The following is a 112,546-nucleotide window of genomic DNA, read 5'->3' as shown; positions in this document are numbered from 1 at the left end:
GCCTCCTAGGAGACGGGCCGGATGGACCATGGTCGGGAGCAGAGTCCCGCCCTCCGGCTGCCAGGGGCCCCGGTGGTTGCCTCGAATTCGCCAACGTCACGAGACGAGACAAGTGTCCGCGACGTCAGCGGACAACCACCTCGCTAGCCCGACTATGAGAAACCATTATTCGGACCACCTCCTTTCCGCGTACTCACGAAGCTATGCGGTCTCCCGCGCAGGGGGCAAGTGAATATCGCCGGGTCGTACGGTGGGCCGCGTTCAGCGGGCCACCGGAGGCTGCGGGCTGCGCCTAGACTCGGGGCATGACCGAGACGCAGTGGCACGAGGAACTCCGCGCGAAGGGCTACCGGGTCACACCGCAGCGCCAGCTCGTCCTCGAGGCGGTCAAGGAGCTGGAGCACGCCACTCCCGAGGAGATCTGCGTCAAGGTCCGTGAGACGGCGCGCGGTGTCAACATCTCGACCGTCTACCGCACGCTGGAGCTGCTGGAGGAGCTCGGTCTCGTCACCCACACGCACCTGGGGCACGGCGCGCCGACCTACCATCTGGCGGCCGAGGCCGACCACGTGCATCTGGTGTGCCGGGGCTGCGACGAGGTGTTCGAGGTGCGGCCGGAGCTGGCCGAAGGGCTGGTCAAGGGGCTGGACGACGAGATGGGGTTCGTGGCCGACGTCCACCACCTGACCGTGTTCGGGCGCTGCCGAAACTGCCGCTGACAAGGTTGTCCGAGACGCTCGGTAGCCTGGATGACATGCGTAGCCCTCTGCTCGATCTTCCCGGCGCCGTCGCGGCCGACGCGCCGGACTCCGATGTAGCCGCGCACTACGGCGATCTGTTCGCCGAGCAGCGTGCGCTGGCCAAGGGGGAGGCGGTCGTCGACCGCAGCAACCGCGAGGTGATCCGGATCTCGGGCGCCGACCGGCTGAAATGGCTCAACGACCTCACCTCTCAAAAGCTCGACACGCTGAAACCGGGCGAGTGGACGCAGACGCTGGATCTCGATCTCCAGGGCCGCGTGCAGCATCACCTGACGCTGGTCGACGACGGCGAGAGCGTGCTGGCCCACGTCGAGCCGGGCACGGCGCAGAGCCTGATCGACTATCTCGACCGCATGCGGTTCATGTTGCGGGTCGAGGTGTCGCGGGCCGATGACCTGGCCGTGCTGTCCACGGCCACGGAGGACTTCCTGGTGCCGCGGGCCGAGCTCGCCGAGCATCTGGGCAGGCCCGTGGCGGGGCTGTGGGCGTACGAGGCGTTCAGGATCGAGGCGTACCGGCCGCGGCTGGGGTTCGAGACCGACCACAAGACGATCCCGCACGAGGTGGGCTGGATCGGCGCGGCCGTGCATCTCGGCAAGGGCTGCTACCGGGGGCAGGAGACGGTGGCGCGGGTGCACAATCTCGGGCATCCGCCGCGTCGGCTGGTGTTCCTGCACCTCGACGGCAGTGTGGACACGTTGCCCGCGCACGGCGCTCCGGTGATCTTCGAGAGCCAGGAGGTCGGCGTGGTCGGCTCGGCCGCCCGGCACCACGAGCTGGGGCCGATCGCCCTGGCGGTGATCAAGCGTACGGTGCCGGTGGACGCGCCGCTGCTGGCCGGGGGCGTCGCGGCGGCCCAGGAGGTCGTGGTGCCTCCGGACGCGGGCCGCAACGTCAGCATCGACCCCGCCCTGCGCCGCCGCATCCGTTAGACGTCCAGCACGAGGGTGATCGGGCCGTCGTTGACGAGGGACACCTTCATGTCCGCGCCGAAGACGCCCGTCTCCACGTGTGCTCCCAGCGCGCGCAGCTCCTCCACCACGGCGTCCACCAGCGGCTCGGCGACCGATCCCGGGGCTGCCGCCTGCCAGGTGGGCCGGCGGCCCTTGCGGGCGTCGCCGTACAACGTGAACTGGCTGATCACCAGGAGCGGCGCGGACACGTCCGAGCAGGACTTCTCGCCGTGCAGGATACGCAGGCCCCAGAGCTTGGCGGCGAGCCTGGCGGCCTGCGCGCGCGTATCCGTGTGCGTGACCCCCACCAGGACCAGCAGGCCGGGCTCGGCGACCGCGCCGACGGTCCGGCCCTCGACCTCGACGGAGGCTGAACTCACTCGCTGCACCACTGCTCGCATGGGATCCCATTCTGGACCAGGAAAAACCATTCGTAGACTCGTGCCGGAAGGGGTGGGGAAATGTCGCTGATTGTGGAAGTCGTCCGGTCCGGGTTCGTGGAGTCCACGCATCAGGCTCGCATGCTGACCGTGGACGCTGGAGGACGCCCGGTCGAGGCGAAGGGTGCGGTGGATGTGCCCGCGTCGCCACGGTCGTCGATGAAGCCGCTCCAGGCGCTCGGCATGCTTCGCGGCGGGCTCGTGCTGGAGGGTGAGCTGCTCGCGCTGGCCTGCGCCTCGCACTCGGGTGAGCCGTTCCACGTGGACGGGGTCAGGAAGATTCTGGCGGGGGCGGGGCTCGACGAGTCGGCGCTGCTCTGCCCCGAGGACTACCCGTTCGACCGTGCGGCGACCGAGCGCGGCCGGGTCTTCATGAACTGCTCCGGCAAACACGCGGCCATGCTGGCCACGTGTGTGCTCAACGACTGGCCGCTGGAGACGTACCTGCAGCCCATGCATCCGCTGCAGCGCGCGATCAGGGAGACGGTCGAGGAGCTGACCGGGGAGCGGGTGGCGGCCTCCGGCGTGGACGGGTGCGGGGCGCCGCTGTTCTTCGTGTCGATGGTGGGCGTGACGAAGGCGTTCCGGGCGTTTCCGATGTCGTCGCCCGACTCGTACGAACGCAAGATCTTCGATGCCATGCGCACCTACCCCGAGTGGACGTCGGGCACCGACCGCCCCGAGGCCAAGCTCATGCGGGCGCTGCCCGGGCTCATGCTGAAGGTGGGGGCGGAGGCGTTCGACGCGTTCGCGTTCGAGGACGGGCGCGCGGGCACCGTGAAGATCGAGGACGGCTCGCAGCGCGCCCGCGTGCCGGTCACGGTGGCGGCGCTGCGCTCGCTCGGGCTGGACGCCCCTGAGCTGGCCGAGCTGGCCGCCCCGCCGATCCACGGCGGCGGCCGCCCGGTCGGCGAGGTGCGGATCCGCTCCTAGAGAGTCCGGAACTGGCGGGTCGCGGAGATGGCGCCCGAGGTCGTCGTGGTGAACGTGCGCATCGAGCCGGCGAACTTGGACAGGTCCCACTCCGCGGGCCCGTGGTACCAGTAGAGGTTGTCGGTCTGGTTGCCGTTGCCGGTCACCGAGGCGACCACGCGTGACCAGTGCTCCACCCCGTCGAAGATCACGGCGTAGGGGAGGTAGCGGGAGAACAGCTCCACTCGGTGCTGCTCGGGGATGTTGCCCAGCTCGCCGGAGAACAGGTATTGGCGGAAGCCCAGCGTGTGCGCCAGCGCCGCCGAGCCCTTGGCGGTCTTGGCCGGCATGTACTGCCCGCCGACGGCCAGCGCGCCGCCCGCGATGATCACCGCCAGGCCGAGCAGCCCGTACGTCGTGAACCACGCCAGCGCCACCGTGGCCAGCAGGCCCACGCCGATCAGCACCACGCCGATCGTGGTCCACCTGGTGCGTTCGGTGTCCGGGCGGCGGGCGAACCAGCCCTGCTTGACCACGTCGGTGTACAGAGCGTCGCGGACCTTGCCCAGGTGGGCCGCGAACGAGCCGGACAGCTGCGACAGCAGCACCGCGTCCCGGCCGTCGAAGATGGCGTCGTAGAGCGCGCGCTCGTACGCCAGGAGCGTGTTGACGGGCGCGTTCGGCAGCCTGACCAGCATCCAGTCGGGCGCGTCGTACGTCTGGCGGGGCTGCTCGTCGATGCGCAGGTAGCCGCGCACCGCGAGGTCCACGATCGTGGCGGTCACGTCGACCACGTCGGCCTGCTCGTCCACGAGCGTGCCGATCTGTCCGGGACGCACCCCGTCGGGCGGGGTGAAGTGACCGTTCTGGACGGGATCGACGGCGCCCTTCTCGTGGTCCGCGATCCTGGCGTCCCGGCCGCGTGTCCAGTAGAGCAGGCCGACGCCGCCGAGCAGCAGCACCAGCAGGCCCGCCAGCGCGCCGCCGGTGACGGTGTCGAGGGTGAACGCGGCCGCCAGCGAGAAGCGCTTCTCCAGGATGGGGGCGCCGCCGCTGGAGCCCTTCGGGTATCCGACCACGACGGTCAGGGCCTGGCCGGGCGCGATGTTCTCCTGCTCGAAGTCGGCCTGGGTGGCGGAGTGGTCCATGGAGGCCGCCGTGCAGCCGATGGCCGAGGTCAGCTCTCCGGCGAAGCAGGACAGGTTCTGCACCTGGCCGGGGCCGTCCACCTTGACGGTGGCCTTGGCGACCTGCTGGTTCCAGCCGTTGACCGCGAACCAGCGCAGCTCTTCGACGCCGCCCGAGGTCGTCACCGTGCCCTTGACGTCGTACTCGACGGTCTGGCCCGTCACGGTGAGCACGTCGCCGTCGAGAGTGCCGCCCTTGACGTTCGAGATCTGGTAGACGCGGTCGTAGCTGTCGTCGTACCGCGTCCGGGTCATGAACGTCCGCTTGAGACCGCCCGACGCCCCGCTGATCTTCTCGACCACGTGCAGGGTGCCGTCCTTGCGGAGGGTCAGCGTCACGTCGTCCGTGATCCCCGCCCCTGCTGCCACGGCGGGGGTGGCGATCAACGCCAGAGCGGTGGCCGCCATGGCGGCCATCGTGCGTCTGATACCCATGGCGGGAAATCGTATCGGTTCGTCCCCCTAGAGGGTGATGCTGTTCGCGGCCGCTTGCACGCTCTCCGGTGCGGCGCCCTGACCGGGGTTCTCGAGCGCGAGCGCCTGGTTCTTGGCCACGAACGGGCGCATGCGCTCCTCGTACCGGTCGAACGCCGTGGCGGGGTCCGCGCCGAGCTCCTCCGCCAGCACATAAGCCCCCACCATGGCCAGGCTCGTCCCCTGCCCGGACAGCGGCGAGGCGCAGTAGCCCGCGTCGCCGACCAGCGTCACCCGGCCGGTCGACCAGCGCTCCATCGTCACCTGGGCCATGGTGTCGAAGTAGAAGTCGTCGGCCTTCCACATGGCCTCCAGCAACCTGGGGCCCTCCCAGCGCATGCCCGCGCAGTGCTCCTGGATGAGGCCCTTCTGCTGCTCGACGTCACGGTGGTCGTAAGCGATGGGACCGGCGGAGAAGCCCAGGTTGACCCGCATCACGGCCGGGTCCCTGTCGCCGAAGACGGCGCCGCCCACGCCGTCCTCGTAGTGCCAGGTCTGCCAGTGGTCCAGACCGAGGAAGTTGTCGGCGGTGAAGATGGACACGTACATGCCGAGATGCCGCAGGAAGCGCTCCTCCGGGCCGAAGGCCAGGCTCCGCACGTTGGAGTGCAGGCCGTCGGCGCCGATCACGTAGTCGTAGCGGTCCTGCCCGCCGCTCTCGAACGACACGTCCACACCGTCGGCATCCTGGGCGAGCGTGGCGATCGAGTCCCCGTAGCGGTAGTCGGCGTCGGTCGCGCCGATGAGGATCGCGTTCAGGTCGTCGCGCATGATCTCGACGTCCGGGCTGTCGAAGCGGCCGCCGCTGAGCGTCTCCTCGGTGCTGCGCATGATCTCATTGCCGTCGCCGTCCACCATGGACATGCCCCGCATGGTCGTCCGCAGGGCCCTGACCCGCTCCAGGACGCCCATCCGGTCGGCCACTGTCAGCGCGGCGCCCCTGATGTCGATGGCCTGGCCGCCCTTGCGGGGAGCCGGGGCCCGCTCGACGACCGTCACCTCGTACCCGTGCCGTCCCAGCCAGTAGGCCAGGACCGGACCACCGACGCTGGCGCCGGAGACGAGAACCTTCATGAGTTGCTCCTTCGTTGACGTTGTACGCAGAACTGAATGTACGCCGTACATACAGCAGGTAGCAACGGTATGCTGAGTCAATCTGTACTAGTACAGGAGGTCCATGTGAGCACCCCGCCCTACGCGCGCATCGCGGGCGACATCAAACGGCGCATCGCCGACGGCAGGCTGCGGCCCGGCGACCGGGTGCCGTCCACCAGACAGCTCGCCAGGGACTGGGACGTCGCCCTGGCCACCGCGGCCAAGGCGCTCACGGTCCTGGCGCAGGAGGGGGTCGTGGTCGCGGAGCCCCGGGTCGGGACGGTGGTGGCGGAGCCACGCGGAAAGGCGGCGCGACGTCCGGAAATATCCGGATATGCCGTGACGAGGGAGCGCATCGTGCGGGCGGCCATCGAGATCGCCGACGCCGAAGGGCTCTCCGAGGTGACCATGCGCGGCCTCGCCGAGCGGCTCGGGATGGCCACCATGTCCCTCTACCGCCATATCGGCAGCAAGGACGACCTCATCCTGCTGATGGTCGACACGGCGATCGAGGACTTCCCGCTCCCCGCGGACCCGCCGCCAGGGTGGCGGGCCGCGCTGGAGACGACCGCGCGCCTGCAGTGGGCCGCCTACCGCAGGCACCCGTGGCTGGCCGGGGTCACCTCGCTGATGAGGCCGCTGCCCTCGGCCGGCCTGATCAAGCACACGGAGTGGGCCATGGCGGCGCTCGCGGGCACCCGCCTCGACGCCACGACCAAGATGCACCTGCAGATCCTGGTCTACAGCTACGTCCAGGGCATCGCCGCCAACCTCGAGTTGGAGCGGCGGGCCCGCGCGGCCACGGGGCTCACCGACGAGGAGTGGATGAGCGCGCAGGAGGACCGCATGCGGGCGATCAGCCAGTCGGGACGCTACCCCGCCTTCGCCGAGTTCCTGGAGGACTTGGGCGAGTTCGATCTCGACCTCGACCGGCTCTTCGAGTTCGGGCTGCGCCCGCTGCTCGACGGGCTCGCCGGGCTGATCGACTAGGTGGGATACGTCTTGAGCGTGATGGCGTCGGCCGCCTCCCGGATCGGCTGCGTCAGCTCTGGAGGACGGCCGGCAGGCGTCGCACTAGTCGGAGATCTGGATCCGCAGGCGGCGGAAGCCGCGGCCCTTGCTCTCGATCTTGGCCACCTTGATGTGGCCGATCTGCTTGGTGGAGGCCACGTGGGTGCCGCCGTCCGCCTGCGTGTCCAGGCCGACGATGTCGACGATGCGCACGTCCTGGACGGTCTCCGGCACCAGGTTGGTGGCGGTGCGGATGATGTCGGGGATGGCGAAGGCCTCGGAGCGGGGCAGCACCTTCACGTCGATGCGCCGGTCGGCGACGATCTCGGCGTTGCAGGCCTCCTCGACCGCCTCCTTGAACCCCGGGGGCACCTCGGGCAGGTTGAAGTCCATCCGCGCGCTGAGCTCGTCCATGTTGCCGCCGGTGACCAGGCAGCCGTAGTCCCTGAACACCACTCCGCACAGCACGTGGAGGCCGGAGTGCGTACGCATGAGGGCCGAGCGACGCGCGTCGGCGACCGCGCCCTCGACCACGGTGCCCACCGGCGGGATCGGGTCGCCTTCCGCCGGGATGAGGGAGAGGTCGTCGCCCTTGCGCACCCCGACGATGCGGGTCTCCACGCCCTGCCAGATCAGCACTCCGTGGTCCGCCGGCTGGCCGCCGCCCCCGGGGTAGAAGGCGGACTTGCTGAGCACGATCCCTTCGGGCGTCGCGTCCAGCACGACGGCCTCGAAGTCGCGGAGGCCCTGGTCCGACAGTTCCAGCCGTTGGGTGCGTCCGTGGAGGTCGTAGGTCATGTCCGCAGCCTAGATGCTCCGGCGATCACCAGGGGCCGTACGGGCCGCTGTTGCCCCGGCCCATGCCCTTGACGGCGGGCTTGACGTCGACGATGTAGACGGTGGCGGCGATGACGGCCAGGATCGAGAACAGGCCGAGGCCGATGCCGATGAACTGGGGGTTGCCCATGGCCAGGGCGATCAGGAAGGCATCGAAGTACATCCACGCGCCCGCACCGGAGAACAGCGTCGCCAGGCCCGTGATGAGCAGCCAGAGATTCTTCTTCAGCTTGCCCGCCGAGATGAAGGCGTTGCCCGGCACGCGCACCGCGTGCACGAAAGCGTAGATCGACATGCCGAAGATGACGGCGGCGAGCACCATGAAGAGAAGGTTGAAGACGCCGTTGATCATGCTCATGTTGTCAGCTCCGCCCAACGCGCAATGAATCGGTCCCCAGCCTAATAGGAGCGACCGGCAACCGGGCAACCCGAAGCGAAAAGGCCCGCCTCCACAGGAGACGGGCCTTCCCGTTCGACCTCAGGCCTTGGCCTTGGGGGTGCGGGTCGTGCGCGTGGTCTTCTTGACGGGCTCGGCGACGGGCGGCTCGGCGGCCTCCGACACTTCCTCAAGCTCCAGCGCGGCCTCGCCGGTGGCCTGGCTGACGACCTTGCGGCCGCGCGAGGCGAAGTCCTCGTAGACCTCGGTGGCCTTGTGGGTCAGCTGGTCGGCGTACTCGCGGGCCTTCTCGGGGAACTCCCTGGCGAAGCCCTCGGCCTTGTCGGCGGCGGCGCGGGTGCGCTCGGGCAGCTCCCTGGTGAGCTCGAAGCGGCGGGACTGGAGCTTGCGCAGCTGCTCGGGCAGCTCGCGCAGCTTCTCGACGGCGTAGTCGCCGGCGCCTGCGACCGCGTAGAACGGCTTGGACTCGGTGAGCTTCTTGACCTCGGTGGCGAGCGTCATGGGTTAACCTTCCTTGGTTTCCTGGGTGACGTTGCCGTTGCTTGGGGTCGCCGCGAAGGGCTCAAGAGCGGCGAGAAACTCCTCGGGCAGCGGCTGTTCGTCGTCCGGTTCGGAGTCGTGCTGAGGGCGGGCGTTCTGGGAGGTCTGCTCGTCCTCGGCGCGCTTCTCCTTGCGGAACGACTCATAAATGTCGATCAACACCTGGCGTTGCCGCTCGGTGAGATCCGTGTCGGCCCTGATCGCACTGATCACGTCGCTGGGCGGTTCGCGGTCATCGATGAGACCCGCCTGCACGTAGAGCGCCTGCGAGGAGATGCGCAGACCCTTGGCGATCTGGTTGAGGATCTCCGCGCTCGGCTTGCGCAGCCCGCGTTCGATCTGGCTGAGGTAGGGGTTGGAGACCCCGGCAGCCGCGGCGAGCTGGCGCAGCGAGATCTTCGCCTGCTGCCGCTGCTCACGGATGTACTCGCCGATCGAACCGACTTTGGGTAGTGCCATACCCATAGTCTGCCTCCCGCTGCTTGCAATTGCAAACGCGGTGGTTAACTGCAGCAAGCATTAGACCTGGATAATCCAGAGGAACGTCGCAGCGGTGACCAACATCACAGAGAGCGCGATATATCCGTAACGCACGGACGCGGCCAGCTCAGGACCCGGCTTGACCAGGCGATCCACCCGGGCCATGACGTTGTGGGCGTGCACGCCCAGCATGCCGTGGGGAGTCGGCATGGCCCCGGCCGTGCCGAACCTGAGCAGCGCCGTGGCCAGCCGCCGCGGCGAGCAGTAGCGGCGGGCGCGGTCGTCGGCCGCCATCTCGATCAGCAGCTCCACCTGCGCCTGTGCGTCGGCCACGACCTTCGACCAGGGAAGTGCCCGGCGCAGCGCCGCGAACGGCAGCAGGACCAGATCATGCCGCTCGCGTACGTGCGCGACCTCGTGCGCCAGCACCGCCGCCAGCTCGTCCTGCGACAGCAACTTCCGCGCGCCCTCGCTGACGACGACCTGCGAGCGCAGACCCGGCACGCAGTACGCGGCCGCGCTCGGGTGGTCGAGCACCCGCACCCCCGGCATGGCGGGGTCGTCGTGGGCGATCAGCGCGAGCAGCATGCGGTGCCGCCGCCGAGCCCGCAGCGCCTGCACGCCGGCGGTGAGCAGCACCACGATCAGCACGGCGAGCGCGGTGATGCCCGCGATCATGGCCAGCACGTGCAGGGCGTCCCAGCGGGCGAGCGGCGTCTCACCGCGCGCGAACGCGATCAGCCCCATCAGCACGCCCATGTCGTACGGCTGGACCGCGTACGCCAGCATCGCGCCCGTCGTCGCCAGCCCCCAGGCCACGCCCAGGGACTGCCAGAGAATGATGGCCAGCCGGGGCGCGCGCGAGGTCCACCGGGCCGTCGTGAAACGCCAGGAGCCAACCGCGCACGCCGTGGCGAGCGCTGCCAGCGCCACTGCCGTGATCACTCTTCCTCCAGCTCCGTGAGGGCTCTGCGCAGAATCTCCGCCTCCGGGCCCGACACGGCCTGGGCGAAGCGGGTGAGGGCGGCCGACCGGTCGCCCGTCAGATCCAAGGCTTCAAGCATAAGCTCGGCGATGTACGCGTCGCGGCTTTCCGCCGGCTCATATCTCCACGCGCGGCCGTCGCGGGTCCGCTGCAGGAATCCCTTGCGGGTGAGGCGATCGAGGACGGTCATCACCGTGGTCGGGGCGAGGTCGCGGTCGGCGATGAGCCTTCCGACCTCGCGGGCGGTCAGCGCACCGCTCTCCGCCCAGAGAATGTCCATGATGCTGCGCTCAAGCTCGCCAAGACCCTTCACGTCCTTCAGGGTAGCTCTACAAAGCGTCGAGCTGATATCCGGGTGCTCGATATCACAGGCTCGCCGCCGGGGTCACGTCATTGACGCTAACAGGAGGAAGGGATACATTCCGGAAGATTTCACGGTTGTCCAAGGGAAATCCGGTGAGATGCCGGTGCGGACGCGCCACTGTATCCGGGACGTTGATCCCGGGAGCCAGGTCGCTTGGCCGGCCGTGACCTCGTTGCCGGGACGCGTCATCCCAGAGGAGGCTGTATGAGTGGCCTGTCCACTCCGACCACGATTCCCCTTTTCCGCCTGCGGTTGTGGCTGCTCGCCGTGCCGGTGCTGCTGCTGATCGCCTACTTGGTGCTGATGGACAACGGAGCCATCTCGCAGACAGGCGCCTACCTGCATGAGCTCATGCACGACGGGCGCCACCTGCTCGGCGTGCCCTGCCACTAGGCGCGCTTTGTGATACGCACCCTGCTGGTCAGGGGCCTGCTCCTGGGCCTTCTGGCCGGCCTGATCGCGGGCGCCTTCGCCTTCGCCTTCGGGGAACCGCGGGTGGAGAGCGCGATCGCGCTGGAAAACGCCGGCGCGGATCACGCCCTCGGCGGGGAGGCTCACGAGCACGGCGAAGAGGCGCTCGTCTCCCGGCCGGTGCAGCGGGCCGGGCTCTTCCTCGCCACCGGCCTGTACGGGCTCGCCGTGGGCGGGGTCTTCGCCCTGGTGTACGCGGCCCTGCGCGGGCGGGTCGGCCCCCGGTCGGAGGGTGGGCTGGCGCTCGCCGCAGCGGGGACGGCCTTCGCAGCGGTCATCCTCATACCGTTCCTGAAATATCCAGCCAACCCGCCCGCCGTCGGCGACCCCGACACCATCAACGACCGGACCCTCCTGTACGTCGTGATGATCGCCGTCGGCCTGGCCGCGACGGCGATCGCCGTGGCCACCGCCCGGCACGTCACGGCAGGGCCCTGGGCCAGGTGGAGCGCGGCCGTCGCAGCCTTCCTCGTGCCGGTGGCGGCGGCGTGGTGGCTGCTCCCGGCGGTCGACGAGGTGCCCGACGGGTTTCCCGCCACGCTCCTGTGGGAGTTCAGGCTCGCCTCGCTCGGCACGCAGCTGGTCTTCTGGACGGCGCTCGGCGTGTTGTTCGGATGGGCGAGCGAACGGGCGGCGCGCCGTTCCGCCCCGATGAGTTGAGCGGGGTGCTGTTCGTCCGGCATGCGACCACGGCGGCGATGCGTGCTGCCTGCTTTCCCGCCGGTGACGAGGACGCCGACGCGGCGAGCCTGGCCAGAGCCGCCGCTGTCCTCGCGCCGCCGACCGGTTCCTGGGCGGCCGGCGCCGGGGTGGCCGATGTCGCGGTGGCCGGTGACAGCGTGGCCGGTGACAGCGTGGCCGGTGACAGCGTGGCCGGTGCCGGCGCGGTGGCGTGGGTCGCGCCTGCGGCCGCCGCGCGGCAGACCGCCGCGGCCGCAGGCCTGGTGGCGGGCGTGGTTCCGGCCCTCGCGGAGGCGGACTGCGGACGGTGGCGCGGGCTGCCGTACGAGCAGGTCGCCCGGGAGGAGCCGGACGCGCTGGCTCGGTGGCTGGCCGACCCGCACGCGGCGCCACACGGCGGCGAGAGCCTGGCCGACCTGGCGGCGAGGGTGGCGAGCTGGCTCGACTCGGTGTGCGCCCAGGACGAGGCGGTGGGTGTCGCGCCCCAGCGTGCTCCGGGACGCGGCGGCCCCAAGGCGGTCGTGGTCTGCGATGTTGGCGTCATCCGGGCGGCGCTCGGCCATGCCCTGGGCCTGGAACCGTCCCGTACCGCCCGTTTCGATCTCGCGCCGCTGTCCGTGACCGAGCTGACCGCCACGCGCGACGGCTGGCGGGTCGCCCACGTCAACCGGAAGGTCCTGTTTTGATCGTCACGTATCCGTTCAGCGCGGTCGTCGGGCTCGGCGACCTCAAGCTGGCCCTGGTGCTCAACGCGGTCTCGCCGCGGGTGGGCGGCGTACTCGTACGCGGTGAGAAGGGCACCGCCAAGTCCACCATCGTGCGTGCGCTGGCCGCCCAGCTCCCCGCCGTGACGGTCGTGCCCGGGTGCCGGTTCGCCTGCGACCCCGGCGCGCCGGACGGCGGATGCCCGGACGGCCCGCACGAACCCGGAGTACAGGGGCTCGGCCGTCCGGCCGCGCTGGTGGAGCTGCCGGTCGGGGCGTCCGAGGACCGCCTGGTCGGCTCGCTCGACGTGGAACGGGCGCTGACGGAGGGGGTGAAGGCGTTCGAGCCCGGCCTGCTGGCCGCCGCCCATCGCGGCGTGTTGTACGTGGACGAGGTCAACCTGCTCCACGACCACCTCGTGGACCTGCTGCTCGACGCGGCCGCCATGGGGATCTGCTACGTGGAACGGGAGTCCGTGTCGGTACGGCACGCCGCCAGGTTCCTGCTGGTCGGGACCATGAACCCGGAGGAGGGCGAGCTGCGGCCGCAGCTGCTGGACAGGTTCGGGCTGACCGTCGAGGTGAAGGCGTCCAGGGATCCCGGGGAGCGCGCGGAGGTCGTGCGGCGGCGGCTGGCCTTCGACGCCGGCCCTGAGGCGTTCGCGGCCCGGTGGACGGCCGAGGAGTCGGCGCTGGCGACCAGGATCGCCCAGGCCAGGGCCCGGGTGCCCGGCGTACGGCTGCCGGACGCGCGCCTGCGGCAGATCGCCACGGTGTGCGCCGCGTTCGAGGTGGACGGGTTGCGGGCCGACCTCGTCACGGCCAACGCCGCCATCGCTCACGCGGCCTGGTCGGGCCGGGACGTGGTGACCACCGATGACGTACGCGCGGCGGCCCGCCTGTCGCTGCCGCACCGGCGCCGCCGCGACCCGTTCGACGCGCCGGGGCTGGACGAGGCGCTGCTGGACGAACTGCTGGCGAGCACGTCGGGAGACGACGACCCGGACGACCCCGGCGGCGGGGACGGCTCCCCGGATGCCGCGCCACCCGGCTGGGACGGCGATATGCCTGGGGAGGGGCAGCCGTTCGATCCATCGGCGTCCGGCACCGGGGCGGCCGCTCCTCAGGAAGGCACCGGGGCGGCCGGTCCTCAGGAAGGCGGTGGGCAGGAGTCGGGCGGGGCCGATGAGGGTGCCGGGCCGCGATCGGCCGCCGGCGGCGGCTCGGCGGGTGAAGGGCCTGGGCGGGTGGCCGCGGCCGGGACGCCGTACCGCGTTCCTCTGATCCAGGTGCCCGGGCTGGGCGAAGGGGCGGCGGGGCGGCGGTCCAGAGCGCGTACGGCGCGCGGCCGGGCCACCGGCGCGCGGCGGCCCGCCGGGCGGGTGCGGGACCTGCACCTGGCGGCGACGTTGCGGGCGGCGGCGCCCTATCAGGCGGTGCGCGGGCGTACCGGGACCGGGCTGGTGCTGCGCGGGGACGATCTGCGTGAGGTGGTGCGCGAGGGCAGGGAGGGCAATCTCGTCCTCTTCGTCGTGGACGCGAGCGGATCGATGGCGGCGCGCAAGCGGATGACCGCGGTCAAGACGGCGGTGCTGAGTCTGCTGCTCGACGCCTACCAGCGGCGCGACAAGATCGGGCTGGTCACCTTCAGGGGCGCGACCGCCGAGGTGGCGCTGCCGCCGACCTCGTCCGTGGAGGCGGGCGCGGCCCGGCTGCGCTCGCTGCCGACCGGAGGCCGTACGCCTCTGGCGGCCGGCCTGGTGCGGGCGGCCGAGGTCCTCCGCCTGGAGCGGCTGCGCGATCCTGCCAGGCGGCCGCTGCTGGTGCTGGTGACCGATGGGCGTGTGACGGCGGGCGGCGACGTGGACCGGGCCGCCGCCCTGCTGGAGGGTACGGCGAGCGTGGTCGTGGACTGCGAGAGCGGCCCTGTCCGGCTCGGCCTGGCGGTCCGGCTGGCCGCCCGGCTGCGGGCCCGCCTCGTCTCGCTCGACGCCCTCTCCGATCTGGGCTCGGTCGTACGCGACCACAGGAAGGCGGTCTGATCATGCCGCAGGGGAAGCCGGCCGTGGTGCCCGACGACGGCCTCACGACCCGGCAGCGCCGTACGAGGCCGCTGCTGATCGTGCACACCGGGCCGGGGAAGGGCAAGTCGACGGCCGCGTTCGGGATGGCGCTGCGGGCCTGGAACCAGGGGTGGCCGGTCGGCGTGTTCCAGTTCGTGAAGTCCGCCAAGTGGCGCATCGGGGAGGAGCGGGCGCTCAAGATCCTCGGCGGTACGGGCGAGGGCGGCTCGGTGACCTGGCACAAGATGGGCGAGGGCTGGTCGTGGATCCGGCGTCCGGGCGCCGAGGAGGACCACGCGGCCGACGCCCGCGAGGGGTGGGCGCAGATCAAGCGCGATCTGGCGGCCGAGACGTACCGGTTCTACGTGCTGGACGAGTTCACGTATCCGCTGAAGTGGGGCTGGGTGGACCTGGACGACGTGCTGGAGACGCTCACCGGGCGCCCCGGCAACCAGCACGTGGTGATCACCGGCAGGGACGCTCCCGAGCGGCTGGTCGAGGTCGCTGATCTCGTGACGGAGATGGGCAAGGTACGCCATCCCATGGACACCGGGCAGAAGGGTCAGAAGGGCATCGAGTGGTAGTGCCGCGGCTGGTCATCGCGGCGCCGTCGTCGGGCAGCGGCAAGACGACCGTGGCCACCGGGCTGATGGCGGCGCTGCGGGCGCGTGGGCTGAAGGTGTCGCCGCACAAGGTGGGGCCGGACTACATCGATCCCGGCTACCACGCGCTGGCCACCGGGCGGCCCGGCCGCAACCTGGACCCGTGGCTCGCGGGCGAGGAACGCGTCTTGCCGCTCTTCCTGCGCGGTGCGGCGGGGTGCGACGTGGCGGTGGTCGAGGGCGTGATGGGGCTGTTCGACGGCAAGGGGGACGCGGACTTCGCTTCCACCGCGCACGTCGCCCGGCTGCTGGACGCGCCCGTGGTGCTGGTGGTGGACGCGGCCCGGCAGAGCCGGTCGGTGGCGGCCGTGGCGCACGGGTTCGCCACGTTCGACCCGCGCGTACGGGTGGGCGGGGTGGTGCTCAACCGGGTGGCCTCGGACCGGCACGAGGAGCTGTGCCGGGGAGCGCTGGACGCGGCGGGCGTGCCGGTGCTCGGCGCGATCCGGCGCGACGACGCCGTCTCCACGCCCTCCCGCCATCTGGGGCTGATCCCGGCCGCGGAACGGGAGGCCGATGCGGTGGAGGCCGTGGAGCGGCTCGGTGCCCTGGTGGCGCGCTGCTGCGACCTGGACGGGCTGATGCGGCTGGCGGCGTCGGCGCCCCCGCTCATGGGCAGGGCCTGGGACCCGGCGAGGGAAACCCGGCGGATCGGGGAGGGCGTCGTCGTGGCGGTGGCGGGCGGGGCGGCGTTCACGTTCGGGTACGCCGAGCACGTCGAGCTGCTGCGGGCCGCGGGCGCGGACGTCGCGACCTTCGACCCGCTGCGCGACGAGAGGCTGCCGGACGGGACCGCCGCGCTGGTGATCGGGGGCGGCTTTCCCGAGGTGTACGCCGCCGAGCTGGCCGCCAACGAGCCGCTGCGCGACCAGGTGGCGTCCTTCGGCGGGCCGATCGCCGCCGAGTGCGCCGGGCTGCTCTACCTGTGCGAGGAGTTGGACGGACGGCGCATGTGCGGGCGGGTGCCGGGCCGGGCGCGGATGACCGGCAGGCTCACGCTCGGCTACCGGGAGGCCGTCGCCCTCGGGGACTCGCCGCTGACCAGGGCGGGCGAGCGTTTCCACGGGCACGAATTCCACCGCACCGCCGTCGCGTACGGGGGTGAGCCGCTGTTCCGCTGGCAGGACGGCGGCACGGACGGGTACGGCGACCCCCTCGTCACCGCGTCCTACCTGCACCTCCACTGGGCCGGGGCGCCGGCCCTCGCTCACCGGCTGGTCTCGTCCTCCAGGTCGCCCTCGGTCTTGAGATAGGCCTCCTGAAGGCCGCGCAGGATCTCCGGGTCCGGGTGCTCCCACATGCCGCGCTCGGCGGCCTCCAGGAGGCGTTCGGCGATGCCGTGCAGCGCCCACGGGTTCGACCGGGCCATGAACTCCTGGTTCTCGGGGTCGAGCACGTACGTCTCGGCGAGCTTGTCGTACATCCAGTCCGCCACCACACCCGTCGTGGCGTCGTAGCCGAAGAGGTAGTCCACGGTCGCGGCCAGCTCGAAGGCGCCTTTGTACCCGTGCCGCCGCATCGCCGCCAGCCATCGCGGGTTGACCACTCTGGCGCGGAAGATGCGTGACGTCTCCTCCGAAAGGGTGCGGGTGCGGACCGCGTCGGGGCGGGTGCTGTCGCCGACGTACGCGGCCGGGCTCCTGCCGGTGAGCGCGCGGACGGTGGCGATCATGCCGCCGTGGTACTGGAAATAGTCGTCCGAGTCGGCGATGTCGTGCTCGCGGGTGTCGATGTTCTTGGCCGCCACGGCGATCCTGCGGTAGGCGTCCTCCATCTGCGGGCGCGCGGCCACGCCCTCGAGGTCGCGGCCGTAGGCGAAGCCGCCCCACACGGCGTACACCTCGGCCAGGTCGGCGTCGTCGCGCCAGTTGCGGCTGTCGATCAGCGGCAGCAGGCCGGCCCCGTACGCGCCCGGGGCCGATCCGAAGATCCGCATCGTCGCCCGGCGCTCGTCGCCGCCGGTCGCGGCCACGTGGGCGCGTACGTAGTTGTCCTCGTGCGGCTCGTCCAGCCCGGCGGCCAGCCGTACGGCGTCGTCCAGCATGGCCACCACGTGCGGGAACGCGTCGCGGAAAAAACCGCTGATGCGGACCGTCACGTCGATCCGCGGGCGGCCCAGCTCCGCGAGCGGGATCGGCTCCAGGTTCGTGACCCGGCGTGACGCCTCGTCCCATACGGGGCGGATGCCCAGCAGGGCCAGCACCTCGGCCACGTCGTCGCCCGCCGTGCGCATCGCGCTCGTGCCCCAGACGGACAAACCAGCCGAACGCGGCCAGTCGCCGGTGTCGGCGCGGTAGCGCTCCAGCAGCGAATCCGCCATCGCCTGGCCCGTCTCCCAGGCCAGGCGGCTGGGCACCGCCCGGGGGTCGACCGAGTAGAAGTTGCGGCCGGTCGGCAGGACGTTGATCAGGCCGCGCAGCGGCGATCCGCTCGGCCCGGCCGGCACGTACCCGCCGTTCAGGGCATGGAGGACGTTATCCAGTTCGTCGGTGGTACGGGCCAGGCGCGGGACGACTTCGGCGGCGGCGAAGGCGAGAATCCGCGTCACGAGCTCCACCCGCTCGGCGGCGCCGCCTTCCGCAAGCCCGGCCGCGCCGTCCGGAGCCTCATCCGCGTCGGGGTGCGCCCCGACGGTGCGGGCGACCTCCGCCGCCGCCTCCACCGCCCATCCCCGCGCCTCCATCCCCTCCACCAGAGCGCGGGCGGTCGCCTCGGCCCGGTCCACGACCGCGACCCCGGCCGTCCCGTCCTCGGCCAGCCCGAGGGCCTCGCGCAGGCCGGGGAGGGATTCGCGGCCTGCCCACATCTGCCTGGCCCGCAGCATCGCCAGCACCAGATCCACCCGGACCGAACCGGCAGGCGCCTGCCCGAGCACGTGCAGGCCGTCGCGGATCTGCGCGTCCTTGACCTCGCACAGCCACCCGTCCACGTGCAGCAGGAAATCGTCGAACTCGGTGTCGTGCGGCCGATCCGCCAGCCCCAGATCGTGATCGAGCCGCGCCGCCTGGATCAGCGTCCAGATCTGCGCCCGGATCGCGGGCAGCTTGGCCGGGTCCATGGCGGCGATCGAGGCGTGCTCGTCCAGGAGCTGCTCCAGCCGGGCGATGTCCCCGTACGTCTCCGCCCGCGCCATCGGCGGCACCATGTGGTCCACCAGCACCGCGTGCGCCCGCCGCTTGGCCTGCGTGCCCTCGCCCGGGTCGTTCACCAGGAACGGGTAGATCAGCGGCAGGTCGCCGATGGCCGCGTCGGTGCCGCACGAGGCGGACATGCCCGCCGACTTGCCCGGCAGCCACTCCAGGTTGCCGTGCTTGCCCACATGCACCATCGCGTGCGCGCCGGAGCCCGCGAATTCGGCCGACAGCCAGCGGTAGGCGGCCAGGTAGTGGTGGCTGGGCGGCAGGTCGGGGTCGTGGTAGATCGCGATCGGGTTGTCGCCGAAGCCGCGCGGCGGCTGCACCATCACCACCACATTCCCGGCCCGCAGCGCGGCCAGGACGATGTCGCCGTCGTGGACGAACAGCTCGCCCGGGGGCGGTCCCCAGTGCCGCTCGATCTCGGCTCGGAGGTCGTCGGGGAGGGTTCGGTACCAGCGTTCGTACGAGGTGGCGGAGATGCGTACCGGATTGCCCGCCAGATGCTCCTCGGTCAGCCAGTCCTGGTCCTGGCCGCCCGCGGCGATCAGCGCGTGGATGAGCGCGTCACCGTCCTGCTCGGCCACGCCGGGAAAGCCTTCGCCCAGGTCGTAGCCCGACTCGGCGAGCCGGGCCAGCAGGCGTACGGTGCTGGCCGGGGTGTCCAGGCCGACCGCGTTGCCCACCCGGGAGTGCTTGGTCGGGTACGCCGACAACATCACGACCAGCCGCCGCTCGGCAGGCGGAGTGTGCCTGAGCAGGCCGTGCCGCACCGCGATGCCCGCCACCCGGGCAGCCCGCTCGGCGTCGGCGACGTAGACGGTCAGCCCGTCCCGATCGATCTCCTTGAACGAGAACGGGACGGTGATGATGCGCCCGTCGAACTCGGGGATGGCCACCTGCGAGGCGGCGTCCAGGGGTGAGAGGCCGTCGTCGTTCTCGTTCCACGCCTGCCGGCTGGTGGTCAGGCAGAGCCCCTGCAGGATCGGCACGTCGAGCGCGGCCAGCGCGCCCACGTCCCACGCCTCGTCGTCGCCGCCCGCGCCCGCGGTGGCCGGACGCGAGCCGCCCGCCGCGAGCACGGTCACCACCAGCGCGTCGGCGGCCCGCAGCGTGTCGAGCAGCTCGGGGTCGGCGGTCCGTAAGGAGGAGCAGAAGACCGGCAGCGCCTGACCGCCCGCCTCCTCGACGGCGGCGCAGAGCGTCTCGACGAACGCGGTGTTGCCCGCCATGTGATGCGCCCGGTAGTACAGCACGCCGATCACGGGTCCCCGCCGCGACCTCGCCTCGCGCTCCAGCAGCCCCCAGGAGGGCGTGGGCGCGGGCGGCGCGAATCCACGCCCGGTCAGCAGGACGGTGTCCGACAGGAAGGCGTGCAGCTCGGCCAGGTTGGCGGGCCCGCCGTGCGCGAGGTACGCGTGCGCGTCGGCGCAGACGCCGCCGCTCACCGTGGACAGCTCCATCAGCTCGGCGTCCGGCGCCTGCTCGCCGCCCAGCACCACGACGGGACGAGGCCCGGCCAGCAGCGCGTCGAGCCCTTCCGCCCAGGCGCGGCGGCCGCCGAGCAGGCGCACCACCACCAGGTCGGCGCCCTCCAGCAGGCCGGGCAGGTCATCGGGGTCCAGCCTGGCCGGGTTGCCGAGGTGGTAGGCCGCACGGCTGGCGCGGGCGCTCAGCAGGTCGGTGTCGGAGGTCGAGAGCAGCAGGACGGTACGGGTGTCCCCAGACACGGCGCAATCCTCCCTCGGGGTCCTCGCCCCGGTCGCGGGTGTTGCGACGGCAGGAGTCTCCTGGCTCCCGGATCGCCGCTCACCCCGGCCTTCCCGCCCGTCGCCGGGCAGTGGCCTGCGGTGGGGTTCGCTCCCCGGTCACAGTGGCGGGACCGCGCCGGATTCGCACCGGCTTCCTCCCTTTGCCATCGTCTACCGAGGAGCCTACGACAGAAGAGACCCCCGCCAGAACTGGCGTTAGCATCCTCTTCGTGTCCATAGCCGACATAGAAGCCGACATATCCGGAACCGCCGGGCGTGCGCGCCCCGACGCCTGCCCCGGCGCGCTCCAGGTGCACGAGGCCGCCGACGGGCCTCTCGCCCGCGTCCGCCTGCCCGGCGGCGCGATCTCCGCCGGGCAGCTCCGCGAGCTGGCGTCCTGCGCTGTGGACCTGGGCTCAGGCGTGATCGAGCTGACGTCTCGGGCGAACGTCCAGGTGCGGGGACTGCGATCGCCGGCCGCCTTCGCCGAGCGGATCGCGGCCGCGGGACTGCTGCCGTCGGCGGCGCACGAGCGCGTACGCAACATCGTCGCCTCGCCACTCGGCGGCCGCATCGGGCTCCTGGGCACGCAGCCCCTGGTGGAGGCCCTGGACCTGGCTTTGTGCGCGCGGCCCCGGCTGGCTGAGCTGCCGGGGCGGTTCCTGTTCGCGGTGGACGACGGGACGGGGGACACGCGGGCTCTCGGGGCCGACGTCACGTTCATGCCTGGGGCCACGGGCGGCCGGCTGCTGCTCGCGGGCTGCGACGCCGGCCTGACGGTGCCGGTGGGATCAGCGGTCCAGCACCTGATCGCCGCCGCCGAGGTCTTCCTCGACGAGCGGGAACGCGGGCTCTCCGACCGCGACCGGGCGGCGTGGCGGATCGCGGACCTGGAGGACGGCGGGGCCCGGATCGCCGAACGCCTCCGCGCCACCGGCACCGTGTCCCGCCCGCAGGCGGATGCGGACCCGAACCCCCGGCCCGCCGCATCGGCACGACCGCCTCAGGACGGCGGGCCGGGGGCGTTCGAGCGGCACGCGGGACGCATCGCGCAACAGGACGGCCGCGTGGCGCTGGAGGCCGTGGTGCCGCTCGGGCGCCTTTCCCCCGCCCAGGCGCACGCCATCGCCGACGCGGCGACGTCCGCCGACCAGGCGGCCGCGCCCACGTCCGGCGTCGAGGCGGGCGACTCGACCGGCGCGGCCTCCACGGGCGACGGCGTGCCCATCCGGTTCACCCCGTGGCGGACCGTCGTGCTGCTGGACCTGGCACCCACGGCAGCGGACCGGGCGGCACAGGCGCTGGAGACGGCCGGGCTGGCGACCGACCCCGGATCGCCCTGGGCCGGGGTGAGCGCGTGCACCGGCCGTCCCGGATGCGCGAAATCGCTGGCCGACGTGCAGGAGGACGCAAGGCGCTGGGTGGCGGCTCTGGACGGCCCGCCCCCGGCACCCGTGCACTGGGCCGGTTGCGAGCGGCGGTGCGGGCTCCCGCGTGGCCGGGTCGTCCAGATGGTGGCCACCGCCACCGGATACGAGGAAAGGCATCAGTGACCGACTACATCCGCGACGGCGCCGAGATCTACCGGCGCTCGTTCGCGACCATCCGCGCTGAGACCGATCTCACCGGGATGCCCCCGGACGTGGCCCAGGTCGCGGTACGGATGATCCACGCCTGCGGCATGACCGACCTCGTCACCGACCTCGCCTGGTCGCCCCAGGTCGTGTCCGCGGCCCGCGCGGCGATGCGTGGCGGCGCGCCCATCCTGTGCGACGCCATGATGGTCGCATCCGGCGTGACCAGACGGAGGCTGCCGGCAGCCAATGACGTCGTGTGCACGTTACAAGATCCACGAGTGCCTGAGCTGGCCGAACGCCTCGGGACCACGCGCAGCGCCGCCGCCCTGGAGTTGTGGCGCGACCGCCTGGACGGCGCGGTGGTGGCCATGGGCAACGCGCCGACCGCGCTGTTCCGGCTGCTGGAACTGGTCGCCGAGGGCGCGGGCCGGCCGGCGGCGGTGCTCGGCGTGCCGGTCGGCTTCATCGGCGCGTCCGAGTCCAAGCGAGCCCTGGCGGACAGCGACCTGGAATACCTGGTGGTGCACGGGCGCCGCGGCGGCAGTGCGATGACGGCGGCGGCGGTCAACGCCATCGCGAACGAAACGGAGTGACGGCGATGACGGGACGGCTGTACGGGGTCGGACTGGGCCCGGGCGATCCGGAGCTGGTCACGGTCAAGACGGCCCGGCTGATCGGCGAGGCGGACGTGATCGCGTACCACGCCGCCAGGCACGGCCGCAGCATCGCCCGCTCGATCGCCCTGCCGTACATGCGGGAAGGCCAGATCGAGGAGCTCCTGCTCTACCCGCTGACCACGGAGACCACCGACCACCCCGGCGGGTACCAGGGCGCGCTCGACGACTTCTACGCCGACTGCGCGGAACGCCTGGCCGCGCACCTGGACGCGGGCCGGACCGTGGTCGTGCTGAGCGAGGGCGACCCGCTGTTCTACGGCTCCTACATGCACATGCACAAGCGGCTCGCCCACCGCTACCCGACCGAGGTGGTGCCCGGCGTGACCTCGGTCAGCGCCGCCTCCGCCGTGCTGGGACGGCCGCTGGTGGAGCGGGACGAGGTGCTGACCGTGCTGCCGGGCACTCTGCCCGCCGAGGCGCTGGCCGAGCGGCTGCGCGGTACCGACTCGGCAGCGGTGCTGAAGCTGGGCAGGACGTTCGAGAAGGTCCGCGACGCCCTGGCGGAGGCCGGGCGGCTGGACGACGCCTGGTACGTCGAGCGCGCCACCATGGGCGCCGAGCGTGTCGCGCCGCTCAAGGACGTGGACCCCGACGGCGTCCCGTACTTCTCGCTGGCCCTGCTCGCCAGCCCGGCCGAGCGGACCTTCGTCGCCGAGCCGCCGGCGACGGAGGGGCGGGGCGAGGTGGCCGTGGTGGGGCTGGGCCCGGCGGGTCGGCCGTGGCTCACGCCGGAGGCGCAGGAGGCGCTGGCGGCGGCGACCGACCTGGTCGGGTACGGCCCGTACGTGGACCGGGTGGCGCCGAACCCGCGACAGCGCCGCCACCGCACCGACAACCGGGTCGAGGCCGAGCGCGCCAGGCACGCGCTTGAGCTGGCCAGGGGCGGCGCGCGGGTGGCCGTGGTGTCGTCGGGCGATCCGGGCGTGTTCGCGATGGCCAGCGCGGTGCTGGAGGAGGCGGCGGCCGGGTTCCCCGACGTGCCGGTGCGGATCGTGCCCGGGCTGACCGCGGCCCAGGCGGTGGCGAGCAGGGCGGGTGCGCCGCTCGGCCACGACTACTGCGTGCTGTCGCTGTCCGACCTGCTCAAGCCGTGGGAGGTGGTGGCCGATCGGCTGGCCGCCGCGGCGCGGGCGGATCTGGTGCTGGCGCTGTACAACCCGGCCTCGCGCAGCCGTACGTGGCAGCTCGGCGCGGCCCGGGACGTGCTGCTCGAACACCGCGACCCCGGCACACCCGTGGTGATCGGACGCGACGTGGGCGGGGCCGAGGAGAGCGTCACCGTCACGACGCTCGGCGAGCTGGACACCTCGCAGGTGGACATGCGCTGCCTGCTGATCGTCGGGTCGTCGACGACGAAGGTGACGGATCGCGGCGTCGTCTACACGCCGCGCCGCTATTCCTGAGCCCAGGCGGCCGCGGCCGCCACGGTGTCCACCAGCCGGACGCCGGGCGGCAGCGGCGGCCGGTTCACCATGATCACCGGTAGGCCGAGCTCGCGGGCGGCGACGAGCTTGGCGGCGGTCAGCCGGCCGCCGCTGTCCTTGGTGACCAGCACGTCCAGACGGTGCTCGCGGATGAGGGCCAGCTCGCCGTCGACGGTGTAGGGACCGCGGTCGAGCAGCACGTGGACGTCGTCCGGGACCGGCGGCTCCGGCGGATCGACCGACCTGGCCAGCAGCCACACGCCGGGCAGCCCCGTGAAGACCGGCAGGCTCCGCCGCCCGGTGGTGAGGAACACCCGCATCGGGGCGCGCAACCGGGCCGCGGCCTCGTGCAGGGACGCGACCCGCTGCCAGGAGTCTCCCGGCCCCTCCTGCCAGCCCGGCCGGCGCAGGACCAGCAGCGGCACGCCCGACCTCGCCGCCGCCTCGGCCGCCGACGCGGTCATCCGCGCCGCGAAGGGGTGGGTGGCGTCCACCATGGCGTCGATCTTCTCGCCGGCCAGGAAAGCCTCCAGCCCGGCCGCCCCTCCGAACCCACCCTGCCGCACCTCGCCCACCGGCAGGCGCGGCTTGCTCACCCGCCCGGCCAGCGACGACACGACGTGGACGCCGGGATCGGCGATCAGCTCGGCGGCCAGCGCCCGCGCCTCGGCCGTGCCACCCAGGATCAGGACCCGCTTCACGCCATGATCCCGCGCGTTCCCGGGCTCAGGACCCGCCTCATGCCCGTGCCCTCTCCGAGCTGTAGAGATGGCTGTCGGGGAACTGCGACGCCGACAACACCCGCCCGACGACGATCACGGCCGTCCGCCGGATCCCCGCCTCTCGGACCTTCCCGGCGATGTCCGCCAGCGTGCCGCGCAGGACGACCTCGTCGGCCCGGCTCGCCCGCGCCACCACCGCGACCGGGCAGTCGGACCCGTACGCGGGCAGCAGCTCCGCCACCACCGCGTCGATCCGCTGCACGGCCAGGTGCAGCACCATCGTGGCCCGGCTCGCGCCCAGCGTGGCCAGGTCCTCGCCCTCGGGCATCGGCGTGGCCCGTGCCGACGTGCGGGTCAGGATGACCGTCTGGCCGACGCCGGGCACGGTCAGCTCCCTGCTCAGCGCGGCCGCCGCCGCCGCGAACGCCGGCACCCCCGGCACCACCTCGTACGGCACCCCGAGCGCGTCCAGCCTGCGCATCTGCTCGGCCACCGCGCTGAACACCGACGGGTCCCCGGAATGCAGGCGCGCCACGTCCAGCCCGGCGCGGTGCGCGGTGAGCAGCTCCGCCACGATCTCGTCCAGCGTCAGGTTCGCCGTGTCCACCAGCCTGGCCCCCGCCGGGCAGGACTCCAGCAGCTCACGGGGCACCAGCGAGCCCGCGTACAGGCACACCGGCGACGACTCCAGCCGCCGCAGCCCGCGCAGCGTGATCAGGTCCGCGGCGCCGGGGCCCGCCCCGATGAAGTACACGGTCACGGCACGTCCTCCCTGGTGATCGACCACACGGTCACGGGCATCGCGGCCCGCCAGCCGGTGAACCCGCCGACGGGCGAGGCCCGCTGCACGGCCAGGCGCACCAGATCGCCGCCGAGCTTGGCGTACCAAGCGGCGAGCACGGCCTCCGACTCCACGGTGACGGCGTTCACCACGAGTCTGCCGCCCGGCCGCAGCGCCGCCCAGCAGGTCTCCAGCATCCCGGGCACGGTGGCGCCGCCGCCGACGAACACCGCGTCCGGCGCGGCCAGCCCCGCCAGCGCCTCGGGCGCCCTGCCCTCCACGACCCGCAACGACGGCACCCCGAGCCGGTCGGCGTTGCGGCGGACGGCGGCGGCCCGGTCCGCCCGGCTCTCGACCGCCACGGCGGCGTTCGAGGGGTGGCTGCGCATCCACTCGATGGCGATGCTGCCCGCGCCCGCGCCGACGTCCCACAGCAGCTCCCCGGGCAGCGGCGCCAGCCGCGACAGGCTGACGGCCCTGACCTCCCGCTTGGTGAGCTGCCCGTCGTGCTCGAACGCCGCGTCCGGCAGCCCGGGAACGCGGGCGAGCGGCTCGGCGCCGTGACCGGCGACGCACTCGAGGGCGATCACGTTCAGAGCGGACGGCACGGTGCCCGCCTCGGACGACGAGATCCCGGCCCACGCCTCGGCCGTTCCTCCCCGGATCGACTCCGATGCCGCGCCGAGATCCGACAGGACCGTCATCGGGCTCGGTCCGTACCCGAGCCCGATCACCAGTCCCGCGACAAGAGACGGGCCGGCCCCCAGCACGAGGACGCGCCGCCCGGGCAGGATCGCGGCGTTCAGCGCGGCCGGCGGACGCCCCACCAGGCTGACCACGTCCACCTGCTCCACCGGCCACCCCAGCCGCGCGCACGCCAGCGACAACGACGACAGATGCGGGATCACCTGGACCCGCGCCGCACCCAGCAGCCGCACCAGCGTGGAGCCGATGCCGTAGAACATCGGATCGCCGCTGGCCAGCACGCACACCTCGCGCCCGGTGTACCGCTCCACGAGCCCGGGCAGCGCCGGGAGCAGCGGCGACGGCCACGCCACCCGTTCGGCGGCGGAGGGCACGAGGTCGAGCTGCCGCGCGGACCCCATGAGCACCTCGGCGGCCTCCAGCGCCCGCCGCGCCCCGGCGGACAGCCCGTCCCAGCCGTCCGCCCCGATGCCGACGACGGTGATCACACGTTGCCCAGCACGCGCGTCACCTGGATCTCCACCACCACCCGCGCCGGGTTGGGCCGGGGCGGCTTGTAGCGGGCGGCGTAGCGGCGCTCGGCGTCCGCCACCTGCTCCGGCTCGGTACGCAGCACGGCCCGCCCCTCCAGCGTCGACCACCACCGGCCGTCCACCTGGCAGAGCGCGACCAGCGCGCCGGACGCGCCGATGAGCCTGGCCTTGTACGAGTTCCCCGACGTGATCACCCGGGCGACGCCGGTCTCCAGATCCAGGGTCGCGCCCACCGGCACGACGTGCGGCGGCCCGCTTGGACGCGCCGTGGACAGCGTGCACAGGTGCCGCTCCTGCCAGAACGCGGCGAACACGGCGCCCTGCTCGACCAGGTTCACGAGCCTCCTTGGGTGATTTGCGAGGCATATCGTATAACCGCAGGTCTGGCAGACTCATGCGGGTGAAGCGGCTACTCGTCATCGGCATCGGCGCCGGTGATCCCGACCATCTCACCCTCCAGGCGGCCAAGGCCATCGCCGCCGCCGACGTGTTCTTCATCGTCGACAAGGGCGAGGTCAAGCAGGACCTGATACGCCTCCGGCTGGACCTGATCGAGCGGCACGGCCGCCCGCCGTACCGGATCGCCGAGGCGCGCGACCCCGAGCGCGATCGCACCACCCCCGGCCCGGCCTATGCCGCCGCGGTCGAGGACTGGCGCTCCCGCCGCGCGCTGGCCTGCGAGTCGCTCATCCGCGACGAACTGGCCGAGGACCAGACCGGGGCGTTCCTGGTGTGGGGCGACCCCGGCGTGTACGACAGCACGCTGGCCATCGTCGAAGACATCCTGAGCCGCGGAAACGTCACCTTCGACTACGAGGTGATCCCCGGCATCAGCAGCGTGGCCGCGCTGACCGCCCGCCACCGCACCAGCCTCACCCAGGTCGGCAGGCCCGTGCACCTGACCACCGGCCGCCGCCTGGCCGAGGACGGCCCCACGGCCGACGACGTGGTGGTCATGCTGGACGCCCACTGCTCCTTCGCGGGCCTCGACGACTTCCACATCCACTGGGGCGCCTACCTGGGCACCCCCGACGAGATCCTGGTGTCCGGCCCGGTGGCCGAGGTCGGCGACCGCATCCGGGAGCTCCGCGCCGATGCCAGGGCCCGCAAGGGCTGGATCATGGACACGTACCTGCTGCGCCGCGTCCCTGACTCCGGCTAGGGTCGAAGTGATGGACATCACTCTGATCCAAGGCGACATCACCGAGCAGCAGGTGGACGCCATCGTGAACGCGGCCAACTCCTCGCTCATGGGTGGCGGGGGCGTGGACGGCGCGATCCACCGCCGCGGCGGGCCGGAGATCCTGGAGGATTGCAGGAAGTTGCGGGCCTCCCGCTACGGCAAGGGCCTGCCGACGGGCCAGGCGGTGGCGACGACGGCGGGCCGGCTTCCCGCCCGCTGGGTGATCCACACGGTGGGACCGGTCTACTCGAAGTCAGAGGACCGCTCGGCGCTGCTGGCCTCCTGCTACACGGAATCGCTACGCGTGGCCGACGAGCTGGAGGCCAGGTCGGTGGCCTTCCCCGCGATCTCGACCGGTGTCTACGGCTGGCCCATGGACGACGGGGCCCGCATCGCACTCGAGACGGTGCGGCAGGCGGACACGTCCGTCGAGGACGTCAGGTTCGTGCTCTTCGACAGCGCGGCCTACGCGGTGTTCGAGGCGCGGCTGAACGGCTAGCGGGACGACCACCGGCCAGTACGGCTCAACGCCTAGCGAGGATCGACCGCCGACCAGGGCAGTGTCAGCTCGCCGAGCCGCCACCTGGCCGGCCCGCCCAGCGGCGGCCGCGTCGGCACGGGCCAGGAGCCCGCCAGCGCCTGTACGGCCGCCAGCCACCGCTGCCGGGCCCCGTGCGCGCCGTAGGGCGCGCTGACCGCCCAGGCGCGGTCGAAGTCCCGCAGAAACGCATGGATCCGCTCGCCCGGGACATTCCGGTGGATGAGCGTCTTGGGCAGCCGGTCGGCCAGGTCGGAGGGCTGCTCGAAGGCGTCGAACCGGGCGGAGAACGTGATCGTCTCGGGCCCGCCGGACGACAGCCCCACCCAGACCGCCCGCCGCCCGTTCTCCGACGACGTCCCCTCGACCAGCACGCCATAAGGCGCCAGCCGGCCGCGCAGCACCTCCCAGTAGTGCCAGGCCTCCGACTCGGTGTACTGGCGCAGCACGTTGAACGCCCGGACCAGCACCGGCGGCCGGGACACGGGCAGCTCGAAGCCGCCGAGCCGGAAGCTCAGCCCCTCCCGCTCGTACGGCTTCGCCAGCGCCACCCTGGCCGGGTCGATCTCGATCCCCACCACCTCGACGCCGTGCGAGACCCGGCGCAGCCGGGTGAACAGCTCCAGCGTCGTGGCGTGCGAGGCTCCGTAGCCCAGGTCCACCACCAGCGGCCGGTCGACCGCCCGCAGCCGCCGCCCATGCACGGCCGCGATCCAGCGGTCGCAGCGCCGCAGCCGGTTGTGGGCGGTCGTTCCCCGCGTGACCGACCCGATGGGCCTGGTCACGTGACGCGGTGCACCTTGTGCTGTGCGGCCTGGGCGCGGGGGCGGATGATCATGCGGTCGACGTTCACGTGCGCGGGCCGCGTCACGCACCACGCGATGGCGTCGGCCACGTCGTCCGAGGTCAGCGGATCGGGCACGCCCTCGTACAAGCGGGCCGCGGCCGCCTCGTCCCCGCGGAACCTGTTGACCGCGAACCCTTCGCTCTTCACCATGCCCGGCGCGATCTCGACGACCCGCACCGGCTGCCCGACCAGCTCCAGCCGGAGCGTCTCGGTCATGGACGTCTGGGCGTGCTTGGCCGCGCAGTAGCCGCCCCCGCCCTCGTACGACACCAGTCCCGCCGTGGAGGTCAGCATCACCAGCACGCCGTCGCCCGATTCGACGAGCTTGGGCAGCAGCGCCTGGGTCATGCGCAGCGAACCGAGCACGTTCACCGTGTACATCTGCTGCCAGTCCGCCAGCCGCCCGTCGGCGACCGTTTCCAGGCCGAGCGCGCCGCCGGCGTTGTTGACCAGCACGTCGCAGCGCTCCAGCGAGGCCGCCAGCGCGTCCACCGACTCCTGCGAGGTCACGTCCAGCGTCATCGCCCTGATCAGCGGCTCGTCCGCGGCCAGCTTGTCCAGCCGCTCGCGCCGCCGCGCGGCCGCCACCACCTCATAGCCCTCGGCGGCGAGCCGGCGCGCCGTCGCCTCGCCGATCCCGCTGCTCGCCCCGGTCACCACAGCCGTCTTCCGCATGCACCTCATCCTGCCAGTCCCGCCCCAATCTGGGTTCCCCGCCCAGCCCCACATGGTCCGGCCCAGGTTGTCACCGCCTGTCGGGAATGTCGGAAAAATTTCCATGGTTGTAACGCTCTTGGAGGTGGTGTCGAGTGAGGCGACGACGGGTCGGCCGGGTCGCGACCATCAGCATGCACACATCGCCGCTGGACCAGCCCGGAACGGGCGACGCCGGAGGCATGAACGTGTACATCGTCGAGTCCGCCAAGCGGCTCGCCCAGCTCGGCGTGGAGGTGGAGATCTTCACCCGCGCCACCGCCCGCGACCTGCCTCCCGTGGCCGAGCTCGCCCCAGGCGTCCTGGTGAGGCACCTGACCGCGGGCCCGTACGAGGAGATGGACCGCGCCGACCTGCCCGCGCAGCTGTGCGCGTTCCTGTCGGAGGTGCTGCGCACCGAGGCCATGTACGACCCGGGCCGCTACGACGTCATCCACTCCCACTACTGGCTGTCCGGCCAGGTCGGCTGGCTGGCCAAGGAACGCTGGGGCGTGCCGCTGGTGCACACCATGCACACCATGGCCAAGGTCAAGAACCTCCTGCTCGCCGAGGGCGACGAGCCGGAGCCGCACGCCCGCGTGGTCGGCGAGGAGCAGGTCGTGCAGATCGCCGACCGCCTCGTCGCCAACACCGCCGACGAGGCCCATGAGCTCATGGACCTGTACGCCGCCCCCGAGGACCGCGTCGCCGTCGTCAATCCCGGCGTCAACCTCACCGTCTTCCAGCCCGGCTCCCAGGCCGCCGCCCGGCACCGCCTCGGCCTGCCGCTGGGTGCGCACGTGCTGCTGTTCGTGGGACGCATCCAGCCGCTCAAGGCCCCCGACGTGCTGCTGCGCGCCACCTCCAGGATGCTCATCGAGGACCCGTCGCTGCGCGAGCGCCTGGTCGTGGCCTGCGTCGGCGGCCCGTCGGGCAACGGCCTGGCCCGGCCGTCCATCCTCGCGGAACTGGCGGTGGAGCTGGGCATCTCCGACGTCGTACGTCTCATTCCCCCGGCTCCGCAAAATGAGCTCGCCGACTGGTACCGGGCGGCGTCGGTGACCGTCGTGCCCTCCTACAGCGAGTCGTTCGGCCTCGTCGCCCTGGAATCGCAGGCCTGCGGCACGCCCGTGGCCGCGGCCGCCGTCGGCGGGCTGCGCACCGCCGTACGGGACGGCGTCTCGGGCGTGCTCGTGGACGGCCACGACCCCGCCGAATGGGCGCGGACGCTGGACCGCCTCATCATCTCGCCGCACTGGCGGGACCACCTCTCGCAGGGCGCCCGCACCCACGCCGCCGCCTTCGGCTGGCAGGCCACCTCCGCGCGCCTCATGGAGGTGTACGCGGCCGCGATCGCCAACCTGCACAAGACGCCCGTGGCGGTCAATCTGTAACGTGCACTTCTATGCGCGATGTCGTCGAAGCCGCGCTCGAGGCCGCGGACGTCTCCTATGACGAGCCGCGGCCCGGGGCGTTCCTGGTGAAACTCCCGGGGCAGCACAAGCTCGCCACGATGACCTGGCTGATCGTGGGCGAACGCGTGCTCCACGTCGAGGCGTTCTTCTGCCGCCAGCCCGACGAGAACCACACCGAGTTCTACCGGTGGCTGCTGGAGAAGAACGGCTCCATGTACGGGGTGCACTTCTCCCTCGACGCCGTCGGCGACGTCTACCTCGTGGGCCGGCTCCCGCTCGCCGCCGTCACCGACGAGGAGGTGGACCGGCTGCTGGGCTGCGTGCTGACGTACGCCGACGACTGGTTCGACCGGGCGCTCGAGCTGGGCTTCGCCTCGTCGATCAGGCGCGAGTGGGAGTGGCGGGCCAAGCGCGGTGAGTCGCTGGCCAATCTGCAGGCGTTCGCCCGCTTCGCCGACCCGGACCGCTGAATCCGTACCATTAGGCACATGGCGACTTTGGTGCTGCTACGGCACGGCGAGAGTGACTGGAACGCGAAGGGGCTGTTCACCGGCTGGGTGGACGTGAGCCTCTCGGCCAAGGGCGAGGACGAGGCCCGCCGCGGGGGCAAGCTGCTCCTGGACGCCGGGGCGCGCCCGGACATCGTCCACACCAGCCTCTTGACCAGGGCCATCCAGACGGCCCAGCTGGCTCTGGCGGAGGCGGACCTGCTCTGGCTGCCGGTGAAGCGCAGCTGGCGGCTCAACGAGCGCCACTACGGGGCGCTGCAGGGCAAGAACAAGGCGCAGACCCGCGAGGAGTTCGGCGACGAGCAGTTCATGCTGTGGCGCCGCTCGTACGACGTGCCGCCGCCCCCGATCGCCGACGACGACGAATACTCCCAGGCCGGCGACCCCCGCTACGCCCTGCTCCCGCCGGAGCTGATGCCGCGGACGGAGTGCCTGAAGGACGTGGTCGACCGCATGCTGCCGTACTGGTACGACGAGATCGTGCCGGACCTTGCGGTCGGTCGCACAGTCCTGGTGGCCGCGCACGGCAACTCGCTGCGGGCCCTGGTGAAGCACCTGGACGGCGTCAGCGACGAGGACATCGCCGGACTCAACATCCCGACGGGGATCCCGCTGCGCTACGAGCTGGACGCCGAGTTCCGCCCGCTGAAGCGCGGCGGCGAATACCTCGACCCCGAGGCCGCCAAGGCCGCCATCGAGGCTGTGGCCAACCAGGGCCGCTGAGCTCGTCGTGAAGGTCGCGGCCCTGCAGGCGGACCTGACATGCGCCGCCGCCGGCGCCCTCCCGCAGGCACTGCGACGGTGCGCGCGGGAGGGCGTCGAGCTGCTCGTCCTCCCCGAGTGCTACTTCGGCGGCCTGCACAGCTCGGCGGCGGTCGTCCGCGACGGCCGGGTCCTCGGCGTCAGGTCTCGCTCGACGTTCATCGCCCGGGCGGTGGAGCACGACTGCTGGGTGATCACAGCCGACGTGGCGGGAACGTCAGGCGAGCGGGTGGCTGAGCAGCGTCACAGGCCGAGCCACGGGCTGAGGCCGCTCAGCCCGCGAGCGCCTTCCTCAGCACGTCGGCGCACTCCGCGGGCCGCGCGAGGAATCCGCCGTGATCGCCGGGGAACTCCACCGGCGGCGTGCCGAGCCGCTCGGCCAGCACGGCCGACGTCCGGTACGTGATCAGGTTGCCCGACTCCACCCCGACGCCGACCAGCACCCGGGCCGGTCCGGCGGTCAGCTTGGCGACGTCGGGCACGTAGCGGGTGGTGCCGCGCAGCTCGTGCGCGAAGAAGCGGGCGCTGTTGGCCAGGTCCTGGGCCGACGGCTCCCCGGGCGGCCCGGCGGGTGCGCCCTCGGCCTCCATGTCGAAGCCCGCGCTGATCATGAACTTCATCCACGCCGCCCCGACGCCCTCCCGCTCGTGGGTCTCGATGATGTCCTCGACCACGGCCCGCCGCTCGGCGGCGTCGGGCAGCAGTTCCAGGACGGGAGGCTCGTGCGCGACCAGCGTACGCACCCGGCGCGGATGCCGCTCCACCAGCGCGAGCCCGGTCACCGCGCCGCCGCTGCTGCCGAACACGTCGGCCGACTCCGCGCCCAGGGCGTCCATGATGGCGGCGACGTCGTCGGCCCGCAGCTCGGGCGTGGAGTCCTGCCCGGGGTCGTCAAGGGTGCTGTTCGAGATGCCGCGCGGGTCGAGCGTGACCACGGTGTGGTCGCCCGCGAGCGCGTCGGCGAACGGCGCGAAGGCCTCGGCGTCCATCGGTGATCCGATGACGAACAGCAGCGGGCCCGCGCCGCGGACCTCGTAGTGCAGGCGCGCGCCGGGTACGTGAAGGGTGTGAGTGGTGGGCATGCCGGTCGTCCTTCCTGGAATGAGTCGTGCGCAGGTAGGACTCCCGGTGCCGGCCGGAATCGTCGCGGCCGGCGGAAATCATGCCGGCCGGGTGCCGGTCACCAGGTAGACGACGTCCTGAGCGACCCGTACCGCGTGGTCGGCGTACCGCTCGTAGTAGCGCCCGATGAGCGTGATGTCGATGGCCGCCTCCACCCCGTGCGGCCAGTCCTTGTCCAGGATGTTCCGGAACAACTTGCGGTGGAGCCGGTCCATCGCGTCGTCGTCCTGCTCCAGCTCCAGCGCCGACTCCACGTCCTTGGACGCCACGCAGCCGCCGGCCTTGGTGACGAGGGTCTCCGCGATCTGGCCCATCTCCAGGATCGTGGAGCGCATCTGTGCCGGGATCGCCGAGTCGGGGTGGCGCAGGCGGGCGACCTTGGCGACGTGGACGGCCAGGTCGCCCATGCGCTCCAGGTCGGTCCCCATGCGCAGTGCGGTGATGATGGTCCGCAGGTCCACCGCGACCGGTTGCTGCCTGGCCATCAGGTCGAAGATCGTCGACTCGACCTCGGCGAACGTCGCGTTCACCTCGTCGTCGCGGGAGATGACGCTTTCCGCGAGCGGGAGGTCCGAGTCGAGGAGGGCCGTGGTGGCACGGGAGATGGCCGACCGGACAAGCCTGGTCATCTCGACCAGCTTGTCGTTGAGCCCGTCGAGTTCTTCATGGTATGCGTCGCGCATGTCGTCACCGTACGGCCCGGTCGATGAACGAACTCCAACAGGTAAATGAACTTTCCAGGAAAGGGACGTTCATCCCCTGATGAGGGGGTCTGTCCCTGGGGAAGTGCCGCCTACCATCGGAGACATGAGTGAGTTGGCCATGAGCGTCGCGGCCTTGGCCGGGTTCGCCGTGGGGGCCCTGGCGGTCTTGTTCTACCGAAACCAGATCGAGGCTCCGAGCCGCATCGTCGAGACCGACGGCGTGGAGACCGGGGCGGCGCTGCCGCAGGGTGTCGCCTCCGTCCTCGCGGTGTTGCCCTCGTCGGCCGTGGTGCTCGACGCGCACGACCGCGTGCTGCGCGCCAGCTCGGCGGCGCGGGCGTTCGGGCTGGTCAAGGGCGAGCGGCTGATGGCCGCCGAACTGCTCGCGCTGGCCCGGCAGGTACGCCGCGACGGCGAGATCCGCGAGAGCGAGATCGACGTCGCCGGGCACAAGTTCGGCCAGGAAACCACCAACTTCGCCGTCCGCGTGGCGCCACTCGGCACTTACGGCCAGGTGCTGGTGCTCGCCGAGGACCAGACCGAGCGGCGCCGGGTCGAGGCCGTGCGCCGCGACTTCGTCGCCAATGTCAGCCACGAGCTGAAGACCCCGGTCGGCGCGCTGAGCCTGCTGGCCGAGACCATCCAGGACGCCGCCGACGACCCCGAGGCGGTGACCCGCTTCGCGGGCCGCATGCAGCACGAGGCGGCCCGGCTCAACTACCTGGTCCAGGACCTGATCACACTCAGCAGGATCCAGGGCGCCGAGCCCATCCCGACCCCGGGCCAGGTCTCGATCGACGAGGCCATCCACGACGCGATCGACCACTGCAACACCAAGGCCGCCGCCAAGGACATCGCGCTCGTCTCCGGCGGCGTCGAGGGCCTGCGCATCTGGGGCGACGACGAGCTGCTCGTCACCGCGCTGCGCAACCTGATCGACAACGCCGTCGCCTACAGCCCCGAGCACACGAGGGTGGTGGTCAGCGTCCGCCCCGCGAACGACTCCGTGGAGATCAGCGTCAGCGACCAGGGCATCGGCATCCCCGAGGAGGCGCTGGAACGCATCTTCGAGCGCTTCTTCCGCGTCGACGCGGCCAGATCCCGGGCGACCGGCGGCACCGGGCTCGGGCTCGCTATCGTCAAGCACGTCGCCGCGGCGCACGCCGGCGAGGTGTCCGTCTGGAGCAAGGAAGGTTCCGGCTCCACCTTCACGCTCCGCCTGCCCGCCTTCGGCGGCACGGCGGTGGCAGTACCACCCTCGATTCCCCTGGAGGCAGCCCGTGACTGAGCGGAGCGAAGGAACAATGAGACACATCACCCTTCGAGGCACGAGGCCGGCGAAGGAGGACTCATGACTCGAGTCCTTGTTGTCGAAGACGAGGAGTCCTTTTCCGACGCTCTCTCCTACATGCTGCGCAAGGAGGGCTTCGAGGTGTCGGTCGCGGCGACCGGGCCCGAGGCGCTCGACACGTTCGACCGCAATGGCGCTGATCTGGTGCTGCTCGACCTGATGCTGCCCGGTCTGCCCGGTACGGAGGTGTGCCGCTCCCTCCGGCAACGCTCCAAGGTTCCGGTGATCATGCTGACGGCCAAGGACAGCGAGATCGACAAGGTCGTGGGCCTGGAGCTGGGCGCCGACGACTACGTCACCAAGCCGTTCTCCTCACGTGAGCTGGTGGCCCGCATCAGGGCGGTGCTGCGCCGCCAGGGTGACGTCGTGGAGGAGCTGGAGACCGCGGTGCTGGCCGTCGGGCCGGTGCGCATGGACGTCGACCGGCACGTCGTGGCCGTGCGCGGGGAGCAGGTGCAGCTGCCGCTGAAGGAGTTCGAGCTGCTGGAGGTCCTGCTGCGCAACGCCGGCCGGGTGCTCACCCGTGGCCAGCTCATCGACCGCGTCTGGGGCGCCGACTACGTGGGCGACACCAAGACCCTGGACGTCCACGTGAAGCGCCTGCGCGCCAAGATCGAGGCCGACCCGTCCAACCCGCGCTGCATCCTCACCGTGCGCGGCCTGGGCTACAAGTTCGACGCGGTGGAAGACTGACGAACCCTTGTTCCGGTACGCGGTTCGCCGTACCGGAACAAGGGTTCTGCCATGTCTTAGTGAGACTCGTCCGCGTGCGCGGTCGGCGTCGGCGTCGCAGTGGGCGTGGGAGCCGGGGTGGCGCCCGGGGCCGGGGGGTAGGCCGCGAATTCGCGGCTGCGCGTGACCACAGGCACGTTCATGGACACGGTCCCGGCGTTGGCGAACGTGAGGTCCAGCTTGATGCTCTCGCCGCCCCTGAGGCTCTTGGGGATCGATTCGAGCATGAGCTGCGGGCTGGGCTTGCCGGTGTTGACGAGCTGGTTGCCGGGAAGCTGGATCGAGCCCGTGATCTTCACCGTGCCCATGGTCCCGGCGGAGACCGCTTTCAGGGTGTCGGGCGTGCCGGACGTGTTGAGGATGTTGAGGTAGATCGGGGCGGAGCCGCGCCACGGGAGCTGGGCCCCCGGGTCCGGGCCGAGAATGAACGCCTGTGGGATGTGAATGCCGCGAGTGCCGTAGGCGCCCTTATCGATCAAGACTTGCGCCTCGTTCGGGGCGTAGGGCTGGTTGGTGGTGGCATCGAATCCAGCCCCGCAGCCGGCCAGCACGGGGGCTGCCAAGAACGCGGCGGCTACGACAATCCAGCGACGGCTGGTCACGGGCGGGTTCTCCTTGGTCTTGCGCATGCGTGTAGGGCAGCGCCCACCATATCGACCTGAATCCATGGTCATATCCACACCCCCGCAGGTCATTCGCTATGTCCGGAAAGGAGATTCATAGAGTTGACCGATTGTCAAGCCCTAATATGCGGCCTTGACCTGCAGTTATGATGATTTCACTGTTCCGGGAGCCTGTGGATGCGTGGTACTCTGGAGTACAGCGGAAGGGGTACTTGTCACATGACTTTCCAGGTCGGCGACACTGTCGTCTACCCCCACCATGGGGCTGCTCGGATCGAAGCAATCACCAAGCGATCCATCAAGGGTGAGGAAAAGACCTACCTGGTGCTCAAGGTCGACAAGGGCGACCTTACCGTCCAGGTGCCAGCTGAAAACGCAGAACTCGTCGGTGTGCGCGATGTTGTCGGCCAGGAAGGCCTTGAGCGGGTTTTCGACGTCCTACGGATGCCGCACACGGAAGAGCCGACCAACTGGTCTCGTCGCTACAAGGCCAATCTGGAGAAGCTCGCGTCCGGCGATGTGAACAAGGTCGCCGAGGTCGTTCGGGACCTGTGGCGGAGGGACCGCGAGCGCGGGCTTTCCGCGGGCGAGAAGCGCATGCTCGCCAAGGCGCGGCAGATCCTGGTCAGTGAGTTGGCCCTGGCCGAGAAGACCAATGAGGACAAGGCGGAAGCCCTGCTCGACGAGGTTCTCAACTCCTGAGCGCGAATTTTCCACGGGTGGGCGTCGGAGTCGACGTCCACCCGTTCGCTTCGGATGCCTCGGGGCGCGAGCTCAACCTGGCCGGGCTGCACTGGCCGGGCGAGATCGGGCTCGAGGGCCACTCTGACGGCGACGCCGCCGCGCACGCGGCGTGTGACGCCTTGTTGTCCGCGGCCGGTCTGGGCGACCTGGGCCTGCTGTTCGGCACGTCCGACCCGCGTTGGGCGGGCGCTCCGGGCACCGTGCTGCTCGAGGAGACCGCGCGCCAGGTGCGCGCCGCGGGCTACGAGATCGGCAACGTGGCCATCCAGGTGATCGGCAACCGCCCCAAGTTGGCGCCGCGCCGTACGGAGGCCGAGAAGGCGCTCAGCGCCGCTCTGGGAGCGCCCGTGAGCGTCTCCGCCACCACCACCGACGGGCTGGGGCTGACTGGCCGCGGGGAGGGCATCGCGGCGATCGCGACCGCGTTGGTAGTCAACCTTTCCGCATAGCCGGGCGTCTTCTTTGCGGGATGCGTGAGGGTGTCCTGGCGGGTCGTCGCCTTAGCCCGCCTAGTTCGGAGGCGGCGGTTCGTCACTGGCGCGGTACGGGCCGCCGCCTTCCCTAATGGGTTGTTTGTCTGGTTCGGCGGGTAGTTCTCCCCAAGACATGTGGAACGTCTTCGGGGGGAGCTACACATGATCGGCGCGATTGTTTCCGCAGTCGTCATCGGCGCCATCGTCGGTGCGCTGGCCAGGATGCTGGTGCCCGGAAAGCAGAACATGTCCATCGGCCTGACCCTCGTGGTCGGCATCGTGGCAGCGCTGATCGGTACGCTGATCGCGCACGCGTTCGGCTGGGCCGACACGCGGGGGATCGACTGGATCGAGCACATACTCCAGCTCGCGCTCGCGATCGTAGGTGTGCTCCTCGTGACCAGAATGGGCATGGGGCGCGCCGGACGCACCCGTGGAACAACTCCCTGACCTGGTCGTACGTAAAGACGACGCATAATCGTCGTAGATCGGGTAGCGAACCTCCTCGTGGGAGTGAACCGCTCGCTCTCGCGGGGAGGTTTCATGTCATGACAATCCAATCCATCCTTGGCGCCATCGTGATTGGCGCCGTGATTGGCGCAATCGGTCGCCTGCTGCTTCCCGGCAGGCAGGCCATCGGGTGGATCCTCACCATCGTCGTCGGCATCGTGGCCGCCCTCCTTGGCACGCTGCTCGCGCAGGTGCTGGGTGTGGAGACGACGCCCGGTATCGACTGGATCGAGCTGGTGATGCAGGTGGTGCTGGCGATTGTCGGTGTCGGCCTGGTCGCCGGGCTCCGGCGGGGTACCAGCGTCTAGACGGAATACATCGGCATACATCGGCCCGCCCGGAAGAACTTCCGGGCGGGCCTTTCGTCACTCGTCGTCAGTCCTCCGGCGGGCGCGGAGTGCTGCGCAGGCGGCCCGACGGGGCCGGGGTGTCGTCGTGGATCACCGGGTGCGGGGCGGTGTCCGCTAACTCGTCCTCACTGCGGTCGTCGGCTCGTCCGGCCGCCTGGCGCTCCGTGGTGTCGGCGGACTCGGGGCCGTGGACCGGGTCGGGGACCTCGTCCGCGTAGACGGGGTGCGGCTGGGTGTCGGCGTCCCGGTCGTCGGGGCGCGGGTGGACGAGGACGTCGGTCGGCTTGACCCGATCGCCCCAGCGGACGGGGCGGGTCTTCGGCTCGGGAGCGGGACGCGGCTCCTCCGCGTCCTGGGGGGCGGCGGGCTCCGGGACGTCCTGGAGCCCGGGGACGTCCTGGACGGGCTCGTGGGCTGAATCCCGGCCCCGTGCGGGCTCTTCGGGGGTCTCCGCGTAGGGCTGGACGGCCTCTGAGAGCTCCTGGGACTCCTCGTAGAGGCGGGCGGTCACGTGGACCGGGGTGGTCCCGTGGACCGGCTCCTGGGCGTCCGCCGGCTCCTGCTCGGGCTCCTGGGGGCGGGAAGGCTCCGGGACGGGCGCTGGGGAACGGCCAGGCCCCGGCACGGGCGCTGGGGAACGGGCGGGCTCATGCGCCTGCTCCTGGGATGGAGCGGATTCGTAGGCCTGCTCCTCGGCGCGCCATTCGGCCACCTGTGCGGAGATCGGCGCGTCGTGGGCGGGAGCCGGCGGGTCGTGGGCGGGAACCCGTGGCCCGTCTCCTGGGACGTGCGTCTCCTGGGGCCGGATCGGCGGCTCGTGCGCCGGCACCGGAGGCGTCTCCGGGGCGGCGGTGGGGCCGACGAGCGGCGTGGACTCCATCACCGGCGCGGGCGCCCCGGTGACCAGAGGGGGCGGCGTCTCGGCCGGCCGGCCACGATGGAACGGCACGATGTCGGGCTCGGCCGTGCCGTCGTCCTCTCCGCCGTCAGGGCCCCGGTGGGCCTGCACGTGCTTGATCAGCAGCAGCCAGAGCCACAGCGCCACGGCCAGCATGACCCAGGGCGCCAGGGCCACGCCCACGGCCGCCTGCCGCACGTCGAACACGAACCGCACCGCCGTGGCCGCGTTCACCGCCGCGGCGGCCACGATGAGCAGGACGAGCACGAGCGCCGCCTGCAGGCGTACCAGCAACCGAGCGGTGCGCAGCAGCAGCACGCCGATCAGCGCGACCACGAGAAGGGCGTCGAAGGCCGCCGGATAGAGGAAAGCGAGATCCTGCCTGGCCTCGCCGGTGAGGGCCAGCGCACGCAGGTCGTCGAAGGAGAGCGCGCACGCGGCCCCGGCAAGGGCGGCGACCGCGAGCCCCGCCAGGGCGATGCCCAGGCGTCGGAGCACAGAGGGGGGAGTCACGTCCATGGCGGTTTCGAGCCTACAGAAGAATGGGATCGAGAACCGATCAAGGGAGAGACATGGCCGAGCTGCCGGAAGAAGCACGCAAACTCCTCGACGCCCCGAACTTCGCCACGGTGACCAGCCTCAACCCCGACGGCGGCCCGCAGTCGACGGTGGTGTGGATCCGCACGGACGGCGAGGACGTGCTCTTCTCGACCGCGAAGGGCCGCAGGAAGCCGCGTAACTTCGAGCGCGACCCGCGGGTGAGCCTGCTGGTCATCGACCCTGACGACCCGTACCGGTACGTGGAGGTGCGCGGGCGCGCGACCATGACGCCCGACCCCGAGGGCGCGCTCATCGAGGAGCTCTCGCAGAAGTACCGGGGCCAGTCATGGGAGGACAAGCCGGGCGTCGAACGGCTGATTGTCCGGATCCGGCCGGACAGGGTCACGTTGCGGAGCTGATTTGTCGACGTAATGACGCCGTACACGCGTTAACCTTGCGTTCGTGAGCCTGCACATCTACGACACCAGCACGCGCGCCATCCGTGAATTCGTTCCGGTCGAAGCCGGCCGGGCGTCGATTTACCTGTGTGGGGCCACGGTGCAGGCTCCTCCGCATATCGGGCATATCCGCTCGGGCGTGAATTTCGACGTGCTCCGGCGCTGGCTGGCGCGTTCCGGATATGACGTGATGTTCTGCCGCAACGTCACGGACATCGACGACAAGATCATCAGGGTCGCGGCCGGGGAGGGCGTGCCCTGGTTCGTGGTGGCCGAGCGCAACCAGCGGGCCTTCACGTGGGCGTACGACACTCTGGGCTGCCTGCCGCCGACGGTCGAGCCGCGGGCGACGGGGCACGTGCCTGAGATGATCACGCTGATGCAGCGGCTGATCGACCGCGGGCACGCATACGCCTCCGGCGGCGACGTCTACTTCGGCGTCCAGTCCTATGCCGACCGCTACGGCTCGCTCTCCAACCAGAAGGTGGAGAACATGCGGGCCGCGGCCGACACCGACGACGAGTCCTGCAAGCGCGACCCGCGCGACTTCGCCCTCTGGAAGGGCGAGAAGCCGGGCGAGCCGACCTGGCCGACCCCGTGGGGTCCCGGGCGTCCCGGCTGGCACCTGGAGTGCTCGGCCATGGCGACGAAATATCTCGGGCCGACGTTCGACATCCACGGCGGCGGGATCGACCTGATCTTCCCGCACCACGAGAACGAGATCGCCCAGTCCCAGGCGGCCGGCGACGGGTTCGCGCGCTACTGGATGCACAACGGGATGCTCAAGATCGGCACGGAGAAGATGAGCAAGTCGCTCGGCAACTCCCTGCTGATTCCCGAGATGGTGCAGAAGGTGCGCCCCGTCGAGCTGCGTTACTACCTGGCGGCGCCGCATTACCGCTCCTCGATCGACTACTCCGAGGAGGCGCTGCTGGAGGCGGCGGCCGCCTACCAGCGCATCGAGGGCTTCGTGACGCGCGCCGCCGAGGTGATCCACGACGTGGACGCGGACGCGCCGTTGCCGCAGGCGTTCGTCGACGCGCTCGACGACGACCTCGGCACGCCGCAGGCGCTGGCGGTCGTGCACGAGGTGGTGCGCGAGGGCAACGTGGCGCTGTCGCGGGGCGACAAGGAGGCCGTGGCGCGACTGCTGGCGGAGACGCAGAACATGCTGGACGTCCTCGGCCTCGACCCGCGCTCGCCACAGTGGCGGGGAGCCGGTTCGGACCTGGCGCCGGTGGTGGACGCGCTGGTGGCGGTGGCGCTGGAGCAGCGGAAGGCGGCTCGGGCGCGCAAGGACTACGAGGCGGCCGACGCGATCAGGAACCAGCTGGCGGCGGCGGGCATCACGGTGGAGGACACGCCGCAGGGGCCGCGCTGGGAGCTGGCCCGCTAGCCCTGTGCTTGGTCCGGTCCCGGTCGGGGCGGTCACCCCGCGTTGTTCGGTTGTGCGCGGAGACCGCCCGGCCGGCCTCCCGTCCCGCTTCCACGTGCGCGGGGAAGCGCGCGGCCACGGCGGTCAGCGCAGAATGCCGCACTTGGCAGAACCCACATCACCCGTGGGTGAGGGCGGCGCGATCGGCTAAGGAGGCTTGTGGACGAGAGTGTGTCGCTGGCTCGGCTCGTCCATCGTCTGGAAGAGGTGGTGGGCGAGCTTCGAGGCATCCCCGTCGACGTCGAGCGGGTGGATGACGACGCGCTCGTCCGGCAGCAGATCGCGCAGGTCGTTCCCGCGGCCGGCGAGTTGCGCGCCATGCACCCCTTGTACCCGACGGCGGAGAAGAGCGCCGAGGAACGGGAAACCAGGCGCAGGGTGCTCGACGCCCTGGAGCGCGGGATGAAGATGCGCACGATCGTTCACGTGAGCGTGATGGACGACCCTCGCAAGGCGGGCCGGGTCAGGCGGCTGCATGCCGCCGGTGACCTGCACCGGGTCGTCGACGAGCCGATTCAGCAGGTGCTCATCTTCGATCGCGCTGTGGCGTTCCTTCGGATGACCCCCTTCGCTTACGCGCCCGGGACCCTGGTGATCAGGCAGCAGAGTCTCCTCACCGCCCTCATCGACCTGTTCGAGCAGACCTGGGCCGGGGCCAGGGAGGTCGACGCGCCGACGCACAAGCTGAGCGCCCGCGAGCGCGAGGTGCTCGCCCTGATTGCGGAGGGCCGCTCCAACAGCGCCGTCGCCCGTGCCCTGTCGATCACGGAGGCAGCCGTCGGCAAGCACGTGGCCAGCGTGTTCACCAAGCTCGACCTGCCCGAGACCCCTGACGACAACCGGCGGGTGCTGGCGGTGCTCGCCTATCTGCGCGGCATGGTGAGGTAGTGCCAGACCGACCATGTTCTCGCCCCAGCCCCCATGCGGACGGAATCCGGGGCGGAGTTCAATGAACGTCATGCAACGAATGACCGGATTACTCGTTGGCGCGATCTTCGGCGCGGTTTTCGTCGTCGTCAACGCGCACAGCCCGCTGAACACCGTGACCGGCAACGTCCTGCGGGTGGCCGCCTGCCTGGCGGCCGCGAGCGTCATCGCCATGTGGTTCCTCACCGCCCGAAAGGAGAAGCCCTCAGCGGGCTCGCGGCCCAACATGTACAGCCGCGGCTATCTGATCATCGTCGCCGCTGAGGCGGTCCTGCTCTTCGGCGGCATCAGGGTGCTCGCCGCCTGGGACCGACCCGAGCAGACCAATGTGGCATGGGTGGCGTTCGTGGTCGGTGTGCACTTCATCGCGTTGGCGCCGGTCTGGAAGGACTGGGGAATCGCGGTACCCGGTGTGATTCTCACCCTGCTCGGGGTCGCCGGTCTCGTCATGGCATCGACGGCCGTCGTCGCCTGGGTGCCTCTCGTCAGCGGCGTGCTGTCCGGGGTGGTGCTCCTGATGGGGGCCGTCGCCTTCGGCTGGCGCGCCATGACGGCTCGAACGGCGTAGGCGCTGCCGTCACGCGTCCGGCGCCTCGGTGAGCAGTCCGGCTTGCCGGGGCCAGTCGCCGCCGTCGAGGCCCAGCCCGACCGCTTCGGCTCCGGCCTCGGCATACGCGGCCAGGCGCTCGGCCACCTGCGCGGTGCTGCCGCTGACCGCTACGGCCTCCGCTTCCTCGGGTGACATGTGGTCCACGTCAACCAAGGAACGGACAAAACCCTCCTTGGCCCCCGCCGTTTTCGCCCGCCTGGAGGGCATGACCGCCTACGGAGATCCATGGGACCGGCCGCCTCAGCTCGTCCGCGATCTCACGCAGGCGTGCCGCTTTCCCCGCGAGGGCCTGCGGGGTGATGAGGGAGGGCGCCCAGCCGTCGCCGTAGAGCACGGCGCGGCGCATGGCGGCCTCGGAGTTCCGCCGATGAGGATGGGCGGTGCCGGAGCCGCCGGCGCCAGGACCACGTTCTCCAGTCCCTCCTCTCCCTGGATGAGACGCGGCAGGACCTCCTGCGCGGCGTCGGCACGCCGTCCCCGCTCTCCCCGGCCGCGGGGCGCCGGCCGCCGGCCAGAACGGCGATCCGGGGAAGCCACCGATGCCGACGCCGAGCACCACCCGGTTGCCCGACAGATACTGCAGGGTCTAAATCTGCGCGGCGACCACGCCGTCGGGCGGAGGCGAAGGGTGAGGACGCCGAACTCCAGCTTGATCTCGCTGGTAACGGCCGCGACCGCCGCTAGGACGAGGGTGGGGTCGAACCCTGGCGTGCCGTCGCCGATGATGAGGTCCCGGGTGCCGACGGCGTGGTAGCCGAAGGTCTCGAGGTGGCTGGGCCCTTTACGACCTCCAGCCCGCATACGCCGTCCGTACACGACCGTCGCAGCCGTCCCATGGAGATCGTCTGTGCCAGCCCGATCACCCAGCAGGTCGGGCACCCGCGAAAGGCCGGCACCCCGACCGCCAGGAGCAGCAGGCTGACCGGGCCCACCACCGGGACGAGCGCGACCGAGGCGATCAGCGCGCCGAACCCCACGAAACCGCGTACGAGATGCCGTGGCACTGACGCGCTGGCGAAACTCCGACCGTTCGTCACCGCAACCTCCCGCACGCGAACGTCACCATCTTCGAGAATCGCCGTCCGGCCACCACAAGGCCCGGGAACGGCCGTTCGGACACCACCAGCCTCGGGAACGGCCGTTCGGACACCACCAGCCTCGGGAACGGCCGTTCGGATACCACCAGCCTCGGGAACGGCCGTTTGCGCAGCACTATGCCGCCTTGTGGAAACCGCGGATCAGATGTCGGCATCGAGATCTCCCCCTACCGGATCCGACAGCCGGCGCTGCACCGCCGCACGAGCACGATGCAGCCGCGACTTCATCGCCGCGGTGCTCAAACCCAGCGCGTCGGCGACCATCCGCCCACTGATCCCCTGCACGTCCCGCATGATCAGCACTTGCCGCTGGTCGGCAGGCAGCGCCGCGATGGCCGCCGCCACCCGGGCCGCCTCCAGCCGCTGGAACATTTCCTCCTCGGCCGACGGCACGGGGGCCGCCGAGCGCGTCGGATGGGGCCGCACCAGCAACCGGGCGCGCCGGATGCACTCGTTGCGAATGATCCGGAACATCCACGAAGCCAACGCTCCGGAGGCGCGCAACGTCCCGATCTTGCGGTACAGGACGATCAGCGCCTCCTGCGCGGCGTCCTCGGCGTCCTCCGGCGTGGCGCACACCGAACGCGCGAGCCGCTGCATGTGCGGATGCGCCCCCGACACCAGCGCGGCGATCGACTCGGCGTCACCATCCCGCGCGGCGGCGATCAGCCGCTCGTCCGACCACGCCGTGTCAGCCACGTTCACGCCCCCTCCGGCGCAGCACGACGACACTACACGTGCAGATGAGCACGGCAGCGACGGCAACGGCGATCCCTACGACCACGACGACCTCCATGTGCGGTGTCACCGGCGGTGTTGCCGGGACATGTATGAGAGGCACCGAGGCCGCAGAAGGATTCATGGACGGCAGGCGCGGCGACACAGACGCCGGCGGGAGCCTCTGAGGCCCCGGAGAACGGCATGTGCGTGCGTGCGCGTCCGGTGTCCGGAATGCGCTCCGCGGCACCTCTCACGCCGTCGCCGCTGAACACCTCTTCCGTTCGCGTGCATCGTCTTGTCCGTTGTCGTTGCCGCCCTGACGGACGGGCGGTCCTGGGCTTGAAGGCCTGCTTCGCCGTGATAGAAACCGACGACGAGGTCCTGGTGGACATGACGGCCGGACGTACGACTCTCGCGGAGGCGATCAGAGAACACCGCGCGCAGGCCAGTGGCGACCCGTACATCCTGGTCAGGCTGCTGGGCTTGTCCCGCATACGAACGCCACGCGTCACGGGACATTCGGCATCCGGTATCGACATCAAGCGGCATAACGGCGTATTCGTGAGCCTGTCGCACCGTACCCCGGAAGATCGCGGACGATGACAGGTAATGGCGACGTGGGCTGAGCTGCCTGACGGCCCGAGTACCCTTGATTCCATGGCAGCAGGGGGTAGGGCATCGGGCAGGCCCGCGAAGAAGAAGGGCCCGTCCAAGGGCACCGGGGGACAGGGACGCCGGTCGCTCCAGGGCAAGGGCGCGACTCCACCTGCCGAAATGCGCCACTGGTACAAAGACAAGGCGCGCACACAGCGCATCGACCGCGAGGAGCGCACCGGCGAGCGTCGTGCAGCACCGGCCAGGCAACGCCGTTCGGAGGACGCCCCGGAGCACATCGGCGGCCGCAACCCCGTACTCGAGGCCCTGCAGGCCGGCGTGCCGGCCAGCGCTCTCTACATCGCCCAGCGCATGGAAAGCGACGACCGCGTACGCGACTCCATCAAGATCGCGGCAGCGCGCGGCATCGCCCTGCTCGAGGTCACCCGCGAAAAGCTCGACCGCCTGACGGAGGGCGGCGTCCACCAGGGAATCGCCCTCCAGATCCCGGCCTACGACTACGCTCACCCCTCGGAGCTGGTGGAGCTCGCCCAGGAGGCGGCCGAGGTCCCCCTGATCGTCGCCCTGGACTCCGTCACCGACCCGCGCAACCTGGGCGCCATCGCCCGTTCGGCCACCGCCTTCGGCGCCCACGGCCTCCTCATCCCGTCCCGCCGCTCCGCCGGTGTGACGGGAGGCGCGTGGAAGACCTCCGCCGGCACCCTGGCCACCCTCCGCGTCGCCCGCGCCGCCAACCTGACGGCGGCACTGCGGGAATACCGCGACGCGGGCCTGTTCATCATCGGCCTCGACGGCTCTGGCGAAACCGACATCGCCGACATCGAACTCCTGGCCGAGCCCGCGGTGATCGTCGTGGGCTCGGAAGGCAAGGGCCTTTCCCGCCTGGTCCGCGAGCACTGCGACGCGCTGGCCCGCATCCCGATGCGCGCAGCGGCGGAATCGCTCAACGCGGGCGTTGCGGCGGGAGTGGCGCTGTACGAAGTCGCTCGTCACAGGCGTCTCTAGCGTCTACACTGATAGGCCGCGCCGACGTAGCTCAATCGGCAGAGCATCTGTCTTGTAAACAGAAGGTTTGGGGTTCGATTCCCCACGTCGGCTCTGCAACCGAAAGGCCCCTGAGCAGGCATTATGCCGTCAGGGGCCTTCTGTTTTCCGATCTTCAACCGGTGTCTTCAGCGTCTCTGGGAGCCACCGTGGGAGCCACCGGGGCCTGTTTCCCCAGGAGAGCGCTGGAAATGGCTTCGGTCGCGGCGCGCCGGTCGCCCTCCAGCAGGTGTCCGTAGATGTCCTTGGTGATCGCGATGCTGGCGTGCCCGAGGACTTCAGAGACGACGTGGAGCGGGGTGCCTTGGGCGAGCATGAGTGACGCGCCCGAGTGGCGAAGCTCGTGCGGGTGCCAGTGGCCGAGACCCGCCTTCTTGGCCAAGCGGGAGAACAGGTGCGAGAAGGTGTCCGGGTCGGACGGATTGCCGAAAGCCGTCGGGAACATCAGGCCGTGCTCTGTCCAGTTCTCACCGGCCATGAGGCGCTCCTTGTTGTGGGCGGCCTTGTGGCGCTTGATCGCCTCGACCAGTTCGGGAGTCAGGCAGAGGACGCGGCGCGAGCGCTTCGTCTTGAGTTCGCTGATCACGATGCGGGTCTTGGTGGAGGCATTTGGGTCGCGATTCTTCAGGCGCTTGACCGAGTGAGTGACCCGGAGGGTACGAGCGTCCGGGTCAAAGGCGTTCCACATGAGCCCGAGCGCTTCGCCACGACGCAGGCCAAAGACGAGGGCCAGAAGGACGAGGACACCCATACGGTGATCGGCGGTCGTGTCGAGGAGCCTCTTGCCGTCCTCCACCGTGAGCGTTCGGCCCTCTTCGACAGGGACGCGTGGAGGCATCGACAGAGCTGCGACGTTGCGCATGACGAGGCCCTCCCGTTCTGCCTGGCCCAGCGCCTTGCGGAGGACGGCCCGCATGTTGCGGACACTGTTCGCCTTGTAGCCCGCCTTGCGCTTGGCCTGCCACAGGGCATCGACCTGGGCCACGGTGAGCTTGGTCAGCTTGTGACGGCCGAGTCCTGGCTTCAGGTGCAGCCGCACCGTGTCCTCGTAATCGTCCAGGGTCCCATCAGAGATGTGCCCGGGTAGGTGAAGCAACCAGCGATCGAGGAAGGTGCCAACCGTCAGCCGATCATCCGGGACCGGAGCGCCCCTGGCCGATTCGCGGGCCAGCTGCCGGGACAGTTCCGCCCCTTCACCCGCGATGGCGGTGACGTCGATGTGCTCGGCGGGGTACGGGTTCTCGAAGAGGCCGGGCTCGAACTTGGCCCGCAGCATCCGGCGGACGCAGACATCCACGGCACGCTCGTCCACCGCGCCCCGGCGTGCCTCCTCGACCAGGGTGCTGCCTTCCTCGCCTCCCCCGCCGCCGGTGACATCAACGATGTGGTGCTGCTGCCGGTTGACGACGGCTGGTCGGCCGTCTGAGGGACGGCGTCACAGCTTCCGCCGGTCCGCGAACCGGCCTTCCCGGGCGGTGACCTCCTCGCCGCCGGGGAAGACGACGGTCGCCGTGGACGCGGGCGGCACGTTGAGGATGATCATCAGTTCCTCGCCCTCGACGTGCCACTCGACCGCGATGAGCCCCTGCGGACCGTCGAACGTCCCGCGTGCCCAGGTGATCGAGGCGTGGGGCACCGGTGCGACGACGAACGACTCCCACGCCACCGAGCCCTCGGCCTGCCGCAGGCCGAGGGTGTGGGTGTGCAGGAACCGGACGACGGCGCCCTTGCTGTAGTGGTTGAGCGACGCGTGCGCGGTGCCGTCGGCGTCGACGCCGTCCCAGTCTTCCCAGATCGTCGTCGCGCCGCGGTCGAGCATGCCCAGCCACGACGGGTAGGTGCGCTGGAACAGCACCTCGTAGGCGACGTCGGCGTGTCCGTGGTCGGCGAGCACGGGCAGCAGGTCGGCCGTCGACAGGAGCCCGGTGCCCAGGTGCGTGCCCGCTTCCCGGATCAGTTCGACCAGCCGCGCCGCGGCCGCCGTGCGCAGGCCGTCGGGCACGAGTCCGAAGTGGAGCGCCCGGACGTAGCCGGCCTGCGTGTCGGCGGCGGTGCGCCCGCTGTCGTCGAGGAATTCAGTGCGCCACGCGTTCTTCACCCGGTCCGCCAGCTCCGCGTACCAGGCCGCGTCGTCGGCCCGGCCGAGGACCTGGGCGGTCGCGGCCAGCGTGGCCGCCGACCGGGCCAGGTAGGCCGTCCCCACCTCCCCCTTGTCGGCGGTGAACCAGCCCGCCGGATCGGCTTGCACCGGGTCGATGAGCGAGCCGTCCTCCGCGCGCGCCTTCGGCTCGATCCATTCACCCCAGTGGAACGAGCCGTCCCAGAGGAATTCCTCGTGGGGCAACGGCTCGGCCGAGCGCTCCACCCGCGACGGGTGCCGCGACGTCCGCGCCGTCGCCAGGGCCCATTCGACCCAGCGGACCATGGCGTCCCAGTTTTCGGCCAGTGCCTCGCGGTCGCCGTAGGTCTCGTACAGCAGCCACGGCACGAGCGCGATGGCGTCGCCCCAGCCGGCCGAGCCCGTCATCATCGCGAACAGGACGTCGGGGTGCTCTTTGATGCGGTGCCCGTCCGGGGAGAAGTTCGCGACGCGGCCGTCGGGCAGCTGGTCGTCCCGGACCGAGCGCAGCCACTTGCGCGTGAACCCGGCGACGTCGTAGAGCCGCACCGCGGTCGGGGCGAAGATCTGGTAATCGCCCGTCCAGCCGAGCCGCTCCCGGTGCGGGCAGTCGGTCGGCACGTCGACGGCGTTGCCGCGGAAGCTCCAGCGGGCCGCCTCGTGCAGCCGGTTGAGATCGTCGTCGCCGCAGGCGAAAGTCCCGGTGGGACGCAGGTCCGTGTGCACGACCTGCATGACGATGCCCGCCGGGTCGAGCGGCACGCCACCGCGGTCGAGCCGGGCGTACCGGAAGCCGTGCACGGTGTGCCGCGGTTCGAAGACCTCTCCCGCCGCGCCCGCGGAGACCACCTCGTCGCGCTGCACGAACGGGACCGGCGGCTCGCCAGGCCTTGCCGAGTCGAGGTGGGAGGTCGTGAGATCGCCCGCCGGGTCGAGGTGCTCGCCGTAGTCGAGCACGGTCCGGGTGCCCGCCGGGCCGAGGTCGGTGAGGGTGACCCAGCCCGAGGCGTTCTGGCCGAAGTCGGCGATCCAGGCGCCGGTGGGCAGCTGCGTGACCGACACGGCGGGCAGGCGTTCGACGCGCCGCACCGGCGGGGCGGGCGACCAGTCGATCGGCGGGGCGGTGACCGCGTCGAGGAGCACCGGGCGTTCCGGGCCGCGCGGGGCGAGGAAGTCGGTGGTCTGCCCGGCCATCAGGTCGGCGCGGGTGATCCGGCCGGGGCCGCCGGTCCAGTGCTCGTCGGTGCCCACGACGCGGGTCGAGCCGTCGGCGAAAGTCAGGTGGAGCTCGAGCCGGGCGCCGACGCGCGGTCCCCAGTCCGCGGGTTCGCGGAAGGCGCCGACCTGACCGCGGAACCAGCCGTCCGACAGGACGATCTCGATCGTGTTCGCCCCGGAACGCACTGCCGCGGTGACGTCCGACGCCTGCGCGTAGAGCGTGCGGTCGTAGGAGGTCGAGCCGGGCGTGAGTTCGGCGGTTCCCGCGCGCTTCCCGTTGACGAACGCCTCGTAGACGCCCAGCGCCGTCGCGTAGAGGCGGGCGCGGGTCACCCCTGCGGGCGCGGTGAACGAGCCGCGCAGGATCTGCGCGGGCCGGGCTGCGGGCTCGGTCTCCGCGGCTTCGACTGGGGAAATCCACCAGGCGGTCCAGTCCTCGTCGAACAGCCCGGCCTCGAAGGCGTGCCACTCGCTCCACGGCGACGCGCCCGTCCGGACCCGCCAGCGCACCTGTTCGCCGCTGCGCAGCGGACGAACCGGCCACGCGACCCACCGGTGTTCCCGGGTGTGGGCGACTTCCCGGACGCCGTCGCCGATCAGGATCTCGACGTCGTAGCCGGAGCCCGGCTGTACGTCCGCGGGCGGCTTCCACGACAGCCGCGGTCGCGGTCCGGACACCGGGAACCGGTCGCCACCGAAGTCGATCGACAAGGCATGAGGCACTGAGGTGACCATGAAAGCAGAGCTCCGAGGATCGAGGTGTGCAGGGCGCGTCGCACTGCGACGTCGTGTCGTTCGTCAGGTGATGCTCAGCGGTGCCGGGCGGAACGCACGTCGGGCGGCCCTGACGGCCACGGCGGCAACGGTGGCGTTGGCACCGCCGCGCCCTCACTGGCCAGCCCGTGGGCGGCGTCGGCCACTTCGGCCATCCGAACCCGATCGACGTCTACTGCGACGAATCCCTGCGCGCCTTCGACATCGTCTACCCGGCAGGCGGCAGCCCGAGCAGCGCCGTCCGCGTCAGCCCCACACAACTCGCCGACCTCGCCGAGGCAACGTGGGTCGACGTCATCCATGAACCGGCTCCCCCAACGTGAAAACCAGAACCCACTACAGCGAAGCTTGTGCCCAACGCGGGCGTAAATCAGTACGTGTAGAGATCCACGTGGAGAAGTCCCGTTCCCGTCGTGATGCTCGGGATCGGCCAGATCGAGGAGGGCTCGGCGTCGACGGCGGGGATCTGGATCAGTGAGCCGCCGCCGGTCTCGTCGCCGTTCAAAATTCGGGCCGTCTCGCCGGTGATCGGATCCAGCTCCCGTACGGAGAGGATCCCGGCCTTCCGTCCGTCAAGGCGCGTGGGAGTCATGACGAAGCCGCGGCCGGCGATCGTGACACCCCCGGCGGCCGGCAGGACGATCAGGCCGTATGCCGGGAACGACGGCGGCGTGATCCCGAAGACGTCTCCGGCCTTGACGTCGAAGCAGTACTCGCCGATCTTGATGGTGGCGCTCGGCTGGTCCTCGGTCAACCAGAAGGCGCGGGCGGGCGAGTTCGCGTGCCTTGCCTCGGCGATGTCAATCCCGTTGAGCAGCGCGTAGGCGTCGGCCAAAATGCGCTCCTCGGTCGTACCGGGTGCCAGCGAGTCGACGCCGAACGGTGAGACACCGATGGCGCCGTGCTCTCCGATCGCCCAGAACATCTGGGCGACTCCCCGGGGACTGCGCCGCATCTCCGGGATGAACAATCTGCCGTTGGACGCCTCGCTGAAGGCGCGGCAAATGCGGTCGAAGTCGCCGAAGTACACGTCGGGAGTGAGAAGGTCGACGGTGGGGGCGGCGGCGGCCCAGACGGGGTGCACTCTGTCGATGGGGCCACCACTGGGGTAGTCGCCGGGCTGCATTCCGCCCGCCAGAGCGAGTTGCGCCTCGGGGATGTCCAACTCGAGCGGGCTGTCCAGCCAAGCGTTCACGAACAGCGGGAGAGGATGCTCTCGACGGCCGGCGGCAGCGACCGACTCCACGTGTGAGGCGTAGGCCCACGCCATGAACACCTCATGAGCACCCACGTTGTCGCCGAAGAGTTCTGTCCAGGTGCCGCTTCGGTTACTGCCCGCCCGCTCCCATTCCGCATGGGCGGGCATCAGCGGCGATCGAGCAATTGCCTCCACGACCTCCGCCGGGACAGGACTCGACCAGGCGCGGTCGGCGAGGGGGCTTCGGTCGCGAGAGTCTCCCAGGAGGCCCACCTCGTTCTCGACCTGCACCATGATGACGGTGCCGCGCTCGTCAGCGGTCTTCAAGTGCCGCAGAAGAGTCCCGAACGCCAAGGCGTCTGCTTGCCGGCTTTCGCGGGCGAAGGGTGAGAGGTGCTCGATCGCGCCACTGGAGGCGGTGTGCGAGCGGGGGAATCGTTCGGCGTCCTGTTTCACCCAATCGGGCACATAGCTCGACGTGGCGTTCTTCCACGCGCCGAACCACAGGGGGATGAGCCGCAATCCGCACGTTTCGGCGACCTGGATCATCGTGTCGACGAGGGTGAAGTCGAACTCTCCCTCCGTCGGCTCCAGGAGTTGCCAGGTGACCGGGGCGAGCACGGTGTTCGCGCCGAGGGCCGCAACGCGCTGGAAGCTCGAGCGGATGGCGACCTCAGAGCTGGAACTTGAGTTGTGGATCTCGGCGCCGAGGACGAGAAACGGCCGCTCGTCCACCACCAGGCCGTTGTCGGTGAGGCGTGCGATGCGGGTGGAGGGTAGATCTGTCACGACGGAGCTCCGGGGATCGGGGTGACGCTCAACTGATGGTGAAGAAGCGCGCGGCGAAGGCGTCCCACACTTCGAGCATGTCCACCGTGGGATGGGCGACCCAAAGCGCCTCCAATCCCGTCCAGAAGGAGTACAGCTCCCGCGCGGCGAGCATCGGGTTCGGTTTCCAGGACAGCGCCCGCGCGAAACCGTCGAGCGCCCGCTGCTCCCTCTCCAGGAAGTAGCCGTGCGCGGGGTGGCCGACATCCAGAGCCTCAGCCCGGAGCACGACGTAGAGCCGGACCAACTCACGCTGTTGCTGGTTGTGCTCCACCGTGCTCCGGAACACCTCGTTCACCGCGGCAGGGTCGGCGAAATCCTCAACCTCGTGTCGCACGGGGTAGGACAGTTCGTCCCGGTAAGCGAGGACAGCCGCGAGGAGATCGGCCATGGACGGGAAATGGTGCAGCACCGACGGCTTCCGAATGCCGCACGCGTCCGCGATGTCTGCCAGGGACACCGCGTTGAAGCCGGCAGCAGAGATCAGCCGCGCTGCCTCCAGGACGATCTGACGGCGCCGCACTTCGGGCGCCAGCCGTCGCTGGGCGCGGGGAGCGCTGTCAGTTGCTGCATTCATCGATCTCCTCGGGCGGCCATTGACGACTGTGTCCACCAATCCTAATCTACCATTCGGTAGACGCAACCTATCGATCGGTAGATTGGCCGAACAAGGGAGTTGGCATGACCGAGAGTGAGTCCGCGGCCACATCCGGTCGCCGGAAGGTCGACGCAGTTCCCACGCTCGTCAGCGAGGAGGGCGGCGAGCCGGTGGATGTTCCGGCGCCCGTCGCCTCCCCCTCCTCGCCGGCCTTCAACGAGGCGGCGATGATTGCGGAGCAGCTCACAAATCAGACAACCCCGGACGAGGGCCGTCCCCGGGTGAGCGCTGCCTACATCTGGCTGGTCGTACTGGCGACGTTCGGCTCCATAGTGGCGCTCGTCGGACCGATCGGATACTCGCTCTCCGTTCTGCTCGCGCGCATTGCGCCCGAGAACCAGGAGTTCCTCGGCTACGTCACCGGAGTGGGGGCGCTCGTCGTCGTGCTCGCCGGTCCGCTCGTCGGCATTCTCAGCGACCGCACGCGCAGCCGGCTCGGACGTCGACGTCCCTGGCTCATCGGCCTCACCATGGTCGGCTTTGCCGGACTGCTGATCGTTTCCGTCTCCCCGAACGTCTGGATCGCGCTCCTCGGCTGGGGAGTCACGCAACTCGGCTTCGGAATCGCCGCGCTGCAGGTGACGAGCTCGATGGGCGATCGTCTTCCGGAGTCCCAGCGCGGCAAGGTGGCCGGCTTGACCGGGGTGGCGACGATGGTGGGCTCTATCGCGGGTGTCGCCCTGGCCAGCGCGTTCGCGACCTCGAACCTCCTGATCTTCCTTGTTCCGGGCCTGGTCGGAGCGACCTTCATCCTCCTGTTCGCTGTCTTCGTCAAAGAGCCCGACCTCCGGAACGCGGCTGCGCCCGAGAAGGTGACGATGGGTTCGCTGCTCTCCGGTTACCACTACAACGTGAAGAAGTACAAGGACTTCTCCTGGAACTGGCTCGGACGGTTCCTGTTCAATTTCGGCGTCACACTCTCCAGCACCTTCACGACGTTCTTCTTCGCCGCCAAGCTCGGCCTTCCCGTCACTCAGATCGGAGGACTTGTCGCGATTGCCGGCCTGCTCGGCATCGTGTGCACCGTGGGAGGCGCGGCGCTCAGCGGATTCCTCTCCGACCGGCTCAAGCGGCGCAAGTCCTTCATCCTTCTGGCTGGAGTCCTCTTCGCGGTGGGAGCGGTCATCGCTTGGCTCGCTCCGGATCTGCCGGTGCTGCTGATCGGGCTGTGCGCCCTGCAGTTGGGCCTCGGCATCTTCTCCGCCGTCGACCAGGCCCTCTACCTGGACGTGCTCCCCGAGCAGGACACCCAGGCGGGGCGCTTCGTCGCCATCACCCAGTTCTCGACGTCCATTCCACAGGTCGCCGCACCCCTGCTCGCGCCCGCTTTCCTCCTTCTCGGAGCCGGCTCCGCGGAGGACAACTATGGCGTCCTGTACCTGATCTCCGCAGGCTTCGCCCTCACCGGGGGATTGGTGATCCTGCTGCGCGTCAAGAGCGTCCGCTGAGTAGTGGCCACCGCGGCAAACTGAGGAGCAGCATGACAAGAACTTCCTTCAACCGCGGCTGGCGCGTCCGACCCAAGGTGAGCCCGTTCGCTCAGCTTCAGGCCGGCGCCGGGAACGCGACATCCGTAACCCTGCCGCACGACGCCGTCGCCGCCCTTCCCCGGAACTCCGACGCGCCTTCCGGAGGACGGACCGGCTATTTTCCCGGTGGCACGTTCGAGTACCTCAAGGACTTCGAGGTTCCCGAGCAGTGGCGTGGCAAGCGGGTCACGCTGGAGTTCCAGGGCGTCTACCGCGACGCCATGGTCTATGTGAACGGCACCTTCGCGGCTCAGCGACCCTCCGGCTACTCACCGTTCGACGTGCCCCTCGACCCGTTCCTGCGCTACGGGGAATCGAACGCCATCCGTGTCGATGCCCGAACCCACGACGACTCCCGGTGGTACAGCGGCGCGGGCATCTACCGGGATGTGACCCTGCGCGTCACCGACCTCGCCCACCTCGGCGAGGTCCGGATCGCGACGCCTGACATCGACGCCGATCGGGCGGTCGTGGAGGTGGCGACAAGGGTGGTGAACGAGAGCGTCGAAACCCGGACGCTTCGAGTTCGCACCGAAATCCGCTGTCCTGACGGCGAGGTGGTCACGCGCGACTCCGCACCCATCACCCTGCGCGCGGGCGGGTCCGGGGTGGTCCGCCAGCGGCTGTACGTACCGAATCCGGCCCTGTGGAGCGTGGACAGTCCGGCCCTCCACACGGCCCGCACCGTGCTTGAGAACTCGTATGAGCTCCTCGAGGAGGAGACCACGCCTTTCGGGATCCGTCGCCTTCAGCTCGATCCGATCACTGGCCTGCGCATCAACGGCGAATCGGTCAAGCTCCGCGGCGCATGCATTCATCACGACAACGGGCCTCTCGGCGCGGCCACCATCGCGCGCGCCGAGGAGCGTCGGGTCGAGCTTCTGAAGCAGGCCGGTTTCAACGCCCTGCGCAGTTCCCACAACCCGCTGAGCCCCGCAATGCTCGACGCCTGCGATCGCCTCGGCATGCTTGTGATGGACGAGACCTTCGACATGTGGGCGGAAGGAAAATCGTCGTTCGACTACTCACTGTCGTTCCCGGAATGGTGGGAGCGGGATGTCGAATCTCTGGTACGAAAGGATTTCAACCATCCCAGCGTGATCTTCTACTCGATCGGCAACGAGATCTTCGAAACCGGCGACGCGCTCGGTTCCGAATGGGGACGCGCACTCGCCGAGAAGATCCGCACCCTCGATCCGACACGCTTCGTGACGAACGGCATCAACCCGTTCGTCTCGGTGCTCAGCGAGGTGAAAGAGATGCGCGCCCGCTCCGCCGAGGTGCAGCCCGACGGGGAGGGCGGCGTGAACGCCATGATGAACGCAGGCGATTTCATGGCGAGAGTCAGCGCCTCGCCGATGGTCAGCGAAAAGACGGAAGCCTCCTTCTCGGTTCTCGACGTGGCCGGCCTGAACTACGGGGACGGACGCTACGAGTCCGATCGCGAGCAGTTCCCCCACCGGATCATCGTCGGCACCGAAACCTTCCCGCCGCGGATCGCGCACAACTGGCGCCTCGTGCTGGACAACGCCCACGTGCTGGGTGACTTCACCTGGACCGGCTGGGACTACCTCGGCGAAGCCGGCGTCGGCCGGCTCCAGTACGCGGATGTGAGCCCGGTCTTCGAGGCGCCCTACCCGTGGATCTCCGCGCGGGTGGGCGACCTGGACATCACCGGCCTGCGCAGGCCCATCTCCTACTACCGGGAGATCGTGTTCGGCCTCCGAACCCAGCCCTACCTCGCCGTTCAACGCCCCGAGGTATACGGGCGTGAGGGCTTCGGCATGTGGGCGTGGAGCGATTCCATCGCCAGCTGGAGCTGGGACGTGCCGATCGGCACCCCGATCGCCGTGGAGGTGTACACCGTCGCTGACGAAGTCGAGTTGCTGCTCAACGGCCGCTCTCTGGGGTGGGCGACGCCAGGAGAGTCCAAGCCCTTCCTGGCCGAGTTCGATCTCACCTACGAGCCCGGGGAACTGGTGGCCGTCGGTTACCGCGACGGCGTCGAACAGGGACGCACGTCGCTCCGCTCGGCCACCGGCCCGGCTCGGCTCGTCGCCGTCGCCGACCGGACAGAACTGCACGCGGACGACTCCGACCTCAGCTTCATCACCATCGAACTCCGCGACGAGCAGGGCAACCCGGCGGGCGCACACGATCAGCTGGTGCACGTGACGGTCGAGGGCGCGGCCGTCCTGCAGGCCCTCGGCAGTGCCCGCCCGGACTCGGAGGAACGTTTCGACGCAGCGCAGTGCACCACGTTCGACGGCCGGGCTCTGGCGATCGTCCGGCCGAGAGGTGCCGGGGAGATCACGGTGACCGTCACTGCGGAAGGCCTCGAACCGGTCGTCCTCGAGCTGGAGTCGCTGGAACCCGACGACGAGCCCGTCACCGCCGCGCTCCTGGCCCTGCGATGAAGACCACTCGGCGCACCCCTTCCACCACCATCCTCAGCGGGGCGAACCCCGCTGAACCAGAAGGAGACCGATGACCGACGTGGCCGCGGAAAGCGTCACCGATCCGGCCGCCGTCCGGGCGGGCGACCTTCCGTACCAGAACCCGGCCCTGCCCCTAGAACAGCGCGTCGACGACCTGCTCTCCCGACTCACACTCGAGGAGAAGGCAGGCCAGCTCACCCAGTTCTTCTACCTAGACATGGAGGAACTGCCCGAGGACTTCGACCTGGAGACGCTCCCGCCTGAGCAACGGGCATATGTCGGACAGCCCAAGATGGTCGAAGCCGCGATCGCCGCCGGCACCACGGGCTCCGTGCTGTTCGTCAAAGACCCCGCGAAGACGAACCGCCTGCAGCGCCTCGCCGTCGAGACCACCCGCCTCGGCATCCCTCTGCTGTTCGGCTTCGACGTGATCCACGGCCTGCGGACCATCTTCCCGGTGCCGATCGCACTCGCCGCGACCTGGTCGCCTGCCACGATCGAAACCGCACAAGCCGTGGCCGCCCGCGAAGCCCGTGCCGTCGGTATCGCCTGGACGTTCGCGCCGATGATCGATATCGCCCGCGACCCACGGTGGGGGCGGATCATCGAAGGACCGGGTGAGGACCCCGTGCTCGGTGCCGCCGTCGCGGCGGCCCAGGTCCAAGGTTTCCAGGGGAACCTGGACGCCGAGCACGTGCTCGCGGGTCCCAAGCACTTCGCCGGGTACGGAGCCGCTCGCGGCGGCCGCGACTACGACGACGCGGAAGTGTCGGATTCCGAGCTGTGGAACGTGTACCTGCCGCCCTTCCAAGCGGCGATCGAAGCCGGGGCCGGCACTGTGATGAGCGCCTACATGGACCTCAACGGCGTGCCGGCGTCCGCGAATCGCCGCCTGCTCTCCGACATGCTCCGCGACGAGCTCGGCTTCGAGGGATTCGTGGTCTCGGACGCCAGCGCCGTCCGATCCCTGGAGACCCAGCACTTCGCGGAAGACCTCACGGATGCAGCGGTGCGAGCTGTCTCGGCCGGGCTCGACATGGAGATGTGCATGTTCGACCCCGCCTTCTCGCGACTCCCGCAGGCAGTCACCGACGGTGTGATCGGTGAAGAGGTTATCGACGACGCAGCGCGGCGGGTCCTGACGGCTAAGTTCCGGCTCGGTCTCTTCGAGAACCCCTACGTGCTCGAGGATGCCGCGGCCTCCGTCCTGGGTGCCCTCGAACACCGTGAGCTCGCCCGCACCACCGCAGAGCGCTCGATCATCCTGTTGAAGAACGAGCCCGCCGTGCTTCCGCTTCGCGCCGGCGCTCTGAAAACGGTCGCCGTGATCGGGGAACTGGCCGACAGCAAGCGAGACACCCTCGGCCCGTGGGTGTTCGACCACGACACCGACGAGACCGTAACCGTTCTGGAAGGCCTGCGGAACCGTCTCGGTGACCGCGTCCAGGTGACGCACGCGCCGGGAGCGGGCAGCCCGAGCCGGCGCTTCCCCTCCATGTTCGATCGGATGGACCCCACAGTGGTGGAGACCTCCCTGGACAACGACGACGACGAGATCACCCGTGCGGTGCAGCTGGCGGCCTCCGCCGACGTGGCGATCGTGGTCGTCGGGCAACGACAGAACCAGATCGGCGAGAACGCCTCGACCGCCACCCTGGACCTGCCGGGGCGGCAGCTGGAGCAGCTCCAGCGGATCAGCCGGACCGGCACTCCCGTCGTGCTGGTCGTCATGTCAGGCCGCCCCCTTGATCTGCGCTGGGCGGACGCCCACGTGCCCGCCATCGTGCAAGCCTGGTACCCGGGGACACGCGGCGGTGAAGCGGTGGCATCCGTCCTGCTGGGCGAGGTCTCGCCCGCCGGGCGCCTCCCTTTCAGCTGGCCGCGCCACGTCGGACAGGTGCCCATCATCTACTCGCACAACCGGACTTTCCAGCCCGAGAACCAGGGTGCGCGCTACTTCGAAGAGGAAAGCGTGCCGCTCTACCCCTTCGGTCACGGACTCTCCTACGCCGATTTCGAGTACTCGAACCTGAGACTGGACCGGCCCGAGATCCAGGTCGGAGAAACCGTCACCGTGTCCGTCGACGTTCACAACCGCTCCGGCGTCGACGCCGACGAGGTCGTGCAGCTCTACACGCATCAGCGTTACGGCACGGCCTCCCGTCCCATCCGGGAGCTCAAGGGGTTCCAGCGGGTCCCCCTCGAGGCCGGCGAGATCCGCACGGTCACCTTCGGTCTCGGCGCCGACATGCTGCGCTACTGGGCCGCGGCCACGGGCGGGTTCGTCCAGGACGCCACGACCATCGACATCTACGTCGGCGGAAGCTCCACCGCCGAGCTGACGACCACGCTTGAGGTGGCGAAACGATGAACGAGAACACGATGAGTGCCTTTCCCGCCAGGTTCCTCTGGGGCGCTTCGACCGCACCTCACCAGATTGAGGGCAACAACATCAACAGCGACTGGTGGGCCCGCGAGAGCCTGATGCCCGGGATGGAACCGAGCGGCGATGCGCTGGACAGCTACCACCGCTATCGGGAGGACATGGAACTGCTGGCGGACGCCGGCTGCACCGCGTACCGATTCGGCATCGAGTGGGCCCGCATCGAGCCGCGGCCGGGGCAGATCTCGCGCGCCGAGCTTGCCCACTACCGGCGCATGATCGACACAGCACTCGAACTCGGACTCGAGCCGGTGATCACCCTGCAACACTTCACGTCGCCACGCTGGTTCGCGGAGGAAGGCGGCTGGCTGGGAGAAAACGCAGTCGCCCGGTTCGCATCATTCGTGACCAGTGCCACCCAGATCCTCGATGGCGTGCAGTGGGTAGCCACCATGAACGAACCCAATATGCAGGCGATGATGGTGATGCTGCAGGAAGCCATGCGCTCTGGGCAGCTCGCCGAATGGCAGAGTCCCACCGTCGACGGCGAGGCGCAGCGGGAACGGATCGCCGCGAATCTGCCGGTGCCCGAACCGAGATTCGGACACCGCATGGTCGAACTCCACCACGCCGTCCGCGACATCGTGCGCGAACGGACAGGAGCCAAGGTGGGATGGACGATCGCCAACGGCGCGCTCACCGCAACACCGGGCAACGAAGAGAAACTCGCTGAAGTGCGATACGCGTACGAAGACCTCTACCTCGAAGGATCACGCGGCGACGACTGGATCGGGGTCCAGTCCTATTCCAGCCAGCAGGTGGACGCGAACGGACTCGTCCCCCACCCTGAGCGCCCCGACAACACGCAGACCGGGGCGGCGTACCGGCCGGACGCTCTCGGCATGGCCGTCCGCCACGCATGGGAGGTGACCGGCCTACCCATCCTCGTCACCGAGAACGGGATCGCAACAAGCGACGACGACCGCAGAATCGCCTACACGACCGACGCGCTGCGGGGACTGTCCGCGGCGATGGCGGACGGTGCGGACGTCCGTGGCTACCTGCACTGGAGCCTGCTCGACAACTACGAGTGGGGCCGCTGGGAACCGACGTTCGGGCTGGCCGCCGTCGACAGGGAGACCTTCGAGCGCAAAGCGAAGCCGAGCCTGGCATGGCTCGGTAGCGTCGCCCGCACGAACGGCGCGGCTGTCACCGAATCCCTTTCCTGACCCGACCGCGGGTCCGCCGCTGCGGGCTGGCATGACCTCGCTCATGGCGCAAGCCGGATCCGACCCCGATGACGGCGACGAGGTGCGCGCCGTGGCGTCGCTGCCGATGACCCAGATCCTCAACCTGACCAGCGGCGCCATCGACAGCGACTGGCTGCTGTCCCTGCCGAACACTTCCGCCGTACCGGCCGAACCAGAAAGCATGCCTTCATGACTTCCGTCGTCTGCAACCCGGTGAACCTCGCCTACCGCTACCAGGACCTGCGTCCCATGTCCGGCGGCCGGACCGTCCACCGCGAGGCCGCCGACCCGTCGGTGATCCGCTACCGCGGCCGGTTCTACCTCTTCGCGTCGATGTCGGCCGGCTTCTGGCACTCGGCAGACCTGCGCACCTGGGCATACCGGGCCAGCACCAAACTCGCGCCGCTCGACTACGCCCCCGACGTCCGCGAGGTCAACGGCGTCCTCTACGTCTCTGCGTCCCGGCAGACCGACAGCCCGTTCTACCGCAGCGAAGACCCCCTCGCCGACGACTTCACCCTGGTGAACCCGGGCTTCCCGTTCTGGGACCCGCACCTGTTCCAGGACGACGACGGCGCCGTCTACTTCTACTGGGGCTGTTCCAACAAAGAACCCGTCACCGGTGTCCGGGTCGACCCGGACACCATGGACCGCATCGGCGAACCCGTCCCGCTCTTCGGCGGCGACCCCGACCGGCACGGCTGGGAACAGGTCGGCGAGAACCACGTCAAGACCGAACCGACCACGGAACTGGCGAAGAGGATCGCCGAGTACCTCGGCGACGCCCCCTTCATCGAAGGCGCGTGGATGACCCGGCACCAGGGCACCTACTACCTGCAGTACGCCGCGCCGGGTACCGAATGGAACACCTACGCCGACGGCTACTACACCTCCTCCTCACCCCTCGGCCCCTTCGAGTACGCGCCGAACAGCCCGTTCTCCTCGAAGCCCGGCGGGTTCATCACCGGCGCCGGCCACGGAAGCACCTTCCAGGACGAACACGGCAACTGGTGGCACGCCTCGACCATGCGCGTCTCGGTGCACCACGAATTCGAACGGCGCGTCGGGATCTTCCCCGCCGGGTTCGACGCCGACGGAGTCCTGTTCTGCAACCAGAACTTCGGCGACTACCCGATGCTCGTGCCGGACCGCCGGGTCGATCCGTGGACCGGCACCTTCGCCGGCTGGATGCTGCAGTCCTTCCGCGCGAAGACGACCGCCTCCTCTTCGGCCGAAGGGCACAGCCCCGAACTCGCCGTCAACGAGGACGTCCGCACCTGGTGGACCGCCGCGACGACACAGCCGGGCGAATGGCTTCGGGTCGACCTCGGCGAAGAGCGGACCATCACCGCGATCCAGCTCAACCTCGCCGACCAGGACCTGGCCGCGCACGCTCCCGAACTCACCGACCTCGCCGAAGTCGCCCCAGCACAGCGCGCGATCTACCCCCACGGCCAGCCGACCGAGACGCTCATCGAGGTATCCCCGGACGGCGAGCAGTGGTACCCGGTCTCGGACAACCGCGGATCGGACGAAGACGCTCCGCACGCCTTCGTGGTACTCGAACCCGCGCAGCGCGCCCGGTACGTCCGGGTCACCGCCGGCCGGATGCCCTTCGACGGTCCCTTCTCGGTCAGCGGGCTGCGCGTCTTCGGGACCGGTAACGGACCGGCACCCGCGGCCACCACTGCCCGCGCGAAGCGCGTCGACGACCGGACGGCACGCATCGAATGGGAACCCAGCGCAACCGCGTACGGCTACAACGTCCGCTACGGCATCGCCCCCGGCAAGCTCTACCACAGCTGGCTGGTCTACGAACAGAACGACCTCGACCTGCGAACCCTCAACGCCGGAGCCGACTACTGGGTCGCCATCGACTCGTTCAACGAGAACGGCATCACCACCGGCCCGGTCACGAAAATCGCCTAACCTCACCACGAAAGCAGAGCACCTGATGGAAGGCTTGCACGACAAGGTCATCGTCTTCGCCAGCGCCAGCGGGATCGCCGCTGCCACCATGAAGTTCCTCGGCGCCGGAGGCGCGCGGATCGTCGTCGGAGACGTCGTCGAAGCGTCGGCCGAAGCCACCGCCCAGCCGCCCGGGACGCCGGCGGCGACGGCGTCGCGACGGTAACCGACATCGCCGACGAGAACCAGGTCAAGGAGCAGATCGACCTGGCGATCGGCACGTACGGCCGCATCGACGGCCTGTTCAACGTCGCCGCCAACATCGACCCGGCCGAAGTCGCGAAGGACACCGACGCCGTCGACATCGACCTGGCCGCGTGGCAGCGCACCCTCGACATCAACCTCACCGGCTATCTGCGCACACTCAAGCACGCGCTGCCCCACCTGATCGCCGCCGGCGGCGGATCCGTCGTCAACACCCTCTCCGGCGCGGTCTACGCCGGCATGCCCGACAAGGTGGCCTACTCGGCGACCAAAGCCGGCATCCGGGCGCTCACCCGCCGCGTCGCCCGCCGGTACGGCAAGGACGGTATCCGGTGCAACGGCGTCGCTCCAGGCCTGGTCATGACCTGGCAGACCGAGCTCAACCTGCCCGAAGAGTTCCGCGACGCAATCCTCGCCACCACGCCGGCGCCGCGCCATGCCGGCCCGAGGACATCGGCGCCACCGTGGCCTTCCTGCTTTCCGACCTCGCCGCGTGGACGACCGGGCAGATCCTCTGTGTCGACGGCGGCACCACCACGCGTGCCTGAGCTGCGTCCGGCACGTCCGCTCGATGATGAAGGAACACACCATGATCACCGACAGCGCGCGCCCGGCACTCCGGGTGCCGACGCGCGACGTTCCGGTACCCACGTCCGTCAGCGAGCAGGCACAAGCACTGCTCGGCCGAGGGGTGATGATGCCGCCGGTCGAATGGCCCCGACCGGACGACCGTGACGCCTGGCGCGCCGTCATCGCGAAGCAGGACGCGATGGTGCCCGTGGACGCCCCCGAGATGATGGTGATGTCGCTGACCGGGGCCGTCGCGTCGGGCCACCTCGCCGACATCACCGCCCGGGACGTCGAGGGAGTACCGGTCCACGTCGCCACCCCGCAGGGCACGGCGCCGGACGACCGGCGTGTCTTCCTTTCGCTGCACGGCGGCGCCTTCATCCAGGGCGGCGGTGACCTGTGCCGCCTCGGCGCCGGCGCCATGGCCGGGTCAATCGGCGCGACGGTGTGGGCCGTCGACTACCGCATGCCGCCCGATCACCCGTTCCCCGCGGCGGTCGACGACTGTCTGTCCGTCTACCGCGCGGTCCTGGCCGAACGCGAGTGTGCCAGAACGGGTCCGGTCGAACAGCCTCGCGTAGCGTTCGCCGGCTGCGGCTGGAGCCCTCCCCCGCCCCCGATGCCCGGCGGTCACCGCTCCTAGACTTCCACGCATGGACGAGTTACGGGGAAAGACGGCGACATGGCAGTTCGACGAGGAGAAGGTCGTCATGCAGTACAGCTCCCGGTGGCGCACCCACGCGCTGCTGAAAGCCCTCGCCCGTTGTGAGGTCCCCCTGCCGGCCATCGCGGCGGTCGATTTCACCTCCGCAGGGAAGAAGGGCTGGCAGCTCCAGCTCCGGCTGCGCGAGCGCGCCGACCCCTACGCCGCCGTCGGGCCATCGCTCGCCGAGAAGGGACAGCCGTTCCTGCTGACCGGCGGACCCGACACCGAACTCCTCGCCGAGTACCACGCCGACCAGCTCCGAATCGCGGCCGACGCCGCCCGGCTCGTCGACGGCCAGCGCCCGCCGGAGGAGTACGCCCTCGCACTCGTCCCGCCCGCGCCGCTGCGCATCCGGACATCGGAGGGCACGGCGATGTTCGACGGGCAGACGATCCGGCTGGAGTGGTCCGATGTTGCGAGCTCCCGCAAGAGCAAGAAACGCCGGATGGAATACGCGCTGGCCGACATCCAGCGCATCGAGTGGTTCCCGCAGGGGTCGATGGACGAGGGCTACCTGCGCATCGTGACGTGGCAGGAGGACGCCGACGCGAAGCCGGCCAAGCCGAGCAAGGACTTCGCCTGCCTGCTCACCGAGGACAGCGCCAAGCAGGACGCCTGGACGCTGGTGATGGCCGCGACCGTCACGGCGCACCTGTGGGCGGCGACGCCGGGGCCCGCGGGGAGCACGCCGGCCGGGAATGCGGAGCTCACCGCCGGCCCCGCCGCCGACACCCGCAGCATCTACGACCGCATCCGCGAGCTCGGGCGGCTGCACGGGGAGGGCCTGCTCACAGACGAAGAGTTCACCTCCAAGAAGGCGGAACTCCTCGATCGCCTCTGACCTGGGCCGCCCCCTCTCCGCTGTGGTGGCGCGGCTCCCAACTGGCAGGCCCTTCGGCCTTCGTCCATCTGTAACAGGTGAGAGGAAGTAACAGCCCCACTGGTGGAGGACCGATGAGCGACAGTAAAACCCCCGCATCCCTGCCCGCCTGGGAGCGGGACCTGCTCCGCATGCCCGTCACCGCCGACGAACGCGCCGAGCTCGACCAGCAAGCCGGCGGAGTTGCGTGTTGAGGCGTCCGACCTGGTTCTTCGCCGAGCCGATGGCGGCGATCCGAGCGAGGTGTTCGTCCGTACTCGGCCTGGTCAGGTGATGCGCTTGATCGGGCTCAACGCCGTGCTCGGTGCCCGGGTCGAGGCGCGGCCGGTGCTACTGGCGGCCGGAAAGTTGCACAGTGCGGCCTACGCCGTCGGCGCCGGGCGGGTCACCGACTGGATCGCTGATCGCTCAACCCAGACCCTGCACCCTCACACTCCCACCGCCTCCTCAGCGGCGGACGAGAGGGCCTGATGCGGCTGTGCGGGTTGCCACCTGCCCTCGTCCGCCACACGGTCTCAAGAAGCATCGCCGCCCGAACCTGCTGTGAGCAACGCAGTGATGACTCGTGGACGAGCGACTACTTCGAACTGGCGGTGGCCGCGCTGCGGACCAGGAGCCGCGACCTCCACGACGCGGCCCTGGCCTATATCTCCGCGGGCCGCCGACAAGATCGGCTCCTATCGTCTGGACGACGCACTCGTCAAGCAGGAGGCGTACGCTGCGACGATGCATGAGCTATTCGGCGGGATCGCCGCCGCGGTAACCCCCTCAGCGTAGATCCGTCGCCTCCAGCGCCTCACCATCTTCGAGACCGCATCGCGTCGAAGATCACGGAGCCTGATCGGCAGGGCGGGACCGCTCGTTCCGCTGTGTCCGCCTGTACGGCGGTGCCGCGCTAAGATCGCGTCCCGTGCTTCCGGATGGTTTATGGCGGATTATCAGGCTTGGATTAGTAGGTCTGGTTCTTGCGGGGGCGGTCGCGGGCCTGGTGCTCGGTGACGCCTGGCTCTGGGTGGCCGTCGAATGGTCGCCGCCGGCCTATGCGGAGTTCTACACGCGCGGCGGGTTTGACACCCCGACGACTGTGGCGCTGCTCGTGGCCGCCCTGGTGAAGGCCGCGCTCCTGTGGCTGATCCTGCGTGCCCCCGCGCCGGGACCGCTGGACCGCCGGGCGAAGGCGCTGCGCCGACTGCTGTATCTGGCGGTGGCGTACACCCTCGTGCTGTGGTACCCGATCGCGCTGCTCCCCGACGCGGTCGACACGGCATTCCAGCTCGCGCTGTGGACCACGATCGACGTCTTCTACCTGCTCGTCATCCGCTGGCGGTCCCGCATGCTGCGCGCGGCGGCCGGAGCATGAGGCTCTATACGAGGAGCGCAACACCGCCGAGCGCTGTATCAAGTGGATCGAGGAGTGGCGTGGGCCGGCCCTCCACTTCGACAAGACCCGGGAAGCTACCTCGCCGGACTCCGCCTGCGAGGCGCCATCTTATGGATCCGAAGTCTCGAACCTGCCTAAAGATCCGGGCTCAGAACAGGCCCTACCAGGCTCGGAGGTTCGCTCAGCTAGTCGTCGCGCCCTTTTCGGCGGATTTTGATCGCACGCATGTCCGTCACCGCGACCTGCAAGATCTCGTGCGCATACCCGTGCGCCTCCAGTGCGGCCATCGCATGTAGGGCGGCGTCGTCCTCGTCGTCGTCTGGCCCGGCGGGCACCTGGCAGCGGAAGGTGAAGGCCGATACGCTCGCGTCGTGAGTGAACGTGCCCACTTCGGTGTAGGCGGCGCCGCTCCCCGCTGTCACGGCGGCCCGGCCGGCGTCGTCGAGCCCCTTGAACTTGCCTCTGATCGTCACTCTGAACACGGTCATTCCTCTCGTACGGCATAGCCCAGGACTCGTTCACCGAGCAGGCTCTCCACGATGTCCAGCAGTTCGAGGACGGCCTCGGCGATCGCGTCGGGACGCTCGCCCGCCGCCGTTCGTCTGCCGATCTCGGTCATGACCAGTGCGTGCAGGCAGCCGATGTGCCAGGCGACCGCGCGCGGCAGCGGATCGTACTCGGGTGCGTCGGTCTGCTCGGCGAGCACAACCGTCAGCGCGTCCGTCATCTGGCGGCCGAGGTCCTCCAGCCGGGCGGACAGCGTGGGCGCGGCTCGCATCATCTCCAGTACGCTTCCGAATCCGGCGCTCAGCCCGACTCGGCGCTCGCGGCCGCGCACCTCCTCCCGAAGGCGCGCCAGCACCGCGCCCGCCGCGGACTCCCCAGGCCGACGCTGCCGCACGATGTCGGCCAGCCGCTGCGGGGAGGCCTCCTCGGGCGGCAGGACGAGGTCCTCCTTGGCCTCGAAGTAGTTGTAGACGGTGTTGACCGACACCTCGGCGGCCGCCGCGACCTCGGCGATCGTCACGTTCTCGAAGCCGCGCTCCACGAACAGGCCGATGGCCACCTCGGAGATACGCTGCCGAGTTTGCCGCTTCTTGCGCTCCCGCAGTCCTTCCTGCATAAGAGGAACCTACTGCAAAACTTAAGTCGATTGCATCTTTGCAGTGGGCTGTAGTTTCTGTCATGATCCACCAATGCATGTATCCCGATGCGAGCTGCTGTGCTGGCAGTTCGACTTGACCTGGTCGCTGTTCGATTACCATCTGGAGCGGCTGGAGCCCGCGGACTTCCTGTGGGAGCCCGCTTCCCGCTGCTGGACTGTGCGTCCGGACGTCGAGGGGACCTGGGTGCCTGACTGGGCGGAGATCGAGCCCGACCCCGTCCCGGTTCCCACGATCGGTTGGGTGAGCTGGCATATCGGCTGGTGGTGGAGCGTGACCATCGATCACGCTCAGGGCCGGACACCGCGGGAGAGGACCGAGATCGCTTGGCCGGGTGATGGAAGGACCACCATCGAGTGGTTGCGCAGCCTCCGTGAGGACTGGTTGGCGGTGCTGGATCGCCTCACCGACGCCGACTTGGACGCCACGGCCCCCGCCTTCCCATGGCCAAGGGACTCCAAGCACACCGTCGCCCATGTGGTCGCCTGGGTGAATTCCGAGCTGATGAAGAACGTCACTGAGATTGGTCAGCTTCGGCTGTTGCGGGCCGCTTCGGGGTGAGGTGAGCGATTCGGGGACCGAGACAGGCGAGAGTCTGGTCGGCGCCTCTCGTCAGGACTGCGCAAGCGATCATTGGGTTGCCCTCCTCAGCGCGCGGGGCAGGTGGGCGGGGAGGTGTTCGACCTCGACGTCGCGGCCGCGCTGGGTGGCTCCCGGCACTGTGCTGGATCGCCATGTCTCAGCCGGTGTAATCCTCGAACTCCCACTCTCCGATCCGGCCGATCTTCTCTGCCAGCTCACCCCACGTTGGAGCTTCCAGTACGGCAATCCGATCGCTCAGCCACTCGGTCACCTTGTCGGGATGAAGTTCGGCAACGAAGAGCCAGTGCCGGCCAATGAGAAAGGGACGGTGACGGAGTTGCTCTGTGAGGGCCGACGGGGGTGCAGACGGTGACTTGAAATCGCTCCTCGCCCAGCTCACCCTGAGGACCGACATACATTTCCAGGAGTTCGCAGGCATGGGTCGGATCGTCGTCCTCTCCCGGAAGTCCTCGCCTTCACCCGCGGCCCCGGCTTCGCCTGCCTGGTGAACCTCTCGGCCGAGCCATATCCGCTGCCTGATCACATCGCGGTCCTGCTGTCCAGCGGATCCGAGGGCGGTCTGCTGGCTCCGGACCAGGCGGCCTGGCTCGCGGTGTAGCGACGCGCGACGGGCGTACAGCCTCACCCCGATCACCCGCGTAAACCCTGCAGGTCAATACAACTAGCCGCAGCGGCGAAGGGCTTCGTCGGCGGTCGCGGCCTGGCCGGCGGACCACTGGGCGTCGAAGGCCACGGGGCCCAGGCGGCCGCGCAGGTCTCGCACGGTGCCCTGCCATTCGAACTCGTCGTCAGCGTTGCGGAAGTCGCCGGTGGCGGCCCTGATGGCGGCCGCGTGTCCCAGGAGCCAGACGGGCAGCTCCAATTCGCCCAACGCCGCCCGCGCGTGTGCCAGACCCTCGAGCGAGCGCGCCAGCCCGCCCCGGTCGTTGACGGCGTAACGGAGTTGGACGGCCTGCCGGTGCAGGTCAGCCCCGGCGCGGTGGTCTCCGGTGTGGTCGAGGATGCGGGCCAGCGTCTCCAGCGCGCGGGCCTCGCCGCGCTCGTCCTTCAGCTTGTGGAACTCCGCCACGCTCTCCCGCGCCAGCGACGCGGCGCGGGAGAGCGTGGCGGGTCTCTTACGCAGGGCCAGCGCCAGATTGTTGAGCAGCAGGGCAACGTGGGGCCCGTCGCCCAGCAGGCGGAATCGCTCCAGGCTCTGCTCGTAGTAGGCCGCTGCGGCTTCGTGGTCGCCTTCGTCGAGCAGGATGTTTCCGAGGTTGGTGAGGGCGGTCGCGACGCCCGTCGGGTAGCCGGCGAACTCGAAGAGCTCCAAGCCCCGCGTGTGCAGCTCCCGCGCTTCCGCCACGTCTCCCTGGTCTCTGGCCAGGTTTCCCGCTGCCTTGAAGGCCAGCCCGCGGACCAGCGGCGGGCTGTCGCCGGGCAGGTCAAGCGCCTTCGCCAGCCAGGCGCGGCCCTCCGCGAGGTGTCCACACATCTCCCAGAAACGCCAGAGAGCCCCGGTCAGCCGCTGCGCGCGGGAGGCGTCACCGGTCGCCAGCGCGTAGTTGATCGCGCGGCGGAGGTTGTCATGGTCGCTGGCCAGTAGGTCGAGCCAGCGCCGCTGACCGGCGCCGACGAGCTCGCGGTCGGCCGTCTCGGCGAGCGCGACGAACCAGTCGAGGTGGCGCGGGGCGATGTCGGCCGCCTCCTCCTCGGTCAGGAGCTCCTCGGCATACTGGCGAACGGTCTCCAAGACGACGAACCGGCCGCCGGACCGGCGGACCAGGCTGTTGTCGACGAGCGTGGCGAGATCGTCGAGCCGGCAGCGGCAAATCTCCTCGGCGGCCTCCAGCGTCCACCCGCCGGCGAACGCCGACAGGCGGGTGAAGAGGGTGCGGGCGCGCTCGTCGAGCAACCCGTAGCTCCAGTCCAGGGTGGCGCGAAGGGCGTCGCCGAGGGCGAGCCGGTCCAGGAGCTCCTCAGCCGACAGCAGTTTCATACGGGCCGCGGCCAACTCCAGGGCCAGGGGCAGGCCGTCCAGCCGTGCGCAGATCTCCGCCACGACCTCGGGGCCGGCCTCCTCCGGGCTCCATTCACGCCAGTAGGCCTGCACGCACTGGGTGAACAGCGCGATGGCGGGGTCGACGTGCAGCGGCTGGAGCGCCACCTCGTGACCGCCGCGCAGGGGCAATGTGCGGCGGCTCGTTACCAGGCAGGTCAGCGCGGGGCACTCGGCGAGCAGGCCGCCGACGATCTCCGCCGCCCGGTCCGCGAGATGCTCGAAGTTGTCGGCGGCGAGCAGGCACTGCCGTCCACGCAGGTGGCTGACGAGGGTGCGGGCGAGCGGGGTGGCACCGTCGTCACGGACTCCTACGGCCTGAGCGATCGCCGACAGCGCCAGCTCGGGGGTGTCCGCGGCGGTCAGGTCGGCGAAGAACACGCCGTCGGGGAAGTCGGGGGACAGGCGTTGGGCGACGGCCAGGCAGACGCGGGTCTTGCCCACTCCGCCTACCCCTGTCAGGGTGAGCAGGCGAACGTCCTGGCGCTGCAACAGCGTGCAGACGGTGGCGATCTCGGACTCGCGGCCGATCAGCGGGGTAAGCGGCACGGGTAGCGACAGCACAGCCGACAGGGTCGGGTCGGTGGCCTGGCCGCGTGCCGTCGCCTCGAACTGGGCGCGTACGGTGCCGGACAACTCCAGCGCGTCGGCCAGCAGCCGAGCGGTTTCCTTGCGCGCGGTGCGGTAGATAGCACGTTCCAGGTCGCTGATGGAGCGCGCGCTGACGGTGGAGCGGTGGGCGAGTTCTTCCTGGGTGAGCCCCACCCCGATCCGAAGCCGGCGTAGGAGCTGGGCGAAGGACTCCTCGGCCATGAACCCACGATAGACGCGGAACGCTCCTGTGAGCGAGCTGTGAGCCCAACCTCGTGGTCGCCGGAGAGCCTCGTTCCTAGCGTTGAGGTCACCGGCAAACGTCCGGACAGGGAGGGAACCAAATGATCGGCAGGCTGACTCTCGCCGTCGCCGCAGCGCTCGCGGCCACCATGCTGATGTCCACCACCAGCGCCCAGGCCACCGTTGCCGCAGACAGCGGCACGGTACGACTGCGCACTCAGCAGATCCTGGAGTTCCAGCAGGTCGCCGGGCAAGTGGCTTGGCGGACGTCGGCGTACAACCGGGTGGTCAACGCGGTCTGGATTTTCTACCCCAACGGGACGTTCGCCTTCAACACCACCAACGTACGCACCGACTTGTACCCGCTCCGGGGAAGGTACCAGGTGCGTGGGAACACCGTCTCCTTCTCCGCCCACAACGCGGCGGCCATCGGCGGGAGCAGCGCGTTCACCGAAATGATCGGCCGCATGGACTTCGGGGCTCGGCCGCCGGTCATGCGGCTGAACTGGGCCAGCGGCGCGGGATACGGCGCTGTCGTCAACAACCAGCGGTTCGGGTCGACGGCGTCCTCGCACTACGCGGTGGTGCTGAGGGTCTCGCAGTTCTAGCGACCGTGCAGGAACGGGGCGCCCTCCGGCCGAGGGCGCCCCGTACGGCTGCATCGCAGGGGAAGACACTGACCTGTGGCGCGACCCGCTGTGGGTGGTGGATCCTCCACGCCGATCGAGTGCGGGCGTTCCCGGCCCACCGCTCGCCGCTCCGAAACCGCCACACCGTCGGCCCATCACCCGATCGCTGATTGCCTACGACCACTGACTAGGCGCGCCAGAGGGCGGCAAGCTGCCGGGTGGCCAGCCGGGATGGTATGGCGCGCAGCAACACGTCGCGAAGCCACGCGGCGACGCCGGTCTGGGAGGTCAGCCGCGATTGCCGGGACGCCGCCTGCATCATGCGGTTGGCGCTGGGCCTGCGCTCGGCGTCGTAGCGCAGGAGCCGCTGGGCGACGTCTGCCGGCTTTGCGCCGGTCAGGTGGCGGGTTAGCGCGGCCGCGTCTTCGAAGGCCTGGCTGGCGCCCTGGCCGAGATCGGGTGGCATGGCGTGCGCTGCGTCGCCGAGGAGCGCGATCCTGCCGGCCGTGAACGAGGGCAGGGGTTCGGCCAGACGAGCGATCGGGTCGACGTAGATGTCGGCGGGCGGGGTGGCCTCGATCAGTGCCGTGACGAGGGGGTGCCAGTCGGCCATCAGGGACAGCATCTGCCGGCGTGCCTCGTCCGCGCCGGGCGGCGTGCCGTGCAGGACGGAGTCGGTGAACCAGTACAGGCGGTCCTCGCCGACGGGGAACAAGCCGAACATCGCCCCGCTGCGGCGGTCGACCAACTGGCTGGCGAGCAGGTCTGTTACCAGGCCGGGAGGGCGGGGCAGCATGCCGCGCAGGTCCATCCGGCCGGTCCGCCGTAGCCCGGGGTGGCCGGGAATGAGCTGTTCGCGCAGCTTGCTGGCGATGCCGTCGGCCGCGATCACGGCGTCCGCTCTCGCGACGGGGTTGCCGCCGCTGATCACGGTTACCCCGGTGGGGTCCGGCGCCAGGCGCTCGACCGGGGTCGCGGTACGCACCAGGTCGGCGGGCAGCGGGGCGCGTAGCGCCCGGTGCAGTTCAGCCCGGTCGATGATGGCGGGCGTCCCGACCTCCTGCTGTGCCTGGACCGCATCGGTGACCAGAAGCGGGCGTCCGCGCCAGTCCCGCAATCCCGCGCGGACGGCAAGCATGACGTGCCCGCGAACGTCTTCAGCCAGCCCCAGCGCGTCCAGCGCGCGGAGCCCGTTGGGCATGACCACGATCCCGGTGCCTGCTTCCCGGAGGTCGGCGCCCCGTTCGAAGAGTGTCACCTCGTGGCCCAGGCGATGCAGCCCTACCGCGGCCGTCACTCCTCCGAGCCCGGCACCGACCACCACGATCCTCATGAGACCTCCTCGCCGATTCACTACCATCGTACTAGTACGGCTATTGGTAGCATGGCCGCATGCCGCCCACCAATCCGGCCCGTCGCCGAGCCCTGACCGATACCGCCATCGAGCTATTGGCGTCGTCGGGCGTGCACGGACTGACCCATCGCGCGGTGGAGAGGGAAGCAGACCTTCCGCCGGGAACGGCCTCGAACTACTTCCGCAGCCGGGAAGCGCTGCTGGTGGCCGCCGCGGAGCGCATCGCCGAGCTGCATCACGCCGACACCGACCGGGCCACCGAGCAGCCCGCGACGCTGGTCGACCTGCTGACGGAATCGCTGCTCACAGCGGCGACCACACTGCGCAACCGCTATCTGGCAATCTTCGAACTTCAACTGGAGGCCGTGCGCCGGCCGCTGCTCGCCTCGGCGCTCGCGGGCCTGCAGGACACGTCGTTGCGGATCACCGCCGGGCATCACGACAAACTCGGCCTCGCCATCCCACGCGAGAAGATCCCCGTGCTGATCGCGCTCTACGGGGGTGCGCTGTTCACCCTGGTCACCGCGCCGCCCGGGAGCGTCAGCAGGGACGTCGTCCAGAGCGTGGTTCAGACCATCGTGTACGGCTGTGCCCTGCACGATGAAGATCCTGAATCGGTGCGGCAGGGCCGCCACACCTAGCGCAGCTTCCGGACCCCCGCCGCCACCCTGTCGCTCACCGAGTCACCGAGTCGGAATCGAGCCTGCGTAACCTGCGCTGTCGGATTGACAGGCAAGCAACGACTTGCGTAACGTCTTCGCCGTGGGCGACGTCTTCAAGGCTTTGGCTGATCCCACGCGCCGCACGATCCTCGACGAGCTGACCGACCGGAACGGACAGACGCTCTTTGAGATCTGCGCCCGACTGGTTACCAAGCATGGGCTCGGTTCGTCGCGGCAGGCGATCTCGCAGCATCTCGACGTTCTCGAGGCTGCTGGACTGGTCGAGACCAGGCGCGAGGGCCGCTACAAGTTCCACTACATCGACACCAGGCCGCTCGAACCGATCGTCGAGCGGTGGCTCAACAAGCCCGACAAGGACGCCGGCGGCCCTGACGGCGGCGCCGATACAGACGGGGAAGAGGGGGCGACATGAGAATCAACCTGGCGAGCGTGCTCGTTGACGACCAGGAGAAGGCGCTGCACTTCTACACCGAGGTGCTGGGTTTCGTGAAGAAGCACGACGTCCCGATCGGCGAGGACCGATGGCTGACCGTGGTGTCCCCGCAGGACCCGGACGGCATCGAGCTGGTGCTCGAACCCAGCAGCCACCCGGCGGTTAAGCCGTTCAAGGAGGCGCTGGTCGCCGACGGCATCCCGTACACCTCTTTCACCGTCGACGACGTCAAGGCCGAGTACGAGCGACTGCGCGGCCTCGGCGTGCGTTTCACTCAGCAGCCCGCCGACATGGGATCGGTGACCACGGCCGTGTTCGACGACACCTGCGGCAATCTCATCCAGATCCAACAGTCACTCTCTGCAGACTGACCCCTCGGCGGCCGCACCCTGAAGAAAGGAAGTCAACCCGCGTGGACGCAACACTTCACACCATCAACGACCGCCCGATGCTTCGTTTCCAGCGCCTGGTCCCATACCCGGTGGAGCGAGTATGGCAAGCCGTCATCGTCCCAACCGAACTGGAACGCTGGTTCCCGGCCGCCGCAGACTGGAAGCCCGAAGCCGGTGAGGTTTTCGAAGCTGGAGGCATGACAGGAGAAATCACCGAACTCACCGCTCCACACCTCATCGCCTGGACCTTCGCCGGCAGCCAGTATCGAATCGAACTCCAAGCTGACACCGACGGTTGTCTCCTCACCTTCACCTACACATTCGACGACCGCCCCGCCGCCGCCCAATGGGCCGCCGGATGGGACACCTACCTCAACCGCCTCGAACCCCACCTCGCCGGCGGCTTCCTCTCCGAGGAGGACGCGCACGAGGGGTTTGCCGAACGAAACGACCACTACGCGGAACGCTTCGGCCTTGATCCGGAAATAGGCCGAGAATTCTGGCGAGCACAAACAAGCTAAACCTCGGTACCGTGCCGACGGATCCCGCATCCCCGAGGACGGCGAGGAGTACGACTCCGCGATTCACGGGCCCGTTCCCTTTTCACCCTGGGGACGCAGCGACTGACCCCCACACGATCGGACGGTTGGGCGTGCCCGAAGCGAGGGCTTCGCAGACCCCACGAAGGTGGGCGGGGGAGTGCTGACGCGGCCGCTGACAACGGCCCTGGACGGACCTGGACGCGGGTGGAATCTCCGGAACGGCCGCAAAAGATCGTCGCCCATCGCCGCCGGCGAGTGCAGAACGAACCCAGGCGCGCTCGGCGAGCGTCTGCCGACCGAGCGGAACTATTGAGCAAACCTTCAGCGGTCATCTCACGCTCCCTGCGGCGCAGAAGGCCGGCGCCGTCTCGGTGAGCTGCGTGTACGTGCCGCCGCCCCGGTTCGGTGGCCAACGCCTCGAACGTTTACTCCTCTTACATCGCCAGGCCGTCGCTCATGGTTCCCGGTGACAGCGGTTCGCAAGGACGTCGCGGTGAAATATGGGTCATCTCGACAGGCTTAAAACGGAGTATCGGTGCGTGAAGTATGAAATGTCCGGACTGCGGTGCGATGTTGTCCGGAACCGGGCTCCAGGAGCCGGTGTCCAGGTGCCCGAGGTGTGCGCTGCCTCTGCAGGGACCCGCCGCGCACGAGCTCTGGCAGGTGGACCGGGCTCTCGCCGGGCTGATGGATCAGCAGGCGCGGCTGCAGGCGCGCCGTACGGAACTGCTCGGCGTCCTGCGCGCCGGCGCGGCGGGCCAGGGGGCGGCAGGCGCGGGTGCGGCGGGTCCGGGTGCGGCGCCTTCCTATGCGGGCGCGCTTCCGCCGTACCCGGGGGAGGCGGCTGGACCTGGAGCTACGGGGCCCGGTGTCCCGAGGCGGGAGGTCTCCCCGGGCGCCGCGAAGAACGTCCTGCTCATCCTCGGCGGACTGCTGCTGACGGTGGCGGCGGTGGTGTTCACCGTGGTGAGCTGGGGGCGGCTGGGCATCGGCGGGCGCGCGGCCGTGCTCGCCGCGTTCACCGTGCTGGCCATGCTGGCGCCGGTCGTGCTGATCCGGCGCAGGCTCACCGCGACGGCCGAGACTGTGGCCGGGTTCGCGGTCGCGCTGTTGCTGCTCGACGGCTACGCGGCCAGGCGGGTGGGATTCGTCGGGGCCGACGCCCTCGACGCGCTGCACTACACGGCGGGGGTGTTCGGGCTCACCGCGCTCATCCTGGTGGCCTATGCCCGGATCACCCGGCTTCGCGGACCCGCTCCGGTCGCCGTGGTGCTGGCGCAGCCGGTTCTGCCGCTGCTGACCGGCGACTTGTCGGCGACCTGGCTGGTGGCCATGCTGGTGGCCACGGCGGCGCTGGACGTCGCCCTGGTCCGCTACGGCCGGGGAGCGGTGAGGGTGACGGCCGCCCTGGCCGGCAGCGGGGTCGCAACCCTCGCCCTGCTGGGCGGAGCGTCGTACGCGCTGGGGTCCCCGTCCGTCGGTCAGGCCCTGGTCAGGTCGGCGCCGCTGGTCGCGCTGGCTCTGCTCGGCGGGTTCGTGACATGGCTGCTGACCCGGCCGGGCAAGGCTGAGGGGGAGATCTGGGCCTCCGCGGTCACCGTCGGAACCGCGCTCGCGCTGATCGCCGTGCCGGCCGCGCTGGCGCAACCGGCGCTGGACGGCCCGGGCACGGACTGGCGTTCCCTGGCCTACCTCGTCCCCGCACTCGCGGTGGTGCTCGCCGCCGCCTGGGTGCCCTGGCGGAGGGTACGGCTGGCGGGCATGGCCACCGGCGGGCTGGTGGCGCTGCTGATCACGCTGACGCTGCTTCCTCGGCTCGTGGCCACCCTGGCGGCGCCGCTCGCCTGGTTGGACGTGCTCTGGACGGGTACGTGGAACGGACGGCAGCGGCAGCCGTTCGAGATGGCGTCGCCGGCGGACGTGGTGGTGCTGGGCGTGGTGGCGGCGGGCCTCCTGGCGGCGGCCGTGCGCGCCACCGGCGGGCGGCCGATGAAGGCGCCGGCGTCCGGAGCGTTGGCGTCCGGGGCGCCGGCGTCGGGGGCGCCGGCGTCCGGAGCGTTGGCCTCCAGAGCGTTGGTGTCCGGCGCGCTGGTGTCCGGGGCGCTGATGGTCGCGGTCGCCACTCAAGCCTTCGCGATGCCCTACCCGGCCGCGGTGGCGGTACAGGCGGTGCTGGCCGTCGCGCTGGCGGTGGCCGCCACGCTGGGCCGGGCGCCCTGGTGGGCGGTCGCATGCGCGCTCGTCGCCGGTCCGGCCTCGGTACGGACGGCGGCGTACGCGTTCGGCAGCGAGCCGGCGACGCTGATCGTGCTGCCGATCCTGGCGGGGGCCGCCGCCGCCATGGCGCTGACGGCCAGACTGAAGGAACTCCGGGTCTGGGGACTGGGCTTCGCCGCACTGTTCCTCGGGCTGGAGGCGGTGGCGGTGGGGTTCTCGCTGGGCCTGCGCGTCCTGGTTGCGGCGAGCATGGGATTCGCCGTGGCCGGGGTGCTGGTGCTGCTCATGTCGCTGTGGGCGGGCTCGGCCGGCCGAGGCGGCGCGAACGGCCTCAGGTACACCGGCGCCACCCTGCTGCTGCTGGCCTCGTGGCTGCGGCTGGGGGCGGACGAGGTCACCGTCGTCGAGGCGTACACGGTGCCGTGCTCGCTGGTCCTGCTGGGATCCGGCTGGTGGCGGCGGCGCGGCGCACCGGTTTCGTCCTGGGCGGCCTATGGCGCGGGCCTCTCCTTCACGATGCTGCCCAGCCTGGTGGCGGTCTACTCGGACGCGGAATGGCAGCGGTCGCCGGCGCTCGGCGTGCTGGCGCTGGCGGTGCTGTTCGCCGGAGCCCGGTTCCGGCTCCAGGCGCCTTCGGCGATCGGAGCCGTCGTGGTCGCCGGGGTCGCGGTGCGGGAACTGGCCCCGTACGTGTCGGAGATGCTCCTCACGGTGCCGCGCTGGGTGCCGATCGCCGTGGGCGGGCTGCTGCTCGTGGTGGTCGGGGCGACGTACGAGGCCCGCATACGGGACCTGCGCCGGTTGCGTGACACCCTGACGGCGATGGGTTGACGTTCCGCCGTCGAAAGAGGATCAGAGATCGTCCGTGTCCGGCGCGGCCACGAGCAGCGCTGCGGCGACGCCGGTCAGGGCGCGCCGGCACGAACGACCGCATCGGCCGGATATTCCGTGGCGGACGTCACGGGGAGCGATCAGACTGAGCGGATGGACAGGACGGTCAGCGCATGGGTCACATCGGGTGACGATCGGCTCGGTGTCATCGGCCCGTTCGCGGTGGATGTGCCGTGGTGGGCCGATGCGGAGCCGGTCGTGGCGCACCTGCGCCAGGCGCTCGGCGTGGACGTGCTGGTCCTGCGCCTGTTGGACGTGGACGGCGGTGAAGGCGGCCGCGGTGGTCATGTCACCTATCACGTCGAAGCGCTGGAGCGGCCCGCGCCCGGGCGGCTGACGGCTCCGCTGCCCGCCGATCAGGCGGTGCTGGACAGACCCGAGCGCCTGCGGGCGCCGTGGGCGCGGATCGACGGGGTACGCGAGCTGTTGAGCTGGGCGGCGGACGCGCTGAGGACGGCCGGGCGACCGCTGACCGGGCCGATCCGGCAACGCAGGACCTGGAATCTGGCCGGGCTGTTCCTCCTGCCCACCGCCCAAGGGCCGGTATGGCTGAAGGCCACGCCGCACTTCGCCACCGACGAGGCCGCCGTCATCGGCGTGTTCGCGGCCCTGGACCCGGGCCTGGTTCCCACGGTTGTGGCGTCGGGACCGCGGCGGGTCCTGCTGGAGCACCTTCCCGGCGAGGACTGCTGGGACGCCCCCGTCGAGATCATCCATAGCGCCGTGAGACGACTGGCCGCCGCGCAGGCCCGCCTGGCGGGCGCGATCCCGCCCGGGCTGCCGGACCGGCGCGGACCCGTCGTCGCCGACCGGGTCCGCGACCTGCTCGCCGGTGACGTGGGTCGCGAGCTGACCACCGAAGAGCTTGCGGGAGCGTACGAGCTGGTCGAACGGTGGCCCATGCTGGCCGAGTGCGGCCTGCCCGACACGATCGTGCACGGCGACTTCCACCCGGGAAACTGGCGCAGCGACGGCGGCCCGCCGGCCGTGGTGGACTTCGCCGACGCGCACCTCGGCAACCCGGTGCTGGACGGAATACGGGCCCGCGACTGGCTTCCCCCCGCCGAACGACCCGCCGCCGCCGAGGCCTGGATCGAGGCCTGGACCGCCCACGTACCCGGCTGCGACCCGGCCCGAGCACTCGTGATCGCCGAACCGCTGTCTCACCTGGACTACGCCGTCCGCTACCAGGAGTTCCTGGACGGCATCGAACCGTCGGAGCGGATCTACCACGTCGGCGACCCGGCCACCAGCGTCCGCGCCGCTCTGCGTTCCGCCGCGATCATGGACTGACGCTCTGACCGACGGCCGTCCGGGTCCCCGTCTGCCCGCCAACCGCGGAACTCGGGAGAAGGTGCCAGAGCCACTTTTGCATGGCCAGGGACAACTGACCGGTAAGTGGTCATTAAGCGGTCTGCCGGCTGATCAGGCGATGGCCGAATACTCGAGCGATGACGACGAAGCTGTTGAACATGATCGAGTATGTGAAGTCATTCATCATCCTCAAACTCGTTTGTGGCCCCGACAGGGTCGGCTTGGAAAAGGACTGTGATCGTTAGCCGCCGTCTGCGCGGTGGCGATCGGTCAGCCGAGGGACATCCCCAGTCTGGTTCAGGTGGTGGCCCACGTGAAGGCGGCCGGCTCCGAGGTGGACCTCATCATCGCCTTCGGCGATGCCATGACCTGGAACAAGGGCCTGTTGCCGACCTCGGTATGACGGGAAAGTGGGCAGCTGACCGGTCTGGTGAGTGAACAGTCGGGCCAAGCATCCTGGCCTTTCGACGATCGTTTCCAGGAGGTCAGAGATGCCGGAGATCGTGGTGGTGGGAGCCGGTCCCGCCGGCCTGGTCGCTGCCCTGCTGCTCGCCGCCGACGGGCACCGGGTGACCGTGCTCGACGCGGACCGGAACGGCCCGGGCGACATCCACCGGGCGTGGGAGCTGTGGGAACGGCCGGGGGTGAGCCAGTTCCGGCTGCCGCACCAGCTCGTGGCGGCGGGCTGGCGGATACTGCGGGACGAACTACCGGAGGTGGTCGCCGAGCTTGATCGTGCGGGCGCCGTCGTGTGTAACTCGATCGCCGGTTCGTGGCAGGTTCGGGCGCTTGGGGGCGCGCGTGAGGGCGATCAGCGGTTCGAGACGATCGCTGCTCGCCGCCCCGTGCTGGAGGCGGCCTTGGCCCTCGTGGCCGGACGTGCGTCTGGCGTCACCGTCCGGCGCGGTGCCGGCGTGGCAGGGCCGCTGGTCGACAACACCTCCGGGAGCGGGCGGCTGCGCGTGCGCGGGGTGAAGACGGGCGAAGGCGAGCTCGTCCGCGCCGATCTGGTGGTGGACGCGACCGGGCCAAGAGGCCGGATCGTCAGCATGCTCGGCGCCGCAGAGGAACGGACGCGCGGAGGGTTCGCCTACTACTCCAGGCACTTCGCGGGGCCCATGCCCGCGCAGCCGATTTGGCCGCTGGAGCATCACGGCAGCTTGTCTGCTCTGGTGCTGCCCGGAGACGTGGGCACCTGGTCGGTGACCTTCGCCGTGTCAGCCGAGGACGTGGAACTGCGCGGGCTGCGGGACGCGGATGCCTGGCAGCGGGTGGCCTCTTTGTTCCCGGCCGTGGAGCAGTGGGCCGGCGGAATCCCGATCAGCGACGTTCTGCGCACGTCCGCAGCAGAGGGCGGCCGCCGCAGACTGGTGGTCGGCGGGCGGCCGGTGGCCCATGGACTTCTCAACGTCGGTGACGCCTGGGCTGTCACCAATCCGATGTTCGGGCTGGGCATGTCGATGGCGTTCGCGCATGCCATCGTGCTCCGCGACGCGGTGCGCGCCGAAGGGCTGGACGACCTGGACAAGCTCGCGCTGCGGTTCGACGACATGAGCGAGGGCGCGCTCGCGCCGGTGTACGAACGGCTCGGCCGCTGGGAGCGTCATCGGCTCGCCGAACTCGACGGGGAGCGTCGAGGCCGGCCATACGAGGGCGGCGATGCCGAGTGGGCGTTGAGCAAGGTGCTCGACGCGGCCAAACTTGTGGACGGCGACGTGCTCCGTGGTGTGGCCGACGTAGCCCACCTGCTCACCACACCGGAAGAGGCGATCACCGCGGCCGGTCTGGACGGGAAGGCGATCGCGCTCGCCAAGGACGCTCCGCGCTTCGTGGCGGGTGGGCCATCGCGCGTTCGGTTGCTGGCGGCGATCCAGCGGGCGCCGTAGTGAGTTCATCCGGCGGGTCGCCCGCGGACGGGTGATCCGTCGAGCCGTCATCCAGGCGCTACGCCGGCAAGGCACGCCATGGCAGGGCCGGCCTGTCCGCCACATGTGAGATTGGAGTGATTTGCTTGCGCAGCGAGACCGACCAGAAAACCATTGAGGACTTGGGCATCGGCCCATCGCGAGGTAGGCGCGTGCTCCCGCTCACGACCACCGGGGGCTGGACGGGTGCGTACACACCGTTGTGCTGAACTACCTGCCGGATGGCGATCGATTTGTCGTCATCGCATGGGCGGCCGATTCGCTGTCCGAGCCCGACTGGTATCTCAATCTGGTCGCCTCCTCCGAGGCCATCGTCCAGACGGGCATGGCGACGCACCAAGTCAGGGCGACCGTGGCCGACGGTGGGGACCGGGATCGGATGTTCTCTCTCGCGATGGAGGCCGACCCCTGCTGGGAGACGCACCAGGCGAAGGCGGGCAGGCCCCACGGCTCCCCGGTACGCCTCGAAGCCGTGGATGTCCGGAGACACGATCAGCGGAGCCCAGCTCCGGAAGTTGGGGCCGGCCTCCGTGGGGATGCCGATCAGCTCGCAGATGACGTTGATTCCTCAGCCGGTGCCCGTCCGCAACCCCATCACGCGAACGACCAGCAGGGTCAGGTTGCGCTCGTGGGAATCGCGGCGTCAACCAGTGCTTGGGCGACGGCGCGAGCGGTGGTTCCGGCGCTCGGATCGCGATCCAGCCAGGCGCTGATGTCCGCACCGTCGTACAGCAGGACGAGCTGGCGAGTCAATCCCTTGGGATCCCCGGCCCCGGCCTGCTCGGCGAGATCACGGAAGAGCGAGTGCAGCCAAGTGCGGTATTCGGCGGACACCTCCTCGACGGCCCCGCCGAGTGGCGCGTTCGCGTTGGCGCTGACGAGGGCGCAACCATGAAAGGCGGGGTCGGAGAAGGAAAGTCCCTGCACTTCGAAGACTCCGACAAGGCGCTCCCGCGGTGTGCGGTAGCGCCGTTCGAGCTCGCGGTCCATACGCTCCCGGGTGGCGGCGTGACGGGCCCGCAGGTAGGCGCGCACCAGCGCCTCCTTGCTGCCGAAGGTGTTGTAGAGGGTGGCCTTGGCCACACCGGCGTGCTGGATGACGCGGTCGATGCCGACCGCCTGGATTCCCTCGGCGTAGAAGAGCTCGTCGGCGGCGGCCAGGAGCCTGGTGCGGGCGGCGGCGCTGCGCTCCTGGGAGGAGGAAGGCTTGGCGGCCATGCGGCTACCAGCGCCCTCTGGCCTCGCCGACACGTACGATGCCCGTAACGTCGCCGAGAAGGGTCGCGGAGAGATGGACGTCCGCTGCCGCGACGATCGCCCCCGGGTGACGCCAGGGCGTGCCGTACGTCTTCCGCTTGTCGGACAGGGTCATCGGATCCCTACTGTCGCTGAATAGGCCGTGGCTGCACGTCTCCACGCGTGCCGTCTCATGCTCGGTTGATCGGCTGTTCAGTCACCAGCTCACTTTGTGCTCGTTGCCTGCTCAGGACTGCTGCTCGGCCAGGAAATCGAGCAGCAGTTCGTCGACCTTGCCGGGCGCCGTCCTCACTGCGGCTGCGCCGGTGCCCGTCCCGGGATGTCGCTCGTCGCGGCTGGTTCGGCGGCCACCGAGGGGAGGTCTTCCAGCAGGTCTGCGGCCGGCACGAAGAACAGGGTCCCGGTGACCGGGGCGGAGAAGTCGAGGATCTGGTCGTGGTTGCCCGGCGGATCGCCGACGAACATGTTCTCCAGCATCTTCTCGGTGACCGCCGGCGTGCGGGCGTAGCCGATGAAGTAGGTGCCGAACTCGCCCCGGCCGACGTTCCCGAACGGCATGTTGTCCCGCAGGATGCGGCGTTCCGTCCCGTCGGGGTCGGTGAGCGTGGTCAGCGAGACATGCGAGTTGGACGGCCTGACGGCGTCGTCCAGCTCGATGTTGTCCAGCTTCGTGCGGCCGATGATGCGCTCCTGAGTCTGCACGGGCAGGGCATTCCACGCTTCGAGGTCGTGCAGGTACTTCTGCACGACCACGTAGCTGCCTCCGGCGAAGCCGGGGTCCTCGTCGCCGATCAGGACCGCCGCGGCCGCCGCCGGACCCACCGGGTTCTCGGTGCCGTCGACGAAGCCCAGCAGGTCGCGCACGTCGAAGTACATGAAGCCCTGCACCTCGTCCTCGACCGTGACCACTCCCCGCAGCCGGTTCATGATCTGGGACGCCAGCTCGAAACACAGGTCGAGCTTCTCGGCGCGGATGTGGAACAGCAGGTCGCCCGGGGTGGCGACCGCACGGTGCACGGCTCCGGAGACCTCGCGGAAGGGGTGCAACTCAGCCGGGCGAGGCCCGTCGAAGAGGCGGTCCCAGGCGTCCGACCCGATGCCGGCCACGCAGCTCAGCCCGCCGCCCGGCACCCGGAAACCCACCGACCGCGACAGCCCGGCCAGGTCGCCCAGCAGTTCCCGTACGACCGGTTCGCCGCCGTGATCCACCGTCAGTACGAGGAAGACGGCGGCGGTCGTCAACGGGCTCAGCACCGGCTGCGGTACGCCGCTTCGCTCATCCGCCGCCATCGAAGATCCCCCTTGTGTTCAATGTGGAAAAGTCCGTCATGACGGGCCCATCGCCGTTTCCGGACCGTGGCTCTCGGCTTGCGCAGTGGGCCCGTGGTCTCTCAGCGGCTGTCGCGGGCGGCGCGGCGGATGAGGTCGGTGACCGCCGCGGGTTCGGAGACCGAGACCGCGTGCGAGGCGCCCTTGACGGTGACGGTGTGGGCCTTGGCGCGTTCGGCCATCCACTGCTGGGCCTTGGGCGGGATGTTGTAGTCCTTGCCGGCGATCAGAGCGTAGGAGCGGATGTCCTTCCAAGCGGCCTTGGTGGCCTTCTCCTCCAGGGCGAGGGTGGAGACCGGCCGCTGGGTGGCGGCCATGATCGCGGCGGTGGGGGCGGGCACGTCGGCGGCGAACTGCTTGTGGAACCTGTCCTGCTTGATGGTCAGCTCGGTGCCGCTGCCACCGCCGGGCAGCGGGTAGGAGGCGGTGCTCAGGGTCTCGCCCAGGGTGCTGCCGGGGAACTTGCCGGCCAGCTCGCCGGCGCTCTCACCGGCGTCGGGGATGAACGCGGCGATGTAGACCAGCGCCTTGACGTCCGGGTCGCCGGCGGCCGCCTCGGTGATGACCGAGCCGCCATAGGAGTGGCCGGCCAGGACCACGGGCCCGTCCACGGTGTCCAGGACACTGCGCACGTAGGCGGCGTCGTCACCCAGACCGCGCAGGGGGTTGGCCGCGGCGACGACACGGTAGCCGTCGCGGTGCAGGCGCCGGATGACGTCGGACCAGCTGGAGGCGTCGGCGAAGGCGCCGTGGGCGAGCACGATGGTCGGCTTGGCCTTCTCCGAGGTGGCGGCGCTGCTGCTCACCGCGGTGGCGGCCAGCAGCGAGCCGGCCACGACCGGAGTCAGAGCCACGGTGGCGAGGGTGCGAACGACCGAACGGGTGCGGGAGGTACGGGACATAGCGGTTCCTTGAAGGTTGTTGCCGGCAGATGGCGTCCTGCGGGGGTACGTGCTCCCGCCATGGCCGCAAAGAGCGGGTTGACCGGTGCATGCCTCAGTCACGGAGGCGGGGCGACTCTTTGCGGCGGGAGGGTTGTCACGCGACGGTTCGAACGGCCTTGAGGATGACGTCGGCGACGGCGGCGGACTGGGAGGCGGGCAGCGCGTGCGAGGCGCCGGCGATCTCCACCTGCTCGCGGGCACCGGCCCGTTCGGCCATGAACCGGTGAGCGGCGAGCGGGATGTTGAAGTCCAGCTCGGGATAGATGAACCAGGACGGCAGGTCCCGCCAGGCCGGCTCATCGGCCTTGTCGTTGAGCGCCCGGTCGTTCAACGGCCGCTGCGCCACGGCGTCCAGAGCGGCGCGCTCCGGGGGCAGGTCGGCGGCGAACTGCTGGTGGTAGCGCTCCTGGCGGATGTACAGATCGGTGCTGCCGTCGGGCAGCGCGACCGCGTTCAGCGTTTCGCCGAGCGTGCTGCCGGGAAAGCGGCCGCTCAGCTCGGCGATGCTCTCGCCCGCCTCGGGTGCGAACGCGGCCACGAACACCATCGCCTTGACGCGGTCGTCGCCGCGGACGGCTCCCGAGATGACCTGACCGCCGTAGGAGTGACCGACCAGGACGACCGGGCCGTCGATGGAGGAAACCAGGCCGGCGACGACATCGGCGTCACCCGAAAGGCTGCGCAGCGGGTTGGCGGCGGCGATCACGCTCAGGTCGTGCTCGCGCAGCCTGGTGATGACGCCGTTCCAGCTGGCGGACTCGGCGAAGGCCCCATGGACGAGAACGACGGTGGGCGAAGTGGTCATGATCGCTCCTTGCGGGTGTTCAGGGCGGTGGACAGGAAGTCGATGGCCTGTCGGATGGCGTTTTCGGCGGCATGGGTGCCGCGCAGGGCGTTGAGCATCACGAAGTCGTGGATGATGCCTTGGTAGCGCACGGCGGTGACCGCGACGCCGGCCGCGCGCAGCTTGTTCGCGTACGCCTCGCCTTCGTCGCGCAGCACATCGGCTTCGGCGGTGATGACGAGTGCCTGCGGCAGCCCGGCCAGTTCCTCCAGGCTCGCCCGTAGCGGCGAGGCGGTGATCTGCGCACGGTCGGCGGGATCGGTGGTGTACTGGTCCCAGAACCACTGCATGCCGTCGCGGCGCAGGAAGTACCCTTCGGCGAACTCGTGGTAGGAGCCGGTGTCGAAGGCGGCGTCGGTGACCGGGTAGAACAACACCTGCGCGGCCAGCGGGATCCCGCCGCGCTCCTTGGCCAGGAGCGTGAGGGCGATCGCCATGTTGCCGCCGACCGAGTCTCCGGCGACCGCCAGGCGGGAGGCGTCCAGGTCATGGGCGGCGCCGTGCTCGATGACCCAGCGGGCGGCCGTGTGGACCTGTTCGATCGCGACCGGGTAGCGGGCTTCGGGAGAGGCGCTGTAGTTGACGAACACCACCGCCGCGCCGACGCCGAGGGCCAGCTCGCGGGCCAGCCGGCCGTGGGTGTGGTCGTTGCCGAACACCCAGCCCGCCCCGTGCACGTAGATGATCACGGGGAGGGGGCCCGCTTGCGCCTGCCGGCCGGAACACACTCACCGTCAGCCCGTCGGTGACCGCGAGGATCTCCTTGCTGGTGCCCGGCACCTCGATCTCGGGTGTCTGAGCCTGGTCCACGGCCTTGCGGCCGTCGGCGGGATCGAGATCGAACAGGTAGGGCGGGTTCGCGGTGGCCTCGGCGAAGGCCTGCGCGGCCTCTTCGAGAACGGGTTTGTCGGTGGACATCCTGGCCTCTTTCCCCTGAGCATGACAGGCCGCCGCAGCGGCCTCACGCCCACAGCCTGGCAAACCACTCTTTCCGGACACATCAGTAAATTGACTGGTCTGTCGCAGACTGCCGGCTGAAGAGAGAGGGACCTATCGCCTCCACGTGTGGACGAGGCGGACTGCCGGTGTCAGCGCCGGTCGGCCAGGGCGTCTTCGAGGAAGTGGCCGCCCTGCCTGAGCGCGGCCACGGTGGGAGGGCTTTCGCGCAGGGGGTTGAGGAACGCGAAGTCGTGGACCGTCCCCAGGTAGCGCACGCAGGTCACCGGCACTCCCGCCCGCCGCAGCAGGCGGGCGTACTGCTCGCCCTCGTCCCGTACGACGTCGGCCTCCGCCGATACGACCAGCGCGCGAGGCAGTCCCGCGAGGTCCGCCGTGGTGGCGCACAGCGGCGACGCGGTGGGTTCGGCGAGCTCGTTGCCGTCGTCGCTGTATTGCTGCCAGTACCATTCCAAAGCCGCGCGCGTCAGGAGGTAGCCGGACGCGAACTGTTTCCGGGACGCGGTGTCGCAGTACGGGGCGGTCGTCGGGTAGTACAGCAGTTGCGCGCGAATGCGGGGGCCGCCGCGCTGCTTGGCCATCATGGTCAGCGCCGTGGCCATGGTCGCGCCGGCGCAGTCGCCGGCCACCGCCAGCCTCCGGCCGTCCAGGTCCATCTCCGCGGCCTGCTCGACCAGCCAGGTCAGCACCGCGTAGGACTCCTCGAGCGCGACCGGGTAACGGGCTTCCGGAGTGCGGGTGTACTCGGGGACCACGAAAGCGGCGGCGCTGGTGGCCGCGAGCTCGCAGATCATGCGCGCGTGGGTCCGGGCGTCGCCGAGCATCCAGCAGCCGCCGTGCAGGTATACGACCACGGGCAAAGGACCGGCTGCGCGTGCGGGCCGGAAGATCCAGAAGCCGGCGAGCCCAGAAGGGCCTACCGGCGCCACGGCGTACTCGCCCTCTACATCGAAGTCGTCGTACGCGTGGCCCTGGATCTCCAGCAACGCCTGCCGTCCGTCGAGCGGGCCGAGCTGGTGCAGGTAGGGCGGTGCGGCCGAGGCGTCGACGAGGCGCTGGACGACGGGGTCGAGGACGAGGGCCAAACGGTCGTGTCCTTCTGGGCCCGTGACGGGCTCGAAACTCACGCGGTCTCACCTTTCCTGGCGTCGAAGGGATCATCGTGCGGCGGCCCACCGGCCGCTGCGGCGAGCGCCCTCGCCTCCACCCTCGGTCCGCAAGGGCCGCAAAGGTCGCAAAGGCCGCGAAGCAGCGTCCACCGGACGGCTCGACGCGGCGGTCACAGATCGCCCAGCAGGGCCCGAAGCTGGTTGCGGCTGCTCACTCCGAGCTTCGGATACACGTTATAGAGGTGGGAGCTGACCGTGCGGGGCGAGAGCATCAATTGCTCGGCGATCTCCCGGTTGCGCAGTCCCTGCGCCGCCAGGCGGACGATCTGGCGCTGCTGGGTGGTCAGTCCCGCCAGCGGGTCGGCCGGGGCGGGCGCGGTGGCGACGCCGCTGGCCCGCAGCTCGCCGCGTGCCTCCTCGGCCAGGCCGATCGCGCCGAGCCGGGTGAACGACTCCAGCGCCGTGGCCAGGAGCGGACGGGCGTCCAGGGGGCGCCGTTTCCTGCGCAGCCACTGGGCGTAGTGAAGCCGGGCCTGCGCGCGGGCCAGCGGCCACTGCTCGCCCGCGGGGTTCACCGTGGCGAGCCGGAAGTGGTGCTCGGCGTCCTTGGGATCGCCGGTCAGCGCGGCGGCGTGGTGAAGGATGAGCGTCATCCGGGTGGTCGGCCGTGGGCCCAGAGCGGCGCCCACCGCCGCGACGATGCGCGCCGCCTCTTCCTGTCTGCCCGTCCGCTGGGCGGCCGCAGCCAGATCCGCGATCACAGGGTGGGACAAGACGTAGTGCAAAGGGGCGCCGTCCTCCTCGAACAGCAGCCGCATGTGGCGGAACGCGCCGTCGAAGTCACCTGCCGCGGCGGCGGCGATGCCGGCGGCCCGCAGCAGGCGCGCGTGCGTGGCGCGGTTCTCCTCAAGCCCGACGCCCATCCAGTCCGGGGGCGCCGGCATGACGGCGGGCTCCCCGCGCAGTGCCCGCAGGGTCGTCCGCAGTGCCTCGACGTCGATCTCCAGGTGCTTCAGCTTGTGGACGGCCGCCAGCGTCGCCGTCGTCTCCAGATGCTCGTCGGCCTCCGCCCACCGCCCGGTGTCGATCAGCGCCGAGCCCATCGTCGCGAGCGAGGGCGCGGCAGAGCCCATGGAGCCGTACGCCGCCAGCATGGCGTACGCCTGCCGCAAGAACTCCACGCACAGGTCGGACTCGTCGGCGTACCAGGCGACCGCGCCGAACGTGAGCAAGCGGGTCATCTCCGCGACGTCGTCCTGCGGCTCCGGCGGGTTGGGCCGCAGGCGGATCTGCCGCAGCAGCTCGGGGGCGGTCGTCGGATCGGCCCCGGCCAGGGTCGCGGCCCGCACCCCGTCGGCGGTTTCCGCCGCCCTCAGCTCGGGGTAGGGCGTGTCGCGGCAGTCGGCATCGATCCCCTCGAGAATGGCCACGATCGGACGCCTGATCTCGGGCAGTCCCGCCTGGAACGCGACAGCGTGCATGTTGGACACCAGCGCGAGCACCGTCATGCCGTCCCGGGGCTGATCCGGCTCCAGGGCGCTCATCAGCACCTGGAACGCCTCCCGCTGGTGGCCGAACAGCGACAGGGCCAAGCCGGCCCCGCACGCCGCGACGCCGAGCAGGTCAGGATCACGCGTCAGCGCGGTGACCTTGCCGTACAGCTCGCGCACCCACGAGGGGTCGCCGGCGTTGTTCGCGGCTCTCAGCGCCTTGGCGTACCGGCGCGCCCGATCGGCGGGTGCGGGGCTGCACTCCGCCGACCGCTCCAGCGCCCGCGCCGCCGCGAAGAAACCGCCGCGCCGCTCGGCGAGCTCCGCGGTGTCCTCCAGCGCCGCCGCCACCGACTCGTCCTGGCCGACGCACGCGGCGGCCAGATGCCAGGCCCGGCGGGCGGGATCCGCCGTCAGCACCGCCGCCAGGTCCCGATGCGCCCGCTGCCGGAGATAGGCGGGGGCCCCGTGATAGGAGCCCGCACGCGCCAGCGGATGCCGGAAGGCGATCCGCCCCTCCACGACGGTCACCAGGCCGGCGTCCTCGGCGGGAGCCCATACCGCGAGGTCCGGCCCCGCGCCGGCGGCGGCCATGATCGTGGCAAGGTCTTCGTACTCCGACGCCGCCGCGTACAGGATCAGCCGCTGGGTGATCTCCGGCAGGCCGCGCAGACGTGCGGCGTACATTTGCTGGATGCGCTCGGTCTGCGGCAGCCCACCACCGGGCAGGCCACCACCGGGCAGCCCACCCGGGCCGCCTGTCCTGGCCGCCCGGCACAGCTCGATGATGGCCAGCGGATTCCCACCGGACTGCTGGAGCACATCGATCCGAGTCCGGCCGGTCGGCGGGTGCGGCTGGGCGTTCATGAGTTCGGCCGCGGCCTGCTCGGTCAGCGGCCCCAGAAGCAGCGTGGGCAGGTTACCGGCGACACCCTCCGGAGGCGTCTGCCCACGCGCCGCCACCAGCACCGAAACGTCCTCCGCCGAGATACGGCGGGCCACGAAGCCCAGAACGTCGAGAGAGTCCCGGTCGCAGTGCTGGACGTCGTCCACGGCCAGCAAGACGGGCCGCCGCCGGGAGACGCCGGTCAGCAACGTCAGGACCGCCACACGCAGCAGCGTCGGGTCAGGCTGTCCGTCCGCCGGAGTGATGCCCACCGCACTCTCCAACGCTCTCCGCAGGTGCTCGGCGAGCGTGCCGGCCTCCGGCAGGACAGGAAGAAGTAACTGGTGCAAGGACGCGAAGGACTGCTGCGACTCCGCCTCGCTGCCCTGGCACGTCAGTACGGCCCACCCGCTGCCGCGCGCATGGTCGGCGGCGGCGGCCACCAAGCTCGTCTTGCCGGCGCCGGCCTCGCCGAGCAGGAGCAGCATCCGCGATCCGCCGCGATCCGCCTCTATGACCTCCAGGACGCGACGGATCTCGGGTTGCCGGCCGACCAGTGTCACAGCAGGCTCGGCCGCACGTGTGGCGCTGTGCCCTCTGTCTCTACGACGCGTGCTCCGGAGGGTCCGGCGGACCGTGCGGGAGGGGCACAAGCGGTCAGGTCATCCACGGCGTGTCTCCTCTCCCGTCGCTTCCCAGTCCCGAGCCCGGCGACTGTTCGACCATTCCGGCCACAGCGCCGGAGCGGATTTACGCATTCTCCCATCTTCCTCACCCAACGACGGCTCAGGACACGTTCGGGAGAAGTTCCCGCGCCGAGCGGGGAACGGGCCGCTGATGCGCGGAACTCGGCGGTCGCGCTCCGGATCAGTCGTCAGGGCTGCTCCATCCTCGTCGAGGACCGGGGTGTCGCCGGATGCGGTTGCTCGGTACCTCTTCGGGGCCGGCGAGGTAGAACCAGTTCTTTTTCTGGAAATTTGCCGCCTCTGTGGCGCTGCATTTAAAGGCTCGGGGAACTGCTGTCCGGGCTCCTGCCAATCTGCGCGAAAGCGCAGCTCGGGGGCCTGTCGCGGCTGGCTGCGGCGTAATGCCGAATTTCTCTGGAACGAGCGGATAATTACGTATGTGTAGCGATATGTCGGAAATTAGGATTTACCTCTGGTCGGGCGATTCCGCCTGGCGCCGCGATTAGTCTGAGTGATGTTCAGCGCTGCAGCGGCGTATCCGGGACCCGGAATCAACGCTCACCGTCCGATCCCGTCAACCGGGCTCGGTCCTCATCTCAGGGAGTGATCTCTGATGCTCAAGCGTTTGCTTCTCGCCGTCGCGCTGGCGGCGTCCACGCTCCTCATCACCGGAACCACGGCCGGCGTCGCCCAGGCCTCCGGCGCGAGCATCTGCGCGCCGCAGCACTCCGCCCTCGCCTCCAGCACGGCCAGGAGGTGCGAGTGGAGAGGCAAGTGCTACTGGTGCAAGCAGAACGGGCACTGGAAGCGCCAGTACTGCCGAGGCGGCTCAGGAAACTAGCCGGCCGCATCGGCGGCTGGTCCGTCAGCCGGCGGCAGTCCCGCGAGGCATCGCCTCGCGGGACTGCCCGCGCGCGGGTGGAGCGAATGACGGTTTCTCCAGCGGCAGAGCGTAGGTCGTAGGTCGGTCAGTGAGGGGCCACCAGGGTTTTGAGCGCGACTATGGCCAGGCCCAGTACGAGGTTGGCGACTGCGGAAACGACCACGACGCGCGCAGGGGAACGGGCCGTGACGGCGGCCGCGACAGCCCAGGCGACCTGGCTCGCCACCGCGACCACCAGCGCCACCCAGGTCGCCACGACGTCGGACATGCCGAACGCTGAGGCGAAGGCGGCGGCCACGGCGGGCGGGAACGAGGCCTGCGCCACCGGCCAGTCCTGCCGGCCGGCCGTGCGGAGTCGCCGCCAGGTCAGGGTGTGGGTGCCGTGGCTCACGACCATGGCGTAGACATGGGCGAGCCAGAACACCACACCCGTGCAGAGCAGCACGACCACGAGGCTCCCCGCCGAGATGGGTGTGCCGTCCACCGCGCTGCCGGCCACCACGGAGGCCGCCAGCAACGAACCGTACACGGCCCCCGAGAACTCGACCCGTTCCGGAGGCCCGTCCGTGTTACGCACGTTCATGGCAGCAGTGTCGTCGGGTGCCTGGCGGTTCGGCCGGTCGGCGTGCGGGCGGATGCCCAGTTTTAGGGTGCTCGAGGAGATCACCCGGCCCGCCATGGCAGACTGCGCGCACGGTTGAAGTTACCGGTACCTGTCGCGTCGCGCACGGGCCCGCAACCTAGCCTGTGAGGACATTCCAGTCAACCGGTTTACCTCAGAGGGGCATTCGCGATATACCTACGCAGGGCATGGAAACCGGTTTCCATGCCTCAGACGACATGTCGCCAGCGTGGCTCAGCAACGTCGCTGTCCGCGTGCGCCCCATCCCGTCCACGGACTGTGGTCAGGGCCTCGCCCCGAGCTGTGAGCCAGGACGCGATGGATTCGGTCCCGTGCCGGCTCCCGCGCACGGGCGCACATCACGCTCCTGTCCCGACCCAAGTCCCCCACACCCGAAGGACTCTCCCCATGACCGACCCCCACGGCATCGGGTTGACCCGGCGCACCTTCATCCAGACTGCGGGCGCCACCGCCGCCGCGTACTCCGTGATCGGCACGATGGCCGGCGCCGCGAGTGCGGACGTCAGGTCTGAGGCCGCCGACCGGCTGGTGGTGTACCCCATCCCTGCCGGGGTGCCGACCAACGCCGGCTTCTCCGTGAAGGCCCGTACTCCGAACGGCCAGTGGCAGCCGGTGCCCGTGCTGCGCGGCCTGACCAAGACGATCAACGAGAAGACGGGCGCCGGCATCATCCGGAACACCTCGGTCGCCACCTTCGACTTCACCGGCACCGTGGAGATCGAGGTCACCTCGTCCAAGGGCACGATCGGCTCCGCGCGGATCCGCCCGCTGTCGTACGACGTCAAGCACGAAGTGGCCGGCGACACCGTGCGCTTCAGCCTCAGCGAGCCGCGCAACCTCTCCATCGAGATCGACGGCGAGATCTTCGGCAACCTGCAGCTGCACGCCAACCCGATCGAGGCGCAGCGGCCCGAGCTCGAGGACCCCGACGTCATCTACTTCGGTCCCGGCGTGCACACCGTGCCCGGCAACGTGCTGATGGTGCCCAGCGGCAAGACGGTGTACCTGGCCGGCGGCGCGGTGCTGAAGGCCCGGGTGGAGTTCAACAAGGTCGAGAACGCCCGGCTGCTCGGCCGGGGCATCCTGTGGAACGCCGACGGCGGAACCACGGTGGCGTTCTCGAAGAACATCGAGATCGACGGCATCATGGTGCTCAATCCGCGTACCGGCTACGCCTGCACCATCGGCCAGTCCAAGCAGGTCACCGTCCGCAACCTGCACTCCTACAGCAGCGGCCAGTGGGGCGACGGCATCGACGTGTTCAGCAGCGAGGACGTCCTGATCGAGGGCGTCTTCATGCGCAACAGCGACGACTGCATCGCCATCTACGCCCACCGCTGGGACTACTACGGCGACACCCGCAACGTCACCGTACGCGACTCCATCCTCTGGGCCGATGTCGCGCACCCGGTCAACATGGGCACGCACGGCAACCCGGAGAAGCCCGAGGTCATCGAGAACGTGATGTTCAGCAACATCGACGTCCTCGACCACCGTGAGCCCCAGATCCTCTACCAGGGCTGCTTCGCCATGAACACCGGTGACAGCAACCTCATTCGCAATGTCCGCATCCAGGACGTGCGGGTGGAGGACTTCCGCTGGGGCCAGCTGATCAACATGCGGGTCATGGCCAACCGGTACAACTCCGCGCCCGGCCGGGGCATCGAGGACGTGTACGTGCGGAACCTGAAGTACGACGGCGAACACGCCAACATGTCGCTCATCGTCGGCTACGACGCGGACCGCCCCGTCAAGAACGTGACCTTCCAGAACCTGGCGATCAACGGCACGGTCATCGCCGACACGATGCAGAAACCGCGCTGGTACCTGACCCAGGACATGGTCCCGATGTTCGTCAACGAGCACGTGAAGGATCTCCGCTTCCTGGACTCCGCCACGGCCGCGTCCGCCGTCGCGCCGGAGATCACCAGCGCGGGCGAGGGCACGTCCACCGCGCGCCAGGTCTTCAACCACCTGATCACCGCGACCGCGCTGCCGACGTCGTTCGACGCGGAAGGCCTGCCGAAGGGACTCGCGGTCGACAAGAGCACCGGCCTGATCTCCGGAATCCCGCAGGTCCCCGGCGCCTACACGGTCACCGTCTCGGCCACGAACAGCGTGGGCACGGCGACGAAGTCCCTCGCCCTCACCGTCCAGCATCCCGCCTGAGCGAGGAGAGTCACCCGTGCCTTCCTTCAGCCGGCGGTCGTTCCTCGGCGCGGCAGGGCTGGCGGCCGTGGCCGGAAGCGGGCTGCTGCCCGCGTACGCCACGCCCGCCTGGGCCCTGGACGCTGATGAGGCGTTCGCCTTCGTCCACCCCGGTCTCCTCCACTCCCGCGCGGACCTGGACCGGATGAAGTCCGCGGTCGCGGCCGGGCGGGACCCGATCGCCGCCGGCTTCGCCGCGATGGCCGCCCACGCCCGTTCCCAATACACCTACGCCGTCCAGAACACCGGACAGATCACCACGTGGGGCCGCGGCCCCACCAACTTCGCGAACCAGGCCGTCGCGGACGCGGCCGCCGCGTACCAGAACGCCCTGATGTGGGCGATCACCGGCGACGTACGCCACGCCGACAAGGCCCGCGACATCCTGGACGCCTGGGCCGCCTCCCTCACCGGCATCACCGGCGCGGACGGGCAGCTCGGCGCCGGGCTCCAGGCCTTCAAGCTCGTCAACGCCGCGGAGATCCTCCGGCACACCGGCTACGACGGCTGGCCCGAGGCGTCGGTGCGGCGCTGCGCCCGCTCCTTCACCGACGTCTGGTATCCGGCGGTGTCCGGCTACTGCCTGTACGCCAACGGCAACTGGGACCTCGCCGCGCTCCGTACGATCCTCGCCATCGCGGTGTTCTGCGACGACCGGGTGATGTTCGAGGACGCCATGCGGTTCGCGACGGCCGGGACCGGCAACGGCTCCGTGCTCAACCGCATCGTCACGGCCGCCGGGCAGGGCCAGGAGTCCGGCCGTGACCAGGCTCACGAGCAGCTCGCGGTCGGCCTGCTCGCGGACGCCGCCCAGGTCGCCTGGCAGCAGGGCGTGGACCTCTTCGGCTTCGCTGACGACCGGATTCTCGCGAACTTCGAGTATTTCGCCCGCTACAACCTCGGTGACGGCTCCGTGCCGTTCACCCCGGACCTGGACCGCACCGGCAAGTACATCAAGACGGCCGTCTCCGACCGGCAGCGCGGCGTGTTCCGGCCGCTGTGGGAGATGGCGTACGCCCACTACGCGGGACGCCTCGGCAAGCCCGCCCCTTACACGGAGAAGGTGATCTTCCGGGGCGCGGGCGGCTCGCGCGTGGCCGAGGGCTACAACGACGACCACCCGTCGTGGGGGACGCTCACCTTCGCCGGTACGGAGCGCGGCTCGGGCCTCCCGGCCGGGGCGCCCACCGCTCCGGCCGGTGTGACGGCGGCCTCCGGCGATGCCGGGGCCGGCGTGACGTGGCCGGCGGTCGTCGGAGCCCAGACCTATGGGGTGTGGCGCAAGGAGCCGGACGCCGGCACGTACACCTTGCTCGCGGACGGGCTCACCGCGACCTCGTACACGGATCGCACCGCGGCCGCGGGCCGCGCTTACGCATACACGGCCACGGCCGCCAACGGCCACGGCGCGGGGCCCCGGTCGTTGCCCGTCGTGGCCGCCGGGGGACTGCCGGCGCCCTGGCGTACCGGCGACATCGGTGACCCCCGGCCGAAGGGCTCCACCGGGTACGACGGCGAGCGCGTCACCATGGAGGCGGGCGGCGCCGGGATCGCCGGCAATGCCGACTCCTTCCGCTTCGCGTGGCTGCCGCTGCCGGGGGACGGCGCCGTCACGGCCCGGATCGTGTACCCGCTCAGCTCGCAGTACTCCCAGGTGGGCGTCATGGTGCGGGGCTCGCTGGACGCGGGCGCCCCGCACGCGGCGATGCTGCTGCAGGGTCTGCCGCTGCACGCCTGGAGCGGGGTGTGGACGGTGCGGGCCGGCGCAGGCGCCACCACGCGCGGCACCGGCGCCGTACCCGTGCCGCCGTCCCAGCGCGCGGCGATCACCGCCGGCGCCGCCTTCCCGATCTCCGAGCTGGGATCGCTGCCCGAGTCGGCGACGCCGCTGGAATCCCCCTACGTGGAGGCGGCGAGTGACGGCTACCGGCTGCGGATGCCCTACTGGGTGCGGATCACGCGCAAGGGAGCCCTCCTCACGGGAGAGATCTCACCGGACGGGCACGAGTGGACCACGGTGGGGGCGGGCGAGGTGCCGCTGGGCGGGCACGCGCTGGTGGGGCTCTCCTTCGCCTCGTGCCTGGGGGTCGCGGAGGACTACGCGGAGACCGGCACGGCCTGCTTCGACAACGTCACGGTGACGGGCGGCGGCGCCGGCTGGTCGGTCTCCGAGCCGAGGAGCGGCGTGAGCGAGGTGCAGGCGGCGGCGGACGACTCGGCGATCCAGCTCACGTGGCGGGACGACGACCTGTCCGGGCGGTACGCGGTCTGGCGCGGGGACTCGGAACGAGGGCCCTACCGGCTGCTGGCCACCGGCGTGGCCCCGGTCGGCTTCGGAACCCGCACCCGGTTCAGAGACGCCACCGGCGAGCCCGGCCGTACGTACCACTACGTCGTCGCCCGCGCCAACACGACCGGAACGGGGCCGCGCTCCCGGCCGGTGAGCGCCGGGATGCCCGATCCGTCCGCTGAGCCCGTGCTGTCCGTCCCGAAGATCGTGTATGGCAACGCCGCACGGCCGTTCCGCCTGGTCGTGCGTGCGGCGGGCGATCCCGTACGGTTCACGGCGACGGGGTTGCCCGGCGGGCTGAGCCTCGATCCCCGAACCGGTCTCATCTCCGGGGCCCCTGCCGCGGCCGGGGAGTACTCCGTCAGGCTGACGGCGGAGAACGCGCGCGGCTCGGGAACGGCGGCACTCGCGCTGACCGTGGCCGCCGCTCCACCCGAGCCCTGGGCGTACCGCGACCTCGGCGACGTGGTCCACGACGATCGGCTCCTCGGCGCGTACGGACTGATGATCGTCCGCATGCCCGGGATCACCCACCACGACGACGGGGTCTTCACCGTGCGTGGCGCGGGTGCCGACCTCAACGTCAACGGGCAGGGCGCGAGCGCCCAGTTCGCGTACGTGCCGCTGTCCGGGGACGCGGAGTTCACGGCCAGGCTCACCGGGCCGACGGGCGCACCCGGCCGGGTCGGGGTGGTGATGGCGAAGTCCCTCAACCCCTTCGACCTGATGGCCGGGACGGTGGTGACCGCCGGAGGAACCGGTGTGTGCCAGTTGATCCGGCGGGCCAAGGTGGCCGGCGCCGCGCCCGCGGTGAACGGTCCTTCATTCTCCGGAGCGCCGCTGTTGCTGCGGCTGCGGCGCTCCGGGCTCGTCTTCACCGCCTCCGTGTCGGGCGACGGTGAGACCTGGACGACGGTGGGCCAGGACACCCTGGCGGCCTTCGGCGACGCCCCGTACTACGCGGGCCTCGTCGTGACCTCCGGAAGCCCGGACACCCTGGCCACCGCCGTCTTCGACCAGGTGACCTGGCGTACGTGAGGCGGCGTCAGCCGGACGTCTTGGACGTCACGGCGGAGGCCGGACGCGGCTGGAAGCGCGACGGGTTCACGAGTGAACCGCCCCAGGAGAGCTTGTCCGTCGGCCACAGCTCACGCTGCTGCTTCTTGACCTTGAGCTCGGCCAGTCCGCCCACAGGGCAGCGGAAGCCGTGCGGGGGCACGGTGAGCGAGATCAGGTAGTTGTCGATCGGCTCGGTGCTGCACCTGTCCTTGCCGTAGATGCGGTGTCCCCAGCCCTCGTAAGTGAGCAGCACGGCCTTGGGGCCGAGCTGGCGGGCCACGTTGGCGGACCAGCGGTACGGGGTGGAGGGGTCGTGCAGAGAGTTGCCCAGCAGGATCGGGGCGCTACCCGTGTAGCGCAGCCGGTGCTGCGGGTTGGTGGTGGGGTGGTTGAGGCAGACGGGCAGGTCCTCGGTCGGCATCGGGTTGTACCGCATGTCCGGGGCCACGAGCTTGGAGGCACGCTGGAGTGCCGCGTACTCCTTGTAGTTGCGCACCCGCAGGTTGTAGTCCTCGCAGAGGATCACGGTCGGCAGGTGGGCGACTTCGCCCGTCACGGGCTGACGGCCGGGGAGCGGGGGCATCCACTCCGGCGGCGGCCCGCCGTCCAGGTGGTTCAGCATCTCGCTCAGCAGCTGCCAGGCGGGTCCTTCTGTACCCAGCACGCCGTTCCACAGGACCTGCAGCTCGGTCACCGGCCTGTCCGGGACGCCCGGCCAGTAGAGCTCGCCGGCGCGGGCCTTGGCCAGCAGCCGCTCCCACACCGCCCGGACGTCCTTCCCGTACAGCGCGCAGCTGGGCTCCTGGTCGCACCAGCCGACGAACTGGTCGAACGCGTCCTCGACGGCGGCGGCCTCGGTGAGCATGAACGGCCAGGTGCTCAGGCTGTGGTCCATGTTGCTGTCCAGGACCAGGGCCCGGATCTTGTTCGGGAACAGCTCGGCGTACATCTGGCCGAGCAGCGTGCCGTAGGAGACCCCGTAGAACGTGAGCTTCTCCTCGCCGAGCGCGGCGCGCAGGGCCTCCATGTCACGCGCGACGTTGGTCGAGTCGACGTGGTCGTACACAGGGCCGGTGCGGGTCCGGCAATCGGCGCGCAGCTGCTTGTTGTAGGAGGTCCACTTGTCGAACTCGGCCTGGCTCTTGATGACGGGGTGCGGCATCTGGTTGAACACCGACGCCGAGCAGATCACCGGGTTACTGCGGCCCACGCCCCGGGGGTCGAAGCCGACGATGTCGAAGCTCTTCTGGATTTCCTCGGTGAAGAATCCAGGGGCACTGTAGGCGAACTCCACGCCCGATCCGCCCGGGCCGCCCGCGCCGAGCACCAGGGACCCGACCCGGGCGGAGGGGTCGGTGGCCTTGCGCCGGGCAACGGCCACATCGATGGTGGGGCCGTTCGGCTTGGACCAGTCGATCGGGACGGTCAGCTTGCCGCACTCGGCGGCGGGCTCCTCCTCGCAGGGTGCCCAAGTGATGCCGGCCTTCTCGGCGGCGGCCGCCGAGGTTTCGTCTCCAGGGGCCGCCGCAGCGGCCGTTGGGACGGGTAAAAGTGCCGCGACCGCCACGAAAGCAGTGGCGAGCAGGGAAGATCTTCTTAGCACGTTGCTCCAATCATCGGTCGGCCGGTCCGCTCGCGCGGCACGCGACCGATCTCGCTCAACCCCCGGTCGGCGATCCGCGACGGCCTTGCGGCCGGCGGTGGCTGTGAGCGCGGCCACCGCATTTATCGCGATAAATCGACCCGCAGCACGATACAACAGCATCCGATGTGTTTGGTGATGACACTGAGAACTGCTGGAAAAGCGGGCCAGTGCGGCGGTCGCCGTGATACGCCGGGCTTCCAGCTTGCTGCTGCTCCTGTCGGAGCAGCGGAAATCCCTGTTGTCTTGCCATAGTCTGCATTCCTTGGTGGGAGCGAACCAGGAAACGGATGGGACATTTGCCGGACATATAAAGGCATAAGATGAAATGTCCGTTTTTTTGGGGTGGGGGGCGACAGGCCGCGCGTGTGACCGCCGTGCCGGCAACCCGCTCGGGGGGACCCCGGCAACCTGGGCGTGCTCCTTCACGCGTCGCGAAACCGCCCATCTATACGAATAGAGATTCGATTAATGGGTACGCCATACGTGTGGCAGACGCCCCTATCGTCCGGCTCCTCGATCACCCGTCCGAAGCCGGCTATCTGCTCGAATGGCGCAAGACGGGCGAGGGCTGGGAAGCCCGCGTCTCCTGGATGGAGATCGTCCCCGGCCCCCAGGGCGGCCTGAAGTCCCAAGAGGGATGGCTCCCGGCCCGCCAGGTCGAACCGCTGCCGAGCGAGGACTACAGCAGGGTCCCCCGCACCAGGAGATGACGCGTTGACCGCTACCAGCTGTAGCTGACTCCGGGCAGGACCAGAGTCTGCGTGTTCCGGTTGTCGTACTCCGCCGAACGCCGTGCCTGCCCGGTGGTGACGTCGACCGTATAGGTGTACAGATTTTTCTTGCTCTCGACGACGATCGTGAGCTCGGATCGGCTCCGCCAGGTGGTGGTGCCGCCGATGAAGCCGTCCTTCGGCAGGCCGCGAATGGGCAACTTCCGAAGGATTCGCCCGGTCTTGGCGTCGAGCAGGGTGAGCGTGCGTTTCTTGAGCTCCGAGAATTCGACGGCGGTCACCGTCCGGCCGTCCGGGGAGAGCTCGCTGAACATGATGAACGTGCCGTCGAACCGCACCGGCTTGCCCCCGCCCGTGACCGGCATCAGCCACAGGTCGGTCTTGACGTACCGGATCAGCTCGGCGGCGCCGTCCTTGATGCTGATCACCTCGTACTTGCCGGGTATCGACACCGTCTTGCCGGTACGCATGTCGATCAGCATGCCGGGCTCCTTGCTCCCCTCGCGCGGGTCGAAGGCCACGTACCGGCCGTCCTCGGAGACCGCGAGCAGCGGTCCGGGGCCCATCCGGTCTTCCGTCACCGTGACCGGGGAGGTCACCTCGGCGCCGCTCACCAGGTCGCGTACCACGTGCGCCTGGGCCTTGCGGCTGTAGTAGGCGAGCATCCGCCCGTCCCGGCTGATCGCGACGGGCACCCGCAGTACCTTTCGGGTCGCGACGACGGCCTGCGGCACCCGGTACGTCTTGCCGCTCCGGGTGACGACCCGCCACTCCACGGCACTGCAGTCGATGATGCGCGGCTCCTCGTTGACCTTGCACCTCGTCTGGTACGCGCGGTCGATCGCCTCCACCTTGCCGTCGGGCAGGTCAGGCACCGTGTCCACGCGCTGGGGCGTGGCCGGTTGGCCGCCACGGGGCCAGATCACCACCGCGCCCGCCGTCGTCGCCACCAGCGCCGCGATCGTCGCGACGGTGGCCACCGCCAGCATGGCGCGTCGCTTGCGCCGGTGGCCCGCGATGGCCGCGTCGACCAGGCTCACCGGCGGAGCCTCATCCGCGAGGTCACTCAGCGCGTTGCGCAGCCTCGTCATCGGGTTACCTCCTCGATGTGCAGATCTGCCAGCTCGGGCGCGAGCGCGCGCAGGCGGGCCAGGGCGTGATGGGTCTGGCTCTTGACATTGCCGATCGAGCAGCCGAGCGCCTCCGCCGTCTGCGCCTCGGTGAGGTCCTCCCAGAAGCGCAGCACGATCACGGCCCGCTGCTTGCGGGTCAGCTTGGCCAGCGCCTGGCGGAGCACGATCCGGTCGAGCGTGGCCTCGTCATAGGAGGCGCTCCGCTCGGGCGGATCGGCGCTCGGTAACTCGGGACGAGGACGGCGCCTCCAGGAGATGTACTGGTTGACCAGCGCCTTGCGTGTGTACGCCTCGGGGTTGCCGTCCCTGGAAAGTTTGGGCCAATGCCCGACGACCTTGGTCAGCACGCTCTGCAGCAGGTCCTCGGCGAGGTGGGCGTCTCCCATGAGCAAGTACGCGGTCCGCATCAGCGCTTGCTGGCGGGCCAGCACGAACTCGCGGAAGCCGTCGTGACCATCCAATGTGTTCTCCTCTCGCACGTTCCCAACGCGACCCACTGGGCGAACGGTTGCACCTGTTTCTCAGATTCACGGGCGGCGTGATGTGTGGTGACCTTGGGGCAGTTGGCCCGGGATGCCCACCCCAGATCTCATCCTTGCCCTCGCCGGCGCCGCCGCGTTGCTCGCCGCCGTCCTGCCCGGCCTGCTCGTCCGCCGGGCGCTCTCCCTGCCGCTGGTGTACCTGGTCGGCGGCGTGGTGTTGTTCCTGCTGCCGCTCGGCCTGCCCGACCCCGACCCGATCGCTCATCGGGTGGCCTTGGAGCACATCACGGAGATCTGCGTACTTGTCTCCCTCATGGGGGCAGGGCTGGCGCTCAACCGCCGCGCCGGGTTACGGAGCTGGGCCACGACGTGGCGGCTGCTCGGCTGGGCGATGCCGCTGACCGTCGCCGGGGTGACCGCCGCGGCCGTGCTTGTGCTCGGCTGGCCCATCGCGGCGGCGCTGCTGCTGGGAGCGGTGCTCGCGCCCACCGACCCGGTGCTCGCCTCCGACGTGAACGTGGGCGAGCCCGTCGACGCCGAGAACGCCGACGACGAGGTCCGCTTCGCGCTGACCTCGGAGGCGGGGCTGAACGACGGGCTGGCCTTCCCCATCGTGTACGCCGCCATCGCCGTGGCCACCGCCGGCGGAGCGGGGTGGCTCGGCGAGTGGGCGCTGGTGGACGTGCTCTACCGGATTCTGGCGGGGCTGGTCTGCGGCCTGCTGATCGGCCGGCTGCTGGGACGGCTCGTCTTCCACACCGGGGCCGACGAACTGCGGCTGGCAGAGCGCCGCGACGGTTTCGTCGCGCTCGCCGCGACCTTCCTCGCGTACGGGCTGACGGAGCTCGCGAACGGCTACGGCTTCATCGCGGTGTTCGTCACCGCGTGCACCATCAGGCGGGCCGAGCACGGACACGGCTACAACAACGTCCTGCACGGCTTCGTGGAGCAGATCGAGCGGTTGTTCACCGCCTGGCTGCTGCTCCTGCTCGGCGGCTTCGTCGCGGCCGGCGGCCTGGCCTCGCTCACCTGGCGGGGCGCCGCGGTAGGGGTGCTGCTGGTGCTGGTGATCCGCCCCCTGGCGGCCTGGCTGTCCCAGATCCGCGGTCCGGCCGGGCCCAAGGAACGGCTGGTGATCTCGTTCTTCGGCATCCGGGGCATCGGCTCGCTGTTCTACCTGGCGTACGCGCTCGGCCACGCCGAATTCGGCGTCCCACCGGACGAGCTGTGGGCGGTGGCCGCCTTCGCCGTGCTCGCCTCGGTGGTGCTGCACGGCATCTCCGCCACCCCGGCCATGACCCGCCTGGACGCCCTACGCGACCGCTCCCGCCTGCCTGCCGGATAGCCGATCACCGAGCCTGGTGATCGCGTGGCTTCGCCGGCCGTGCCCGCGAAGCCACGCGTCACACCCTTACGAACCCACGTACGTCCAGCCAGGAAGCCCGGGAACGGGCCCAGGGGCCGGGCGGGTGGCGCGCTGGCCGGTGAGCTCGGACGGTGGCACGGCCGGGCACCTGGCGCCCTTGCCCGGTGCCGTCACGGAGACCAGGTACTGGTCGATCGCGGTCGTCGGGCAGTTGCCGCGGCCGTAGATCCCGTGTCCCCATCCCTCGTACGTCAGCAGCCGGGCCTCGCGGCCGATCTGCCGTGCCGCGTTGACCGCCCACGGGTAGCCGGTGGCCGGGTCGTGCAGCGCGTTGCCCAGCAGCAGCGTGGGCGTGCCGTCGACGCGGAGGCGGTGCTGGGGGTTCGGGGCGGCGGGGGAGCCGGCGCAGGCGATCGTGATCGGGTGGGCCGCCGCGCTGACCAGCATGTCCGGCGCGATCGCCGCCGATCTCCGCAGGTGGCGGGCCCATTCGCGGTAGTCGCGGACGGGCACGTCATAGTCCTGGCAGAAGACGAAGGTGGGGTCGTTGATCACCTCTTGGCGCGCCGCGGCCGGCGGCGTGAGGATCGCCTTCGCGTTCTGGGCACCGCTCTCGAGGGCCGCCAGGAACTCGGCGAGTTCCTTGAAGTAAGGACCGTAGAACGCGCCGAACGCCTGCCCGATGAGGCTGAGCTTGCTGAGCTTCTGCTCCGGCTGTCCGGGCAGGTGCAGCTCGCCGCGCTCGGCTCGGGCCAGCAGTTCCTTCCACAGCGCCCGGATGTCCCTGCCGTGCAGCGCGCACGACGCGGTCCGGTCGCACCAGGCGACGAACTCGTTGAACGAGTCCTGGGAGGTCCACGACTCGGTGTCCAGGAACGCCGTGGTGCCGAGGCTGTGGTCCATGTTGCTGTCGAGCGCCAGCGCGCGTACGCGCTTCGGGTAGCGCTCGGCGTACTGCTGCCCGATCAGGGTCCCGTACGAGATGCCGTAGTAGGTGAGCTTGTCGTCGCCGAGCGCGGCACGCAGGGCGTCGACGTCACGTACGACGTTGCCGGTGTGCACATGGTCGAACAGCGGGCCGGTACGGGCCCGGCAGTCCTGCCGGTAGCGCTCGTTGTGGGCGAGCATGGCCTCGAAGTCCGCCTGGTTCTTGAGCGACAGCGGGTCGGGCGCCTGAACGGCGAGCTCGAGCGAGCACGTGATCGGGTGGCTGCGGGCCACGCCGCGCGGGTCGAAACCGACCACGTCGAAGCGGCTGGTGATCTCCGGCGTGAAGCCGAAGTCGTTCTCCAGCACGGCGTCCACGCCTGAGCCGCCCGGCCCGCCGGGGTTGACCACCAGCGAGCCGATCCTGGCCGCCGGGTCGGTGGCCGTGCGGCGGGCGAGGGCGAGCTGGAAGGTCTCGCCGCCCGGTTTGTTCCAATCGATGGGCACGGTCAGCGTGCCGCACTCGGCCGTGGGGTCCTGCGGACAGGGTGCCCAGGCGATGGACCTCGCCGCGGCGGCCGGGGCCACGGGCAGCAACGGGACGGCCAGGGTGAGTAAGAGGGTGAGGATCAGGACAGGTCTTCGCATCGCGAATCCAATCGTCGGGTATCCGATCCTCAACCGGATCGCCCGACATGACCATCCGACTCGGGTATGAAAACCAAGTCATCCCCAGGTACCTCGTCAAGGGGAATCCTGCTGACAGGAGGATGAAAGGCCGGCGATCTCCATGGCGAATTCCTGAACCTTGTCCAGATTCATTGTCCCGATCCTTCTGTCGTCTGTGATTGACACCACGACAGAGTCGGCGCCCGGTCTTTCATCGTCCTTTCACCGGCCTGCCGGTGTCCGGTCACCCCCGCACGGCGCACAGCAGCCGGTTGTTCCCGCGCTGCCACAGTGTCCCGATCTCGGTGAAACCGGCCTCCCTGAGGGCCTCCACGTGATGCGACAGCAGATGGGACTCGGACCCGTGGTGATCGGCTCCGGCGGTGGTCCGCTCCTGGTGGAGCGCGGCGAAGGCCGGGTCGGCCGCGACCGCGTCCCACCAGGCCCGCCAGTCCTCGGGCCGGTCCGCGCCGAACGCCCGCTCGGTCTCGCGCTCGTGCACGGCCCGCTCCAGCCGCGCCAGCGCGGGCGTGACGTCATCGGTGTCCATGTGGTCGCCGTTCAGCAGCACCCCGCCGGGCCGCAGCACGCCCGCCAGCTCGCTGTAAACCCGGTGCAGGTCAGGTCCGGAAATCCAGTGCAGCGCCGTCGTGCTCACCGCGGCGTCTGCGGGCCGGTCCAGGTCCAGCGACCGCGTCCACCCGCTCGTACGCAGATCGGCCGAGACGAAGGTGAGCTGCGGATATGCGGCCCGCCCGAGCCCGAGCAGCAGCGGATCGGCGTCCACCGGCACCACCGTGGCCTTGGGCAGCCGGTCGAGCAGTCGTGCCGACAGCGACCCCGGCCCGCACCCCAGGTCGATGACCAGCGGATCGGGCCGCCCCAGCGCCTCGACGGCGTCGATCAGGGCGGTGAAGCGCTCCTCTCGGTCGGGGAGGTAGCCCTCCTGCTGGCGGTCCCAGCGCGCGATCCACTCCAGTGCGGCATCGTGAGTGAGCACGAACGTCTCCTTGTAACCGTCGTTTATGCTTTGGACAGTTACCAACTTAGAACACGAAGGTGTGACCGGTCAATTGGATTACAACAGTCACACGGATGCGGTGGTCAGGGTCTCCGTCGCGCTGGTGAACGCGCTGACCCCGGGCGAGCGGCGCGGGCGTGCTTTCCCCGCGCCCGCCGGCGTCGGCGCCGCCGCCACGGAAGGCCTGCGCATGGTCTACGCGGACCACCGTGAGGTCACCGAGGCCGAGGGCGCCGAGCTGGCCGAGGTCGCCGCGCGCCTCCGGGAGGTCTTCGCGGCCGTCGCCGCGGACGACATCGATACCGCGGCCACGCGGGTCAACGTGCTCCTGGAGGAGAGTCATGCCAGGCCGACGCTCCAGAAGCACGACGGCGAGCCATGGCATCTGCACTTCCACGGCCCCGGCGGCACCATGGGGGGCGAGTGGGCGGCGGGTTGCGCGACCGGCCTCGCGATCGTGCTGGGCAGTGAGTTCAGCGACCGCCTCGGAGTCTGCACGGCGCCGCACTGTGACCGCGTCTACGTGGACGTCTCGCGCAACGGCACACGCAGGTTCTGCTCCACGGCCTGCCAGAACCGCGTCAAGACGGCCGCTTTCCGTGCCAGGAGCAAGGTGGAATAGGCGATCGAGCAGGTGCCTTACCGCTCAAGGCGCCGGCGAAGGGCTTCGCGAGCACTGATGCCGGAACCCCCTGCTCCAGCTCCCCGGCACGGGCCGGGGAGCTGGAGCCCGTTCATTCGGCGGCCAGTCTTTCCGCCTCTTCGTGCAGCGCGAGGATGAGGACCAGCTCCAGGTGGAGCTCCTCGAGATCCGGCGCCGCGAAGCCGTCAAGGACGCGCATAATGGGCCTCCCTGACTAAAAGACGCCCCATAAGTCACATCGGTTTACAGTCTATGTCTCGCTCCTGAACCGTTCCCACGCGGATTGGCGCGTCATGCCGAGCGAGGCGCCGATGCGCTCCCAGCTGACGTCCCTGCCGCGCAGGTGCGCCACCCAGTCGCGCAGGTTGTCGTCGACCTGGGCCTGCACCGCGGCGATTTTCGGCAAGTGGTCGAGTATCTGCTCGTTGCTCATGGTTTCCCACATGGGAAGCCGGGGCTCGGTGGAGGTGGCGAGGCGTTCTCCTTCGAGAATTTCGTTGCACAATCCCACGCACTCGTTGCAGATGTGCACGCCGGGACCGGCGATGAGCTTGTCGACCTCCGGGCTCTTCTTGTGGCAAAAGGAGCAGCGGAGTTTGTCCTTCCAGTCAGGCATGGCCTGACGCTAACTCCGTCAGGCCACACCTGACAACCCTGCGCGCCGATCCCGTTCGATCTGCACCTGCAGGATGGCCTGCCGCTCCTCGGTGATCCTGTGGCAGATCGTCACGTACGCGGTCAGCACCTTGCCGTACGCCTGCCGCGCCTGCTCCGCCTGGGCGCGCAGGTCAAGAATGCGATCGGCGTCGCCGAGCTGCTCTGCCTCGGCCAGCAGGAAGCGGGCCTCGTCGACGATCTCTTCGGCCCGCATCCTCGTGCGGCGCAGCAGGGCAGAACATTCGTGCAACTCCGCCAGCCGCGCCGACGAGACGATGAACTCAGCAGTGTGCACGGCCGAGCCGACGGCCGTCCGCCTGCGGAGATCCGATCCCATTTCCTGCCACCTCCCGGTCAAGGTTGCCTAACTGTAGACGCGCAAGCGCAGCAAGCGGATCACTCGGGAACTCTGGGAGTACGTCAGCGCTCCCGCCGGAGAGGTTTCTATGCCCGGGAGGGAAAACCTCTTTCCTGAAGCCCATTCGGTGCGGACTGAATGTGGCATTTGGCGGCCGTACCGGGGCTTATTCGCCGAATGCCCTGAATATCCGTTGTTGGCAAAAGCCGTGGATGAAGACGTCCGATCAGGCCCACGAGACCGAGCGTTCGTCACATACTGAAGCCAAGCGACAGCACAACGTAGTCCAGGAGTGGTGACGATGCCGGCGACAGGGAACGACGACGACGCAGTGGACGTCAGCGTCGTCATCCCCGTACACAACTGCCGGGACTACCTCGACAGATGCCTGACGTCCGTGCTCGTGCAGCGGGTCAAGAAGGAGATCGTGGTCGTCGACGACGGCTCCACGGACGGCAGCGCCGACCTGCTCGACCTGTATGCCGCCTACCACAAGGACAGCGTCCGGGTCGTGCACATCGAGCCCAGCGGCGGCGCCGGCCGTCCGCGCAACGTCGGCATCGAGCACGCCACCGGCCGCTACGTGTTCTTCTGCGACGCCGACGACTACCTCGGCCCCGAGGCGCTGGAGCGCATGGTCGCCATGGGCGACAGGAACGGCTCCGACATCGTCCTCGGCAAGATCGTGGGGCACGGCAGGCGGGCGCCGGTGTCGATGTTCCAGCACAGCGCCGACCGCGCGGAGCTCGGCGACAGCACCGTTTACAACAGCCTGTGCTGCTTCAAGCTGTTCAGGAGGGACCTGCTCGAACGCCACCGCATCAGGTTCGGTGAGGGCATGCTGGTCGGCGAGGACATCATCTTCACCGTCCACGCCTACTGCCACGCCCGCGTGATCTCCGTGGTCGCCGACTACGACTGCTACCACCTGGTGTCCAGGCCCGACGGGAGCAGCGTCATGCAGCAGCCGGGCAGCAAGGACCCGATCGCCTGGCTCGCCATGATCCGCGAACCGATCCGGCTGATGACCCGGCACATCGAGCCGAGCCCGCTCCGCGACCACCTGCTGCGCAGGCACTTCAGGCTGGACGCGTTCGCGCAGCTCGGGGCCGTTTTCCTGGAGAGCGACGACATCCGGCGCAAGGACATCGCGCGGGAGGTCGCCGCGCTCTGCGACGAGTGGTACACCCCGGGCGTGCACGAGCGACTGGGCAGCATCGACCGGCAGCGGGTGACCGCGCTCGACGACATCGACCGCCTGGTGCGCCTGGCCCGCATCGAGAGTGCCACCGTCCGCCGCAGGCTGACCGGGTTGCGCTGGGACGGCGACCGCCTGGTGGTGACCGGCGCCGCCCGGCTCGACGGCATCAGCAGGGACGACGGCGTGGCCGTGGTGCTGCGCTCCCGGTACGACCCGCACGCCGAGCTGGTCGTCCCCGCGCAGCGCAGGGGCGGCGAGTTCACCGCCCGGGTCGAGGCGGGCGCGCTCGACTCCGGCGTGTGGGACCTGTGGGTGGCGGTCGAGTTGGAGGGCGTGGTGCGCTTCGGCCGGCTCGGAGCGGAGCGCGACAGCGGCATCACGCGGCCGCCGCCCAGGCTGATCGGCAGCAGGGCGGTGCTGCCGTACTTCACCAGGGGCAACGGCAACCTCAGCATCGACGTCGGCGGGCACGTCGTCGCGGTGCCCGGCACGGCCAGGCTCATCAGGACCAGGTGGACGCTCGGACGCCGGCTGGTGGTCGACGGCGAGGTCACCGTCGCCGGCGCCGCCCCGGCGGCCTCGGCGATCAGGCGGCTCGTCTGGCGGGAGCGGCGCACCGGACGCGAGCGGGCCGAGCCGGTGGTGGCCCTGCCCGGCGGCGGGTTCGCGGCCAGGCCCGCGGTGGGCCGGCTCTCGGCCGGCACCTGGGACGCCTACCTGGAGCTCGACCTGGGCGGGCCGCCCGCGCGGTTCAGGATCGAGGTCGATGCCGAGGCGGTGGCCGCCCCGCGCTGGTCGCTGTTCAGCAGAGTGCGGCCGTACGCGACGTCGGGGAAGGGGCGGCTGAGCGCGGCGGTACGGCGGCTGACGCCCAGGGCGATCGTGAGAAGGATCATGTTGTAATTGCCATCTATGTGCAGGTGCAAGACGATGTCCTAAAGTAGGAACGTTTGTTCGTCCCTTTTGGGAGGCATGGTCGTGCACGTACCCGATGGCTTCTTCAACGTAGCAACGTCCGTATCGGCCGGAGCGGTGGCGGCGGCCGGGGTCGCGGTCTGCCTGCGCGGAGCGCGACGTGAGCTGGACGACCGGACCGCTCCCATGGCCGGGCTCGTCGCGGCCTTCATCTTCGCGGTCCAGATGCTCAACTTCCCCGTCGCCGCGGGCACCAGCGGGCACCTGCTGGGCGGCGCGCTGGCGGCGATACTCGTCGGACCCTATACCGGCGTGCTCTGCATGGCCGTGGTCCTCCTCGTCCAGGCCGTGTTCTTCGCCGACGGCGGGCTGACCGCGCTCGGCGTCAACATCACGATCATGGGCATCGTCACCGTGCTCGTCGGGTGGGCGGTCTTCCGGCTCGTCGCCGGGGTGGCCAGGGGCAAGGGCGGGGTGACGCTGGCGGCGTTCCTGGCCGCGCTGATCTCCGTGCCGGCCTCCGCGCTGGTGTTCACGCTGCTGTTCTGGATCGGCGGGACAGCCCCGATCGACGTGGGGGCGGTGGCGGCCGCGATGGGCGGCGTGCACGTGCTGATCGGCATCGGCGAGGGCGTGATCACGGCGATGACCGTCGGCGCGGTGCTCGCCGTCCGGCCCGACCTCGTGTACGGCGCCCGCGGCCTGGCCAAGCCGCTGGTCCTGCGCGGCGCCGAGGGGTCGACCACGACCGTGGGCGAGCCGGAGCCCGTTCCCGCCCGTGGCGTCGGCTGGATGTTTCTGGTCGGCGGGGGCCTGCTGACGCTGGTGCTGGCCGGGGCCGTGTCGTTCTTCGCCTCCTCGGACCCCGACGGGCTGGAGGCCGTGGCCGAGAACGAGGGCTTCCTCGACCGGGCGACCGGCCACGGGTTCGGCGGGTGGGCGCTGGCCGACTACGGTGAGGTGGGCGGGATCCCCGTGGGCGTGGCCGGGATCATCGGCGTCGGGCTCGTGCTGCTCATCGCCGGGACCGTGGCCTACGCCGCCAGGAGCCGGAACAAAGTCAAGGTGTGAGACGTGGGCGCCGGGCATCACCATCAGCTTTACCTGCCGGGCGGCTCGGTCGTGCACCGGCTGCCGCCGCAGTGCAAGCTGCTCGCGGTCTTCGCGTTCGCCATCGTCGTGGTGGCCACGCCGCGCGAGCTGTTCTGGGCGTTCGCCGCGTACGCGGTGCTGCTCGGCGTGGTCGCGGCGGCGGCGCGGGTGCCCGCGACGTACATCGTGCGGCGCATGGTGGTGGAGGTGCCTTTCGTGCTGTTCGCGTTCCTCATCCCGGTCATCGGGCTGGGGGAGCGGATCACGGTGCTCGGACTCTCGCTGAGCGTCCCCGGTCTCTGGGCGGCCTGGAACATCCTGGCCAAGGCCACGCTGGGGGTGGCCGCCTCGATCCTGCTGGCGGCCACCACGGAGCCGCGCGTCATCCTCATCGGGGCTCAGCGGCTGCGGCTGCCGAGCCTGCTGGTGCAGATCGCCATGTTCATGCTGAGGTACATGGACGTGATCATGGATGAGATGCGGCGGATGCGGGTGGCGCGGGAGTCCCGCGGGTTCGAAGCACGAAATTTCCGACACATCCCCGTGATCGCCCGGTCCGCCGGGGCGCTGTTCATCCGCTCGTACGAGCGGGGCGAGCGGGTGCATCTGGCGATGCTGAGCCGCGGATATTCTGGCCGGATGCCGGTAATTCACGATATGTCGGCATCGCTCCGTCAATGGGCCACCGCCCTCGCCCTGCCCGCCGTGGCCCTCGCCGTCCTGGGACTCTCATGGTGAACTCTCTCGAAGTCAGGCAGCTCGCCTACGCCTACCCCGA

General features: G+C 70.2%; 107 protein-coding genes, 1 tRNA gene, 3 pseudogenes and 2 riboswitches (1 of these 113 cut by a window edge). Of the genes and pseudogenes, 65 read left to right on the top strand and 46 right to left on the bottom strand.

Going from position 1 to position 112,546, the window contains the following annotated elements; genetic code table 11:
• Window positions 1–305: 305 nt before the first annotated feature.
• Window positions 306–719 (top strand): Fur family transcriptional regulator, encoded by a 414-nt coding sequence (locus ACIBX3_RS42665; RefSeq protein ID WP_397126306.1) that lies wholly within the window; start codon window positions 306–308, stop codon window positions 717–719.
• A 35-nt stretch (window positions 720–754) separates the two neighbouring features.
• A complete protein-coding gene (locus ACIBX3_RS42660) occupies window positions 755–1,693 on the top strand; it encodes a YgfZ/GcvT domain-containing protein (protein ID WP_397126305.1) in 939 nt (312 codons plus the stop codon).
• Here ACIBX3_RS42660 and dtd read toward each other — a convergent pair.
• On the bottom strand, window positions 1,690–2,115 hold the full coding sequence (gene dtd / locus ACIBX3_RS42655) for a D-aminoacyl-tRNA deacylase (RefSeq protein WP_397126304.1): 426 nt from the start codon (window positions 2,113–2,115) through the stop codon (window positions 1,690–1,692). The two genes, ACIBX3_RS42660 and dtd, sit on opposite strands and share 4 nt — an antisense overlap.
• Before the next feature lie 60 nt (window positions 2,116–2,175).
• Between dtd and ACIBX3_RS42650 the strand changes: the two genes are divergently transcribed.
• Window positions 2,176–3,087, top strand: coding sequence for an asparaginase (locus ACIBX3_RS42650; protein ID WP_397126303.1), 912 nt, complete (start codon window positions 2,176–2,178; stop codon window positions 3,085–3,087).
• Here ACIBX3_RS42650 and ACIBX3_RS42645 read toward each other — a convergent pair.
• Complete coding sequence (locus ACIBX3_RS42645; protein WP_397126302.1) at window positions 3,084–4,688, bottom strand: DUF2207 domain-containing protein; 1,605 nt, start codon at window positions 4,686–4,688, stop codon at window positions 3,084–3,086. The genes ACIBX3_RS42650 and ACIBX3_RS42645 overlap by 4 nt on opposite strands.
• Before the next feature lie 27 nt (window positions 4,689–4,715).
• Entirely contained in the window at window positions 4,716–5,801 is a 1,086-nt protein-coding gene (locus ACIBX3_RS42640) for an FAD-dependent monooxygenase (protein ID WP_397126301.1), read from the bottom strand.
• Window positions 5,802–5,906: 105 nt separating this feature from the next.
• Between ACIBX3_RS42640 and ACIBX3_RS42635 the strand changes: the two genes are divergently transcribed.
• Complete coding sequence (locus ACIBX3_RS42635; RefSeq protein ID WP_397126300.1) at window positions 5,907–6,812, top strand: TetR/AcrR family transcriptional regulator C-terminal domain-containing protein; 906 nt, start codon at window positions 5,907–5,909, stop codon at window positions 6,810–6,812.
• Between the two features lie 84 nt (window positions 6,813–6,896).
• On the opposite strand, the gene ACIBX3_RS42630 is transcribed toward ACIBX3_RS42635, so the two are convergent.
• The 6 genes from ACIBX3_RS42630 to ACIBX3_RS42605 all read right to left on the bottom strand — a co-directional run bounded on the left by ACIBX3_RS42630 (window position 6,897) and on the right by ACIBX3_RS42605 (window position 10,385).
• Window positions 6,897–7,631 carry an alanyl-tRNA editing protein gene (locus ACIBX3_RS42630; protein ID WP_397126299.1) on the bottom strand — a complete coding sequence of 245 codons (735 nt, stop codon included), beginning with the start codon at window positions 7,629–7,631 and terminating at the stop codon, window positions 6,897–6,899.
• 25 nt (window positions 7,632–7,656) lie between these two features.
• Window positions 7,657–8,028, bottom strand: a complete 372-nt coding sequence (locus ACIBX3_RS42625; RefSeq protein WP_397126298.1) for a DUF2516 family protein — start codon at window positions 8,026–8,028, stop codon at window positions 7,657–7,659.
• 120 nt (window positions 8,029–8,148) lie between these two features.
• Complete coding sequence (locus tag ACIBX3_RS42620) at window positions 8,149–8,568, bottom strand: hypothetical protein (RefSeq protein WP_397126297.1); 420 nt, start codon at window positions 8,566–8,568, stop codon at window positions 8,149–8,151.
• Window positions 8,569–8,571: 3 nt separating this feature from the next.
• The gene (locus ACIBX3_RS42615; protein WP_397126296.1) at window positions 8,572–9,066 is read right to left on the bottom strand and encodes a helix-turn-helix domain-containing protein; all 495 of its coding nucleotides are present in this window, start codon (window positions 9,064–9,066) and stop codon (window positions 8,572–8,574) included.
• Window positions 9,067–9,126: 60 nt separating this feature from the next.
• Window positions 9,127–10,032 carry a M56 family metallopeptidase gene (locus tag ACIBX3_RS42610; RefSeq protein ID WP_397126295.1) on the bottom strand — a complete coding sequence of 302 codons (906 nt, stop codon included), beginning with the start codon at window positions 10,030–10,032 and terminating at the stop codon, window positions 9,127–9,129.
• Window positions 10,029–10,385: a BlaI/MecI/CopY family transcriptional regulator gene (locus ACIBX3_RS42605; protein WP_397126293.1), complete on the bottom strand. Its 357-nt coding sequence runs from the start codon at window positions 10,383–10,385 to the stop codon at window positions 10,029–10,031. Before ACIBX3_RS42605 ends, ACIBX3_RS42610 begins: the two co-directional genes overlap by 4 nt.
• Window positions 10,386–10,492: 107 nt before the next feature.
• Window positions 10,493–10,639, top strand: a riboswitch (adenosylcobalamin (AdoCbl) riboswitch).
• 1 nt (window position 10,640) lies between these two features.
• Between ACIBX3_RS42605 and ACIBX3_RS42600 the strand changes: the two genes are divergently transcribed.
• Genes ACIBX3_RS42600 through ACIBX3_RS42575 form a run of 6 tightly spaced genes read left to right on the top strand, consistent with a single transcriptional unit; the run spans window position 10,641 to window position 16,270 of the window.
• Window positions 10,641–10,829: a CbtB-domain containing protein gene (locus ACIBX3_RS42600; protein WP_397126292.1), complete on the top strand. Its 189-nt coding sequence runs from the start codon at window positions 10,641–10,643 to the stop codon at window positions 10,827–10,829.
• A gap of 9 nt (window positions 10,830–10,838) precedes the next feature.
• Window positions 10,839–11,567 carry a CbtA family protein gene (locus ACIBX3_RS42595; protein ID WP_397126291.1) on the top strand — a complete coding sequence of 243 codons (729 nt, stop codon included), beginning with the start codon at window positions 10,839–10,841 and terminating at the stop codon, window positions 11,565–11,567.
• Window positions 11,522–12,274: a histidine phosphatase family protein gene (locus ACIBX3_RS42590; protein WP_397126290.1), complete on the top strand. Its 753-nt coding sequence runs from the start codon at window positions 11,522–11,524 to the stop codon at window positions 12,272–12,274. The genes ACIBX3_RS42595 and ACIBX3_RS42590 overlap by 46 nt, the downstream gene beginning before the upstream one ends.
• On the top strand, window positions 12,271–14,334 hold the full coding sequence (locus tag ACIBX3_RS42585) for a magnesium chelatase subunit D family protein (protein WP_397126289.1): 2,064 nt from the start codon (window positions 12,271–12,273) through the stop codon (window positions 14,332–14,334). Before ACIBX3_RS42590 ends, ACIBX3_RS42585 begins: the two co-directional genes overlap by 4 nt.
• A 2-nt stretch (window positions 14,335–14,336) precedes the next feature.
• Window positions 14,337–14,939: a cob(I)yrinic acid a,c-diamide adenosyltransferase gene (cobO, locus tag ACIBX3_RS42580; protein WP_397126288.1), complete on the top strand. Its 603-nt coding sequence runs from the start codon at window positions 14,337–14,339 to the stop codon at window positions 14,937–14,939.
• Between the two features lie 8 nt (window positions 14,940–14,947).
• A complete protein-coding gene (locus ACIBX3_RS42575; protein WP_397126359.1) occupies window positions 14,948–16,270 on the top strand; it encodes a cobyrinate a,c-diamide synthase in 1,323 nt (440 codons plus the stop codon).
• On the opposite strand, the gene cobN is transcribed toward ACIBX3_RS42575, so the two are convergent.
• The gene (cobN, locus tag ACIBX3_RS42570; RefSeq protein ID WP_397126287.1) at window positions 16,225–19,881 is read right to left on the bottom strand and encodes a cobaltochelatase subunit CobN; all 3,657 of its coding nucleotides are present in this window, start codon (window positions 19,879–19,881) and stop codon (window positions 16,225–16,227) included. The genes ACIBX3_RS42575 and cobN overlap by 46 nt on opposite strands.
• A gap of 34 nt (window positions 19,882–19,915) precedes the next feature.
• Window positions 19,916–20,104: riboswitch (cobalamin riboswitch) on the bottom strand.
• 28 nt (window positions 20,105–20,132) lie between these two features.
• Between cobN and ACIBX3_RS42565 the strand changes: the two genes are divergently transcribed.
• The 3 genes from ACIBX3_RS42565 to ACIBX3_RS42555 are packed head-to-tail and all read left to right on the top strand — an operon-like array spanning window position 20,133 to window position 23,559.
• A complete protein-coding gene (locus ACIBX3_RS42565) occupies window positions 20,133–21,455 on the top strand; it encodes a precorrin-3B synthase (protein ID WP_397126286.1) in 1,323 nt (440 codons plus the stop codon).
• Window positions 21,452–22,072: a precorrin-8X methylmutase gene (locus ACIBX3_RS42560; protein ID WP_397126285.1), complete on the top strand. Its 621-nt coding sequence runs from the start codon at window positions 21,452–21,454 to the stop codon at window positions 22,070–22,072. The genes ACIBX3_RS42565 and ACIBX3_RS42560 overlap by 4 nt, the downstream gene beginning before the upstream one ends.
• Before the next feature lie 5 nt (window positions 22,073–22,077).
• Window positions 22,078–23,559 carry a precorrin-2 C(20)-methyltransferase gene (locus ACIBX3_RS42555; protein WP_397126284.1) on the top strand — a complete coding sequence of 494 codons (1,482 nt, stop codon included), beginning with the start codon at window positions 22,078–22,080 and terminating at the stop codon, window positions 23,557–23,559.
• Here the strand turns inward: ACIBX3_RS42555 and ACIBX3_RS42550 are convergent.
• From ACIBX3_RS42550 to ACIBX3_RS42535, 4 genes are read right to left on the bottom strand one after another with little or no spacing between them, the layout of a single operon-like run.
• Window positions 23,550–24,281, bottom strand: a complete 732-nt coding sequence (locus ACIBX3_RS42550; protein WP_397126283.1) for a cobalt-precorrin-6A reductase — start codon at window positions 24,279–24,281, stop codon at window positions 23,550–23,552. The genes ACIBX3_RS42555 and ACIBX3_RS42550 overlap by 10 nt on opposite strands.
• Window positions 24,282–24,318: 37 nt before the next feature.
• Window positions 24,319–25,062 (bottom strand): precorrin-4 C(11)-methyltransferase, encoded by a 744-nt coding sequence (gene cobM, locus ACIBX3_RS42545; protein WP_397126282.1) that lies wholly within the window; start codon window positions 25,060–25,062, stop codon window positions 24,319–24,321.
• Window positions 25,059–26,276 carry a precorrin-6y C5,15-methyltransferase (decarboxylating) subunit CbiE gene (gene cbiE, locus ACIBX3_RS42540; protein ID WP_397126281.1) on the bottom strand — a complete coding sequence of 406 codons (1,218 nt, stop codon included), beginning with the start codon at window positions 26,274–26,276 and terminating at the stop codon, window positions 25,059–25,061. The genes cobM and cbiE overlap by 4 nt, the downstream gene beginning before the upstream one ends.
• Window positions 26,273–26,659 carry a pyridoxamine 5'-phosphate oxidase family protein gene (locus ACIBX3_RS42535; RefSeq protein WP_397126280.1) on the bottom strand — a complete coding sequence of 129 codons (387 nt, stop codon included), beginning with the start codon at window positions 26,657–26,659 and terminating at the stop codon, window positions 26,273–26,275. Before ACIBX3_RS42535 ends, cbiE begins: the two co-directional genes overlap by 4 nt.
• A gap of 56 nt (window positions 26,660–26,715) precedes the next feature.
• On the opposite strand from ACIBX3_RS42535, the gene cobF reads away from it, so the two are divergent.
• Entirely contained in the window at window positions 26,716–27,483 is a 768-nt protein-coding gene (gene cobF / locus ACIBX3_RS42530; RefSeq protein ID WP_397126279.1) for a precorrin-6A synthase (deacetylating), read from the top strand.
• Window positions 27,484–27,493: 10 nt separating this feature from the next.
• Window positions 27,494–28,003, top strand: coding sequence for an O-acetyl-ADP-ribose deacetylase (locus ACIBX3_RS42525; RefSeq protein WP_397126277.1), 510 nt, complete (start codon window positions 27,494–27,496; stop codon window positions 28,001–28,003).
• Window positions 28,004–28,035: 32 nt separating this feature from the next.
• Here the strand turns inward: ACIBX3_RS42525 and ACIBX3_RS42520 are convergent, their stop codons facing one another.
• Window positions 28,036–28,827 carry a class I SAM-dependent methyltransferase gene (locus tag ACIBX3_RS42520; RefSeq protein ID WP_397126276.1) on the bottom strand — a complete coding sequence of 264 codons (792 nt, stop codon included), beginning with the start codon at window positions 28,825–28,827 and terminating at the stop codon, window positions 28,036–28,038.
• Window positions 28,824–29,564 carry an SDR family NAD(P)-dependent oxidoreductase gene (locus ACIBX3_RS42515; protein WP_397126275.1) on the bottom strand — a complete coding sequence of 247 codons (741 nt, stop codon included), beginning with the start codon at window positions 29,562–29,564 and terminating at the stop codon, window positions 28,824–28,826. Before ACIBX3_RS42515 ends, ACIBX3_RS42520 begins: the two co-directional genes overlap by 4 nt.
• A gap of 173 nt (window positions 29,565–29,737) precedes the next feature.
• Here ACIBX3_RS42515 and mshA point away from each other — a divergent pair, with 173 nt between their 5' ends.
• Genes mshA through ACIBX3_RS42500 form a run of 3 tightly spaced genes read left to right on the top strand, consistent with a single transcriptional unit; the run spans window position 29,738 to window position 32,229 of the window.
• Window positions 29,738–30,976, top strand: a complete 1,239-nt coding sequence (gene mshA, locus ACIBX3_RS42510; protein WP_397126358.1) for a D-inositol-3-phosphate glycosyltransferase — start codon at window positions 29,738–29,740, stop codon at window positions 30,974–30,976.
• Between the two features lie 11 nt (window positions 30,977–30,987).
• On the top strand, window positions 30,988–31,467 hold the full coding sequence (locus ACIBX3_RS42505; RefSeq protein WP_397126274.1) for a YbjN domain-containing protein: 480 nt from the start codon (window positions 30,988–30,990) through the stop codon (window positions 31,465–31,467).
• Window positions 31,468–31,485: 18 nt separating this feature from the next.
• Complete coding sequence (locus tag ACIBX3_RS42500; RefSeq protein WP_397126273.1) at window positions 31,486–32,229, top strand: phosphoglyceromutase; 744 nt, start codon at window positions 31,486–31,488, stop codon at window positions 32,227–32,229.
• A 311-nt stretch (window positions 32,230–32,540) separates the two neighbouring features.
• On the opposite strand, the gene ACIBX3_RS42495 is transcribed toward ACIBX3_RS42500, so the two are convergent.
• Both ACIBX3_RS42495 and phoU read right to left on the bottom strand, forming a co-directional pair.
• On the bottom strand, window positions 32,541–33,350 hold the full coding sequence (locus ACIBX3_RS42495; protein WP_397126272.1) for an alpha/beta fold hydrolase: 810 nt from the start codon (window positions 33,348–33,350) through the stop codon (window positions 32,541–32,543).
• Between the two features lie 78 nt (window positions 33,351–33,428).
• Window positions 33,429–34,073, bottom strand: a complete 645-nt coding sequence (phoU, locus tag ACIBX3_RS42490) for a phosphate signaling complex protein PhoU (protein WP_397126271.1) — start codon at window positions 34,071–34,073, stop codon at window positions 33,429–33,431.
• Between the two features lie 124 nt (window positions 34,074–34,197).
• On the opposite strand from phoU, the gene ACIBX3_RS42485 reads away from it, so the two are divergent.
• Together ACIBX3_RS42485 and ACIBX3_RS42480 are read left to right on the top strand one after the other, a co-directional pair.
• Window positions 34,198–35,382 carry a sensor histidine kinase gene (locus tag ACIBX3_RS42485; protein ID WP_397126270.1) on the top strand — a complete coding sequence of 395 codons (1,185 nt, stop codon included), beginning with the start codon at window positions 34,198–34,200 and terminating at the stop codon, window positions 35,380–35,382.
• A gap of 63 nt (window positions 35,383–35,445) precedes the next feature.
• Window positions 35,446–36,138 (top strand): winged helix-turn-helix domain-containing protein, encoded by a 693-nt coding sequence (locus tag ACIBX3_RS42480; RefSeq protein ID WP_397126269.1) that lies wholly within the window; start codon window positions 35,446–35,448, stop codon window positions 36,136–36,138.
• A gap of 56 nt (window positions 36,139–36,194) precedes the next feature.
• On the opposite strand, the gene ACIBX3_RS42475 is transcribed toward ACIBX3_RS42480, so the two are convergent.
• Complete coding sequence (locus tag ACIBX3_RS42475) at window positions 36,195–36,806, bottom strand: copper chaperone PCu(A)C (RefSeq protein WP_397126268.1); 612 nt, start codon at window positions 36,804–36,806, stop codon at window positions 36,195–36,197.
• 213 nt (window positions 36,807–37,019) lie between these two features.
• On the opposite strand from ACIBX3_RS42475, the gene ACIBX3_RS42470 reads away from it, so the two are divergent.
• The 4 genes from ACIBX3_RS42470 (at window position 37,020) to ACIBX3_RS42455 (ending at window position 38,835) form a co-directional block, all read left to right on the top strand.
• Window positions 37,020–37,502, top strand: coding sequence for a CarD family transcriptional regulator (locus ACIBX3_RS42470; protein ID WP_043624891.1), 483 nt, complete (start codon window positions 37,020–37,022; stop codon window positions 37,500–37,502).
• Window positions 37,503–37,519: 17 nt separating this feature from the next.
• Window positions 37,520–37,993, top strand: a complete 474-nt coding sequence (gene ispF / locus ACIBX3_RS42465; RefSeq protein ID WP_397126267.1) for a 2-C-methyl-D-erythritol 2,4-cyclodiphosphate synthase — start codon at window positions 37,520–37,522, stop codon at window positions 37,991–37,993.
• A 186-nt stretch (window positions 37,994–38,179) separates the two neighbouring features.
• Window positions 38,180–38,467: a GlsB/YeaQ/YmgE family stress response membrane protein gene (locus ACIBX3_RS42460; protein WP_397126266.1), complete on the top strand. Its 288-nt coding sequence runs from the start codon at window positions 38,180–38,182 to the stop codon at window positions 38,465–38,467.
• A 98-nt stretch (window positions 38,468–38,565) separates the two neighbouring features.
• On the top strand, window positions 38,566–38,835 hold the full coding sequence (locus ACIBX3_RS42455; protein ID WP_397126264.1) for a GlsB/YeaQ/YmgE family stress response membrane protein: 270 nt from the start codon (window positions 38,566–38,568) through the stop codon (window positions 38,833–38,835).
• A 67-nt stretch (window positions 38,836–38,902) separates the two neighbouring features.
• Here the strand turns inward: ACIBX3_RS42455 and ACIBX3_RS42450 are convergent, their stop codons facing one another.
• Complete coding sequence (locus ACIBX3_RS42450; RefSeq protein WP_397126263.1) at window positions 38,903–40,294, bottom strand: DUF2637 domain-containing protein; 1,392 nt, start codon at window positions 40,292–40,294, stop codon at window positions 38,903–38,905.
• A 53-nt stretch (window positions 40,295–40,347) separates the two neighbouring features.
• Between ACIBX3_RS42450 and ACIBX3_RS42445 the strand changes: the two genes are divergently transcribed.
• The 4 genes from ACIBX3_RS42445 (at window position 40,348) to ACIBX3_RS42430 (ending at window position 43,703) form a co-directional block, all read left to right on the top strand.
• Window positions 40,348–40,734, top strand: a complete 387-nt coding sequence (locus tag ACIBX3_RS42445; protein WP_397126262.1) for a PPOX class F420-dependent oxidoreductase — start codon at window positions 40,348–40,350, stop codon at window positions 40,732–40,734.
• Between the two features lie 43 nt (window positions 40,735–40,777).
• A complete protein-coding gene (gene cysS, locus ACIBX3_RS42440; protein ID WP_397126261.1) occupies window positions 40,778–42,169 on the top strand; it encodes a cysteine--tRNA ligase in 1,392 nt (463 codons plus the stop codon).
• 198 nt (window positions 42,170–42,367) lie between these two features.
• Entirely contained in the window at window positions 42,368–43,096 is a 729-nt protein-coding gene (locus tag ACIBX3_RS42435) for a LuxR C-terminal-related transcriptional regulator (protein WP_397126260.1), read from the top strand.
• Window positions 43,097–43,175: 79 nt separating this feature from the next.
• Window positions 43,176–43,703 carry a hypothetical protein gene (locus ACIBX3_RS42430; RefSeq protein WP_397126259.1) on the top strand — a complete coding sequence of 176 codons (528 nt, stop codon included), beginning with the start codon at window positions 43,176–43,178 and terminating at the stop codon, window positions 43,701–43,703.
• A gap of 9 nt (window positions 43,704–43,712) precedes the next feature.
• Here ACIBX3_RS42430 and ACIBX3_RS42425 read toward each other — a convergent pair whose 3' ends face one another.
• Both ACIBX3_RS42425 and ACIBX3_RS42420 read right to left on the bottom strand, forming a co-directional pair.
• The gene (locus ACIBX3_RS42425) at window positions 43,713–43,880 is read right to left on the bottom strand and encodes a hypothetical protein (protein WP_397126258.1); all 168 of its coding nucleotides are present in this window, start codon (window positions 43,878–43,880) and stop codon (window positions 43,713–43,715) included.
• 1,103 nt (window positions 43,881–44,983) lie between these two features.
• Window positions 44,984–45,541 carry an RNA polymerase sigma factor gene (locus ACIBX3_RS42420; protein ID WP_397126257.1) on the bottom strand — a complete coding sequence of 186 codons (558 nt, stop codon included), beginning with the start codon at window positions 45,539–45,541 and terminating at the stop codon, window positions 44,984–44,986.
• Window positions 45,542–45,763: 222 nt separating this feature from the next.
• On the opposite strand from ACIBX3_RS42420, the gene ACIBX3_RS42415 reads away from it, so the two are divergent.
• The 3 genes from ACIBX3_RS42415 to ACIBX3_RS42405 all read left to right on the top strand — a co-directional run bounded on the left by ACIBX3_RS42415 (window position 45,764) and on the right by ACIBX3_RS42405 (window position 47,275).
• Entirely contained in the window at window positions 45,764–46,165 is a 402-nt protein-coding gene (locus ACIBX3_RS42415) for a hypothetical protein (protein WP_397126256.1), read from the top strand.
• Between the two features lie 54 nt (window positions 46,166–46,219).
• Entirely contained in the window at window positions 46,220–47,182 is a 963-nt protein-coding gene (rlmB, locus tag ACIBX3_RS42410) for a 23S rRNA (guanosine(2251)-2'-O)-methyltransferase RlmB (protein WP_397126254.1), read from the top strand.
• 20 nt (window positions 47,183–47,202) lie between these two features.
• Window positions 47,203–47,275 (top strand) — tRNA-Thr (locus tag ACIBX3_RS42405).
• A 61-nt stretch (window positions 47,276–47,336) separates the two neighbouring features.
• On the opposite strand, the gene ACIBX3_RS42400 is transcribed toward ACIBX3_RS42405, so the two are convergent.
• Together ACIBX3_RS42400 and ACIBX3_RS42395 are read right to left on the bottom strand one after the other, a co-directional pair.
• Window positions 47,337–48,533, bottom strand: coding sequence for a tyrosine-type recombinase/integrase (locus ACIBX3_RS42400; RefSeq protein WP_397126253.1), 1,197 nt, complete (start codon window positions 48,531–48,533; stop codon window positions 47,337–47,339).
• Between the two features lie 123 nt (window positions 48,534–48,656).
• Window positions 48,657–51,281, bottom strand: a complete 2,625-nt coding sequence (locus tag ACIBX3_RS42395) for a family 78 glycoside hydrolase catalytic domain (RefSeq protein WP_397126252.1) — start codon at window positions 51,279–51,281, stop codon at window positions 48,657–48,659.
• 173 nt (window positions 51,282–51,454) lie between these two features.
• Here ACIBX3_RS42395 and ACIBX3_RS42390 point away from each other — a divergent pair.
• A pseudogene (locus ACIBX3_RS42390) lies at window positions 51,455–51,655 on the top strand (YbaK/EbsC family protein); the annotation flags it as partial.
• Between the two features lie 47 nt (window positions 51,656–51,702).
• Here ACIBX3_RS42390 and ACIBX3_RS42385 read toward each other — a convergent pair.
• Window positions 51,703–53,319, bottom strand: coding sequence for a DUF5597 domain-containing protein (locus ACIBX3_RS42385; protein ID WP_397126251.1), 1,617 nt, complete (start codon window positions 53,317–53,319; stop codon window positions 51,703–51,705).
• A 28-nt stretch (window positions 53,320–53,347) separates the two neighbouring features.
• A complete protein-coding gene (locus tag ACIBX3_RS42380; RefSeq protein ID WP_397126250.1) occupies window positions 53,348–53,971 on the bottom strand; it encodes a TetR/AcrR family transcriptional regulator in 624 nt (207 codons plus the stop codon).
• Between the two features lie 317 nt (window positions 53,972–54,288).
• Between ACIBX3_RS42380 and ACIBX3_RS42375 the strand changes: the two genes are divergently transcribed.
• The 12 genes and pseudogenes from ACIBX3_RS42375 to ACIBX3_RS42320 all read left to right on the top strand — a co-directional run bounded on the left by ACIBX3_RS42375 (window position 54,289) and on the right by ACIBX3_RS42320 (window position 67,304).
• The gene (locus tag ACIBX3_RS42375; protein ID WP_397126249.1) at window positions 54,289–55,464 is read left to right on the top strand and encodes an MFS transporter; all 1,176 of its coding nucleotides are present in this window, start codon (window positions 54,289–54,291) and stop codon (window positions 55,462–55,464) included.
• A gap of 32 nt (window positions 55,465–55,496) precedes the next feature.
• A complete protein-coding gene (locus ACIBX3_RS42370; RefSeq protein WP_397126248.1) occupies window positions 55,497–57,962 on the top strand; it encodes a glycoside hydrolase family 2 TIM barrel-domain containing protein in 2,466 nt (821 codons plus the stop codon).
• 70 nt (window positions 57,963–58,032) lie between these two features.
• The gene (locus ACIBX3_RS42365; protein ID WP_397126247.1) at window positions 58,033–60,354 is read left to right on the top strand and encodes a glycoside hydrolase family 3 N-terminal domain-containing protein; all 2,322 of its coding nucleotides are present in this window, start codon (window positions 58,033–58,035) and stop codon (window positions 60,352–60,354) included.
• Entirely contained in the window at window positions 60,351–61,595 is a 1,245-nt protein-coding gene (locus ACIBX3_RS42360) for a family 1 glycosylhydrolase (protein ID WP_397126246.1), read from the top strand. Before ACIBX3_RS42365 ends, ACIBX3_RS42360 begins: the two co-directional genes overlap by 4 nt.
• Window positions 61,596–61,638: 43 nt before the next feature.
• Window positions 61,639–61,809 carry a hypothetical protein gene (locus ACIBX3_RS42355; protein ID WP_397126245.1) on the top strand — a complete coding sequence of 57 codons (171 nt, stop codon included), beginning with the start codon at window positions 61,639–61,641 and terminating at the stop codon, window positions 61,807–61,809.
• Window positions 61,806–63,545: a family 43 glycosylhydrolase gene (locus ACIBX3_RS42350; protein WP_397126244.1), complete on the top strand. Its 1,740-nt coding sequence runs from the start codon at window positions 61,806–61,808 to the stop codon at window positions 63,543–63,545. The genes ACIBX3_RS42355 and ACIBX3_RS42350 overlap by 4 nt, the downstream gene beginning before the upstream one ends.
• A 25-nt stretch (window positions 63,546–63,570) precedes the next feature.
• Window positions 63,571–63,750 (top strand): hypothetical protein, encoded by a 180-nt coding sequence (locus tag ACIBX3_RS42345; protein ID WP_397126243.1) that lies wholly within the window; start codon window positions 63,571–63,573, stop codon window positions 63,748–63,750.
• A gap of 5 nt (window positions 63,751–63,755) precedes the next feature.
• Window positions 63,756–64,336, top strand: a pseudogene (locus tag ACIBX3_RS42340) (SDR family NAD(P)-dependent oxidoreductase).
• A 41-nt stretch (window positions 64,337–64,377) separates the two neighbouring features.
• Window positions 64,378–65,001 carry an alpha/beta hydrolase fold domain-containing protein gene (locus tag ACIBX3_RS42335; RefSeq protein ID WP_397126241.1) on the top strand — a complete coding sequence of 208 codons (624 nt, stop codon included), beginning with the start codon at window positions 64,378–64,380 and terminating at the stop codon, window positions 64,999–65,001.
• A 10-nt stretch (window positions 65,002–65,011) separates the two neighbouring features.
• Window positions 65,012–65,905, top strand: coding sequence for a DUF4429 domain-containing protein (locus ACIBX3_RS42330; RefSeq protein ID WP_397126240.1), 894 nt, complete (start codon window positions 65,012–65,014; stop codon window positions 65,903–65,905).
• 318 nt (window positions 65,906–66,223) lie between these two features.
• Window positions 66,224–66,415, top strand: a complete 192-nt coding sequence (locus tag ACIBX3_RS42325; protein ID WP_397126239.1) for a hypothetical protein — start codon at window positions 66,224–66,226, stop codon at window positions 66,413–66,415.
• 517 nt (window positions 66,416–66,932) lie between these two features.
• Complete coding sequence (locus tag ACIBX3_RS42320; RefSeq protein WP_397126238.1) at window positions 66,933–67,304, top strand: hypothetical protein; 372 nt, start codon at window positions 66,933–66,935, stop codon at window positions 67,302–67,304.
• Between the two features lie 206 nt (window positions 67,305–67,510).
• On the opposite strand, the gene ACIBX3_RS42315 is transcribed toward ACIBX3_RS42320, so the two are convergent.
• Both ACIBX3_RS42315 and ACIBX3_RS42310 read right to left on the bottom strand, forming a co-directional pair.
• Window positions 67,511–67,807, bottom strand: a complete 297-nt coding sequence (locus ACIBX3_RS42315) for a DUF6204 family protein (RefSeq protein WP_397126237.1) — start codon at window positions 67,805–67,807, stop codon at window positions 67,511–67,513.
• A 2-nt stretch (window positions 67,808–67,809) separates the two neighbouring features.
• A complete protein-coding gene (locus ACIBX3_RS42310) occupies window positions 67,810–68,448 on the bottom strand; it encodes a TetR/AcrR family transcriptional regulator (RefSeq protein ID WP_397126236.1) in 639 nt (212 codons plus the stop codon).
• Between the two features lie 73 nt (window positions 68,449–68,521).
• On the opposite strand from ACIBX3_RS42310, the gene ACIBX3_RS42305 reads away from it, so the two are divergent.
• On the top strand, window positions 68,522–69,049 hold the full coding sequence (locus ACIBX3_RS42305; protein WP_397126235.1) for a DinB family protein: 528 nt from the start codon (window positions 68,522–68,524) through the stop codon (window positions 69,047–69,049).
• Between the two features lie 178 nt (window positions 69,050–69,227).
• On the opposite strand, the gene ACIBX3_RS42300 is transcribed toward ACIBX3_RS42305, so the two are convergent.
• Window positions 69,228–69,470, bottom strand: coding sequence for an Imm8 family immunity protein (locus ACIBX3_RS42300; RefSeq protein WP_397126234.1), 243 nt, complete (start codon window positions 69,468–69,470; stop codon window positions 69,228–69,230).
• 282 nt (window positions 69,471–69,752) lie between these two features.
• On the bottom strand, window positions 69,753–71,942 hold the full coding sequence (locus tag ACIBX3_RS42295) for an ATP-binding protein (protein ID WP_397126233.1): 2,190 nt from the start codon (window positions 71,940–71,942) through the stop codon (window positions 69,753–69,755).
• Between the two features lie 122 nt (window positions 71,943–72,064).
• Between ACIBX3_RS42295 and ACIBX3_RS42290 the strand changes: the two genes are divergently transcribed.
• A complete protein-coding gene (locus ACIBX3_RS42290; RefSeq protein WP_397126232.1) occupies window positions 72,065–72,571 on the top strand; it encodes a hypothetical protein in 507 nt (168 codons plus the stop codon).
• 208 nt (window positions 72,572–72,779) lie between these two features.
• Here the strand turns inward: ACIBX3_RS42290 and ACIBX3_RS42285 are convergent, their stop codons facing one another.
• Window positions 72,780–73,925 carry an FAD-dependent monooxygenase gene (locus ACIBX3_RS42285; RefSeq protein ID WP_397126231.1) on the bottom strand — a complete coding sequence of 382 codons (1,146 nt, stop codon included), beginning with the start codon at window positions 73,923–73,925 and terminating at the stop codon, window positions 72,780–72,782.
• 59 nt (window positions 73,926–73,984) lie between these two features.
• Between ACIBX3_RS42285 and ACIBX3_RS42280 the strand changes: the two genes are divergently transcribed.
• The 9 genes and pseudogenes from ACIBX3_RS42280 to ACIBX3_RS42240 all read left to right on the top strand — a co-directional run.
• Window positions 73,985–74,587 carry a TetR/AcrR family transcriptional regulator gene (locus ACIBX3_RS42280; protein WP_397126230.1) on the top strand — a complete coding sequence of 201 codons (603 nt, stop codon included), beginning with the start codon at window positions 73,985–73,987 and terminating at the stop codon, window positions 74,585–74,587.
• A gap of 121 nt (window positions 74,588–74,708) precedes the next feature.
• The gene (locus tag ACIBX3_RS42275) at window positions 74,709–75,041 is read left to right on the top strand and encodes an ArsR/SmtB family transcription factor (protein WP_397126229.1); all 333 of its coding nucleotides are present in this window, start codon (window positions 74,709–74,711) and stop codon (window positions 75,039–75,041) included.
• Window positions 75,038–75,433, top strand: a complete 396-nt coding sequence (locus ACIBX3_RS42270) for a VOC family protein (protein WP_397126228.1) — start codon at window positions 75,038–75,040, stop codon at window positions 75,431–75,433. The genes ACIBX3_RS42275 and ACIBX3_RS42270 overlap by 4 nt, the downstream gene beginning before the upstream one ends.
• Window positions 75,434–75,474: 41 nt before the next feature.
• The gene (locus ACIBX3_RS42265) at window positions 75,475–75,975 is read left to right on the top strand and encodes an SRPBCC domain-containing protein (protein ID WP_397126227.1); all 501 of its coding nucleotides are present in this window, start codon (window positions 75,475–75,477) and stop codon (window positions 75,973–75,975) included.
• Window positions 75,976–76,566: 591 nt separating this feature from the next.
• A complete protein-coding gene (locus ACIBX3_RS42260; protein WP_397126226.1) occupies window positions 76,567–79,044 on the top strand; it encodes an SCO7613 C-terminal domain-containing membrane protein in 2,478 nt (825 codons plus the stop codon).
• A 153-nt stretch (window positions 79,045–79,197) separates the two neighbouring features.
• Window positions 79,198–80,397: a phosphotransferase gene (locus tag ACIBX3_RS42255; protein WP_397126225.1), complete on the top strand. Its 1,200-nt coding sequence runs from the start codon at window positions 79,198–79,200 to the stop codon at window positions 80,395–80,397.
• A gap of 280 nt (window positions 80,398–80,677) precedes the next feature.
• On the top strand, window positions 80,678–80,821 hold the full coding sequence (locus tag ACIBX3_RS42250; RefSeq protein WP_397126224.1) for a hypothetical protein: 144 nt from the start codon (window positions 80,678–80,680) through the stop codon (window positions 80,819–80,821).
• 88 nt (window positions 80,822–80,909) lie between these two features.
• Window positions 80,910–82,304: an NAD(P)/FAD-dependent oxidoreductase gene (locus ACIBX3_RS42245; protein ID WP_397126223.1), complete on the top strand. Its 1,395-nt coding sequence runs from the start codon at window positions 80,910–80,912 to the stop codon at window positions 82,302–82,304.
• 241 nt (window positions 82,305–82,545) lie between these two features.
• Window positions 82,546–82,776: pseudogene (locus tag ACIBX3_RS42240) on the top strand (nitroreductase/quinone reductase family protein); the annotation flags it as partial.
• A 182-nt stretch (window positions 82,777–82,958) separates the two neighbouring features.
• Here ACIBX3_RS42240 and ACIBX3_RS42235 read toward each other — a convergent pair.
• The 7 genes from ACIBX3_RS42235 to ACIBX3_RS42205 form a co-directional block, all read right to left on the bottom strand.
• Window positions 82,959–83,561 (bottom strand): TetR/AcrR family transcriptional regulator, encoded by a 603-nt coding sequence (locus ACIBX3_RS42235; protein ID WP_397126222.1) that lies wholly within the window; start codon window positions 83,559–83,561, stop codon window positions 82,959–82,961.
• Between the two features lie 327 nt (window positions 83,562–83,888).
• Entirely contained in the window at window positions 83,889–84,890 is a 1,002-nt protein-coding gene (locus ACIBX3_RS42230) for a Dyp-type peroxidase (protein WP_397126221.1), read from the bottom strand.
• Window positions 84,891–84,991: 101 nt separating this feature from the next.
• The gene (locus ACIBX3_RS42225) at window positions 84,992–85,783 is read right to left on the bottom strand and encodes an alpha/beta fold hydrolase (RefSeq protein WP_397126220.1); all 792 of its coding nucleotides are present in this window, start codon (window positions 85,781–85,783) and stop codon (window positions 84,992–84,994) included.
• Window positions 85,784–85,967: 184 nt separating this feature from the next.
• Window positions 85,968–86,678: an alpha/beta fold hydrolase gene (locus ACIBX3_RS42220; RefSeq protein WP_397126219.1), complete on the bottom strand. Its 711-nt coding sequence runs from the start codon at window positions 86,676–86,678 to the stop codon at window positions 85,968–85,970.
• Window positions 86,675–87,406 (bottom strand): alpha/beta hydrolase, encoded by a 732-nt coding sequence (locus ACIBX3_RS42215; protein WP_397126218.1) that lies wholly within the window; start codon window positions 87,404–87,406, stop codon window positions 86,675–86,677. The genes ACIBX3_RS42220 and ACIBX3_RS42215 overlap by 4 nt, the downstream gene beginning before the upstream one ends.
• A 399-nt stretch (window positions 87,407–87,805) precedes the next feature.
• Complete coding sequence (locus ACIBX3_RS42210; protein ID WP_397126217.1) at window positions 87,806–88,801, bottom strand: alpha/beta hydrolase; 996 nt, start codon at window positions 88,799–88,801, stop codon at window positions 87,806–87,808.
• A 152-nt stretch (window positions 88,802–88,953) separates the two neighbouring features.
• Window positions 88,954–91,722, bottom strand: a complete 2,769-nt coding sequence (locus ACIBX3_RS42205) for a helix-turn-helix transcriptional regulator (protein ID WP_397126216.1) — start codon at window positions 91,720–91,722, stop codon at window positions 88,954–88,956.
• 736 nt (window positions 91,723–92,458) lie between these two features.
• On the opposite strand from ACIBX3_RS42205, the gene ACIBX3_RS42200 reads away from it, so the two are divergent.
• Entirely contained in the window at window positions 92,459–92,686 is a 228-nt protein-coding gene (locus tag ACIBX3_RS42200) for a hypothetical protein (RefSeq protein WP_397126215.1), read from the top strand.
• Window positions 92,687–92,813: 127 nt separating this feature from the next.
• Here ACIBX3_RS42200 and ACIBX3_RS42195 read toward each other — a convergent pair whose 3' ends face one another.
• Window positions 92,814–93,311 (bottom strand): hypothetical protein, encoded by a 498-nt coding sequence (locus ACIBX3_RS42195; RefSeq protein WP_397126214.1) that lies wholly within the window; start codon window positions 93,309–93,311, stop codon window positions 92,814–92,816.
• 447 nt (window positions 93,312–93,758) lie between these two features.
• Here ACIBX3_RS42195 and ACIBX3_RS42190 point away from each other — a divergent pair, with 447 nt between their 5' ends.
• On the top strand, window positions 93,759–95,540 hold the full coding sequence (locus ACIBX3_RS42190; protein WP_397126213.1) for a putative Ig domain-containing protein: 1,782 nt from the start codon (window positions 93,759–93,761) through the stop codon (window positions 95,538–95,540).
• Between the two features lie 16 nt (window positions 95,541–95,556).
• Entirely contained in the window at window positions 95,557–98,907 is a 3,351-nt protein-coding gene (locus ACIBX3_RS42185; RefSeq protein WP_397126212.1) for a putative Ig domain-containing protein, read from the top strand.
• Between the two features lie 7 nt (window positions 98,908–98,914).
• Here the strand turns inward: ACIBX3_RS42185 and ACIBX3_RS42180 are convergent, their stop codons facing one another.
• Window positions 98,915–100,531 (bottom strand): alpha/beta fold hydrolase, encoded by a 1,617-nt coding sequence (locus tag ACIBX3_RS42180; RefSeq protein WP_397126211.1) that lies wholly within the window; start codon window positions 100,529–100,531, stop codon window positions 98,915–98,917.
• A gap of 527 nt (window positions 100,532–101,058) precedes the next feature.
• Between ACIBX3_RS42180 and ACIBX3_RS42175 the strand changes: the two genes are divergently transcribed.
• Window positions 101,059–101,283 (top strand): hypothetical protein, encoded by a 225-nt coding sequence (locus tag ACIBX3_RS42175; RefSeq protein ID WP_397126210.1) that lies wholly within the window; start codon window positions 101,059–101,061, stop codon window positions 101,281–101,283.
• 11 nt (window positions 101,284–101,294) lie between these two features.
• Here ACIBX3_RS42175 and ACIBX3_RS42170 read toward each other — a convergent pair whose 3' ends face one another.
• Both ACIBX3_RS42170 and ACIBX3_RS42165 read right to left on the bottom strand, forming a co-directional pair.
• Window positions 101,295–102,395 (bottom strand): hypothetical protein, encoded by a 1,101-nt coding sequence (locus ACIBX3_RS42170; RefSeq protein ID WP_397126209.1) that lies wholly within the window; start codon window positions 102,393–102,395, stop codon window positions 101,295–101,297.
• The gene (locus ACIBX3_RS42165; protein WP_397126208.1) at window positions 102,392–102,898 is read right to left on the bottom strand and encodes a SigE family RNA polymerase sigma factor; all 507 of its coding nucleotides are present in this window, start codon (window positions 102,896–102,898) and stop codon (window positions 102,392–102,394) included. Before ACIBX3_RS42165 ends, ACIBX3_RS42170 begins: the two co-directional genes overlap by 4 nt.
• Window positions 102,899–103,010: 112 nt before the next feature.
• Here ACIBX3_RS42165 and ACIBX3_RS42160 point away from each other — a divergent pair, with 112 nt between their 5' ends.
• Complete coding sequence (locus tag ACIBX3_RS42160; RefSeq protein ID WP_397126207.1) at window positions 103,011–104,264, top strand: cation:proton antiporter; 1,254 nt, start codon at window positions 103,011–103,013, stop codon at window positions 104,262–104,264.
• A gap of 66 nt (window positions 104,265–104,330) precedes the next feature.
• Here the strand turns inward: ACIBX3_RS42160 and ACIBX3_RS42155 are convergent, their stop codons facing one another.
• Both ACIBX3_RS42155 and ACIBX3_RS42150 read right to left on the bottom strand, forming a co-directional pair.
• The gene (locus ACIBX3_RS42155) at window positions 104,331–105,860 is read right to left on the bottom strand and encodes an alpha/beta hydrolase (protein ID WP_397126206.1); all 1,530 of its coding nucleotides are present in this window, start codon (window positions 105,858–105,860) and stop codon (window positions 104,331–104,333) included.
• Between the two features lie 265 nt (window positions 105,861–106,125).
• A complete protein-coding gene (locus tag ACIBX3_RS42150) occupies window positions 106,126–106,881 on the bottom strand; it encodes a class I SAM-dependent methyltransferase (protein WP_397126205.1) in 756 nt (251 codons plus the stop codon).
• Window positions 106,882–106,954: 73 nt separating this feature from the next.
• On the opposite strand from ACIBX3_RS42150, the gene ACIBX3_RS42145 reads away from it, so the two are divergent.
• The gene (locus ACIBX3_RS42145; protein WP_397126204.1) at window positions 106,955–107,524 is read left to right on the top strand and encodes a CGNR zinc finger domain-containing protein; all 570 of its coding nucleotides are present in this window, start codon (window positions 106,955–106,957) and stop codon (window positions 107,522–107,524) included.
• Window positions 107,525–107,795: 271 nt separating this feature from the next.
• On the opposite strand, the gene ACIBX3_RS42140 is transcribed toward ACIBX3_RS42145, so the two are convergent.
• The gene (locus tag ACIBX3_RS42140) at window positions 107,796–108,161 is read right to left on the bottom strand and encodes a ClpX C4-type zinc finger protein (protein WP_397126203.1); all 366 of its coding nucleotides are present in this window, start codon (window positions 108,159–108,161) and stop codon (window positions 107,796–107,798) included.
• 18 nt (window positions 108,162–108,179) lie between these two features.
• Window positions 108,180–108,539: a hypothetical protein gene (locus tag ACIBX3_RS42135; protein ID WP_397126202.1), complete on the bottom strand. Its 360-nt coding sequence runs from the start codon at window positions 108,537–108,539 to the stop codon at window positions 108,180–108,182.
• A gap of 322 nt (window positions 108,540–108,861) precedes the next feature.
• On the opposite strand from ACIBX3_RS42135, the gene ACIBX3_RS42130 reads away from it, so the two are divergent.
• The 4 genes from ACIBX3_RS42130 to ACIBX3_RS42115 all read left to right on the top strand — a co-directional run.
• On the top strand, window positions 108,862–110,664 hold the full coding sequence (locus ACIBX3_RS42130) for a glycosyltransferase family 2 protein (protein ID WP_397126201.1): 1,803 nt from the start codon (window positions 108,862–108,864) through the stop codon (window positions 110,662–110,664).
• 75 nt (window positions 110,665–110,739) lie between these two features.
• Window positions 110,740–111,747 (top strand): energy-coupling factor ABC transporter permease, encoded by a 1,008-nt coding sequence (locus tag ACIBX3_RS42125; RefSeq protein ID WP_397126200.1) that lies wholly within the window; start codon window positions 110,740–110,742, stop codon window positions 111,745–111,747.
• 3 nt (window positions 111,748–111,750) lie between these two features.
• The gene (gene cbiQ, locus ACIBX3_RS42120; protein ID WP_397126199.1) at window positions 111,751–112,506 is read left to right on the top strand and encodes a cobalt ECF transporter T component CbiQ; all 756 of its coding nucleotides are present in this window, start codon (window positions 111,751–111,753) and stop codon (window positions 112,504–112,506) included.
• A protein-coding gene (locus tag ACIBX3_RS42115) for an energy-coupling factor ABC transporter ATP-binding protein (RefSeq protein WP_397126198.1) crosses the window boundary here: on the top strand, window positions 112,500–112,546 show its beginning. It continues 691 nt past the right edge of the window; 47 of the gene's 738 nt are visible here — the first part of the coding sequence; it begins with the start codon at window positions 112,500–112,502; the stop codon falls past the right edge of the window. The genes cbiQ and ACIBX3_RS42115 overlap by 7 nt, the downstream gene beginning before the upstream one ends.

Source organism: Nonomuraea sp. NPDC049480 (assembly GCF_044465905.1).
In the GTDB taxonomy this organism is placed as follows: domain Bacteria; phylum Actinomycetota; class Actinomycetes; order Streptosporangiales; family Streptosporangiaceae; genus Nonomuraea.
Note: the sequence above shows the minus strand (reverse complement) of the source record. Positions and strands in the feature narration are given on the sequence as shown.

Coding starts and splice junctions, on each gene's coding strand:
- ACIBX3_RS42665 (WP_397126306.1), top strand. CDS start 306: ATGACCGAGACGCAGTGGCACGAGGAACTCCGCGCGAAGGGCTACCGG.
- ACIBX3_RS42660 (WP_397126305.1), top strand. CDS start 755: ATGCGTAGCCCTCTGCTCGATCTTCCCGGCGCCGTCGCGGCCGACGCG.
- dtd (WP_397126304.1), bottom strand. CDS start 2,115: ATGCGAGCAGTGGTGCAGCGAGTGAGTTCAGCCTCCGTCGAGGTCGAG.
- ACIBX3_RS42650 (WP_397126303.1), top strand. CDS start 2,176: ATGTCGCTGATTGTGGAAGTCGTCCGGTCCGGGTTCGTGGAGTCCACG.
- ACIBX3_RS42645 (WP_397126302.1), bottom strand. CDS start 4,688: ATGGGTATCAGACGCACGATGGCCGCCATGGCGGCCACCGCTCTGGCG.
- ACIBX3_RS42640 (WP_397126301.1), bottom strand. CDS start 5,801: ATGAAGGTTCTCGTCTCCGGCGCCAGCGTCGGTGGTCCGGTCCTGGCC.
- ACIBX3_RS42630 (WP_397126299.1), bottom strand. CDS start 7,631: ATGACCTACGACCTCCACGGACGCACCCAACGGCTGGAACTGTCGGAC.
- ACIBX3_RS42625 (WP_397126298.1), bottom strand. CDS start 8,028: ATGAGCATGATCAACGGCGTCTTCAACCTTCTCTTCATGGTGCTCGCC.
- ACIBX3_RS42620 (WP_397126297.1), bottom strand. CDS start 8,568: ATGACGCTCGCCACCGAGGTCAAGAAGCTCACCGAGTCCAAGCCGTTC.
- ACIBX3_RS42615 (WP_397126296.1), bottom strand. CDS start 9,066: ATGGCACTACCCAAAGTCGGTTCGATCGGCGAGTACATCCGTGAGCAG.
- ACIBX3_RS42600 (WP_397126292.1), top strand. CDS start 10,641: ATGAGTGGCCTGTCCACTCCGACCACGATTCCCCTTTTCCGCCTGCGG.
- ACIBX3_RS42590 (WP_397126290.1), top strand. CDS start 11,522: ATGGGCGAGCGAACGGGCGGCGCGCCGTTCCGCCCCGATGAGTTGAGC.
- cobO (WP_397126288.1), top strand. CDS start 14,337: ATGCCGCAGGGGAAGCCGGCCGTGGTGCCCGACGACGGCCTCACGACC.
- ACIBX3_RS42555 (WP_397126284.1), top strand. CDS start 22,078: ATGACGGGACGGCTGTACGGGGTCGGACTGGGCCCGGGCGATCCGGAG.
- cobF (WP_397126279.1), top strand. CDS start 26,716: ATGCGGGTGAAGCGGCTACTCGTCATCGGCATCGGCGCCGGTGATCCC.
- ACIBX3_RS42525 (WP_397126277.1), top strand. CDS start 27,494: ATGGACATCACTCTGATCCAAGGCGACATCACCGAGCAGCAGGTGGAC.
- ACIBX3_RS42515 (WP_397126275.1), bottom strand. CDS start 29,564: ATGCGGAAGACGGCTGTGGTGACCGGGGCGAGCAGCGGGATCGGCGAG.
- mshA (WP_397126358.1), top strand. CDS start 29,738: ATGCACACATCGCCGCTGGACCAGCCCGGAACGGGCGACGCCGGAGGC.
- ACIBX3_RS42505 (WP_397126274.1), top strand. CDS start 30,988: ATGCGCGATGTCGTCGAAGCCGCGCTCGAGGCCGCGGACGTCTCCTAT.
- ACIBX3_RS42500 (WP_397126273.1), top strand. CDS start 31,486: ATGGCGACTTTGGTGCTGCTACGGCACGGCGAGAGTGACTGGAACGCG.
- ACIBX3_RS42495 (WP_397126272.1), bottom strand. CDS start 33,350: ATGCCCACCACTCACACCCTTCACGTACCCGGCGCGCGCCTGCACTAC.
- phoU (WP_397126271.1), bottom strand. CDS start 34,073: ATGCGCGACGCATACCATGAAGAACTCGACGGGCTCAACGACAAGCTG.
- ACIBX3_RS42485 (WP_397126270.1), top strand. CDS start 34,198: ATGAGTGAGTTGGCCATGAGCGTCGCGGCCTTGGCCGGGTTCGCCGTG.
- ACIBX3_RS42480 (WP_397126269.1), top strand. CDS start 35,446: ATGACTCGAGTCCTTGTTGTCGAAGACGAGGAGTCCTTTTCCGACGCT.
- ACIBX3_RS42475 (WP_397126268.1), bottom strand. CDS start 36,806: ATGCGCAAGACCAAGGAGAACCCGCCCGTGACCAGCCGTCGCTGGATT.
- ACIBX3_RS42470 (WP_043624891.1), top strand. CDS start 37,020: ATGACTTTCCAGGTCGGCGACACTGTCGTCTACCCCCACCATGGGGCT.
- ACIBX3_RS42460 (WP_397126266.1), top strand. CDS start 38,180: ATGATCGGCGCGATTGTTTCCGCAGTCGTCATCGGCGCCATCGTCGGT.
- ACIBX3_RS42455 (WP_397126264.1), top strand. CDS start 38,566: ATGACAATCCAATCCATCCTTGGCGCCATCGTGATTGGCGCCGTGATT.
- ACIBX3_RS42450 (WP_397126263.1), bottom strand. CDS start 40,294: ATGGACGTGACTCCCCCCTCTGTGCTCCGACGCCTGGGCATCGCCCTG.
- ACIBX3_RS42445 (WP_397126262.1), top strand. CDS start 40,348: ATGGCCGAGCTGCCGGAAGAAGCACGCAAACTCCTCGACGCCCCGAAC.
- ACIBX3_RS42430 (WP_397126259.1), top strand. CDS start 43,176: ATGACCGGATTACTCGTTGGCGCGATCTTCGGCGCGGTTTTCGTCGTC.
- ACIBX3_RS42425 (WP_397126258.1), bottom strand. CDS start 43,880: ATGTCACCCGAGGAAGCGGAGGCCGTAGCGGTCAGCGGCAGCACCGCG.
- ACIBX3_RS42415 (WP_397126256.1), top strand. CDS start 45,764: ATGTGCGTGCGTGCGCGTCCGGTGTCCGGAATGCGCTCCGCGGCACCT.
- rlmB (WP_397126254.1), top strand. CDS start 46,220: ATGGCAGCAGGGGGTAGGGCATCGGGCAGGCCCGCGAAGAAGAAGGGC.
- ACIBX3_RS42370 (WP_397126248.1), top strand. CDS start 55,497: ATGACAAGAACTTCCTTCAACCGCGGCTGGCGCGTCCGACCCAAGGTG.
- ACIBX3_RS42365 (WP_397126247.1), top strand. CDS start 58,033: ATGACCGACGTGGCCGCGGAAAGCGTCACCGATCCGGCCGCCGTCCGG.
- ACIBX3_RS42360 (WP_397126246.1), top strand. CDS start 60,351: ATGAACGAGAACACGATGAGTGCCTTTCCCGCCAGGTTCCTCTGGGGC.
- ACIBX3_RS42355 (WP_397126245.1), top strand. CDS start 61,639: ATGGCGCAAGCCGGATCCGACCCCGATGACGGCGACGAGGTGCGCGCC.
- ACIBX3_RS42350 (WP_397126244.1), top strand. CDS start 61,806: ATGACTTCCGTCGTCTGCAACCCGGTGAACCTCGCCTACCGCTACCAG.
- ACIBX3_RS42345 (WP_397126243.1), top strand. CDS start 63,571: ATGGAAGGCTTGCACGACAAGGTCATCGTCTTCGCCAGCGCCAGCGGG.
- ACIBX3_RS42335 (WP_397126241.1), top strand. CDS start 64,378: ATGATCACCGACAGCGCGCGCCCGGCACTCCGGGTGCCGACGCGCGAC.
- ACIBX3_RS42330 (WP_397126240.1), top strand. CDS start 65,012: ATGGACGAGTTACGGGGAAAGACGGCGACATGGCAGTTCGACGAGGAG.
- ACIBX3_RS42310 (WP_397126236.1), bottom strand. CDS start 68,448: ATGCAGGAAGGACTGCGGGAGCGCAAGAAGCGGCAAACTCGGCAGCGT.
- ACIBX3_RS42305 (WP_397126235.1), top strand. CDS start 68,522: ATGCATGTATCCCGATGCGAGCTGCTGTGCTGGCAGTTCGACTTGACC.
- ACIBX3_RS42295 (WP_397126233.1), bottom strand. CDS start 71,942: ATGGCCGAGGAGTCCTTCGCCCAGCTCCTACGCCGGCTTCGGATCGGG.
- ACIBX3_RS42290 (WP_397126232.1), top strand. CDS start 72,065: ATGATCGGCAGGCTGACTCTCGCCGTCGCCGCAGCGCTCGCGGCCACC.
- ACIBX3_RS42285 (WP_397126231.1), bottom strand. CDS start 73,925: ATGAGGATCGTGGTGGTCGGTGCCGGGCTCGGAGGAGTGACGGCCGCG.
- ACIBX3_RS42280 (WP_397126230.1), top strand. CDS start 73,985: ATGCCGCCCACCAATCCGGCCCGTCGCCGAGCCCTGACCGATACCGCC.
- ACIBX3_RS42270 (WP_397126228.1), top strand. CDS start 75,038: ATGAGAATCAACCTGGCGAGCGTGCTCGTTGACGACCAGGAGAAGGCG.
- ACIBX3_RS42260 (WP_397126226.1), top strand. CDS start 76,567: ATGTTGTCCGGAACCGGGCTCCAGGAGCCGGTGTCCAGGTGCCCGAGG.
- ACIBX3_RS42255 (WP_397126225.1), top strand. CDS start 79,198: ATGGACAGGACGGTCAGCGCATGGGTCACATCGGGTGACGATCGGCTC.
- ACIBX3_RS42245 (WP_397126223.1), top strand. CDS start 80,910: ATGCCGGAGATCGTGGTGGTGGGAGCCGGTCCCGCCGGCCTGGTCGCT.
- ACIBX3_RS42235 (WP_397126222.1), bottom strand. CDS start 83,561: ATGGCCGCCAAGCCTTCCTCCTCCCAGGAGCGCAGCGCCGCCGCCCGC.
- ACIBX3_RS42230 (WP_397126221.1), bottom strand. CDS start 84,890: ATGGCGGCGGATGAGCGAAGCGGCGTACCGCAGCCGGTGCTGAGCCCG.
- ACIBX3_RS42220 (WP_397126219.1), bottom strand. CDS start 86,678: ATGACCACTTCGCCCACCGTCGTTCTCGTCCATGGGGCCTTCGCCGAG.
- ACIBX3_RS42200 (WP_397126215.1), top strand. CDS start 92,459: ATGCTCAAGCGTTTGCTTCTCGCCGTCGCGCTGGCGGCGTCCACGCTC.
- ACIBX3_RS42195 (WP_397126214.1), bottom strand. CDS start 93,311: ATGAACGTGCGTAACACGGACGGGCCTCCGGAACGGGTCGAGTTCTCG.
- ACIBX3_RS42190 (WP_397126213.1), top strand. CDS start 93,759: ATGACCGACCCCCACGGCATCGGGTTGACCCGGCGCACCTTCATCCAG.
- ACIBX3_RS42170 (WP_397126209.1), bottom strand. CDS start 102,395: ATGACGAGGCTGCGCAACGCGCTGAGTGACCTCGCGGATGAGGCTCCG.
- ACIBX3_RS42160 (WP_397126207.1), top strand. CDS start 103,011: ATGCCCACCCCAGATCTCATCCTTGCCCTCGCCGGCGCCGCCGCGTTG.
- ACIBX3_RS42155 (WP_397126206.1), bottom strand. CDS start 105,860: ATGCGAAGACCTGTCCTGATCCTCACCCTCTTACTCACCCTGGCCGTC.
- ACIBX3_RS42140 (WP_397126203.1), bottom strand. CDS start 108,161: ATGCCTGACTGGAAGGACAAACTCCGCTGCTCCTTTTGCCACAAGAAG.
- ACIBX3_RS42135 (WP_397126202.1), bottom strand. CDS start 108,539: ATGGGATCGGATCTCCGCAGGCGGACGGCCGTCGGCTCGGCCGTGCAC.
- ACIBX3_RS42130 (WP_397126201.1), top strand. CDS start 108,862: ATGCCGGCGACAGGGAACGACGACGACGCAGTGGACGTCAGCGTCGTC.